Origin of the sequence: Pseudogemmobacter faecipullorum (genome assembly GCF_020539525.1) — a bacterium.
Lineage (GTDB): Bacteria > Pseudomonadota > Alphaproteobacteria > Rhodobacterales > Rhodobacteraceae > Pseudogemmobacter > Pseudogemmobacter faecipullorum.
On the sequence record NZ_JACDXX010000010.1, the window covers coordinates 57,672 to 173,014 of the forward strand.

Genomic DNA, 115,343 nt, shown 5'->3' on the forward strand with positions numbered 1-115,343 from the left:
ACGGTGATGCCCGCGCCAATCGCCGTGCCATCCAGCCCCGCCGCCCCGGCGACGCCCAGGCTGCGGATCTTGCTGTTGCCTTTGGCAAAGAGCTCGATCGTGGCCGCTGCATAGGGATCGGGATTTTCCGGCGTCGCTTCGGGCACCAGCCCCTCCAGCACCGCATTCTCGATCTGCACCAGCGTCTTGCCGGTGATGACATTGACCGCGCCGGCGGCGCCGACAGCATTTTGCCGCCCGAAGGCCAGCGCCCCGGCCAAGGCCCAGATCTGCGCCTCATCCTCGGCATTGATCCTGATGCTCTGCAGCGCGCTCAGCCTGACCGGGGTGGGGCCCGTGTCGCCGATCTCAACCTTGGCATCGGCGATGATGGTATTGACCGAAACCGAACCCGCCGCACCGGTCTTGCCCACGCCTGCCGAAATGCCAAAGCCATAAAGCCTGGCGGCAAAGCTGGCGTCCAGCGCGATAGACTCGGCGCGCAGCGCAGCCCCGTTGCGCAGCCGCACCCGCACATCGCGGTTGTAATTGTTCGAGCCGACCCCGAGGCCGAAGCCCAGCCCCTGGTCCATGCTCATATTGACCGCGACCGCACCACCGACCGCCAGCTGCCAGGAGCGGTCCTGGGCCAGCAGATCGATGGATTTCCCGGCCTGCAGGAAAGCGCCGTTCACATCGATCAGGGTATCGCCGTTCAGCAGGTTCATCGCCACCGAACCCGCAATGGCCTTATCGCCCTTCGAGGTGCCCGCGCCGCCGACCGCCACATTGATGGTGCGGCTGTCGTCTTCGGCATTCACCGTGACATCGCCTTCGGTCGAGGTGATGGCCCCGCCCAGTTTCACCGTGACATCGCGGAAGCCGAGCGTAACGCTCAGCGCGCCTGCCAGGGCATCGGCCTCATTCTGGGTCTGCAAAGCGGCAGAGATCGCGCCACTGCCGGCGATGGTCAGCCCCTCATTGCGGGCCGAAATCGCCAGATTGCCTTTGCTGGCCAGCCGCGCCCCGCCCGCCACTTCGGCCGTGGTGTGATTAGAGCGGATGATATTGGCCACGCCCGAGCCCGCCAGCGACAGGCCGGTTTTCTTCGAGCCGATCTCGGATGTCTCAGCCGTGTTGAGATCATTGAAGATGTCATAGGCTTCCATCAGCTGCATCTTGGCGATGACATCTGCCCCGACCAGCGGGTTGAGCGACATCAGAATATTATCGCCATTCGGATCGGGATCGGCGGGCGGGGCGGCGGTCTCGGCGGTGACCGCGCCTGCGGCGGCGATGCCGATATCAATTGCGTTGTTCAGTGCCTCGATGCTGGCCGTGCCCCCGGCCGTCACATAGCCCAGGCCATCCGCCGTCTCGCCGGGGCGGAAGCCGATGCCGGCGTGAACGTCGCGTTCCATATAATTGACGATCACCGCGCCACCGACGGCGGTGGCGGGCTTGCCGCTGCCGCCCGAGGAGGCGCCCGACAGCCCGGCGGCAACCGCCCAGTTGATGGTCTCGTCGCGGGCCTCGATCTTCAGATCGCGCGCCAGATTGATCCGGGCATTGCCCGAGACCAGCGCGGTGGTGGTCTTCAGCGTGACATTGGCGCCCAGGGACAGGCTGATGCCCTTCTCGCGCCCTCCCCGCCCGGCATAGACCAGCTGGCCCATGAAGCGGTCGTTCAGCGCCGTGACCTTCAGGTCGCGGGCAGTGATCTGCGCCTTACCCACCGTGGCGCCGATGCTGCCGCGGTTCACCTCGGCCCCCAGCGTGCCGCCAAGCGCGGTGGCCGGGCCGTCATTGAAGGGGTTCTTGGTCGGCAGATAATTATTGCCAAAGATCATCGCCGATTGCTCAACGGCATTGACCACCACATCGCCCGCGGTCGAGATCACCGCCCCGTCAAGAATGCGCGCCTGGGTATTGGCATTTGTCATGAAGGCATTGAGCGACAGGCCCATAGCGCGGTCCTGCGCCGCATCATCATGCGGCTCGCCGGGCACCGCGGCCTTCGGCGACCGTGTCCCGGCTGCCATCACCCCCGAGGTGGGGGTCAGCAGCGACTGCAGATAGTCGGTCAGGGCCGGAATTTCCGGCTGGGTGTCCAGCACCTCGGCCGCCTGGCCCGGCACATCGGAATCGCTGTCGCTGGTGGCATCCGACAGGGCCTGGGCGGGCAGGCCCTTCAGGGTCGCCAGCTTTTCGGCATAGTCTTTCCACTGCTGCACACTGTCCCACAGCCCCATCAGCGAATCCGACAGCGAGCCCAGATCGGTCTTCGCCTCGACCGTGACGTTGCCGCCCTGGATATTGCCGCCGAGTTCCGCCACGGTATCGCTGCCCAGATAGCTGAGCGCCCCGGCGGCGAAAATGCCGTCAGTATGCTGGCCGATCAGCTGGTCATAGCTCAGGCCAAGCGCCGCGGCCTTGCCCTTGAGCAGCAGGCCGAAATCGCCCATCCGCGACACGGTGCGGCGCACCGGCCCCGACAAGGCGGTGGTGGTGCGATAATCCAGCGAGGCGCGCAGATTCAGCGCCTCGACCGATGGCAGGGTGACACTGCCGGGGGTGGCAAAGGCACGGTAGCTGCCATCGCCCTGCAGATCGTGATAGCCGCCATTCAGCGAAACATAGGTGTCGTCCTGGAAGGCATTGACATCAATGGCGAAACCCAGACCCAGCGTCTTGGGGCTGGACTCCGGGTTCATCCCCAGCTTGCGCTTGATGGTTTTGGTCAGATCAGAGATCAGCGGCTCGACATGCGGGTTCTTGGTCACCACGGCGGTGGTGGGATTATTCTCGCTGACCGTGGCCTCGGTGTCGCGGCTGTTCGACAGATAGACCGTCTGCGCGGTCAGATCGATGCCCTCGGCTGCGTGCAATCCGCCGCTCAGCCGGTCTGAACCCGCGCCCGGGCGTACGTTCACCGCCACTTCTGTATGGTTTTTGCTCAGCCCGATATTGAGCGCCACCGCCAGCCAGTCGCTGTCACCGGCATTGGCCGAGACGGCCGTGTCATGGCTGCGCACGGTTTTCGCCTCAAAGATCGCGCGTTTTCCGGCGCTGATCTTCCTGGCATCGACCAGGAGCTGGTTCTCGACCTCCTGCAAGGTGATGTTCAGGCCCAAAGTCAGACCGCCGATTTTGGCGGCCTTGAAATCCACCGTCATGGCATCGCGCACCGTCGAGCGCAGCGCCAGATCGCGCGCCGAGCGGATCTCGCTGTCGCCGGTGATGCGCACCGAGGCCTGGGTCTTGCTATAGGCGCCAAGCGCCGAGAGCGGCACCGGCAGCAGGCCGCCCGGTTTGGTCTCGACCATGGTTTCGGCATGGGCGCGGATATAGACATCCTCGCCGATCTGGCCGGGGGCCGTGCCCTCGGTCTGCGGCGCGGTCCAGTCGGCGGGCAGGGTCAGCCGTTTGCTGCCCAGAATGGCCGGGGCGCGCAGATCCCAGACATCCGAGACCAGGCCATCGGCGGTGATGCTGGCATCGCCCAGCCGCTCGCCCGTCGCCCAGTTGGTCTTGCCGACGGTGCGGTTGCCCTCCAGCGGGCCACGGCTGCCGTCGGAGACCAGGGTGCTGTCGGTGATCGTCACATTGGCTTTGGCCGAATTGACCGGCACATTGACCACCAGCTGCGCGGCCAGGGCCTTGAGCGCCGCGAAAGAGGCATTCTGCGCCGCATCAGCCCCGGCATCGATCAGATCGCTCAGCAGCGTGCTCAGCTCCGAGGTGGTGATCTCCTGCGCCGGGATATCGCCATTGGCGGGAATGGTGATGGTCTGGCTGCCGAAGCCGTTGAAGAAGGCCTCCTGCAGCCGCGCCAGATGCTCGGCACTGTCGAGCATCGCCTCCTGGTCATCGAGATTGGTGCCGGTGCCCGCCCGGGCCACCGCATAGACCACCACCGCACCGCCCTGCAGCGTGGCGCCGGTCAGGGTGATTTTGGCCTCGGCATCACGCACCGAGATCGGCCAGGCCTGGTCGATATTGCTGTGCTCGGCGATCAGCGCGATCAGCCCCGAACCGCCGGTTGCCCGGGTGTCGATACTGCCGCCGTTCATCGAGATCCGGCGCCCCTTGACGATGACATCGCCGCCCGAGGTGGTCAGGCTGCCATCAATATCAATCGCCTCGCCCTCGGCGATGACCTGGGCCCCTCGGGTGGCAAAGCCGCCCAGAATCCGGATCTGCTCCCCCTCCAGCATCACCGTGCCACCGGCCTCGCCGCCCAGCACGCCTGCCGTGCCGCTCCGGTCCTGCCCCAGGGTCAGCTGATCGGCGCCGAGCCAGACCAGCCCGCCCTGGCCCTTAACTTCCAGCTTCACCGCATTCTCGGCCAGCAGGCTGTCTTCGGCGAACATGATGATATAGCTGCTGCGGCTGTCGCCCGTGGCCCCGGCCAGCAGGGACTGATTGGGCCCGTCGGTCTTCAGCGTGATCGACTTCGCCGTGGCGGTGATCGCCGCGCCGCCCGCCGTGCCATTGCTGGCGCTGACACTGCCGCCCAGCTCCATCGAGCCTTTGGATTTCAGGCTGACCACGCCATCGCGGATCACCACGCCTGCCGCGCGCTCCAGATTGCCGGTATTGACCGCAGTAACCGGCAATCCGCTGTCGGTGCCGCCCGCGCCCGAAACGCTGACCTGGCCATTGAGCAAAAGCCGCGCCCCGGCGCGCAGGCTGAGCGCACGGGCCTGGATCGAGCCCAGGATCTCGATCGAGCCCTCACCCAGCGGCTCTTCGCCCTGGTCGATATCCTCAAGATGGCTGTCAAAGGATTTCAGATGCGGCCCCGGGCCAAGGCTCGCAACCATGCCATCGCGGAATTCCGGCGTCGGCGTGGTCACCACCAGCCGCCCGGCATTGACCGAGCCATTCGCCCCCAGCACGAAACCGCCGGGGGTGACGAAATAGACATCGCCGCCAATCGCCGTGGCACCGTAGCGGAAGCTCGACACATTGCCGTCAATCGCCACCCCGGCGGCACCATTCATGATGTTGATGATACGGTCCGAGCTCTGGTTGAGGCGGAAATTCACATCACCATTCGCGCTCAGATCGAACTGGTCATAGACCATGACATCGCTCGAGCCGTGCTGCTTGCCGGTGATGTCGAATATATCGCGCCCGCCACTGACCGAGCTGCTGATCCCGCCGTGATAGCCATCTGCCCCCTGAATGGTGCTGATCGGCTCCGCCCAGGCCGGGGCGACCTGCGCCGAAATCACCGAAACGATGGCCAGCGCCGAGACGCCGCGATGCAATACCGCGCGCAGGCCGGGAACCAGAGCGGGGCGGTTGTGCTGGGCAATGGTCATCGCAAACTCCGGATCGGCAGGATCAAAAAGGACAGTCAGATCAAATTCATCAGATCGCCACGCCCCGAAATGAGGGGCTGCGGCCAACTGGCCCCGGCCTGTGGCGACCGGGGCCGGTAAGGTTACTCGGCCTCGTCAGCCGGCAGCTGGGCGCGCAGCGCCGCCACGCCTTCGGTGAATCGCGACATTTCGACATTAACGATCAGCGGCTCGCCATCGGCATCCATCCGGTAGCCAAACAGCACCGAATCCACGCCGCTCAGCGTCTCCAGCTCGGCCTCGTCCAGCCCGGTGGCCGCCTCGCAGACCCCGCCGAGGCAGCGCTGCCAGACCATTTCGCGCTGCGGCAGCTCTTCATTACCGGCAATGCGGTACACCGCCCCGCCCGGCAGATAGACGCCCTGCGGCACCTGGGCGAAGAGCAGCGCCCCATCCTTGACCGGCAGCGCCACCAGCCGCACCACCAGCTCGCCGCTGTCTTTCAGCGTCAGCTCCTGGGTCAGACGGCAGACCGAACGCTTCACGCTCAGCGCTTCGCAATTCACCAGCCACGAGCCGAAGGCGGTGTAATTCGCCAGATCCGCCGAAGGGGCAGCGGGCGGTGCGGCTTCGGCATCCTGAGCCTGTGCCATCGGCGCAAAGGCCAGGGCCGAAACAAGGGCAGCGCCGGCGGTAAGGCGGCTCAGAGAGGGGAAGGTGAAGGACATAGGTAGTCTCCTGCAGGCTCGTATAAGGGGCGGGGCGGCTTAAAAACTGGCGGAAAGACCAAGAAGGGCGACGGGCTTGCGCCCCTCGGTAAATCCGGTGGTCTCGCGAAGCGGGGCACCGATCAGCGCATGCAGCGCATAGCGGTCATCAAGGGTGAAAGTGGCGCCGATCCCGGCCGAGAGCAGCCGGTCAGCCGCGGTGCTGCGCGAGCCCGTGCTGGCCGAACTGCGCAGCATCGCCGCATCGACAAAGGCATAGGGCTGGATGCCCAGCCGGTCGTCAAAGAAACTGTAGGGATCAAGGCGCACCAGCTGCAGCCGGAGCGCGATGGCCTCGGGCGCGGCGCGGACATCCGAGGGATAGCCGCGCAGGATCTCGGTGCCGCCAACCCCGAACTGGCGCGCCACCGGCAGATGCAGCTTGCTGGCCAGCTGGGCATCGACCGCTGCGGTCAGGGCAAAGCCCTGGCTGATGCGGCGATTGGCAAAGCCGGTTAGCTGCAGCACGCCATAGCCGCCATCGGTCAGCGAACTGCCGGCGCTCTGCGCCTGGCCGGCGCGCAGCCGGGCGCTGCCGCCCAGCTCCATCAAGGGCAGGGTGCGCCGATAGCTCAGCTCGGCAGTGATCTCATTGAGGGTGGTATCGGCGAATTGCACCCCCGAGATCGTGGAATCGGTCCGGTCATGGGTCATGCCAAAAGTGGCGTAAAGCGAGCGGTCATGCGCCATGCTGACCGGCAGCCGGTAGCCCAGCGAAAAGCCCATACTATCCGAGACGATCTGCACATCCGAGAACACGCCGCCGATCACCTGGGAATTCGATCCATGCAGGCCCAAGACCAGCCGCCCGCCATTCGGCCCGACCGGGCGGTCATAGCTGACCGCCGCCGACCAGGCCCCGTCGCTGCGGGTCACATTCAGCCCCAGCCGGTCACGCCAGCCGGTCAGGCTGCTCCATTGCGCGGTACCATGCAGCCGCGCCTTGCCGGTATCGGCCCGGCCGTGATTGTCGAGCGTGAAGGCATAGCGCAGCGCTTTGGGCTCATTGCCAGTGACAACCACCCGGGTGCCGCCGCCCTGCGCACCTGGGGCAAAATCGAGGCCCGGCGCCAGATCATGGCTCAGCGCCAGCACCCGCAGATCGCGCTCAAGCCGGGCGTAATCGGGCTTTTCCCCCTCGCGCAGGCTCAGCGCCCGGCGGAAAAACTCTGGCCGGGTGGTGCCGTTCGAGCGGATATCGATCTGCTCGACCCTGGCCTCGACCAGATCGACGCGCAGCACGCCATCAACAATATCCTGCGCCGGCAGCACGGCTTCGGCGGTGGGCACGCCCGCTGCGGCGTAAAGCGCCTGCAGATGCGCCATCATCTGCTCAAGATCACCAAAGGTCAGCGGCCGGTTCAGATAGCCCGCGGTCACCCCGGCCAGATCCTCCGCCGTAAGATAGCTCGAAGCCGGGGTATCAATGCGCTTCAGGGTAAAGGCCGGCTCTTCGGCCCGGGCCGGCAGGGACAAGAGCAAAGCGAAAGCGAAAGCAATTGGTCGGATCATGGCTGGCCTTCCCGGGCAGCTGCGGTGATGCCGGATAAAGAGACCGGCAGCTCTGCCGGCGGCTCTCCGGCGGCGGGACGGTAAAGCAGCGACAGCTGCTCGCCACGGCGCAGGCCGCGCCATTCGGCAGCAGTGAGCGCCCGGCTGGCCTCGCACAGACCTTCGCGGCAACGCAGATAGTCCAGCCGCTGCTCGGGCCCGCCATCGAGGCTGTAGAATGCGCCTGAGGCCAGATGCACCCCTTCGGGCAGCAAAAGCTGCAGCACCGCCGTCTCATCACGCAAATCGATGCGCAAAAGCGCCAGCGGCTGGCCGCCCGGGCTGAGCAGGCTTTGCGACAGCACACAGCCCCCCGCCGCGCCACAATCGCGCTGCCACAGCGGGCCGGTCTCTGCCAATGCCAGAGCGCCGGACAAAAGCCCGGAGATCGCTGCCACAACAGCAGCTGTCTGACGCAGAACGGATGCCAAAGGCCTGTAACTCCACTATTTACAACCCTGACCCTACATCCCCGCCCCCCCGCTTCCCATTCCCCCAATCGAGGGCATCCAAAGGGAGGTATCCGATCCGGAGCGCTGCACCCGCCCCGGCGCCGCATGCCCTGCTCTGCAGATATCAGAGGACAGCCCGGAGCCGGGCGGGTCTGCCGGGCCTGGGGATAACGGGCCTGGCTGGCCGCGCGGACAGGGAGCGGGCAATGCCGCCCGGTTAACCCCCAGCCGGGCGCGTTACCCGAAACAGCAGAAACTGCGGCGGCACGCCCGACTCAGGCTCAAGCCAGAGCGGGGCGTGTTCGTTTTGCAGATCTGCCGCGAAAGGCCTGTCGCCAACGTTTTCTGAGCGACAGATCAGGACATAACCAACCGGCAGCCTTGCAATGAGCGCCAGCATTTCAGGCTCAGAGACAAAGGGATCATAGCCGTTCCAGAAGTTCACACCGCTGCGGTGATAGGGGACGGCGGTAATGCTGTGATGGGTTTCAAGCAACAGCGGCATACCCAGTGTGGTGCTGCTGGCGATCAGCGCGGGCGGATAGCGGTCAAGCCATTGCAGCCCGCCCCGCTGCAGACAGGAGCCCTGGCTCCGGACCACGGCCTTTGGTTTGCTGCGCACAGCAGGATCCGGCAGCATCTCGCGGGGCAGCCGCATGGCCCAGGCGGGGAAGAACCCGGCGATGACCACCGCAAGCAATGCCAGCAGGCTGAGCAGCCTCTGGCCGTTCTGCCACATCACGAGCAGGCGCGCGGCAATGAAACCGCCAAGGAAGGGGAAAGCAGACACCGCCATGTTCATAGCGCGGAACTGCTTCAGACTGCCAAAGACCCCCAGAGCAGCGATCCCCAGACACAGGATCAGCATCCAGCGCTGACTCTGGCTCATCTCGCGCCAGGCCAGTACACCCAGGCCCCCGGCTCCCAGCATACCAACGAGAAGTGGCAGCATCACCAGGTCGAAAACTTCCCCCTTTTCGAGAAAGACGCCAGGAGCCGGCTGGGTGTCGAAAATACGCAGCGGGATCAGCGCGCGGGCCTCGGCCGTCATATCGCTGTAAGGACCGGCAAGGCAGGGTGCGAGCAAAGGCGAGGCCAGGGCAAAGCCCAGAGCCACCGCCCCCAGCATGATCAGGATCACCGGCCCGGCCCGCAAGCCACACGCCGCTGCCCTGACCCCCAGAAGCGAGGCCAGGCTGCCGGTCATCACCACCAAAAGGACGGGGGGCGCCAGCTCATCACAATAGCCCGCCAGCCATTCTTCAGGGGCCGTCTGGCCGATCATCAGCAACGGCAGCAAGATCGCAGCACTGATCACGAAAGCACTTAGCCAGGGACGCATGGCGCTGTCCCCACAAGCCAGCCGCAGACCGGCAGTAAACCAGATCAGCAGCATCGGTGGCAGCATTTCAAGCCCGGCCGAAAGCGAAAGGCCAAACCCGCAGGCAGCAAAAACCCCGGCGCGCAGTCCAGCGCGGTGATCCTTCTGCGGCACACCAAAGGCAAAGAGCATCACACTGCAGCCCAGGATCTGTACATTATGGTGGTCGATCCGCCCGGCGGTGAACTCGCCATGGGCCAGCTTCGCCCAGAACAGGGTACAGATCATGGCCGCGATGCCACCGGCAGCCCCCAGCAGACGCCGCGTGCCCAGCCCGCTGAGCGCTATCAGCAGCCCATACAACAGGCCCGGCCAGAGGATCATGGTTATCGTTTCCGCCGCTTCCTGCGGCAAAAGCCGCGACAGCGGCAGCAGGAAGACGGCAAGCCCGGCATCGATATAGCGCGACCAGTGCAGCGACACGCCATCGGCCAGCATACGGTGCTGAACGTAATCGAACCAGCCCTGGCCATCAAGCCAGTCGCGCAGCATAGCAAGGCGCAGCATGTCGTCCGCATCGCGATGGTAAACCTCCAGGCTCAGCCCGTCTCTGATCAGCCGCAACGCCATAAGAGTCAGCAGAATCCAGAACAGGCGACGAAAAATGCGGTCAGATACGCCGGGGGCTGGGAAGTCCTGGGGCAAAGCTTCGGCTCCGTTTCTGTTCTGCCCCTGCTTGCGCAGAGATCGGGGCACAAACAAGACGCTCAGATGGCCAAAGTTTCCCGCCCTCTCCACTGACACCTGCTGCTCAGCGCTGGGAGGACCTTTCCCTGAAACACATAAGGCAGCCTTCTGCCCGGAAGATCGCCATGCCCCCCGGATCAGGGCCTTCTCCGGCGAGACTTTCCCTGCGGTTCAGGCGCTTATAGCCGCAATTATCGACCAAAACCGCCCCAAGAGACCCAATCGTATCTACATCCAATAATATTGCATTATCAGACAAAAGCTTTCTATACTCCCCCCATCCCCCTGAACCCGCTCCGGAGGCCCCTGACGTGACCGAAGACAGCCCCTTGCCCGAGGCCAGCGCCCCTCATCAGCCCCTCGCCCTGCGCGATCTGGCCGAGCGGGCGCGGGCCTATGCCGAGGCCTCCAGCTCGCTCAACACCCGCCGCGCCTATGCGGCTGACCTGAAGCATTTCAACGGCTGGTGCCGGCGCGAGGGGCTCGATGCCAGCCGCCCCGATCCCCAGGTGATCGGCCTCTATATCACCGCCTGCGCCAGCGGCGCGCGCTCGGTCGGCGGCAGGCCCAATGCGGTCTCGACCATCGAGCGCCGCCTCTCGGCCCTGGCCCGGGTCTTTGCCGAGCGCGGCACGCCCCTCGACCGCAGCGACCGCCATATCGCCAGCGTGCTCGCCGGGATCCGCAACAGCCATGCCGCCCCGCCGCGTCAGAAAGAGGCGCTCCTGCCCGAGGATCTGATCGCCATGCTGGGCTGCTGCGATCCGGGCGGGCTGCGGGGCTTGCGCGACCGCGCCATGCTGCTGATCGGTTTTGCCGGCGGGCTGCGCCGCTCCGAGATCACCGGCCTCGATCTCGGGCGAGATCAGACCGAAGAGGGGCGCGGCTGGGTTGAGATTCTCGAGGGCGGCCTGCTGCTGCGACTGCGCGGCAAGACCGGCTGGCGCGAGGTCGAGATCGGCCGCGGCTCGGCCTCCAGCACCTGCCCGGTCACGGCGCTGGAGACCTGGCTGAAATTCTCGCGCATCGGCAGCGGGCCTTTGTTCCGCCGCGTGACCGGCAAGGGGCGCGAGGTCGGGCCGATGCGGCTCAATGACCGCGAGGTGGCGCGGCTGGTCAAACGCCTCGCCAGCGCGGCGGGGCTGCGCGGAGATCTGCCCGAGGCCGAGCGCCCTGCCCTTTTCGCCGGTCACTCCCTGCGCGCCGGTCTCGCCTCCAGCGCCGAGGTGGATGAGCGCCATGTACAAAAGCAGCTCGGCCATGCCAGCGCCGAGATGACCCGGCGCTATCAGCGCCGCCGCGACCGCTTCCGTGTCAATCTGACCAAAGCCGCGGGCCTGTAATCCAGCCCCCCGGCATAAAAAACCCCATCTTCCCTGCGGGGAAGATGGGGCTGAAATCCGCCCGCAGAGGCGGGTCTCAGACCAAAGCTGTCAGGCCAGATCCTGCAGCAGCCGCTGCAAAGCCCCCTCAAGTTTACGCCGGTCGATGCTGGTAAAATCCAGCGCCAGCTTCACCTCGAGCCGGCCATTGGCCGCGGTGCAGCGCGCCCTGCCCCGGCTGCTCGGCAGCTGGAACGTGGTCTTGGTCTTGTCACTCGCCGCCGGTTTCGCGGCTCTCGGCGGCGCCTCATCATCATCCATCACGACCCGCGCCCCCGCCTCACCGGCATAGCGCTTAAGCAGATCCAGCTCATCGGGCACCGAATGATTGTCGAATTCTTTCAGCTCGGCGCGGATCAGCGGCACCAGATCGGGGCGCTCGTCAATCGCCGCCACCAGCCGCAGCCCCAGCGCGCGCGGGATATGAGCGGCGAATTTCAGATCCTCGCCCAGCCGCGCCATCAGCCGGATGAACTGGCGGATATAGCTGCGCTTCTGATAGCCCGCCGACTGAAACAGCTCGGCCACCGCCTTGTCGGGGTCATGCTCTTTGGTGCCGGGATCGGCAGCATAATTCAGCGCCAGCTGCGCCATCTCGGCAAAAGAGATGTCCTTGCGCACCAGGTTTTCATCGACCATGCGGCGATAAAGCCCCTCGAGCCCTTCCCCGCGGGGAAGAATGCCCGCCGGGATCCGGCCCCAGCTTTCCGCATCGCCGGTCTCTTCCAGCAGCGCCTTATAGGCCTGAAGCCGGCGGAAACCCTGGATCAGCTCATAGCGGCCATCCTCGCGCGCCTCGACCCGGATCGGGTTTGACAGGCCGAGATCGCGGATCGAGGCGATCAGCTCGGTCAGCTCCTGGTCATCGCCTTTCGAGCGGTCGCGCACCAGTTTCCAGGTCTCGACCGCCTCGAGCGGCACCAGATCGGTGATCAGCCCCATGCGCTTGAGGCGCACATGTTCGGCGGCCAGAGCATCATTCTCGGCGCGGATCTCGGCTTCCAGATGGCGCCGCTCGCGCAGAGATTCTGCATTCTCGGTGATCGCTGCCGCCATGGGCGAGCGACGGCTGAGCTCGGCCGTCTTCCCCGCGGGGAAGCTCTCCTCCTGTGGCGCGGCGGTCAGTTCATCTTCGGGCAGATCGAGATCGAAGGTCCGGCGCTTTTTCACTGCTCATCCTCCAGCTTCTCCCAGGCCCCCAGGAAACACTCTTTAAACTCGCCATAGGCGCGGTCGAACGAGGCCCGGGCCCGGCGCCAGGTCTCACGCGTCATCGAGCGGTAGTCGATCTCATAGACCGATGAGAGGAAGCGGCCCGATTGTTCGACCGCCCGGGTCATCTCGATCGGCTCTTTGGCGACAGTATCGCCGAAAACCTTACGGAAGGCTTCAAACATCGCCCGGTGCAGCTCATTGCCCGGCTCATAGCGCGTCATCAGGAAGCGCAGGTCAAGGAAGGCCTTGGGCAGTTTCATCTTCCCCGCGGGGAAGGCCCCATCAAACCCGGCCGCCAGATCGGCGAGCGCTTCAGAGAGCTGGCCGATGAAAGAGGTGGTCGAGTCATATTCCCAATAGCCCGGGCCCGAGGGGATATAGAGCACATCGGCGGCAAAGACCGCGTTCATCGACTGATAGCCGATGGCGGGCGGGCAGTCGAAGATCACCAGGTCATAGCTGTCGGCCGGGATCGCATCGAGATAGCGCGAGACAGCAGCAAAGAAGGACCAGTCAGGATTGAGGTGACGGTACTGGGCCGAGGCGAATTCGACGAAGGCGGCATTGGCGCAGGAGGGGATGATGTCGATCGTGGCCCAGGAGGTGGTGCGGATGAAATCGGTCACCCGCAGATCGCCAAGGCCAAGGTCGCGCACCGAGGCCGGCAGGCGGCGCTGCGGCAGAGCGGTGCCGCTCTCGGCGGCGCGCGGCGCATTGTTCATCCGCTCGGTCTCGCGCACCAGGTCGCGGGCGATGATGCCCCAGACCGTCATCTCTTCGCTGACATCATGCAGCCCCATCGAATGGGTCAGCGTCGCCTGGGGGTCGAAATCGACGACGAGGACGCGGTAGCCATCCAGCGCCGCAGCATGGGCCATATGCAAAGCCACGGTCGATTTGCCGGCGCCGCCCTTGAAGTTTGACACCGCCACCCGGACCGCGCGCTTATTCGCCGGGCGCGGCGGCATCAGCGAATGGCGGTTGATCTTCATCCGGCGCCGCAGCTCATTGATCTCCTGCAGCGAGAACCAGCGCTGGCGGCCATCCTCCTCAACTTCCCCGCCGGGAAGGTCGGGCTCCTGGGCGAGGCGGCCGCGGAAGGTCGACTGATTGATCTTAAAGATCAGCTCGGACACCTCCCAGCTCGAGAAGCGGCGCAGCCCCTTCTCATGCTCGGGCGAGAAGGTCTGACGGCGGATATGGCTTTGCATCTTCAGCGACTGCGCCTGCAGCGCCGCGAGATCCTCATGGGTGAACATGCCTGTCCTCGTTCTTTTAAACGTAGATTATTGCCTGATCCGGATTTACGCGGAATTTGCCAAAGTGGCAAAGCATAAGTTATAAATAGTCAGGCTTTCCTGAAGAACGCTGAATTCAGTGTGAAATCAGGGGCTCTGGCGGCAGGGACGATTCGCGGCTGGCCCTGGCAGCAACGCCTGGAGGCGCCGGGGCGGAGCAGGGGGACCGGGCCATCTTCCCCGCGGGGAAGATGGGACTTGAGGGGACAAAACAGTCCCTATTGTAGCCCATGAGGGGACATTCAGCCCCTTTTGCGGGGACAGCCAGGATGTCCCCCATTACCTGTCATACCCTTTCTTCGATTTTTTGAGGCAGGGGGGTAAACAAGGCTCTCAGCCCATCTGCTTGACAGAATCGGATCATCCAACGCAAATGGATGCAGAGTGGCGATTAGCGTTGGGAACGGCAGATCGGTTCGGCCTTGCAGCGCTGATCCTTTCTGCATCGGGAATAACGCTGCGCCTGAAAAAATCACAGGTGGTCCACCACCGGAGAGCAGTGCAATGAGCCTTCGTAAACCGGCGGGCCGGAGCAGTCCGGCGCGCAAATACGATATCCTGACCGTGCTCGGCAGCTTTGCGCTGTCGCAGGATCCGGCTTTGCAGCGGCTGACTTTGCGGCTGATCTGCCTGATCACCGCGCGCTATAACTGGCAGGCGAACCAGCTCTCAGTGGCCCAGACCGAGATTGCGAAGCTCTGGTCCTGTGATCCGCGCACCGTCAAGCGTGAGATGGCAAAGCTGCGCCAGCGCGGCTGGCTGATTGAGCAGCGCGCCCCGGCCCGGGGAAGGGCCTCGGTCTATGGGCTGGGCAGCGAACAGATATTCGAGGATACCCGCCCGGTCTGGCAGAATATCGGCCCTGATCTGGTCGACAGGCTGCAGCCTGAACCGGCCTCTGAACCCGCGACCAGTGTGATCCCTTTCCCCCAGGCCCCAGGGCCGGTCAGCGATGGCAGCCTCTGGGCCGAGATCGGGCTGCGGCTCCATGCCGAGGATCCGGCGATTTACCGGGCCTGGTTTGCCGGGCTGACCGCCGAGCTGCGCGATGAGGCTTTATGCCTGCAGGCGCCGGGCGGCTTTCATGCCCGCTATATCGACACCCATCTGCGGCCGCGGCTGGAGCGGGCGCTGGCCGATGCCGCGCCGGGTCTGCGGCTGCAGATCAGCTGAAGGGGAGGGGGGCGAATGGTTCTTTATCCGTATCGCCGCCGCTGCTAGCCTGTTCTCATGTCACGACGCCCTAAGCCCTTGCCCCCGCTTCTTGTCTCGCCGCCGGTCCTGCCGCGCTGGGGCCGTCAGGCTGCCCTGCGCGAAGAGAGCGAGACCCTGCTCTTTGCCGCCGGGGCCGGGCTGGCGGTGCTTGATCCGCTGGTGCGCTCGGATCAGCCGCCGGGCCAGCTCTGGCGGCGGCGGCTGGCGCTGAAAGCCGCAGCGGCGGTGGTACAGATCGAGGGGCGGCGCGAAACCCCGGCACAGCTTCGCGATGCTCTGGCTTTGTCGCGCCCGGGCGATGATCCGGGGCCTGGGGGCCGGATCCTGACCGGCTGGCGTTTTCTGGGCGAGGCGCGGGCGCTGAAGCTGGCCGACCAGGAGGCGCGGCTGGCCAGAGCCTTCGAGCTGCCGGGCGAGGCGGCACAGAAACTGTTGCGCGCCGAGGCGGCTGCGCTGCCGGGGCGCGGCCTGCCGCTGCGTTTTGCCGCCGCCTCGGCCCGGCGGGTGCTGGATCAGGGCCAGGCCTGGCGCGGGCTGGCGCTCTGGCTGGCCGATCTGCAGCTGGCGCGGGCGCTGAACTGGGAGCGGCCGGTGCCGCTGCTGGCCGGGCATCTGCCGCGCAGCGCGCTGCGGCTGGAGGGCGAGGCCTGGATGCTGGCCTGCGCCGGCGCCTGGGCAAAAGCGGCAGCCGAGGCGCTGGATCTGGCCAGCGAGCTGACCAGGCGGGCCAATGCTTTGCGCCAGGGCGCGGTGAAACTGCGGGGCAAGGATACGGCGGCGGCGATCCTGGCGCTGCAATCTGAGGATGCGCTGGCCGCCCAGGCGGGCGAGAATGCCAGCGACCGCGCCGCAAGACGGCTGTTTGAGAAGCTGACCGGCGAGGGGCTGGTGCGCGAACTGACCGGCCGGGCCTCGTTCCGGCTTTACGGGCTGTGAGAGGATGAGCGAGGGGTTCGACCGCGAGCTGGAGGATCTGCCGCCGCCTTTGCGCTGGCGCGAATGGATGGCGCGGGCCGAGGCGGTGCTTTTTGCCTCATCAGATCCGGTGCCGCGGGAGCGGCTGGCGCGGGTGGTGGGGCGCGATTGTGTGCTCGATGATCTGATCGAGGATATTTCCATCGAGCTGGGCGAGCGGCCCTATGAGATTGCCCGTGCCAGAGGCGGCTGGCTGATCCGCACCCGGGCCAAACATGGCGCGGCGATCAGGGCGGCTTTGGGCGATGAGGATCTGAGCCGGAACCTGACCCAGAATGAGGCGCTGGTGCTGACCATTATCGCCTGTCTGCAGCCGGTGACGCGGCGCGAGATTGCCCGGCTGACCGGGCGCGAGGTCGGGCGCGAGCTGATCGCCCGGCTGAGCCGCGAGGGGATGATCGCGCGCGGCCCGCGCAGCCCCGAGCCGGGCGCGCCCTATAGCTATGTGACGACGCCGGAATTTCTGTTGCGCTTTGGCCTTGAGACCCTGCGCGATCTGCCCGATTTCGAGGCGATGGAGGATGCGGGCCTGTTGAGCCGGAGGGCGGAGACCGCGCTTGATCTGCCGATTGCGGCCCAGGAGGAAGAGTGAGGCTTTTCAGTAGCCGGGCGGGCTGATCGCCCAGATCACCACCGTCTCGGTCTGGCCCGGATTGCGGTAGCGGTGCTTTTCGCGCGAGCTATAGGCGAAGCTGTCGCCCTCGCGCAGATGGAAATGCCGCTCACCCACCCAGAGCTCGAGCTCGCCTTGCAGGATCAGCCCGACCTCATCGCCGTCATGGCTATAGGCATGGGTTGATTCCGTCCCCGCGGGGAAGGTCGAGCGCAGCATCTCGACCTGCATCGACAGCCGCGGCGTCAGCAGCTCATCCGAGACCCCCTTGTCATAATCGACGCGCAGCCGGTCCTTGCGGCGCACCACATAGCCGATTTCATCGGGCGGCTGCTCGGCCTCTTCGCCGGCGAAAAACCAGGCGACGGTGACGCCGAGCGCCTGGGCGATCGAGACCAGGGCATTGATCGAAGGCGCCGAGAGATTGCGCTCGATCAGGCTGAGATAGCCGGTCGAGAGGCCGGCGGCTCCGGCCAGTTTTGCCAGGGTCAGCTGGCGGCGCTTGCGCAGCTGGCGCAGCCGCTCGCCGATGACCGTGGCGGGGTCGGAGGGCAGTTCCTGCATCAGATGATCCTTTTCCGGCCCGGAATTCAGTCAGTAAAAATTTATATTGATTTTTTTACTGCGCCCGCAGAGGAATATGCAACCCAAAGCCGCGCGGTGCAAGAAAGCCGCCCGGGATTCTCAGGCAAAGTAAGAGCCAGCATGACCGCGACCGCCTTCCCCCATCTGTTCAGCCCGCTGAAATTCCGCAATAAAACCGCGCGCAACCGGATCGTGTCGACCGGGCATGACACCTGTCTGCCCGAACATGGCGAGATCACCGACAGCTATATCGAATATCAGCGCCGTCGGGCCAAAGGCGGCGTCGGTGTGATCGTGACCCAGGTGGCGGGGGTGCATGAGACGGCGCGCTATACTTCGCATCTGATCATGGCCAGTTCGGATGAGTGTATCCCGGGCTATCAGCGGCTGGCTGCGGCCTGTCAGGCCGAAGGCGCGCTGGTGTTCTCGCAGCTGTTCCATCCCGGCCGCGAGATTATGGAAAGCGCCAATGGGATGCTGGCAGTGGCTTATTCGGCCTCGGCCAGCCCGAATGAGCGCTTTCGCATGATGCCGCGCGCCATGGACCTGGCGCTGTTGCGCGAGATCGTCCAGGGCTATGCCGGGGCGGCGCGGCGGATGTGGCAGGCGGGGATGGACGGGGTCGAGCTGGTCGGCTCGCATGGCTATCTGCCGGCGCAGTTCCTGAACCCGCGGCTGAACCAGCGCCAGGACGCCTATGGCGGCAGTCTGGAGAACCGGCTGCGCTTTACCCGTGAGGTGCTGGCCGCGATGCGGGCGGCGACCGATGAGGATTTCGTCATCGGGCTGCGGCTCTCGGCCGGGGAGCGCGATGAGAACGGGCTGACCGAGCCGGAGGCGCTGGAGGCGGCAAAGCTGCTGGACGGCGCGATTGACTATCTGTCGCTCTGCGTTGGCACTTCGGTCTCATATGGCGGGGCAGTGCATATTGCCGCGCCGATGGCTCTGCCCGCCGCCTATACCGCACCGCTGGCCGCAGCCTATACCAGAGCGCTCGGGGTGCCGGTGATCATCACCGGGCGGATCAACCAGCCCCAGGAGGCCGAGGCCATCCTCGCCAGGGGCGAGGCCGATGCCTGCGGCATGACCCGGGCGATGATCTGTGATCCGGAAATGCCGGGCAAGGCGAAGGAAGGCCGGTTTGACGATATCCGCGCCTGTATCGGCTGCAACCAGGCCTGTATTCACCATTTCCATCGCGGCCTGCCAATCTCCTGCATTCAGCACCCGGAAAGCGGGCGCGAGACGGTGTTTAAACCGGTCGAAAAGGTTGGGGCGCCGAAGAAGGTGATGGTGATCGGCGGCGGGCCTGCCGGGATGAAGGCGGCCTCGGTCGCCGCTGCACGCGGTCATCAGGTGACTTTGTTTGAGGCCAGCGGGCGGCTCGGCGGCCAGGCCAACCTGGCGCAGCTGGTGCCGGGGCGCAGTGAATTTGGCGGGATTGTCACGAACCTCACCCGGGAATGTGAGCTGACCGGGGTAGAGATCCGAAAGAACACCTCTGTTGACCGGGCGGTGATTGAGGATTTTGCACCCGATGCGGTGGTGCTGGCGACGGGGGCGGTGCCCTATGTTCCGCCGATGGAGACAGATGACCAGATCCAGGTGGTGACCGCCTGGCAGGTGCTGAGGCGCGAGGTGAAAGTGGGGGCGCGGGTCGTGGTGTTTGACTGGCGCGCCGACTGGATCGGGCCGGGGATTGCCGAATTGCTGGCGCGCGAGGGCAGCAGGGTCGATCTGGCGATCAACGCTTTGCATGTCGGCGAGAGCCTGCCCTATTATGTGCGCGATCCGATTGCCGGCAATCTGCATAAGCTTGGCGTCAGCATTACCCCCTATGCACGGCTGGTGGGCTGCTTTGGTGACAGCGCCTTCTTCCAGCATACGGCTTCGGGCGAGGCGATGGAATTTGAAGGGGTGGATACCCTGGTGCTGGCGGCCGGGCACAGCCCCTTTGATCCGCTCCGCGCTGAGCTGGAAGAGATGGGCCTCAGCTATCAGGCGGTGGGCGATTGCCTGACCGCGCGCACGGCGGAAGAGGCGGTCTATGAGGGGATGCTGGCCGGGCGCGCGGTCTGAGGGAGGGGCCGCCACTCTCTGGCCCCGACAGAAAAGAAAGGCGCCGCGGGGGATGCGGCGCCTTTTGCAGTTTCAGACCGGATCGGCCGAGATGAACAGCTTGCGCACCGACAGGCTGCTTTCCCAGCCGAGGCTGGCGCCGACCGGCGCCAGCAGCACCTCGCCCGGGCCAAAGCTGTGGCGAATGCCCTGATCGTCGATCAGCGTCGCGCCGCCGTGGAGGAAATACATCACCTCGCTATAGGCCATGGTCACGGCTTTGCGGGCATAGGGGGTGGCGGCCCAGAGGCCGAGGGTGACAGGCCCGGCACCGGGCATCGGATGGCTTGAGCAGGAGGGGCTGTCGGTGGTCAGCACCGCCGCCGAAGGCGAGGGCGAGGGGCTGAGCGCCGCCTCAAGATCAATGGCGCGAATGCCGCTCGGGAAAGCGGCGCTGAGATGGGCGAGGAGCAGCACCTCTGCCCCGTCCCCCGGGATCAGCGTGACATCGGTTTCCGGGCCGATCTGTACCGCCTGACCGGCGCTTATGCGCAGCAGATTGTCGCCCGAGGCCAGCGTCAGGCTGCCCTTCTCAAGGATGAGAAAGAAACTGGCGGTGCTGCTGGCGCTGACGCCTGCGCTGAGGCTGAGGCGGCCAAAGCGCAGGGCCGGATCGGTGGAGGCGGCGAGATGCAGGGCAGGGGCGGCCAGAATTTCGGCTGCGGCAACATCAAGCAGCGCCAGGGCGCTGAGGTTCACAGGAGCAGTCATATTTCGTCTTTCTTCTCGGGGGACCGGCTTATTTCGAGGCAAGGCCCAGCCGGTCTTTCATCCAGTACCAGCGCACGCCCAGCCCCATGACGGGACGGGCGAACTGATGCCAGACAATCGGTTTGATGGTGGTTTTGGGATAGAGGGCGGGGGCACGCCCGGTGATCTCATCGGCCAGCATTCTGCCAAAGCGTACGGAGAGCGCGAGGCCGCGGCCGTTATAGGCCTGCAGGCTGTAAAGGCCGGGGCGGCTTTCGTGGAAATGCGGCAGCCCGTCGAGCGAGAGGCCGACATGGCCCGACCAGCGCCAGCGTACCGGCACCTCTTTCAGCTCGGGGAAGAGGCCCAGCATGCCGCGCTCAAGCGCTTTCATCAGCGCCGGATCCTCTGCCGGGCCGACCGCGCCGCGCCCGCCGATCATAAAGCCGCCCGAAGGGGTTTTGCGCATATAGAAGGCCAGTTTGCGGGTCTGCGACAGCATCACATCCCCGGGCAGAATTTTTGCCGCCAGGTCTTGGGGCAGCGGGCCGGTGGCCAGCTGCATGCTCTGCACCGGCAGGATGGTGCGGGCGAGGCCCGGGACCAGCCGGTTCGAATAGGCATTATTGGCGACCAGTACGATACGGGCGCGGATCTCCAGGCCGTTGACCTGCATCAGCCAGCCGCCCTCGGGCAGCTGGCGCAGCGCCGTAACCGGGCTGTTCTCAAACACCTGTGCCCCGGCGGTGATGGCGGCGCGGGTCAGGCCGCGCAGGAAATCGAGCGGCTGCACGCCGCCGGCGCGCTTATCCTTCCAGCCGCCGAAGTGCGCGCTGGTGCCGGTGGCGCCGACCAGCTCCTCGCGGCTGAAGGTCTCGACATCCACCCCGACCGCGCGCCATTGCCGGGCGCGTTTCATCACCGCCTCCAGCGCCAGGGGCGAATGGGCGGCCTGGATCCAGCCGCCGCGCACCGGGCGGCAGTTGATCTTATGCTTTGCAATCAGATCAAAGGCATAATCCGCCGCGCCGCCCACCAGTTCAGTCAGTGCGCGGCCTTTCTCGGGGCCGTATTTCGCCACCAGATCCTCGGGGTCATATTTCAGCCCCGGGATGATCTGGCCCCCATTGCGGCCCGATGCGCCATAGCCAATATGTTTCGCCTCAAAGGCTGCGACCTTTACCCCGGCCTCAGCGAGATGCAGGGCGGTTGAAATGCCGGTGAAGCCAGCGCCGACGATAGCGACATCGGTGTCAAAACCGGCATCGACGGGGGGGAGGGCGCAGGGGGGCTCGAGGCTGTCGTGCCACCAGATTGAGCCGCGATAGCTTTCCAGGCTGCTGGTCAAGGGAGAAACTCCGGTCGGTTGGAGAGGCAGGAAGGACACCAGGCCGGCGCCGGCAGGGTGCAGCGGGCCAGAGCGGCCCGGATTATTTCTGGCTGTTGATCCAGATGATCTCGGCGGGGGTCTCGCCATTGTTAAAGAAACGGTGGCGGATGCCCGAGGGGAAAGCGAAACAATCGCCCTCGCCCAGCAGATGGATATGGCCATCGATCTGCAGTGAGAAAGTGCCCTTCATCACATAGCCGATCTCATCGCCGCTATGGGCATAGGAATCATCGCCCGAGGAGCCGCCGGGCTCGATCGAGACCACATAGGCTTTATAGCGGTCCTGTTCGGAGGGGCTGGCGAGAAGCTTTATCACGCCATTGGTGTCGAGCACTTTGGGCTGATGGGCGCGGCGCAGGAAATAGGGGCTTTCGCCCCCGGCCTGACGCGCGCCACCGGGATCAATGATCTCGGCCGGGGCCACTTCAAGGGCGGCGGCAATGGCATAGACGGTGCGGATCGTCGGCGAGACGAGGCCCCGCTCAATCTGCGACAGTGACCCGATCGAAAGGCCGGTGCGCTCGCTCAGCTTGCCCAGCGTCAGGCGCCGCGCAAGCCGGGTCTCGCGCAGGCGCAGCCCGATTTCATCGGCCTCAGTCCCGGCTGAGTTTCGGGTGGTCTGGCGCTGGCCTGGGGTAGGATCTGACATTTTACATCCGCACTGAGAAGAAAAGGGGGGAACTAACGCAGAAAACCGGGTCAGGCGACCACAATTCCCCCTTCGATGATCGGGCCGGTGGTCTCAAACCGGTCGAGCGCGAAAGGTTTCATCCTTGCATCGGTCTGGCCGCGGGCAATCGCCTGAGCCAGAAGTTTACCGGCAGCGGGCGCTCCGGCAAAGCCGTAAGACCAGCCGGCCGAGAACCACAGATCCTGCAGGTCAGGATGGGGGCCGAGCAGCGGCGCGAAATCCTTTGAGGCATGGATCAGCCCGCCCCAGTGCCGCAGGATCCTGACCGGGCCGAGCTGGGGGAACATGCGCAGATAGATCTTCGCCATATCGGCCATCACCGGCACATCGGCGCGCAGCGAGATATGCGGGGTTTCGGGCACTTCGGTGCCGCCCACCACCTCGCCGCGCGAGGTCTGGTGGAAATAGGCGAGGCTGTCGATCAGCGCGATGGCGGGCTTGATCAGCGGCCGGGTCGGCTCGAGCGCCATGGCCTCGATCTTCATGCCATGGCCGTTCAGGCTGACCCCGGCAAGGCCGGCCATTTCCGGATTATGCCCCCCGGCGCAGCAGACGATGGTCTCGGCCGCAATGCGGTGATCACCGATCATAACCGCCGCGGCACGGCCATTTGTCGTTTCAATGCCGGTGACTTTGGTGCGGTAATGGATTCCGACGCCATGGGTATGGCAATACTGGTACAAAGCCTTCATCGCCGCGTGATGCGGCGCGACGCCGCCATCGGGCTGATGCTGGGCCGCCAGAACATGCTGCTGGTTCAGCGCCGGCAGCAGCTTTGCGGTCTGTGCCTTACCGAGGATCTGCGAGCGGATGCCGAGCCGGGCGTGCAGTTTTGCCCCCTGTTCCAGCATATCGACCGTCGCGGCTTTTTCGGCCACTACCGTATAGCCGCGGCGGGTGAACATGACATTCTCGCCCAGACGCTTTGACCAGCTCTGCCATTCGTCGAGCGTCAGTTTAAACAGCCCGGACCAGGCGGTGGAGGCGAAACCGGCGCGGATCAGCGTGCCATTGCGGCCCGAGGCGCCGCCCTGCCAGTAACCGGCATCAAGGACGACAATGCCCTTTTGCCCCATTTCGGCGAGGTTAAAGGCCAGAGACAGGCCCTGAATGCCACCGCCGATGATCAGGGTTGAGGCGGATTGCGGAAGCAGGCTCATTTCTGACAGACCTCAACAAGACCAGAGAGGCCGGCGGCCTGGGCGATCGTGATGGCGCGGCGCGGCGGGCGATGCGAGGGGCGTGCAAAATCATCGGGCTGCAGCCCGGTGCGCGCGGCGAGCAAAGCCAGCATCCCCTCCCAGCAGGGCCAGCCCTGACAGGTGCCCATGCCGCAGGAGGTCAGGCGCTTGAGCACCTCAGGATCGGTTTCCCCGGCATCAATATGATGGGTCAGCTCTCCGGCGGTGACATCCATACAGGGGCAGATCAGCGCCTCACTGTCGGGGGCGGCAGGAACGGGGATCGCCTCAGCGGGCAAAGCGGCGGCCCCGGTGAAGCTGACATATCCGGGCAGAGCCTGGCCCAGCAGCTGATAGGCGCCCTCGGCCGAGATCTGGAAGGCGAGGTTCGGGTCACTGCGCCAGGGACCGGCATGGATCAGCGCGTCACAGGGGATGCGTTTGCCGCCCGCGCGGATGGCTTTGACCCGCTTACCGCCCTCGATTTTTTCCAGCGCGCTGACCGGGCCGCAATGGCTGATTTTGCAGCCAAGCGCCTTCAGCCTGGCGGCAAGGCGGGTCTCGGAGCCGGTGCCGACCACAGCGACCCGCTTGCCGGGCAGCACCCGGAAGCGCGCCGCCAGATCAAGCGCGGCATGGGCGTCGAAGACACCGGGCAGGTGGTTGCCGCGCACCATCGGCGGCATCGAGCGGCGGCCGGTGGCCAGCACCACCCGGCCCGGGCGGATCGCCATTGCCGGGCCGGTGCCATCGACCGGGGCGGCGAGGATGACCCGGCCATCGCGGTAGGCTCCGAAGACTTCGGTGGCGAGGAAGAGCTGCACTTTATCGCTGAGCGAGGGCAGGGTCTCGCCGGCAGCCACGGCAAAGCGGCCGGGGCTTTCGCCACGGGTGATCAGCGCCACGCTTTCGCCGCTGGCGGCAGCGGCATTGGCGGCGCGGATCCCCTCGGGGCCGCCGCCGACCACCAGCAGATCGGGCGCGAGGCTGGTGCCGGGGATCGGCGCGGCATTCCAGTCGACCGGCGCGACATCGGCCACCCCGGCCAGCAGCGCCATAGCGCGTTCGGCGAGCCGGGCGGGCAGGCCCGATTGCGGGATCAGCGCGCCATGTTCAAAGCCGCCATAGACCAGTTTTGAGGGCAGGATCTGCAGGGCCTTCAGCAGATCAAAGCCCGGCGCGGGCCAGCAGTTCTGCATCGAGACCTGCATACCGGGGCGCAGCTCAATCTGATCCATCCGCACATTGGGCATGCCATCGACTTTGGCCAGAACCCCCACCGCATGCGCGCCGCTGTAAGACAGCGGGCGGTGCAGTTTGCGCGAGCGGGCAAAGGTGGTCACGCCGGCGCGCCAGAGCGCGGCGCTGAGCGTATCGCCCTGGCGGGCCGAAAGGGTCTTGCCGTTCCAGCGGAAGGAAATGTCCTGGGCAGAGAGGCTCATAGCGGGGCTTTCGGGTTAAATCGGGGTTCCGGGGGCCGCGCAAACCGCCGCCCCCGGGAAGGGTGATATCAGGCCAGATTGATCCAGGTGGTTTTCAGATCGGTATATTTATCAAAGGCATGTGCCGATTTATCGCGACCAAAGCCCGATTGCTTGAAGCCACCGAAGGGGGTGGTGATATCACCGGCATCGAAGGAATTGATCCAGACCACACCGGCGCGCAGCTCATTCGAGGCGCGGAAGGCGGTCTGCAGATCCGAGGTCCATACCCCGGCGCCGAGGCCATAGATCGAGTCATTGCCGAGGCGCAGCCCTTCGTCGAAATCCTTGATGGTGATGACCGAGGCCACCGGCCCGAAGATCTCTTCCTGGGCGATGCGCATCTCATTTTTCACATCGGCGAAAACGGTCGGCTGCACGAAATTGCCCTGAATGCGTGCGCCACCGGCGGCAAGGGTCGCGCCTTCGCCTTTGCCGATCTCGATATAGGAGAGCACGCGGTCGGTATGCTTGTCTTCCACCAGCGCACCCATCTGGGTGGCGGGGTTCAGCGGATCACCGACGCGCAGATTATTGGCAAAGGCCGAGAGCTTTTCGACGAATTCGTCGCGGATCGGTTCCTCGACCAGGATGCGCGATCCGGCCGAGCAGGTCTCGCCCGCATTATAGAAGATCGCCCAGGCCGAGCCCTCAACCGCCGCGTCGAGGTTCGGGCAGTCAGCCAGAACGATATTGGGTGATTTGCCACCGCATTCGAGGCCGACGCGCTTGAGGTTCGACTGCCCCGAATAGGTCATGAAATATTTGCCAACCTCGGTCGAGCCGGTGAAGGCGACGGCGTCGATATCCATATGCAGACCAATGGCGCGGCCCGCGGTCTCGCCCATGCCGGGCACCACGTTCAGCACGACCTCGGGAATGCCGGCCTCGATCGCCAGCTGGCCGATGCGGATGCCGGTCAGCGGCGATTGCTCGGCCGGTTTCAGCACGCAGGAATTTCCCGCGGCCAGGATCGGCGCGATCTTCCAGGCGGTCATCAGCAGCGGATAGTTCCATGGCACCACCGCGCCGACGACGCCGATGGCCTCGCGGCGGATCAGGGCAACGGCGGAACCGGCGGTGGGGGCGACCTCGTCATAGACTTTGTCGATCAGCTCGCCAAACCAGCGGATGCAATTGGCCGCGCCCGGAATGTCATCGCCGTAAGCGTTCGCGATGGTCTTGCCGGTGTCGAGGCTTTCAAGCAGAGCCAGTTCGCTGCGGTTTTCGAGCAGGAGTTCGGCAAAGCGCATCAGCCGCAGCTTGCGCTCTTTCGGCGCCATGCGCGCCCAGTGACCGGCCTCAAAAGCGGCGCGGGCGGCGATGACGGCGCGGTTCACATCCTCGATATCGCAGGCGGCGATTTCGCCCAGCACTGCACCGGTGGCGGGGTTGAGCTTGGTAAAGGTCTTGCCCGAAGCGGCGGCGACATACTGGCCGCCGATGAAGGCGCGGGTTTCAATCGACAAAGCGGCGGCTTTGGCCTGCCATTCGGCATGGGTGAAGGACATCAGCAGGGTCTTTCCGGAAAAACAGAGGTTTGGAGGCGGGGGCCTTGCGGATCGGCTCAGGCCGCGATGATCACCAGATCCTCGGGCTGCCAGCTCAGGCGCACCCTGTCAGCGGCGTTCAGCGCCGCGAGGGTGGCGATGTCGCGGCTGCGCAGCTGGATCACCGCATTGTCAGCGAGGCGCACGATCAGCCGGTATTCGGTGCCGAGATAGATCTTATCGACGATCACCCCTTCGGCGCCATTGGCTGCATCTGCAACGGCATCGGCGCGGTTCACATGGATACGCTCGGGGCGCAGCACCAGGCTGGGGCTGGCGCTGCTGGCGGCGACGCGGGGATCGGATTTCGGCAGGCTGGCGCGCCAGCCCGGGCCCTCGATCACCGCCAGCGCGCCGTCATGGCGCAGCTGGCCGCGCAGGATATTGGCCTCGCCGATGAAATCCGCGACGAATTCCGATTTCGGATGGGTGTAGAGATCCTGGGGCGTGCCGATCTGCGCGAGGCGGCCATCTTTGAAAATGGCGATGCGGTCGGACATGACGAGGGCTTCTTCCTGGTCATGGGTTACCGAGACCACGGTTGCGCCCACCTGTTTGGTGATATGCATGATCTCGATCTGCATCTGGGTGCGCAGCTTTTTATCCAGCGCCGCCATCGGTTCATCGAGCAGCACGATATCGGGGTTGAAGACCAGGGCGCGGGCCAGGGCCACGCGCTGCTGCTGACCGCCCGACATCTGTTTCGGGAAACGCCCGGCGCAATGGGCGAGGCCGACGATCTCGAGCATTTCCATCGCGCGTCTGCGACGCTCGGCCCGGGCCACGCCACGGGTTTCCAGCGGATAGGCGACGTTATCGGCCACGCTCATATGCGGAAACAGCGCGTAATCCTGGAACATCATGCCGATATTGCGCTTTTGCGGGCTGACCCCGGTCATATCGCGGCCATCAATCATCAGCTGGCCCGAAGTGGGGGCGACGAAACCGGCGATCACCCGCAGCGAGGTGGTCTTGCCCGAACCCGAGGGCCCGAGCATGGTCAGGAACTCGCCCTTTTTCAGCTCAAAGGAGACATCATCCAGCGCTTTGACCGCGCCGTAATGTTTGGCGATATTGACGAGGCTGAGCGCGCTGGCGCCATTCGCGGAAGAGTTTGCCATTACTGGCCCTCCTTGGTCTTGAAGCTGAGCAGGACGCCGATTGCGGAAATGGCAATCAGCAGGGCGCCGACGGCGGCGGTGGCGGGGTCGAGATTGGCCCGGGCCTGGTTCCAGATCATGATCGGCACGGTGCGGCTCTGGCTGTTCGAGACGAAGATCGCGATCACCACCTCATCCCAGGAGGTGATGAAGGCGAAGACCGCTCCCGAGACCACGCCGGGCCGGATCAGCGGCAGGGTCACGCGGCGGAAGGTGAAAAGACGGCCGCCGCCGAGCCCGGCACTGGCCAGGGCGAGATTGGGGTTGACCATCTTCAGGCTGGCCATGACCGAGACCAGAACGAAGGGAATGGCCAGCACGCTATGGGCCGCGATCATGCCGGGCAGGGTGCCCGACAGGCCCCAGCGCGCAAACAGCATATAGGTGCCGACGCCGAGCACGATCACCGGGGTGACCATCGGCGAGAGCAGCAGGCCCAGCACGATGATCTTGCCACGAAACTCGCTGGCCTCCAGCGCCAGGGCGGCGGTGGTGCCGATCACCGTGGCCAGCAAAGCGGTGCAAAGGCCGATGATCAGGCTGTTTTTCAGCGCGATCTGCCATTCGCTGTCGCTGAGGATTTTCACATACCAGTCGAGGGTAAAGCCGACCGGCGGAAATTCCAGCTGCGGTGCGGTGGTGAAAGACATCGGCACGATGATCAGCGTCGGGACCAGCAGGAACAGCGCGGTCAGGCTGACGAAGAGCCAGAAGCCGATGCGGCGAAGAAGACCCGGCATTATGCTTTCTCCTGAGCGCTGGCGCGGCGGCTGATGTAAAGCCGCGCCGCGCCGAAAAGACCGAAGGCGATGGCGGTGATGGCCAGCAGCACCACGGCAAGCGCCGCGCCGAGACCAAAGTTCAGCTGCTCAAGGAACTGACCGGCAATCATCTGCGGGATCATCATATCGCGCGCGCCACCGAGCAGCGCCGGGGTGATGTAGAAGCCGAGCGAGAGGGTGAAGGTCAGGATGGCAGCGGCGGCCACCCCGGGCAGCGACAGCGGCAGATAGACGCGCAGGAAGCTGCGCAGATAAGAGGCGCCACAGATCGCCGAGGCCTCCATCAGCCGTATATCGATTTTTTTCATGATCGTATAAAGCGGCAGCACCGCATAGGGCAGCAGCACATGCACCATGCCGATCGCCACGCCGGTAGGGGTGCGGATCAGGCGCAGCGGCTTTTCAGTAATGCCAAGGCCGAGCAGCAGGTCATTCACCAGGCCGCTGTTTTGCAGCAGCACCACCCAGGAGAAGCTGCGCAGCAGCAGGCTGACCCAGAACGGGATCAGCAAAGCAATGGTCAGCAGCAGCAGGGTTCTGCGCCCGGCATTGGCCATGGCATAGGCATAGGGATAGGCGATCAGCACCGTCACCAGCATGACGATCAGCGCCATTTTAAAGGTTGCGGCGATCACCCGCAGAAAGACCGGGCTGTCGAAGATCTGTTCATAATACTGAAAATCGCCGCCAGGCAGCGAGGCCGACAGCAGCCGCAGCAGCGGCCAGAGGAAGAAGATTCCCAGGAACAGGACAGCGGGCAGCAGCAGCCAGATGCCGCCGGGAATGCGCGCAAGGAAAGAGGTCTGCCCGGAGGCGGAAGCCGGAACTGTGCTCATATCACTCTCGGTCTCGGGAGGGTCGGCCCCTCGCCTTTTCCCGGGAGAGGGGGAGGGGGCGAAGGGCCGTTGAAGAGGGCCGCGCGGCAGGCAGCCCTCAGAGGGTTATTGCAGCAGCCATTCCTGGAAGCGGGCGTCGACCGCCGCGCCATTCACGCCCCACCATTCCGCATCCATCAGAACGCGGCTGTCGAGGTGGTCGGTGGGAAGATTGCCGGCAAAATTCGGCAGCACGCTGCCTACGGCATGTTTGTTCGACGGGCCGTAGGGCATGAATTCGGTGAAGGCGATCTGCTGGGCCGGTTCGGTGAAGAACTCAAGCGCGCGCATCGCGGCCTCTTTGTTCTTTGTGCCTTTGGGAACAACCCAGTAGCCGGTCTGCGAGGTCCAGTCGGTCCAGTCGATCCGCACGCCTTTATCGGCGCCAGAAAGGGCGCGCGACACCCAGACCAGGCCCATTGCCGCCTCGCCGCTGGTCAGCAGCTGTTCCGACTGCGCGCCGGTTTCCCACCAGATCAGATCCTCTTTGATGGTGTCGAGCTTGGCGAGCGCGCGCTCGACATCGATCGGATAGAGATCTTCGGCGGCGACGCCATCGGCCAGCAAGGCGGTTTCAAACAGGCCGCTGGCGGCATATTTCCAGGCCGCGCGCAGGCCGGGGAAGTCTTCGGTATTGAAGAAATCCTCAAAGCCTTCGGGTTTCGCGTCGCCGAATTCTGCGCTGTTATAGGCCAGAACCGTGGCTTCGATATCGGCGGCCACGCGGTAGGTGCCGGTGGTGCCATCAATGAATTTATCGCGGTTGACGATGGTGTAATCGATCGGCTCGAGCCAGGCGGCATCGGTTTCGAGGCCGAAGCTGTCATCGGTCAGCACCAGATCCCAGTCGACGGCTCCGGCCTCGACCATGGCTTTGAGCTTGGCATTGCTGGTCGGGCTGTCCTCGCGGATGGCAATCTCGCTTTGCGCGGCGGTAAAGGCATCAAAATAGGCCTTTTTCTGCGCTTCCTGATAACCGCCGCCAAAGCTGGTCACGGTGATCGTGGTTTCGGCCTGGGCCGAAAGCGGGGCGAGGACGGCGCCGGCGAGAACGAGGCCGATTGCGGATTTTTTCATTTTACTTCACCTCCCTGGGATGCTGCGTTCAATTGACGCATTATCTGCAGATTGGTCAAGAAATTTTTAGAAAACTAAAATAATCCTACCAATAATGCGGATTATGCTGAAAAAATTTTAGGATTATGTGCGTTTTTGCGGGAGATGCGCGGGCTCTGGCATGAAAAAGCGCCACAGGCCCGGGGCCGGTGGCGCTGATTAAGCAGGGATGTTTCACAATAGTGTCGAATCTTCGCCCGCTGCCGGGGGGATCAGCTCAGTCCTCGCCCATCCGCGCCAGATAGCCCTCGATCAGCGCCACATCCGAGGGGTTGTTCAGCTCCCAGAATTTTGCGCCGGGCGCTGTCACCTCGACCACATCCACCGGATGGCCGTTTTCCAAAAAGCGCAGCTGTTCCAGCCCTTCGAGGCTCTCCAGCGGGCCGGGCTGCCAGCTGCCATAGGCGGCCAGGGCCGCCGGGCGATAGGCATAGAGCCCGACATGATGGAAGACCGGCACCTCGCCCGCGACCACACCCTGACCATTGGTAAAGGGGATCACCTCTTTCGAGAAATACAGCGCCTGGCCCAGCTGATTGGCCACCACCGTCGTGGCGCCGACCCGGCCCGCGGCACGGTCGGCGATGAAATTCTGCACCGCCTCGGCATCACAGCGCAGGATCGGCGTGGCGATGCCCGCGCCGGGATTTTTCCGCATATGGGCGATCAGCGCGGTAACGAAATGCGGCGGGGTCAGCGGCGCATCGCCTTGCAGATTGATCACGATTTCCGGGCTGAGCCCGGCATTCTGCAGCGCCTCGGCCACCCGCTCGGTGCCATTGCGCGCGGTCACGGAGGTCATGATGACCTCGGCGCCGATGCGCCTGGCCTCAGCGGCGATGCGGGCATCATCGGTGGCGACATAAAGGCCGGTCCGGCCTCCGGCCTCCTCTACCGCGCGGCGTCCGGCGATGACCGAGCGCTCCAGCAGGCTGCGCGCGACGCCATTCGCGCCTTTCAGGGTTGCCAGCGGCTTGCCCGGATAGCGGGTCGAGGCATAGCGGGCCGGGATGATGATGACAGTCTCCATCGCCTCAGATCCCTTTGGCGAGGGCGTCGAAGGCGCGCAAACTGCCGATCAGATCTTTCAGCTGCTGTACCGGCACCATATTCGGCCCGTCGGAAGGGGCGTGATCGGGGTCTTCATGGGTCTCGATAAACAGACCCGCCACACCAACCGCGCAGGCGGCGCGCGCCAGAACCGGCACATATTCGCGCTGACCGCCCGAAGAGCCGCCCATGCCGCCGGGCTGCTGCACCGAATGGGTGGCGTCAAAGATCACCGGCCAGCCGGTCTCGGCCATGCGCGGCAGGCCGCGGAAATCGGTGACGAGGGTGTTATAGCCAAATGAGGTGCCGCGCTCACAGAGCATGATATTGCGGTTGCCGGTGCTTTCGACCTTGGCGGCGACATTATCCATATCCCAGGGGGCGAGGAACTGGCCCTTTTTGATATTGATCACCTTGCCGGTGGCGCCTGCCGCCAGCAGCAGATCGGTCTGGCGCGACAGGAAGGCCGGGATCTGCAGCACATCGCAGATTTCGGCCGCCGGCGCACAATGGCCCGGCTCATGCACATCGGTCAGCACCGGCACGCCGAATTCGTCACGGATGCGGCCGAGAATTTCGAGGCCCTTCTCCATCCCCAGCCCGCGTTTGCCGGCAAGCGATGAGCGGTTCGCCTTGTCATAGCTGGCCTTGAAGATGAATTTCGTGCCACTGGGCGCGCAGGCCTCAAGGATCTGCTCAGCCATCATCCGGGCGTGATCATGGCTTTCGAGCTGACAGGGGCCACAGATCAGCGCGATGGGATTTTTGCCGCCGATAGCGATATCGCCGATGCTGACGATCTGGGGGGTCTGACTGGTCACGCTGGTTTCTCCGTGCTCACGCGCCCCGGAACCGGCCGGGGATTTCCTTCTATTTGGCGTGCCGGGGGCTGCGAAGCAATGGCTGCGATGACATGGCGCGGGGGGCCGGGCCGGTCACTGCTGATAATAGTCGCGGTACCAGGCGACAAACGCCTGAACCCCGGTGCGGATATCGGTCGCGGGCTGAAAGCCGGTCAGCTGCTGCAGCAGGCGGGTATCGGCCCAGGTGGCGGGCACATCACCGGGCTGCATCGGCATCAGATTGCGGATCGCTTTTTTGCCGGTGGCGGCCTCAATCGCGGCGATGAAATCGCTCAGCTGCACCGGCGCGGCATTGCCGATATTGACCACCCGCCACGGCGCGACCGGCGACAGGCTGTCTCCGGCGGGCGGACCCGAGGGGCCGGGGCGGCGTGGCACGGCATCGATCAGCCGCCGGATCGCTTCGGCCAGATCGGTGATGCAGGTGAAATCGCGTTTCATATCGCCGTGGTTATAGACGTCGATCGGCTGGCCCTGCAGGATGGCGCGGGTGAATTTATAGGGCGCCATATCCGGGCGGCCCCAGGGGCCATAGACGGTGAAGAAGCGAAACATCGTCACCGGCAGATCGTAAAGATGGGCATAGCTATGCGCCATCGCCTCGCCCGCCTTCTTGGTGGCGGCATAGAAGGACATCTGGTGATCGGCTTTGTCAGTCTCGGCATAGGGCATCCGGTGGTTCGCGCCAAAGACCGATGAGGTTGAGGCCAGCAGCAGATGTCCGGGCGGGAAGGCCCGCGCCGCCTCGAGCAGTTCAAAGGTGCCGGTGATATTGCTGTCGAGATAGGCGCGCGGATTGTCGATCGAATAACGTACCCCGGCCTGGGCGGCGAGATGCACCACCACTTCGGGGCGGTGCCGGGCGAAAAGCCCGCGCAGCAGGCCCGGGGTCTCGAGGCTGTCGGTGATCATCGCAAAGCCCGGATCCTGTTCAAGGATCGCCAGCCGGTGCTGTTTCAGCGTGACATCGTAATAATCCGAGAGGTTATCGAGGCCGAGAACCTGCCAGCCTTCGGCCAGCAGCCGCTGACAGAGGTGAAAGCCGATAAATCCGGCAGCACCGGTGATGAGGGCGCGGGGCATAGGGGCTCACGTCAGTTACAGGGGATCGGGCAATGTCGCGTTCAGCATAAAGCAAAGCCCGCCGCAAATGCGACGGGCCTGCCCTGGATTATGCAGATTTTCTCAGTTGGTGGTGCTGGTGCTGCCCGAGTCGCCACCGCTGGCGGCAGCAGCGGCCACAGCAACCGCAGTGCCGATCGCCACGGCAGTGCCGACCGACAGCCCTGCCACTCCAAGCCCGGCACCAAGGCCGCCCGCACCGGCCGCACCGGCCGTACTTGCCGAAGCGGTCGTACCAGCGGTCGTCGAACTGCCAGTTGCGGCAGCATTAGCAGGCGCAGTCTGCGCGAATGCCGACATCGGGCTGAGGCCGAGGGCCACGACAGTCATAAACTTAAATGCGAATTTCATGCAGGCGGCTCCATTTATAGCAGGGGGAAATCCCGGGGAGGTGAAGGTTTGGCGAAACAGTCGCTCAATTGGCTCTGTAATACAACTCTAAGTAGCCAATCTCGGGTGAGATCCACTGCTTAGACGCGAAAATTTTGCCCGCTTTGTCGAGCCAGAACAGATTCTGATAGGTTTCGGTAAAACCGCGGCAGCTTTCCTGCAGATGAGGGCCGCGCTGGTCGCTGACCCGGCTGACCTCGCATTCGGTTCTGATCCAGATGGATTGCTCATTGCCGTTCAGATAGCGCAGGCGGCGGCTGTAAGGATCTGATTGTGGGGCTGCGAGCGCGGCGAGCGTTTCTTCTGCATCTGCGCCCATCATATCGAAGGTGAAACCACGGCTTGCGACCACGACGCCGCGATCAAGCGAGAGCGTATAGCGATCCTGGCTCATCCAGGTTTCAACGGTGCCATTCCTCGCCACCCGCTTGAGCAGGGCCTGGCCTCCGCCAGGGACGACCACCACCATAAGCTGCTCGCCCGCGCTGACCTGAAGCTCGGGCCAGGCGGGGGTTTTGGGTTCGCTGACACTCAGGCTGCAGCCCGCGAGGCACAGGCTCAGAGCGGCAATCAGCCCGGGGGCGGAGAGGGGCCTCATTTCCAGAACCTCGCCCAGCTGCTGTCGATTTCCGAGGCCTGCATTTTGCGTACCCCCTGATAAAGGCGGCCGGGAACATTCAGCCGGGCACCGCCATCGCGCAGAATGGGGCGAAGGGTTGAATTCATATTCATCGGGTCAGGCTTGCCGGTAAGCCAGGAGAGGGGGACGGTAATCTGAATACCCTTGTCAAATGAGCCCTCGCCAAAATCAGCAGCGGAAACATCCGTCCGCGTGGCGAAGACCGCGACCCGCCAGCCATTGTGAAACTCTCGTGCGAGGGTCAGCGTCGCCCCGGTATCACCGGCGAGATAGCGGCCCAGATCCAGCTGGGCGTGATAATCATTGCCGAAGTCGTAATAGGCCGAGAGATGGCCTGTCGCGACCTTGTAATCCTGAAAGCCGAAATGCTGATCGAAATCGCGCTGCCTCGTGTAATTGAGCTCGATCCCGAGGGCGAGGGCACTGTTCTGCGGTTTCCACAGCAGCTCGGTTGAAACGCCGCCGAACATGATCTCCAGATAGCCCGCGGTCACGCGGCCAAAGAGATCCGGGCCGGGCCGGAAGTAATAGCTGGCCGTCAGCTCCGGCAGGGTGAGGGTGCTGTCTTTATAGTAAAGCGTGCTGTCCGAGCGTACATGAGGCAGGACCGAATTTGACACCCGGTCCGATTTATCCAGGGTGCCAAGCAGCTTCTGATGGACCCGGCCAGCGAAAATCAGCCCCGGCAGCGGTTCATATCTGCCGCTGAGCGCCAGTCCGACATCGCCGCGCAGCGGAGAGGACGGATCGAAATAGGAGGGGGTGATATAGGGTTTAAGCGCATAGCTGAACGCAGGCCAGGCTTCGGGCAGGCGTTCGAGCGGATCACGTGTGTCACGGATCACCGTGCTCACCCGCAGCAGATCCGGTGCGACCGGGTGAAACTCCAGCTCTTCCAGCTCGCTGCGTTGCAGGGTGACGCGGGTGACCGGCACCGAGTTATGGGTCAGGGTAATGTCAAATTCACTGACTTCAGCTGGAGCATGGCGCGACAGGATGCGTGCGGTGCGGCCCAAAGCCTGAGCGGGCTGGCCATAGAGGTTATTTCTGACCGAGACGCGCAGGCGGCTGCCATCATTGCGCAGCCCCTGCAGCGTGATGCCTTCACGCGCCAGTTCGGTCTGCAGCGCCCGGGTGACCAGGCTTTGATCGGCCTCCCCCCAGGTCGCGGCGGCCGCAGAATGGGCGGGCTGAACCGGTTGCGGCGCGCTTTCGCGCCCGCTGCCAAAAGCAGAGCGCTTCGGGTTTGTCGCATAGCTGAGCTGCAGGCCAAGCTCGGAGCCGTAGAGATAGCTGGCGCTGAGCGTCAGCCTGTCCGTGGCCTGCCAGGCCAGGCCAAAGTTGAGCTGGCTGTTGCGGTCAAGATTGACGTAATCACGCGCCGGATAGGCATCTGATGAATATTCGGCGATCAGGCGCAGCCGGTCACTGGCCTGCCATTCGATGCCGCCAAAGAACGCCGCCTCGCCGCGAAACCAGTTGTGCGCATCGAAACTGCCGCCGCTGCCACCAGACCAGCGCGGACGAATGTCGAAGCGGTCACTGAAAATGCTGAGCGGATTGCTGAAGCCGCCAACCCCGGCCAGACGGCCCCAGCCAAGCCCTACTGTGGCGCGCAATCGAGGCGTAACGCTTTTCGTCGCAACGATATATTCGCCGGAAGCCAGGCCTGTTCCGACAATATCGTTGAGGCCGATAGCCATTGCAGGCAGGATATTGCCTTCATCCAGAAAGCGATAATGCAACGAAAAACTGCGGTCGTTGGGCCTGGTATCGCTTCCGGGGCGTTTTTCCAGAATGGTGTAGCGGAACCCTCCCGACAGACGGGGGGTCATCTGGAAGGTCATGGTGATGCGTGTCTGCCCGGCAAAATGGCTGATGGTCGTGCCCAGCTCCGCATCTTCGCGGCTCTGTGCCACCGGCATTTCGATCAGGCCTGGCACACCATAGGTATTATAGCCCCAGGACAGGGTCTGTGAGGGCAGGGTTTCGGCCAGGGCTGCGCCTGTGGACCCGGCTGCGGCCAGGGCGAGCCAGGCGCTGATCCAGCGCAAAGCCCTGGCCTTGCGGCAGCGCTGCAAGGCTTTCTTCCGGGAAGCTGAGCCTCGGGGCGGGATCATTCTTTTTCACTCTGATAGGAATAGCGGTAATTATAATACTGATAGCGGCCACCGTAGCGCGCGGCCTCTTCCTGGCGATAGCCATTCAGCACCGCCCCGCTGAGCTTCGAGCCCGCGCGTTCAAAGGCATGGCGCACGGCCTCGACCTCGCCCAGCTCGGTTTCCATATGCCGCGCCACCACAATCGAGGCCCCGGCATAGCGGCTGACGATGACCGGATCGGTCACGGCAAGCGTGGGCGGGCTGTCGATGATGATCAGATCATGCGTCTCGTTCAGCCTGCTGATCAGCGCGCTGAATTCCTGGCGCATCAGCAGTTCCGAGGGGTTTGGCGGAAAGCGTCCGGTCAGAATGACCGAGAGGCCATCAACCGGGCCGGGGATCAGCACCTCTTCAAGGCTTTTGCTGCGCGCCAGATATTCCGCCAGACCGGGGGTGTTCTTCTCTTTGCGCAGATAGCGGCGCAGATAACCGCGGCGCAGATCGGCATCAATCAGCGCCACTTTCTGCCCGGCCTGGGCGGCCACCACGGCGAGGTTGATGGCGGTAAAACTTTTTCCGGCGCCAGGCGCGGCCGAGGTCAGGTTGATCGAATTGGTGGTGGCATCGAGCATACCGAAATGGAGCGAGGTGCGCAGCGAGCGCAGCCCCTCGGTCACCGGATCATCCGGATGCTGCAGGGCATGGATCGGGATAAACCCCTTGCTCTTGCGATTGCTGACCGCCGCCGGGGCAAAGCTGAGCGTGCCAAAGACCGGGATGCCGATCTGCTCGATTTCTTCCGCGCCGCGGATGCCACGCCGCATCAGGCGGCGGATCATCACAATGCCTGTGCCGGTCATCAGGCCCAGTACCAGGAAGATGGCGACGGTCTGGGCCGATTTCGGCGCGATTTTTTTGCCATCCGAATAGGCGGAATCGATCACCCGCACCGAGCCCACGGTCGAGGCGCGCAGCACCTGCAGCTCCTGCGAGCGGTTCAGCATCTGGGTGTAAACCTGCTCGGCCACGGCCAGATCGCGGCTGAGGTTAAAGATTTCCTTCTGCGTATCGGGCAGGCTGGCGGTATCCTTGCGGATCAGCTCCAGCTCTTTTTCCAGCGAGGCCCGGTTTTCGAGCAAAAGCTGATAGGTCGGGTGACTGGTGGTATAGCGCTTGCGCAGGTCTTCCTCACGCAGCGCCAGCTCGCTCAGCTGCGCTTCCAGCCAGGTGGCGCGTTCCAGCAGACTGCGGGTCTCATATTCGACATCGACCGAGCCCTGCTTCTGGCGGAAGGCATTCAGCACCTGCTGGGCGTGATCCAGGGCCTCGCGGGCGGCGGGCAGCTGCTCTTCGATGAAGCGCAGGCTGTTCTCGGCCTCGGCGGCGCTGCGCGAGATATTCTGCGCCACATAGGCGCGGGCAATGGCGTTGAGCACCCGCTCGGCCCGCTGCGGGCTGGGATCTTTATAGGTCAGGCGCAGCATCGAGGCATTGCGCGAGACCGAGGCGATGGCAAGGTTCTGCTGCACTTCCTCGACAGCTTCTGCCGTGCTGATCCGGCTGAGCAGGAACTGGCGTCCGGCAGGGCCCTCAAGCCGCGCGATATCGAGCAGGAAAGCCTCTTCTCCGGCCAGTCGCAGCGGCTTGTCCGCCTCGCCTTCAACCATCCGGCCATCGGGCAGGGCGAGGCTATAGCGGCCGCCCGCCAGAATTTGCAGCTCCATCTCCGCGCCGATCCAGGCATCGGGGACCCGCAGCGTGTTCACCTCAATCGCTTCATTGCCCCAGGCCCGGCTGGGGATGAGGCCGGGATCAGGCAGGCCAAGCCGCGCCGGCAGCTGGCCAAGCAGCAAAAAGGGGCGCGGCCTGGCCGTGGTCTGCAGATCCAGTTCCAGCACCGCTTCGGAAACCACCATACGCGAGCGCAGGATTTCGGTCTCGGTATCCACCGCAGCAGCGCCGCTGCCGCCATCGCCGAGCAAAGCCTGCATCCCTTCGGGCAGGGCCATTGCCCCGCCCATCCGGGTTTCGAGCTGGATCAAAGCATTGGCCTGATAGATCGGTGTGGCGCGCAGCACGATGAACACACCGATTGCCACGGCAAGGGCGGCCGAGAGCAGGATCCAGTGCTTGCCCGCCCAGAGATTGGCGGCAAGGGCAAGCAGGTCAATCTCATCGCCGGCCTTGTTCTGGTCGGTGCTGGGTACTGCGGACATCAGCTCTTCCTGACAGTTGGTTCAGTTCACGGGGGCTCAGCGGGCCAGACGCCTGGCCCAGCCCCCGGCGGCGGCAATGATCTGGTCGCGAACAACACGGTGAAAATCGATCGGCTTACGATAGGGGTCGGCGATGTTCTTCTCGCCGTTCCATTTGTCGAACAGCATGGTGCGGCCCGAAAGCTGCGGGAAGCGTCGCATCACTTCGCTGCGATGCCCGGCTTCCATCACCAGGATCAGATCATACTGGCTGCCCAGTTCGGCGGTGAGCTGACGGGCGATATGGCCGTCAAGGCTGATCCCGGCCTCAGCCGCGGCGATGCTGGCCTCTTTATCGGCCGCATGGCCGACCACTGCGGCCAGTCCGGCCGAGCCGATGGTCAGACCGGGCAGGCTGGCGGCCAGCGCCCGCTCGCCCAGAGGGGAGCGGCAGATATTGCCGACGCAGACCACAAGAACCGCATTAAACATATCAGCGGGTTCCGATCTCATCTGCCACGCGAGCGGTGGTGAAGGTCGGCAGCAGGCTTGAGATCAGGCGGTTCCAGCGATGCATTGGCGAGGAGGTCACATAGACCACGTCCTGCGGATGCAGCACGAACCGCGCCCCCAGCACATAGGCCACCGGGTTTGAGGCATCGAGCTGATAGACCGTCATCCCCATCCTGGTCTCGCGGAACACGAAGATGCCGCGCGCATCGGCACTGTCTTCCTTCAGCCCGCCGACCCGGGTCACCGCCTGGGTCAGGGTGACATTCTCTTCGGTCAGATCCACCGTGGCAGGCTTGACCAGCTGGCCGAGCAGGAAGGCTTCCTGCTTTTCAAGTTTGGGCACGCTGACCACATCGCCCGGGCGCAGCAGCGGGTTATTGCCGCCCATGCCGCGCTTGAGGAAAGCATCCAGATCAACGGTATAGACCGCGCTGCCCCGGCGCACGGTCACGCCGCGCGGATCGGCAGTCTCTTTCAGACCGCCCGCGGCATCAATCGCATCCAGCAGCGTCAGCGGCATATCGGTCAGATGCTGGCGGTTCGGGCTGTCCACCTCGCCGGTGACCGAGACCGCCTGCGAGCGATAGGCCGCGACACGGACCTCGACCTGGGGATCGGGGATATATTCGCCCAGCCGTTTCATCAGATCGGTGCGGATCTGATCCGGGGTCCGGCCTTTGGCCTGGATCTGGCCGACATAGGGATAGAAGAAAGTGCCATCGGCCTGAACCCGCAGCCCGCCCTCGGCGGGGGTGCGGTTCATCCCGGCGGGCAGGGTCAGATCAGGATGCTCCCAGACCACGATATCCATGACATCGCCAACGCCGACCCGGTAATCCCAGCTGCCGCCCGAGGGCATGGTGCTGCGCCCGCCCTCAAAATTCCGCGGCTTGCTGAAAGCATCCACATTATCAGCGGTCAGGCGGACAATGGCGACATTGGTCGAGAGCTCTTCGACCTCGGTCTGCACCGCGGCATTGCGTACCGGAAAGTCGGTTTTCGTGACGTCACAGCCTGCAAGGGAGATCAGGGAAACTGCGAGCATGGACCATTTAATCATCGAATCCCTATTCGGTTGGCCCGGCAGCGAGCAGATAGCAGGTTTCTGACTGGATAGGCGATGCCGTCGCCGCTGCCAATGGTTTCATCTCACCGGAAGGGGAATATCCGGGGCTATGCGGAAGAAAAACCCATGCTGTGGCAGCGACGGGCCTTCGGACTGTTCCGGGGCGGTGGATGGGCCTTGCCCCCGGACAGGGAAAGTAATGATGTATCTGAAATGCATTAATATCCTGGTCCGGGACCTGGCCCTGTCCGCGGTGCCGCTCTGATGGTGGTGATGCCCGGGATCTGCGGTGCCGCGGCGCTTTGTCCGGCTCTGGCAGCCAGGCCGAGGCTCAGCGCCTGGGCCAGGCAGAGCGGCGCGGCAAGCGCGGCTGACAGGCTGCCCTCATGCCCGGGCACAGCGAACAGAACCTTTGCCGCCTTTGCCAGCGGCGACAGCGTGCTGTCGGCAATCGCGACCACAGGGGTGCCGCGCGCCTCTGCCTCGCCGAGGATCGGCAACAGCTCAGCGGCGGTGGAGCGCAGTGAGATTGCCATCAGCAGATCGCGGCTGGTCATCGAGCTGGCGATATAGGCTGAAAGCCCGCCGGACTGGCCAAGCATCACGCAGCGTTTGCCGGTCATCACCAGCTGGCAGCGCATCAGCTCGGCCACCGGCCGCGAGAGCATCTGGCCGAAAAGAAAGATTGTATCGGCCGCCTGCAGCAGTCGCGTCGTCTCGGCCAGGGCCTGCTGACTGATATTATTCAGCAGCTCCTGCAGCGCGGCAATGTCGCGCAGCACCATATCGGCGAGCAGCCCCAGCTCGCCCCGGTTGCCCGGGGTGCTCAGCCCGGCAGAAAGGGCAGTGTCCCTGGCTTCAAACCCCGGTGCGGCCAAAGCAAGGCGGCTGCGGAACACCAGCTGCAGCTCTTTAAACCCCTGATAGCCAAGGCTCTGGGCAAAGCGCACGAAGCTGGAGGCATGGATATCGCAGCGCCCGGCAATCGCCGTCACCGGCCTGACTGCCACCTCATTGGGATTGCGGGTCAGAAAGACCGAAATCCGCTGAAAGGTCCTGCTCATCTGGTCATGGCGTTCATGGATTAGCCGGATCAGATCGTCATAATCCTGTGGGGCGGCGGGATCGGGCATGGCTATGGCTCCTGCCCGCAGCAGCATGGCTGAACCAGGGCGCCTGGTCCAGGGAATTTGTACTATACGGTTCAGTTTGTGCCCGGATAGCGCTGCGCCGGGCAGGGCTTTGCCCGCCCGGCGCAGCTGGCCCGGATCAGCTGGCCCAGACCTCCAGGGCCTGGGCAAGGCTCTGGCCTGGTGCGGCGCTGACGAAAGCGGCGAGGATGCGCAGCCGGCCCGGCGAGAGATCACCGCCAAACAAAGCCCCCGCCGCCGCCATCGAGGTGCCGCCGCTGTCATTGCCATAGATCGGCCAGACCTCGCCCTCGCTGCAGCGGCTGGCGATGATCACCGGCTTGCCTGCCGCAACGAGGCGAGAGGTTGCCTGGGCCCAGCCATCGGGGAAATTGCCCCGGCCAAAGCCCTGCAGCACCACGGCGCCATAATCCCGGCTGCAGGCGAAATCGAGAAACTCTGCCCCGGCGCCAAAGGCCGCCGCGATCAGCGCCACCTCGCGCGGCTCATGCGCAGTGCCAAAGCCCGGGGCGCGGCGCGGCAGGGCGCGCAGGCTGACCCGGCCCTGATCGAGGGAGCCGATCTTGCCCAGATCGCCCGAGCGGAACGCATCGACCCGGCTGGTATGGGCCTTGCGGACGGCGCGCGCGCCATGAATATCGCCCTCAAACACCACCACCACCCCGGCGGCACCGAGCGGCGCATAAGCGGCGGCGATCACCGCATCGCGCAGATTGCGCGGGCCGTCGCTGTCGGCCTCGCCGGCATGGCGCTGTGCCCCGGTCAGCACCACCGGCTTTTGCGGCGCCAGCAGAAACTCCAGCGCCCAGGCGGTGTCTTCCATCGTATCGGTGCCATGGGTCAGCACGAAACCATCATAATCTGCCATTTCGCGCTCAATCGCCCGGGCAAAGCCGAGCGCATCGCGCAGGCTCAGCGCGTTTGACCCCCTGGCCGGGAAGGGCAGCACATCGACACTGATTTCTGCCGGAAGCTCGATCCCCGCCATCAGCTCGGCACCGCTCAGCTTTGCCGTCACCGGCCCGCCCGGGGCGCTGGCATTGGAGGCAATAGTGCCCCCGGTCGACAAAAGCAGAATTCGTGCCATCAGATCATTCCCCATTGCAGGCCTTGCAGGCCAGAGGGCGCGGATTGTGCTGCAGGCAGCGGGGCTGTCAAGCCCGCGCGCCCCGGAACCTGTGCCAGCCGCGGCAGGTTTCGCCCATGCCCGCTCAGCAAACTTGACCGGAGCCGGACCTGCCCCCAACAATCACGGCTGGGGCGCGGTCCGGGCCGCCGGCACCAGGTGTTGTAGCAATCGTATTGAGGGTCGCCATGCCACAGCCATCTTTACCCGGTTCACTTACCGAAGGCCCGGGCGTGGCCGGGGGGGAAAGTCGCGCCGATCCGGGTCAGCTGCTGCGCCTGGCCGCAGGCCTGGTGATCGCCGCGGTGCTGATCAGCGGGCTCTATCTCGGCCAGGGGGTGCTGATCCCGCTGGCCATCGCTTTCCTGATCAGCTTCGCGCTCGGCCCGCTGGTCACCTTGCTGGGGCGGATCGGCCTGCCGCGCCTGCTCTCGGTCTGTATCGTCATGGTGATTGTCGGCGCTTTCATCGCCGGCCTCGCGCTGCTCGTCGCCTCACAGGTGCGTACCCTCAGCGCCGAACTGCCGACCTATCAGAGCACGATCCGCGGCAAAATCTCGGAGATTACCGAGAATATGCGCGGTCCCGGCTTTCTTGACGGCGCGCTCGATACCTTCGGCGTGGTCCAGGACGAGGTGAGCCATGCTGCTCCGGGCAGCGAAGGCCCCGGGGTGCAGCGGGTTGAGATGGTGCCTGCGCCGCGGTCGCCCTTTGAAACCGCCATTGCCTGGCTCGTGCCGGCGCTTGAGCCGATTGCCACCGCCGGTATCGTGCTGGTCTTCGTCTTTCTGGTGCTGCTCGACCGCGGTGATCTGCGCGACCGGCTGATCCGGCTGATGGGCGGCAATCTGCACCGCTCGACCGATGCTCTGGAAGAGGCGGGGCGGCGGATCTCAAAATATCTGCTGATGCAGGTGGTGGTGAATGTCACCTATGCCATTCCGATGGCGCTGGGGCTGTGGTTCATCGGCGTGCCGGGCTGGATCCTCTGGGGGGCGCTGGCGGCGCTGATGCGCTTCATCCCCTATCTCGGGCCGCTGCTCTCGGCGTTCTTCCCGCTGTCGCTGGCCTTTGCCGTCGATCCGGGCTGGGATATGCTGATCTGGACCGGGGCGCTGATCCTGCTGCTGGAGCTGATCAGCAATAATATCGTCGAGCCTCTGCTCTATGGCACCTCGACCGGGCTCTCGGCGATTTCGCTGATCGCCGCCGCCACATTCTGGACTGCGCTCTGGGGGCCGATTGGCCTGATCCTCTCGACCCCGCTGACGGTCTGTCTGCTGGTTTTGGGGCGCAATCTGCCACAGCTGCAGTTCTTTGAGGTGCTGCTGGGCTCGACCCCGGTTCTCGATGTGCCGACCCGGATCTATCAGCGCCTGATCGCTGATGATGCCGAGGAAGCGATCGAGATCGTCGACCAGGTGATTGCAGAGGGCGATGTCATCGCCTTTTACGATGGCTATGGCATCGATGTTTTGCGCCATGTCAGCGATGATTACCTTGCCAATGCCCGGGTCGGGCACCGGCTGCGCGTCGCCAATGGCATGGATATGCTGCTCGATGATCTGCGCGCCGGATATCGCCCCGAAACAGCCGTCGAAACCCCGCCGCGCATCGCCTGTATCGGCGGCAAATGGGAGATCGACAGCGTCGCTTGCGAAATGCTGGTCCATGCGCTGGAACTGCGCGGCCTGGCCGCGATCCAGCGCCGCGAGGCGGTGGTGACGGCGCGCCATGTCGATAAAATGGCGCTGGAGGGCATTGAGGTGGTCTGCCTCAGCTATTTCAGCCGCGAGCCGGAAAAGCCGATCCGCGCCTTCTGCCGCCGGTTGCGCCAGCGCTGGCCCGGGATCCGCATCGTCGTTGCTTTGTGGAATGCCCCCGGCGCGCTGATCGACAGCAACCGTATTCACGATCTTGGCGCGGATGAAGTGGTCACTTCGGTTGAGGAGGCTTTGCACCGTTTGCGCCGGATGCTGACGCCCGAAGAGGCTTTGCAGGATCAGATCGCGCCTGCGCCGGAAAATGACGCCGAGCGGGTCGAGGCGCTGCAGGAAAGCGAGGTGCTGCAGGGCGGCTCGCGCGAAGAGCTTGACGCCCTCGCCAAACGCGCCTCTCAGGTGTTTGACGTTAAATTCGCGGTGATTTCGGCAATTGATGCCGAGACCGAATTTATCATCGGCCAGAGCATGGACCTGCCGGGCCGGCGCACCACGGATGGCACCGATATGATCACCATGCCCCGCGATGAGGCGATCTGTGACCATGTGGTCGGCTCGGGCGAGCTGCTGGTGGTCAATGACACCCGCCGCGACCCGCGCTTTGCCGATCACCCGGCAATCCAGCTCTGGAATACCCGCTTCTATGCCGGAGCACCTTTGGCTGATGGCCAGGGGCGGGTCTTCGGTGCGCTCTGTCTGCTCGATACCGATCCGCGCAAACTCGGCGATGAGGAGCTGACCCTGCTGGCCGCGATGGCGGCGGATGTGGTCTCGCTGATCACCGGTGATGAGGCGGTCGAGCCCGGGCCGGTGCGCAGCGATCCCGCCAGCTTGACCGTGGGCCAGACCGTGCCCGACTGAGCCAGAGGCTGAACTAAGACAGGGCCAGCCCTCGCCCGCTGCCGGTTTAAGCCAGGCCCCGGGCGAAACAGGGCGCAATGTTCAGATAATCTTTACCTCTCCGGCCCTGACCCCGGACAGGAGGGAGCGGCGCAGCGCCAGCGGCCCCGCTTTGCGGGCGGATCCCCTCAGACATTCCCCGCGGGGAGGGGGAATATCGGGATTTACGGCCCTGGGGGGCGCGCGCGCTTGCGGTCAGGCAGCACGCGGCGCGCGCGCCGGGGGCCTTTTATCAGCGCAGCATGGCCGCGGTATTGCCGCCATCGACGGTAATCACCGCCCCGGTTGAGGTGCGGGCGCGGATCAGCGCCACGGTGGCCTCGGCCACATCGGCCGCGGTGACCTCGCGCTTCAGCAGATTGCCGCGCATATAGACCTCAGGCGTCACGCCCCGGGCTTTTGCCCGCTCCTCAATCATCGCATCGGTCATCAGCCCGGTGCGGATCCGGTCGGGATTGACCGCATTCGAGGTGATGCCATCCGCCGCATGTTCCACGGCATATTGCTTCATCAGCGCCATCAGCGCGGCTTTCGACGTGCCATAGGGGCCGAAATCGGGGCCGGGGTTCACCGCCTGTTTCGAGACATTAAACAACAGCGCCCCGCCGGTCTGCTGCTTCTGCATCACCTTCACCACGGCGCGTGCCGTGTAATGATGCGCCCAGAAGTTCAGCTCAAACGCCGCGCGGAAGTCCTGATCCGAAACTTCGGTCAGCGCGCCCTGCCAGGCTGCACCGGCATTGGAGACCAGTATATCCACGCCGCCAAAGCTCAGCGCCACCCTGGCAATCGCCGCCTCAACCGCTGCCGCATCGGTCAGATCAACGCCGATGCCGATGCCGCCCAGACGCTTTGCCGCCGCCTCAGCCGCTTCTGCGTCAATATCGAGCAGCGCCACCTCTGCCCCCTCAGCGCGCAAAGCCCCGGCCATGGCCAGGCCCAGCCCGCCTGCGCCGCCGGTGATGACCGCCACCTGACGGGTCAGCGGCTTTTCCGCCAGTTTTTTCAGCTTCACCTGCTCCAGCGACCAGTATTCCAGATCGAACAGGTCTTGCTCGGACAAAGCCTCGAAGCGGTCGATGCCCTCGGCGCCGCGAATGACTTCGATGGTGGCCTCGGCCACATCGGCCCCGATCAGCGCCGCTTTGCGGGTGGGTCCGGCGGCAAAGAGGCCCAGCCCCTCGACGTAGAACACGCGCGGCATCGGGTCGAGCATGGTCTTATGGCCGCCGACGCGGGCATTGTTGCGGCTGAAATAGGCGGTGTAATCCGCGATATACTCAGCCACTTTCTGGCGTACGAGCCCGGCCCATCCGGCCAGGTCACCCGCTTTCGGCGCCGGCAGGGCAATGCCAAAGCGCTTGATATGGATGACATGTTCCGGGGTGGCATTGCCGCGCCGGGTCAGATCGCCGACATTTTCCGCGCCGCAGAAGTCGAGGATGGCCTGGCTGGAGCGGTGCTCCATGACAAAGCGCTTCGGCTCGCCCTCGCGCGCGCCGGGCAGCGCCAGGGCACCGCGCAGGATCGGGGCGACCTCGGCCGGAGTGGCCAGGTCTGAGAGCGCCGGGGCGGTGCCGAAGGGCTTCGGATTGCCCGCCGCAATCCGGGTCTCGGCCCGGGTGATCGCCTCGATCATCGCCTCATAGCTGATGCGGGGATCATCGGACCAGGTGAAGATGCCATGTTTCAGCAGGATCATCCCGGCGGCATCGGGGCGGGCCTGATAGGCCTGATGGCAGACCTTGGCGAGGTCAAAGCCCGGCATGACATAGGGGACGATGATGAATTCGGGGAAGAGTTCCCGGATGATCGCCTCGCCCCGGGGCTGGTTGGTCAGCGCCACAATGGCATTGGCATGGGTGTGATCGACATGGCGGAAGGGCAGGATGGCATGCAGGATCGCCTCGACCGAAGGGTTGGGCGAGGCGGGATCGAGCAGCAGCCGGCGCTGCAGCATCACCATGTCATCATCGGACAGGCTCTCGTAGCCGACCATGGCCTTCAGCCCGGCAAGCCGCAAAGCCGGCAGGCCCGGTGGCTCGATCTGGCCCATATCCCAGCCCGAGCCCTTGACGCAGAGCACCTCAACCGGGGTGCCGTCATGGTCGTTCAGGGTTGTCTTCACCGAGGTATTGCCGCCGCCATGCAGCACCAGCTGCGGCACCTGGCCCAAGAGCCGCGTGGTCCAGGTCCGGATCGCCACATCGCGGTTCACCCCCGCTTTGACATAGGCATCGACGGTGCGGGTGAACGCTTCATCTGACCACAGGGATTGCATTGGTCATCCTCCTTCAGGCGTGGGGCAGCGGTTTTTGTCAAATGACAGCATTGTATGTCAAAGGTCAACAGCTGCGATGGGGAATGCCTGGCGCTGGCAGAGGAAACATGCCAAACCGGAGCAGCGGGCAAGAGGCTGAGAGTGAAATGGCGACAGATCCGGGTGGACGCAGCAGGGTGGCGATTCCGGCTGAGTTTGATGATATCGTGATCTGGGCGGCCTGGCTCTATTATGAACAGGGGCTCAATCAGAGCGATATTGCCCAGACCATCGGCGTCTCCCGCGCCTCGGTGGTCAATTATCTGCAGGAAGCGCGCGAGCGCGGCGTGGTCAGGATCAGCATGGATCCGGGCGTGATGGCGCAGCAATCGCTGGCGCGCGGCCTGGCCGGGCGCTTTGGCCTTGCCGAGGCGCTGGTGGTGCCCGTCGCCCCCGGCAGTGACAATCAGCAGCGCCTCGCTGCGCTTGGCGCGGCAGGCGCGCGTCAGCTCGAGCGGATGCTGACCCCGGGCGAGACGCTTTGCGTCTCCTGGGGCAAGACCGTACTGGCGGTGGCCGATGCGATTTCGCAGCCGGTTGAGGGGGTGACGGTGGCCCAGGTCACCGGGGCCGCCCCTGGCAACCGCGATTTCTCGGCCGAGCTCTGCACCGCTATTCTGGCGCGCAACCTCGGTGCGGTCAGCAAGGTCATGCATGCACCCGCCGTGCTGTCGGATGCGCGGCTCTGTGAGGCCTTGCGGCGCGAGCCGGTGATTTCGCAGCAATTCGCGCTGATCCGTGCGGCGCAGACCATCCTGTTTGGCATCGGCAGCATGGGGCCCGACAGCACGATGCGCATTGCCGATATTGCCAGCGCCGAAGAGATCAATGCCTATGCGGCGGCAGGGGCAGAGGCGGTGCTGATCTGCCGCTTCCTTGATGCGGCGGGCCGGCAGGTGCGGCGTGAATTCGATCAGCGCATGATGGGGATTGAGCTTGATGAGCTGAAAGCCATCCCGCGGCGGATCTGCGTGGCCGGCGGCCTGAGTAAGCTCGGCGCGCTGCGCGCCGCGCTTCAGGCCGGCTATATCAGCCATCTGGTCACCGATGTGGAAACCGCCTCAGCCCTGGCTGAGGGCTGAGGCCGCCCGGATCAGGCTTTGATTTTCGCGGTGTTCATGAAATCGAGCGTATGTTCGAAAGAGCGGATCCCGGCATCCGAGCCAAGGCCGGTGGCGACCAGCGCCGCCGAGGCCTGAGCAAAGTTCAGCGCGGTTTTCAGATCCATTTTATGGTGCAAAGCGGTGATGAAACCGGCGTCGAAAGCATCGCCGCAGCCGGTGGTATCGACCACCTCGATCTCAAAGGCGGGCTGGCGCACCACATTGCCCTGATGGTCCATGAAACAGACCCCTTCGCCCCCCAGGGTGAAGAGGCAGTGTTTCACCCCGCGCGCGAGGAAGAAGCGTCCTGCCGCCTCGACATCCTCTTCGCCCGAAAGCACCCGGGCCTCTTCGACCGAGGGCATGAAATAATCGATATGCGCGAAGAGCGGTGCCACCAGGCTGATGGTATTCTCATTCGCGCCGAGCAGATCGAAGGTCACGGTGCGGCCCCGGCGTTTGGCCTCGGCCAGGAGGCGCGCGCTCGGCTCGCCATCCAGCCTGGCCAGCAGGCCGGTGCCGCCAAGATGGATGATCGGCGGCGCGAGCACCGCATCGAGGCTCTCGGGCAGGATGTCGAAATGATCCGAAGCGCCGCGCTGATGCAGCGCCGGGCGGTCGCCATTGCGGCGGATATTGAGGATCGAGGCCGAGGTCGGCACGCCTTTAAGCCGTTGCATCTGCGCCGTATCGACGCCGAAGCGCTGCAAATTCGAAAGGACGAAATCGGCTTTCTCATCATCGCCCACCGCCCCGACGGCCAGGCAGTTCAGCCCCTGTTTGGCCAGATCGACCACGGTTCCGCCTGCGGTTCCGGCGACGGTCAGCCGGATTTCCTCGATGAAATCTACATTGCCTCCGGGCGGGATCGCATCGACCGGGCGGCCCAGAACATCAAGAATATAAAGGCCGATGACCGAGACATCATGGGTCATATTTAATCCTCCGGTTGGGGTCAGCTGCGGCTGCGCAGCGCGAAAATCGTGCCTGCGAGCAGAATGAAAATGCCGATAATGGCGAGCTGAAGCGTGCTGGGGATGCCGACAAAGACCAGCACATTGCTGACGAGGGTGATCAGCAAGACGCCGAGCAGCGTGCCGGTGACAGTGCCGGAGCCGCCGGTGATCCGCGCCCCGCCGAGCACGACAGCGGCGATGATCTCAAGCTCCATCCCGGCGAGGTCGAAAGGATTGGCAAGCCGGTTCGAGGCCACATGAACAATGCCCGCGATCCCAGCCAGCAGCCCGGCCCAGCCAAAGACAAAAAGACGGATATGCAACAGGTTAAAGCCGAGGCGCGCGGCAATATCGGGATTGCCGCCCGAGGCGAAGATCGCCCGGCCCATCAGGGTGCGCTCAAGCAAAAACCAGGTGGCAAAGGCCGCCCCCACCAGCACCAGCACGGTGGCGGGCAGGCTGGAGATTACCCCGCTCTCGCCGGTCCAGGTCCAGAGCGAGGCCTTGCCAAAGGCCTCCATCGAGGCGGGCAGGTTCATGAACAGCGCGGTGCCGACAAAGGTCAGCAAAGCCGAGCGGATGATATATTGCGTGCCGATGGTGACGATCAGCGAGGGCGCGCGTAAACTGTGGATCAGCAGGCCGTTGACCACCCCGAAAGCCGCGCCGCCGAGGCCGGCGAGCGGCAGGATCACCCAGAGCGGCATGGCGGGAAAGACATTATGCACCAGCATGGTCAGCGCATACATGACGAAGGCGGCGATGGCGGTGAAGGAAACGTCGATCCCGCCCGCGGCCAGCACCACCAGCACCCCCATGGCGAAAATACCACGCACCACCGAGGCGCGCAGGATGTCGAAGACATTGTTCATCGCGAGGAAATTCGGATTGGCAATTGCCACGCCGAGCACGGTGAGGAGGATCAGCCCGAGGGTGAACAGCTCGGGGCGGCGGCCGGTCAGCGCGCGCAGGCGCGTGAACAGAGGGATGGGCAGGCTGGTCTCGGTCATGCGGTCACTTCCCGGGCCGGGGCCGCGGCGGATCCGCTGGCCATTGTCTGATAGAGGCGGTCTTCATCGGTGCTGGCGGCATCATAGCTGGCGGCAATCGCCCCCTGGCGCATCACGAGGATCCGGTCGCAGTTCTGCAGCAGTTCGGGCAGGTCATCCGAGATGATCAGCACCGCCATCCCCTCGCCCGCGAGGCGCTGGATGATGCGGAAAATGGTATCTTTTGAGCCGACATCGACGCCGACCGTGGGGCCGTGCAGGATCAGCAGGCGCGGATTGATGGTGAGCCAGCGCCCGATCAGCACGCGCTGCTGATTGCCGCCCGAAAGCGACTGGACCGGGGCCCCGACATCGGGGGCGACGACCTGCAGCCCGGCGATCTGCGCTTCGGCAAGGGCGCGGGCGCGGCGCGGGCTGATCATGCCAAAGGTATTTTTCAGCCGGTCGAGCACCGGCAAAGTGACATTTTCGCGGATCGGTTTTTCGAGGAACAGCCCCTCGGTCAGCCGGTCCTCGGGGACATAGCCGATGCCGGCGGCAATCGCCTCGCCGGGCGTTTTCGGCCAGATGGTCTGGCCGTCGAGCTCTATCCGGCCGCTTGCGGCGGGGCGGACCCCGGCAAGGGCGAGGGCCAGCTCATTGCGGCCGGAATCGAGCAGGCCGGTTACGCCGAGGATCTCGCCGGCGGCAAGGCTGAGCGAGAGATCGTGGAAAGCGCGGGGCTGGCTGAGGCCGGACACCTCGAGCAGCGGTGCGCCGGTGACAGAACCGGTGCGGTAGCGCGCCTCGGAGATTTCGCGCCCGGTCATCAGCTGGCTGATTGCGGCTTTGGAGGTGGTGGCGACGGGACGGTGGGCAACAATCTCCCCATCGCGCATGATGATCGCCTCGCCGCCGAGTGATTTCACCTCATCAAGCTTATGGGTGACGAAAAGCACGGTGACGCCCTGATCGAGCAGGCGGCGTACCACCAGGAGCAGGTTCTCGACCTCCTGGCGGGTCAAAGCGGTGGTCGGCTCATCCATGATGACGAGGCGGGCCCTGGCGGCAATGGCGCGGGCAATCGCCACCAGCTGCCGGCTGGCCAGCGGCAGGCTGTCGGTGCGCCGGGTCAGAAAAGCCATATCGCCGGGCAGATGCACCTGTTTCAGCGCCTGCGCGGCCGTGTCGAACAAAGCGGCGCGTTGCAGCCGCCGGGCCAGACGCCCGCCCGCCGCCACCAGCTGACCGGTCAGCGCGACATTCTCGGCCACCGAGAGATTGGGCAGCAGCGAGAGGTCCTGGTAGACGGTTTCGATCCCGGCTTTCAGCGCGCCGATCGCGCCCAGATCCCCGGCGAGGGTGCCGGTGGGCATTCCGTCGATCAGGATCTGGCCCGCGCTTGCCAGCTGCGCCCCCGAGACGATCTTGATCAGCGTGGATTTCCCGCAGCCATTCTCGCCCATCAGATGATAGATCTGCCCGGCCTCAAGCGTCAGGCTGACATCTTTCAGCGCCTGCACGCCGCCAAAGCTTTTGCGCAGGTTGCGGATTTCGAGAAAGGGCGGCGGGGCGGGGGTGGCGGGTTGCGAGAGCATCACGGAAATCCTGTGATCCTGGAAAAACGGGAAGGCGCAGAGAGGCGCGCCTTCCCCGGAAAGCTGCAGTGGTGCTGGCTCAGAACGGGTAGTCTTTATAGCCGTCTTTGCCGACCTCAACCCAGGCCTGGCCCTGGATGATGATGCCATTGCCCGGGCCTTTGCTGACCTTGACGGCAGTATAGCCCGGCACGCCGAGATCGGCGCCATCGGCGATTTCCTCGCCGTTGAGCACTTTTTCAGCCACGACGTTCATCACGAAGCCCGCGTCTTTCGGATCCCAGAAATAGATCTGATTGACCGCGCCCGATTCCAGATAGGGGCCGGTGTCTTTCGGCAGGCCGAGGCCATAGACGCAGACTTTGCCGATCAGGCCCGCCTCTTCGACGGCGCGGCCAATGCCGATCACATCAATGGCGGAAGAGCCCTGGAAGCCCTTGATATCGGGATAGGCGCGCAGGATTTCCTTGGCCTTTTCATAGGCTTTATTCGCGTCATTGAAGGATTCGTTCTTGGCCGCGACCAGTTCCATCCCCGGGTGATTTGCCGCCGCGCTTTCGGCGCCGGCATCGGCCCAGATCACATGGGTCAGGCTGCCGAGGGAACCGACGAAGCTGGTCCATTTGCCCTCACCGCCCATGCAGCCGGCGAGGCCCTCGTTGATTTTGCGGCCGAAGGCAGCATTGTCAAAGGCCTCGATATCGACATCGGCATTGACGATGCTGTCACCTTCATGGGCGATGACCTTGATGCCACGGCTCTGCGCCCGGCGCAGCACGCCTTCGAGCGCCGAAGGGTCCATCGGGACAACCGCGATGGCCGAGACGCCTTTTGCCACCAGATCCTCGATGATACGGGCCTGCTGCGCGGCATCGGCCTGAGCCGGGCCGACCTGAACTGCGTCGATATTCTCGCGCGCGGCATCAAAGGCTTTCACGCCCTCATCCATCCGCACGAACCAGCCTTCACCGGTGATTTTCACCACGGTGGTGATGGATTGTTTGTCCTGAGCCATGGCCGCACCTGCGATCATCGCCCCGGCGATCATGGCGCTTCCCGCCAGTTTCGCGATCAGTTTCATGGGTTTTTCCTCCTCCAGGGGTCAGGGACATTTATCAGCGCGCGCCTCTCCCGCCCTGAGGGGGAGGCGGCTTGGTCTCATCGCATGGGTCTGAGCCAGAGCGAGAGGTTCACCCGCGCCGAGGCCAGCAAAGCGAGGAGCAGAACCCCCCAGGCCAGGTCGCGGAAGAAATTGGATATGCCGAGGAAGTTGAACAGGCTCGACAGGATCTGCAAAGCGGTGGCGGCGAGCAGGACGCAGAGGATCCGGCCATAGCCGCCCTCGGGTTTTACCCCGCCGAGGACAGCGATCAGAATGGCGATCAGCACATAAGAGCTGCCGTAATCCCATTTGACCGAGCCGGCGCGCGCGGCAATGACCACGCCTGCGACCGAGGCCAGCAACCCGCAGATCGTATAGGTCAGCACGATCATCCGCCGCACCGGCACGCCGCCATAGCGCGCGGCTTTCTCATTGGAGCCGAGCAGCATCAGCCTGACGCCAAAGGGGGTGCAGCGCAGCAGATAGCCAAGCGCTCCGGCGATGATGACGAACAGCGCAAAGCACAAAGGGACGCCCAGCACCGGCAGATTGCCGAAATCATCGAGCGGCGGGATATAGCCAAGGCTGACCGAAGAGCCATTGGTCAGCCAGACCGCGATGCCGGTGAACAGGAGTTGCGTGCCCAGTGTGGCGATCAGCGGCGTCAGCCCGGTGAAAGCGATCATAAAGCCGTTCAGCAGCCCGCCGGTCAGGCCAACGCAAAGCGCAATGGCCGCGAAGCTCCAGGAAAAGGCCATGGGGGCCGCGGCCGGGGCGATCAGCTGGCTGGCGATCAGAAAGGCGGTGATGCCCGAGAGATTGGCCAGAGCAATGCCCGAGAGATCAATGCCGCCATTGCCGGAGATCATCGCCAGAGCCACTCCGAGCGCCAGCAGACCGAGTTCAGGCACCTGCGAGGCCATGATCTGCAGATTATAGCTGTCGAGGAAATTTGCCCCGGCAATCCAGCCGCCGGTCAGCAGCACGATGATATTGATAAGCGCCAGAAAAACGGTCTGGCGGTCGAGATTGCGGATCACGGTCTTCCTCCCCCCGAAAGCACGGCCGGTGACGCCTCCGGGCGCTCTGCCTCTCTGCTGTCGTTCTGTATATCGACACGGCTGCCTGACAAATGTCAATAGCGCCTGGCGGATGTAATCAAAGCCTTTGGTCTCGCCGGGGAGGGATTATTTCACCGGCGGGCTGATCTGCAGCGCCGGGGTGGTGCAGGGATGGTCGAGCAGCGCCGCCAGATCGTCATCGAGATGCAGCAGCGAGAGCGAGACCCCCTCCATATCCAGCGAGGTGTAATAGGGGCCGACCAGCGAATGGCTGACGCTGACACCATGCGCTTTCAGCCGCTGCCGGATGCGGCGGTTCAGGATGTAAAGCTCCATCGCCGGGGTGGCACCGAGCGAATTGACCAGCACCGCCACCCGGTCGCCGCGCGCCGGGGCCATTTCGGCCAGGATGCGGTCGAGCAGCAGATCGGCGGCATCATCGGCCGGGACCATGGCATGGCGCATCTCGCCCGGCTCGCCATGCACGCCGACGCCGATTTCCATCTCACCGGGGCCGAGGCTGTAGCCGGGGCGGGAGCTGTCGGGCAGGCGGGCGGGCTCCAGTGCCAGGCCCATTGTATAGACCCGGGAAGCGGCGCGGCGCGCCAGAGCCTCGCAGGTCTCGAGCGAGGCGCCCTGATCGGCGGCGGCGCCGGCGATGCGGAAGACGAAGACATTGCCCGCGACGCCGCGGCGCGAGGCGCGGCTGTCGGGCGAGGAAGAGGCGATATCATCACAGGTGACGATCTGGCGCACCGCGATGCCCTCGGCCTCGGCCATTTCCCGGGCCATGTCGAAATTCATCACATCGCCCGAGAAATTGCCGTAAATATAGAGCAGACCCGCGCCGCCATGCACCGCCCGGCTGGCAGCCAGGATCGGCCCGGGCGGCGGCGCGGCGAAGATATTGCCGATCACGGCGGCATCGGCGCAGCCCCGGCCGACATAGCCCCAGAAGCCAGGCTCATGCCCGGCGCCACCACCAATGACGATGCCGACCTTGCCCGGGCGCGGGCCCTGTTGCGCCATTACCGCCCGTCCGGTGCCGGGGACGGGGGCGATCAGATTTTCATGGGCCAGAAGCGCCCCGGCCAGGCTTTCATCCACCGCATCCCTGGCGGCATTGATCAGCTTTTTGCCATAGCCGCGCGCGGCGGCGGGGCTGACGGGATCGGGGCTGTTGCGGCGCGGGCTTTCCTGCCAGCCATCGGCGGTGAGCACGCCGCGCGCGGTGGCGGCATCGGTGATCAGCACATCAATATAGCCGCCGCGCAGCGCCGCCAGGATCGCCGCCACCTTATCCATGCCGCCGGCCACGGCGATTTTCTGCGAGATCGCCCGCAGCCCCGCCAGATCAAGGCCGATGGTGCGGTCATTGACCGGGCCGCTGACCAGCTCGCCGCGGGCCGAGATAAACCGGCCGAGCAGGCTGCCGACCGCGTCCTGATAATGGCTGCGCTGGTCGATCCCCTCGAGGAAGCCCGAGCTGTGGATGGTGCTTTCGGGCCGCATCGAGGAGATGCCCATGACGATGCGGCTGGCCTCGCCCAGCACCTGCAGCTGCTCGGCGAGCACCGGCTCCTGCATCAGCAGATCGCGCACCGCGGGCGAGGAGACGATGGCGGGCACGGCAAGCGGGATCCAGCGCGCGCCAAGCGCCGAAGCGAGGCGCGAGGCGCAGGCCTCGGGCGTCCAGGGGATGCGGGCGGTGGTCGAGCCGGTGGCCTGAACCACGCGGATATCGGCAAGGCCGGGATGATGCAGCGCATCGGCCAGGGCCAGCACCGTGCGCCCCCAGGTGACGGCCAGGGTATCGCCCGGGCGCACCAGACGTTTCAGCGCCATGGCTCCGGCCTGGCCGAGGCGCTCAATCAACGGCATGGCCCCGCCTTCTGAGGGGATGACGAGGCAGTCCTGCAGGCCGAAATGCTCTTTCAGCGCCCGCGACAAAGCCACGGCGCGGAATTTCTCGGGCTGGATCTCGATATTGACCAGGCCGCGCGCCCGGGCATCGGCCAGCCAGGTGTTCACCGAAGCGCGCGACAGCCCCATTTTCTGGGCGATCTCGCCCTGGGTCAGCCCGTCCTCATAATAAAGCCAGGCGGCCCAGAGCAGGGCATCATCGCCAAAACGCATCGGCATTTCTGCCAGAAGTCCGCTGTCGGGGCGCGCCGCCATCAGCTGTTCCCCCGGCTCAGAAAGGCACTGGCCCCTTCGCGCAAAGCGGCAATGATCACCACGGCCGAGGCCGCGCCGGGATCGATATGGCCCAGCGAGCGGCTGCCGAGGCGCGAGGCCCGGCCAAGCGCCGCGATCATCGAGCCGGTGGCATCGCGGCCCTCTTCGGCGGCGCGCTGCGCGGCGCTGAGCCGGGTCAGGCAATCCCCGCTGCTGGCCACGACCGCGCGGGCGGCGGGACGCCAGGCGTCAAGCATGGTCTTATCGCCGGGGCTGGCCTTGCCGCGGGCGGCGATGCCGTCGTGAAAGGCGATCACCAGTTCGGGCAGCCGCGCAAGTGGCAGGGTCGCGAGGCCCTGAAACCTTTGTCCGGCGGCGAGAAAGGCACTGGCATAGAGCGGGCCGGTGGTGGCGCCCACCGCATCGAGGAAGCTCTGGGCGGCGGTCGGGAACAGCTCGCCGGCGGTTTTCCCTTCGCGGCTGGCGATGGTCAGCGCCCGGGTCAGCGCGGCGAATCCCCCGGCCATCGAGGCACCGTGATCACCATCACCGATCGCCCCGTCGAGGGCCGCCAGCTCGGCCCGGGCCTCGCCGATGCGCAAAGCGATGATGCGAAACAGCTCGGTCAGATCGGCGGGGCTGAGCTCTGGCATGGTTATCCCATCTGCTACAGAGCATCGGCCATTGCGTGCCCCGCGCCAAAGGGCGCAGGCCGGGCTGTCTGCTGACGCTCTGACGTCCTTCCATAGGGCGCCTGCCGCATCGGCCGGATCCCCTTTGTCTGATTTCTTGCTGCGCCTCTGTCATTTGTCAATTGTAATCTGTCAGATGTCAGGCCGCATCGGCTCAGAGGGACCGGGATGTAAAAACACCGCCGCGGCAGGGGCCGGGCGGTGTCTCTCATGCGCGCGTCAGACCGGGATCAGATCCCGCTCTGTACCCGGATTTCGCGCAGCTGATCGGCGGTGATATAGCCGGTGGCGCGCTGCCCCTCATCGCGCTGCCAGGCGGCGATGGCCTTGCGGCTGTTGGTGCCCAGCACCCCGTCAGCCCCGCGGGTGTTATAGCCAAGCGCGGTCAGCCCACGCTGCAGATCGCGGCGCTCGTTCTGGCTCAGACCGAGCAGCCGCTCTTCATTGCGGTCATCGGTGGAGGCGGTATTGCCGCTGCCATTGTCCCCGGGCAGCACCGTGCCGGCCTGCTCGCCGATCAGGCGCAGCTGGGCTGCGGTGATATAGCCGGTGGTCTCAGCCTTATTGGCCTTTTGCCAGCCGCGGATCGCCTCACGGGTTTTGCGGCCCCAGAGCCCATCGGCCTGGCCCGCATCATAGCCGATCTGGATCAGCTGACTCTGGATCGTGGCGCGCTGCGTGCGGCTGAGGCCGAGCTCGGCCTCAACTGCCATGGCGCGGTTGCCGGTGGGGGCACGGTCATCGGATTTGGGCAGCTGGGGTCTGGTCTGGTCGCCAAAACGCGCGATCTGGCGTTCTGCATCGGCGCGGTAGGCGCCATTGGGGAACTGGCGCAGATAGGTCTGATAGCCGGCGAGGGTGCCGGTATTCTGGGCCTGGGCATAGGCCTGGCGGTCGGATTCCTGACCGAGCAGGCCTTTGGCGACGCCGGTGACAATATCCTCAAATTCGCTCTGGGCCAGTACCGGAGTGCTGAGGCCAAGACCGGCGGCCAGCATCGTGGCAGCTAGTGTTTTATTCATCATATCATCCTTTCACACAGGGGATGGCCCGGGCATGGGAGAGGCCGCCTGGGCAGATACAGTCCGGGCCGATAACGCCGCTGCCGCCGGGCTGTTCCCGCCGCTGCCGGATTTCGGCCCGGCATCATGCTGTGACGTTGGGGATAGTCCGCCCGGATGCAGGGAGGGCGCGGGGCAGGATGCGGGCAGTTGTCGGGGGCGGGGCCGCATCGTATGAAAGAGGGCCTGGGAGGACGATATGGATGCGGATGAAGTCTGGAGCGAGCTGGAGCGCACCCGTGTTGCCTGGTTTTATTTCGTCGGGGGCCTGACCCAGCAGGAAATCGCCTCGCGCATGGATATGACCCGGCTGCGGGTTAATAAGATCATCGGCCAGGTGCGCGATCAGGGGGCGGTGCAGGTCGATCTGACCCTGCCGCTGAGCGATTGTATCGCGCTGGGGCTGGATCTTGAGCGGCGTTATGGGCTGAAAGAGGTGCGGGTGGTGCCTGATCTGCCCGATTTCCTCGATCAGAAGCGGGTGATCGGCGAGGCAGCGGGGATGATGGCCAATGCGCTGATCGCGGGCCGGGATCTGGGGATCGGCGTCTCAACCGGGCGCACGCTGAGTTTTGCGGTGCGCAAACTGACCGCCACGCCGCATCCGGAAAGCTGGGTTGTCGGGCTGACCGGCGGGGTGACGCGGTCTTCGGGCACCAATTCCTTTGAGGTCGCCACCAGTTTTGCCCGTCGCCTCGGGGTTGAATGCCATTATCTGACGGCGCCTTTGTTCTGCGCCTCGCCCGAGGGGCGCGAGATGCTTTTGCTGCTCGATGAGCTGACCGATGTGCTGGCGCGCACCGAGATTGCTGAGATCGGCATCACCTCCTGCGGCGCGCTGGATGAGAATACCACGCTGACCCAGATCCGGGTGGTTAAGGATCAGCTGGAAGAGATCCAGCGTCAGGGCGCAGTGGGCGAGTTTCTGGGCTGTTTCCTCGATGCCCAGGGGCGGCCGATTGACCATTTTCTGAATGAATCGCTGATCGCGCTCTCGCCGGAAAAGCTGAAGCTGAAGCCGGTCTCGATCCTTGCTTCGGGCGGGGTCAGCAAAGTGCCGGTGATCCGGGCGATTTTGCGGGCGGGCTATGTGAACCGGCTGGCGACCAATGAAGCCGTGGCCCGGGCCTTGCTGGCCGGGCCACGCTGAGAGATCAGGTCTGATTATCAGGCGGGGCTATCAGACGGGGGCGCGGTCGAGCGCCGCGCTCATCGCGCGCAGGATGATAAAGGTCGAGGCCGCGCCGGGGTCGATATGCCCGACCGAACGGGCGCCGAGCTTGGCCGAACGGCCGCGCCGCGATTCCAGCGCGGCGGTGGCATTCATGCCGCGCTCGGCCCCGTCGCGGGCCGCCTGCATCACTTCGCTCTCGCTGGCTGTGGCGCCAAGGCCCTGGGCGGCCTCAACCGCCGGAACCCAGGCGTCGATCATGGTTTTATCGCCCGGCTCGGCCCGGCCCCGGTCGCGGATGCCCTGCAAAGCTGCGGCCAGCCAGGTGGCCAGCGCCGCGCCGTCAAGGTTCTGCCGCCCGCCCACCGCCGTGCCCGCGCGCAGGAAGGCCGTGGCGTAAAGCGGGCCGGAGGAGGCGCCGACCGCATCGAGGAAGGCCTTGGCCATGCGTTTGCAGCTGCCCTCGATCGTCTCATCCTGGGGCGCATTGGCGAGGGCGGCCTGCACCGCTTTCCAGCCGATTTCCATCGTCACGCCGTGATCGCCATCGCCGATGACGCCATCGAGTTCCGAGAGCCAGTCGCGCGCGGCGATGATCTGGCGCCCGGCCTCGGCCATCATCTCGCGAAACACCAGCGGGGTGATATTGCCCAGGGTGATCAGATCGGCCTGGGGAGTGGCTTCCTGCGCCTCGCTCCCGGTCGCGCGGCGCTGGGTGCGCGCCCCCCGGGTGTCACCGGCGGCTGTGCTGCCAACCGTCAATGCCACGCTGCGGCAGGGATGGTCGAGCAGCCCGGTCAGCTCATCATCGAGCTTCAGCAGGGTGACCGAGGCCCCGGCCATTTCCAGCGAGGTGGCATATTCGCCAACCCAGGAGCGGTGGATCTGAATGCCCCTGCCGTCGAGGATCTGCTTCACCCGGTTAAAGATCAGGTAGAGTTCGACATAGGTGGTGGCGCCAAGGCCATTGACCAGCACCGCCACCCGGTCCCCCGCCACCGGCTGCATCTCGGCAAGGATGGTGCTGACCAGCTCATCGGTGACGGCATCGGCCGTCGCCAGCTTATCGCGGCGCATACCGGGCTCGCCATGCAGGCCCATGCCGATCTCCATCTCGTCATCGCCGATTTCGAAATTCGGCTTGCCGGTCTGGGGCAGCGAGCAGGGGGCAAGCGCCACGCCCATCGACAGGGTATGGGCATTGGCTTTCCGGGCCAGGGCCTCGACCCTTGCGAGCGGCTCGCCCTGATCGGCGGCGGCGCCGGCGATTTTGAAGACGAAGAAATCCCCGGCAATGCCGCGCCGCTCGCCCCTGCGGTCTGCCGGGGCCGAGGCCACATCATCCGCGACGGCGAGCTGGCGGGCCGGAATGCCTGCGGCTTCCAGCTCTTCCAGCGCCATGGTGAAATTCAGCACATCGCCGGTGTAATTGCCGTAAAGCATCAGCACACCCGCGCCGCCATTGGCCTGATGCGCCGCATCGGTGATATGGTCGGGCGAGGGCGAGGCGAAGATATTGCCCACCGCCGCCGCATCGGCGAGGCCGCGGCCGACATAGCCGGCGAAGGCCGGCTCATGGCCCGAGCCGCCGCCGATCACGATGCCGACCTTGCCATCACGCGGCCCGTCGACGGCCACAATCGCGCGGCCGGTGCGACCCTCGAGGCTGAGGATATCGGGATGTGCGCCGACCATGCCCTGGATCATCTCGGGGATGATATTTTCGGGCAGGTTGATCAGTTTTTTGCTTTTGTTCACAGCTCGGATCCTTCTGCTCAGCTGGCGTCGCGGCGGATATAGCGGCGGGAGAGGGCATCGAAGGAGATCGCAAGCACCACGATTGCCCCGGAAACCACGCCCTGCCAATAGGGGGAGACGCCAAACAGCACGATAATATTTTCAATGATGGCAATGATGGCTGCGCCAAAAATACCGCCCAGAGGCGAGCCGACGCCGCCGGTGGTGGCGACGCCACCGATGACGGCGGCGGCGATCGGGGCCAGCACCCAGGCCTGACCGATCGAGGGCTGGGCCGTGCCGAGACGCGCCACCATCAGCACCCCGGCCAGGGCCGAAAGCATGCCCGCCAGGGCAAAGATGATCAGCCGGATGCGGTTGACCCGGATCCCCAGCATCCGCGCCGCCGGGGCATTATTACCGATGGCATACATATAGCGGCCCATCGGGGTTTTCATGGTCAGAAACAAGGCGATCAGCAGCACCAGCATCATGATGATGAAGGGCACCGGCACGCCAAAGGCATCGCCGCGACCGAGGAAATGGATCTCAGCCGGAATGCCGGTGATTGCCACGCCCTTGGTCAGCACAAGGATCGCGCCGCCATAGATCCCGGCCATGCCGATGGTCAGCACCAGTGAATGCAGGCCAAGCGCGGTCACCAGAAAACCGTTCAGCAGGCCAAGGCCAAGCCCGAGCGCCATCGACAGGGCAATCGCCGCCCAGGGGTTCACCCCGGCCTGAACCATCAGCATGCCCGAGACAACGCCGCAAAGCCCGCCAATGGTGCCGAGCGAGAGATCGAGTTCGCCGAGGATCATCAGCGCGCTTTGCGCAATGGTCATGATGCCGACAAAGGCGAGGCCCCGGGCAATGACCGACATATTATAGGCCGAGAGGAAATAGGGCGAGATCAGGCAGGAGACCGCGAAGATCGCCAGCAGTGCGATAAACACCCCGGCCAGCGGATTGCGCAGGATCACGGTCAGGAAAGAGGGGCGCCCGGCGGGGGCGCTGGCATCAGTGGACATGAGAGGTCTCCGCGTCAGAACTGGCTCCTGCAGGGATCTGTGCAGCAGCAGTGCCGGAGGCGAAGATCGCCCCGACCAGGGTTTCGCTATTGGTGGTGGCGGCCTCAAAATCGCCGGTCAGCCGGCCGCTGTGCATGGTGATGATGCGGCTGGCGCAGCGGCGCAGCTCGGTCATCTCGGAAGAGATCAGAATGATGCCCACGCCCTCTTCGGCGAGGGTTTTCATGATCTTATAAATTTCGGCCTTGGTGCGGATATCGATGCCCTTGGTCGGCTCGTCAAACACCATGATGCGCGGGCGCGTGGCCATGGCGCGGCCAATGATGGCTTTTTGCTGGTTGCCGCCCGAAAGTGTCGAGATTTTCTGGCCCATGCCAGCGGCGCGGATGCCGTAATCGCCGATCACTTTTTCTACCAGGCTGCGCTCGCGTCCGGCGTTGATCCCGGCCTTGCCCGAGGTCAGCGCGAGAATGGAAATGCCGATATTCTCGCGCAGCGACAGCAGCGGGAAAATGCCGTGATGTTTGCGCTCTTCCGAGAGATAGAGCATGCCATTCGCCACCGAGGCTGCGGGATCATTCAGCTTCCAGGCCTTACCCCCGACCGTCACCCGGCCAGCACGGGTTTTGCGGAAGCCGAAAATCGCCTGCATCAGCTCGGAGCGGCCCGCGCCGACCAGGCCGGCAAAGCCGAGGATCTCGCCACGTCTGAGGGTAAAGCTCGCGTCCTGGAACTGCTCGCCGCTGAGGCCCTCGACCGCCATGATCGTATCACTGACCGGGCATTCGGGGCGGAAATGCGCATCAATCGACACGTCGCGGCCCGACATGGCGCGGATCAGCGCGGGCTCGTCTATGTCGCGGATCTGGCCCGATCCGACCTTTTCGCCATTGCGCAGCACGGTGAAATCATCGCCGATACCGAAGACCTCTTCCATCTTATGCGAGATGAAGACGATGGCATGGCCGCTGGCGAGAAAATCGCGGATCACCCTGAAGACGCGCTCCACCTCGGAGGCGGTCAGGGCCGAGGTCGGCTCGTCGAGGATCAGCACCTTCATCTCTTTATTGGTCGAGGCGCGGGCGATCTGTAACAGCTGCTGATCGGGCACCGGGATATGGCGCACCAGATCTGAGGGGCGGGCGCGGATACCGAAACGGTCGAGATAGTCCTGGGCTTCGGCCTCCATCCGGCGCCGGTTCACCAGCCCGCCATGGCCGGTGCGGCTGAAGGGCATGAACAGGTTTTCCGCCACGGTGATATCGGGGAAAAGCGACAGCTCCTGGGGCACATAGGCGATTTTGCGAAACAGATCGGGCGTGGTCAGCGGGTCCTGGCCATCGATGTGGATCTCGCCGCGCGAGGCGCGGTCGGTGCCGGTCAGGATCTTCACCAGCGTGGATTTTCCGGCGCCATTCTCGCCCGCCAGAATATGGGTGCGTCCCAGCTCAACGGACAGATCGACGCCGTTCAGCGCGGTGACGCCCGGAAAATCGCGGCCGAGGCCACGTGCCTCCAGATAGGCCATAATATATCTCCGAAGGATTGGCTTTGCCGCAGCCGGCAAAGCGGCGATACGGCAGAGGCGCGGGTTGCGGGCCGGTTCTCCCGGCCCGCCCTCTTCAGCTCAGCCGCCGAGGTTTTCTTTGGTCAGGAAGGCATTGCCGGTGTCGAGGAACTGCGGCACCGGGGCGCCGGTGGCCTGCTGCCAGAGTAGCATCACCGACCAGTAGCCCTGCAGCTCGGGCTGCGAGGCCGAGGAGCTGTCGGCGACGCCTGAACGGATCATATCGAGCATTTCCGGCAGGTTATCGAGGCCGACCAGGGTCACTTCGCCCTGTTTGCCCGCCTCAATAATGGCCTGGCCGATCCCGATCGGGCCTGCCGCATCCGAGGCGACCCAGCCCTTCAGATTGGGGTTGGCCTGCATGATGGCCGAGGCCTGCTGCTGGGCGATCTCGATGGAATCATTATCGATCCCTTCGGCCACAACCTTGATGCCGGGATGTTCGGCAAAGACCTGGCGGTGGCAATCGGCGCGGATCGAATGGTTCGGCGCGGTCGGCACGCCCATCATGATCGCAACCTCGCCCTCGCCGCCGAGAACCTCAACCAGACGCCGCGAGGCGATTTTGGCCTGTTCGCAGAAATCCGAGCCGATATAGGGGATCGCCATGCCTTCGGGCGGCACGGAATCGAAGAGAACCAGCGGAATATCCTGCGACTGCGCCGCTTCCAGCGAGGCGCGGTTGCCCTCGGGATCGAGCAGGTCGATGGCGATGCCATCGGGGCGGGTCGAGATGGCGCTCTCAACGATCTGCACCTGCTGGACCACATCTGCACTCTGGGGAGCGGAATAGACGATCTCGACCGAGGCGCCGGTCTGGGCCTGCAGGGCGGCGGCGGCCATCTGCGCGCCGTCATTCACCTTGTCGAACCAGGGGTGCACCACTTTCGGCACGATCAGGAAGCGGTAGCTGTCCTTTTTCACCGTGCCCGGAGCCTCTTCGGCCAGTGCGGCCAGCGGCAGAGCAAAGGCGGCCCCGGCCAGAAGGGTTGCCAGTTTCTTCATGAAATCCTCCCAAATTTCTCCGCATATCCGGCGCGGAAGGCCGGTCGGCAGGGCGGATTCCCCCTGTCGACGCCTGATTGATACATGTGTTAATTTGAATTTACAACTATATTGAGCCGCCTGGCCGAAACCGGCCCGGGCCTGTCGGGCAGGGACCGGCCAGGCTCCGCCCCGGCCGGGGGATGGCCCGGGGCGGGGATGCACGGGTCTGTGAGGCATTCCTTGGCGCTGTGCGCTGCAGATCGGGGAAAGGCTGGCCTTTCTGCCCTATGGTCCGATCCGCCGGGATAAAGGCGAATATTCGCTTAATGTTCGTGAAATAATCTGGTAATTCCCCGGAATTTCAGGCATCTGGCGGCGTCATACTGCCCCCGGGGTGTAACTGGTTTCCGCCCGCGGGCGATCTGATGGCGCGCAAGAAGAAGAAAAAGACCCCCCGGCTGCCCAGGATACAATGGGTTTATATCATGTCGAATGCCTCGATGCCGGGGCTGCTGAAGATCGGCATGACCACCACCAGCCCGCAGCAGAGGAACCGCGAGCTTGGTGCGGCGACCGGCGTGCCGACGCCGTTCCGGCTGGAATATTCGCTGCGGGTCAGCAATGCGCTCAGGGTCGAGCGGGCGCTGCATCAGGAGCTGGCGGTCTATCGGGTCAACCGGCGCCGCGAATTCTTTGAGATGGATGTCAAAACCGCGATCCGGGCGCTGAAGACGGTGGCGAAGCGGCGGCCCTTCGGCCTTGGCGGGCTGATCTGGCTGCTCGCAGGCGGGATGGAGGTGCTGACCGCGCTGCTGCTGCTTTATCTCGGCACCGGGGTCTGGGAGCATATGCTGCCCTGAACCCGGCCGGGGCTGACCCCATTCAGCCGAGCGCGACTTCGCGGTGGCAGAACCGGGCGACCAGCTGGCGGTCATGGGTGATCATCAGACAGGCCATCTGCCGCTCTTCCTGCAGACGGCGCAGGGTGGCGAGCACCTCTTTGGCCACCAGCGGGTCGAGCGCGGCGGTGGGCTCGTCGCAGATCAGGATCGAGGGTTCGGCGGCGAGGGCGCGGGCGATACAGACACGCTGTTTCTGCCCGCCCGAAAGGGTGGCGGGGCTGCGCCCGAGCAGGGCAGGGTCGAGATCGACATCGCGCATCAGCGCCTCAAGCGTCACGCGGTCCGGGGCGCGGCGCGACAGGCGCAGCCCGCGGGCCAGGGCCATGGCGACGCTCTGCGCCGGGTTCAGCGCCAGATCGGGCAGCTGATGCACGATCTGGATCGCCGCCAGATCGGCCTTGCTGCGCTGGCCGAGCCTCGCGGGCAGCCGCCGGCCCTCGCGGCGGATCTCGCCGGTAAGCGGCGGCAGCAGTCCGGTGATCGCCCGCATCACGCTCGATTTGCCGCTGCCCGAGGGGCCGGTCAGCGCCAGGGTCTCGCCGCGGCCAAGGCTGAAGGACAGGTTTTCAAACAGCGCTGGCCCGGCGCCATGGGCGAGGCTGAGGCCGCAAAGTTCCAGCACCGGCGCCGGATCCTGTGGCCGGGCCGGGGCCGCAATGTCGCGCGCCGCCAGCAGGGCCTTTGCATAGGCGCTTTGCGGCGCGCGGTGCAGGGAGAGGCTCGGGGCCTCTTCGATCAGGCTGCCATGGCGCAGCACCAGCACCCGGTCAGCAAGGCCGGTGACCAGTTCGAGATCATGGCTGATATAGAGCGCCCCAACCCCGGTCAGGCGGATGGCGCTGCGGATCGCCTCCAGCACATCGGCCTCGGTCTCGCTGTCGAGCGCGGTGGTCGGCTCGTCAAATACGATCAGCGCCGGGCCGGGCAGCAGTGCCATGGCGATCATCGCCCGCTGCAGCTGCCCGCCCGACATTTCATGCGGATAGCGCCTGGCCAGCACCTCAGCCCCGGGCAGGGCAAGCGCGCTGAGCAGCGGCGCAAGCCGGGCGCTGATCGCGGCCCGGGCCAGGCCGGCAAGGCGCAAGGGCTCGGTCATCTGGCGCAGCAGGGTCTGGCCCGGGTTGAAACTCGCCGCCGCAGACTGGGCGACATAGCAGATGCGCTGACCGCGCAATCTGCGCCGGGCCGCCTCGGGCATCTGCAGCAGATCCTGGCCCTCGAAGCGCATCTCGCCGCTGATATGGCGCAGCCCCGGGCGCAGATGGCCGAGGGCCGCGAGACCAAGCGTGGTCTTGCCCGCCCCGGATTCGCCGATCAGCCCCAGAACCTCACCGGCTCTGAGGCTGAAGGACAGGCCGCGCACCACCGGCCGGTCCGGATCGGCGGCGGCGGCAATGACCAGATCCTGGCAGTGAAGAAGGGGGGCAGCCATCAGCTTCTGCGCTCCGAAACAAGGTCAATCAGCGCGCCGATGGCGATCGACAGGATGGCAATCGCCGCCCCGGGGAACAGCACCGAAGTGGCGCCGAACAGCATACCGTCTTTATTCTCGCGGATCAGACTGCCCCAGTCGGTATCGGGGGGCTGAATGCCAAGGCCGAGGAAGGAAACGGTCGAGAGCATCAGCACGGCAAAGATCAGCCGCAGCCCGGCTTCGGCCAGCAGCGGGCGCCAGCAATTTGGCAGGATTTCGCGGCATGCGATCCAGAGCGTGGTCTCGCCGCGCAGCCGCGCCGCTTCGATATAATCGCGGGTGACGATCTCGCCCGCCAGCAGCCGGGTCAGCCGGTAGACGCGGGTCATCTCAACCAGCGCGATCACCAGCACCAGCTCGACCGGGCCGCGCGGCAGGACGGCGATCAGGAACAGGATCAGGATCAGCGCCGGAACCGCCATCACCAGATCGACAAAGCGTGACAGCAGCTGATCGGTCAGACCGCCGCGCAAAGCCGCAATCAGCCCGGCCCCGACCCCGCTCAGCATCGCCAGAACCACCACCGCCCCCGCCATGGCAAGCGTGGTGCGGGTGGCCCAGATCAGCCGCGAAAAAACGTCGCGGCCAATGGTATCGGTGCCGAAAGGGTGCCCGGCCCCAGGCGGCTGCCAGCCGGGGCCAACCACCTCATTGAGTGCAAAAGGCGCGAGCAGCGGCGCGAACAGAGCGGTGGCGATATAGCCCAGGGTCACCACAAACGCGAGCAGCGCGCCAGGCCGGGCCAGCAGGGGAAAACTCACAGGCGGCTCCGTATCCGGGGGGTGCCGAGGGTTGCTGCCAGATCGGCGCCGAGGTTGAGCAGGATATAGACCGCGGCAAAGATCAGGCTGCAGGCCTGAACCACCGGCATGTCACGCTTGGCCACGCTGTCGACCAGATACTGGCCAAGCCCGGGCAAAGCGAAAATCGTCTCGACCACCATCACCCCGGTGATCATATAGGCGAGGTTCAGCAGCGCGACATTGGCGATGGGGCCGATGGCATTGGGCAGGGCATGTTGCCAGAGGATCCGCGCCTCGGAGAGGCCCTTGAGCCGGGCCATCTCAATCCAGGGCTGCGAGAGAATATCGAGCAGCGCCGAGCGGGTGGTGATCACCACATGCCCGGCCACGGCCAGAAACAGCACCAGCACCGGCAGGATCATCGCCTGGAGCTGCGCAGAGAGCGCCATACCGGGGCGCAGCGGTACCGAGCTGGGCAGCCAGCCAAGCCAGAGCGCGAAGATGAAGATCACCGCATAGCCGGTGAAAAATTCGGGGGCCGAAATGGTGCAACGCGCGATCAGCCGCAGGGAGCGGTCAAAGCGGCTGCCATTATGGCGCGCCGCCCAGGCCCCGGCGGTGATCGCCAGCGGAAGGGTGACGAGGGCGGCACAGCAGGCCAGCAGAAGCGACAGGCTGAGGCGTGGCAAAACTGTATCGGCCACCGGGCGGCGGTTCGAGAAGCTGGTGCCGAGATCGCCCTGCAGCAGATTGCCGATCCAGGCGGCGTAGCGGCTCCACATCGGCTGATCGAGACCGAGCTCGGCACGCAGGGCCGCGAGATTGGTCTCAGTAGCGGCCTTGCCCAGCATGGCCTGGGCGGCATCGCCGGGCAGCAGCTCAAGCCCGAGGAAAATCAGCAGCGAGACCAGCCAGAGCAGCAGCAGCGAGGCCCCCAGCCGGCGCGTCACATAAAGCGTTTTCGGCCAGCGCCGCGCCAGAGGGCGCAGCCCCCCCCGCCGGGCGGGGGAGGCGGGAGCGCTGTTAGCCGAACCGGTCTGGCTCATGCCTCAAGCCAGACCGAGGGGCCAATGCGCGGGGCAATCTGGCCCGGCACTGCGCTGAAGCCGCGCAGATCCGCCGAGCCGCCGTTCAGCATCGAGCGATAGACCGGGATCAGCGAGGCGCTTTCCTCGACGATCAGCAGCTGCGCGTCATGGTAAAGCGCGCGGCGCTTTGCCTCGTCGAGCTCGCCCCGGGCGGCGGTGATGATCCCGTCAAACCGGCTGTTGTTCCAATAGGTCTCATTCCAGGTGGATTGCGAATGATAGAGCAGCGACAGCAGCGCATCGGCGGTCGGGCGGGCCGACCAGACCGAGGAGCAGAAATCATGCTGCATCCAGACTTCGCTCCAATAGCCATCGGCCGGGACGCGGTCGATCTCAAAGGGCAGACCGGCCGCAGCGGCAGAGGCCTGGATCAGCTGGGCGCATTCCACCGTGCCGGCAAAGGTAGCGCCTTCGGCGACTGAGAGGCGGATCGGGCCGTCATAGCCGGATTTCTTCCAGTAATGCGCCGCCTTATCCGCATCGTAATCATGGCGCGGCAGATCGGTCGAGAAATAGCGGCTGGTCGGGAACAGCGGGTTGTCATGCGACACCGAGCCCGAGCCGGGGAAAATCGCCCCGACCAGCTCCTCGCGCTCTACGGCATATTTCACCGCGCGGCGCACATCGGCATTGGCAAAGGGGCCCTGATCGGTGCGGCCAACGAAGAGGCCGAGCTGATTATCAGGCTCCTCCAGCAGCTGGATCTGCGGCATGCCGCGCAGTCGGCCTGCCACCTGGGCGCTGATATTATTGATGAAATGCAGGCTGCCCGACATCAGCGCCGCGACCCGGGCCGAGGCATCATTATAGGCCAGGGTCTCGATCGAGGCGACGAAGCCGCGCGCCGGGTTCCAGTAATTCTCGTTGCGGCGCACCAGCAGGCTGACGCCCGGCTCGAAATTCTCGAGAATATAGGGGCCGGTGCCCACGCCCTCATCGAAATTGGCGCCGTCGAAAGTGACGACATAGTGAATATCGCTGAGCAGATAGGGGAAATCGGCATTTGGCGCATCGAGATCAATGGTGATCTCCATCGGGCCGGTCTTGCTGATCGCGGTCACCGCCATCAGATAGCTTTTGCCGGCCGATTCTGTATCATCACCGCGGTGATGGTTCAGCGAATAGATCACATCTTCCGGGGCCAGCGCCTTGCCATTGTGAAAACTTACCCCGGAGCGCAGGGTAAAGACCCATTGCTGGCCACCCTGGCGCGGCTCCCAGCTTTCGGCAAGCGCGGGGGCCACAAGGCCCTGGTCGTCGAGATCGGTCAGCGTGTCGAACAGCTGGGTGCCGCAGTGATAGTTGAACTGCTCCCAGTAATAGGCCGGATCGAGCCGGTCCGAGGTTGAGGCATTATCGATCCCCATCACCAGATGGCCGCCCCGGCTCGGGGTGCTGGTCTGCGCCATCAGGCTATGCGGCAGGATCAGCGTGCTGGCCCCGGCCATGGCTGCGGCTCCGCCGAGGAAGGCACGGCGCGGCATTGCCCAGACCGGGGAACGGCTGGTCTTCTGAACGGTCATAATTTTTCTCGAATCCGGGGCTCAGTGAGCGTGATCGTGGTGCAAAGCGCAGATATGGTCCGGGCCGATGCCGCAGCAGCCGCCGGCATAGCTTGCCCCGGCTGCGATCCAGTCTTGCACGATGGCGGCATATTGCGCGGGTTCGAGATCGCCGCGCAGATGGCACAGATCGCCATTGGCCGCGACCTTATCCTCGCCTTCGGGCACCGGCACGAAAGTATTGGCATAGGCGCCGATGTGACCGGCCAGCGGATGGCCCTCAAGGTTTTGCCTTGCGATGCGGATCGCGGGTTCCATGAATTCGGCCTGGCTGCAGTTGAACAGCAGCACCTCTGCGCCGAGATCACGGACCCTCAGCACGGCCCCGGCCAGTTTTTCGCCCGAGCGCAGCACCGGATCTGCCCGGCCTGCCAGCACCTCGCCCGCGCCTTTGATGTCTTCCAGAGTGAAAGACACCCAGAGCGGACGGCTGTCGCCGGGCAGCAGCTCGGCCAGCAGCTCGCGCACGGTTTCGGCTTCCTCGACCGAGCTGAGCGTTTCGGCCAACCAGACATCGACATAGGGCGCAAGGCCGGTGATCAGCACCGAGAGCAGCCGCCGCGCCTCTGCCTTGTCAAAAAGATCGGGGCGGTACGAGCCCAGCACCGGCGGCAGCGATCCGGCCACGATGATTTTGCGCTCGCTGCGCGCTGCGCTTTCGCGGGCAAGACGGCCCGAAAGCTGAGCCAGGCCAAGGCCTTCGCGCTCAAAACGCTCGGCGCCGATATGGAAGGGCACGACTGCATAGCTGTTGGTGGTGATCATATCCGCACCGGCGTGGATATAATCGTCATGCACCGCGCTGACATGTTCAGGCGCCTCGATCAGCGCCAAAGCAGACCATTCGGGCTGGCGAAACGGCGCGCCACGGCGCAAAAGTTCACGGCCCATGCCGCCGTCGAGAATAAAAATCCTGCCCATCGCGGCCCCCATAATACTTTCAGCCATTAACCATCCGGACCGGATGAATTCAACGTGAAGCGGGAGAATATTAAGCTCTTTAATCTAATGTTTTATATCAATTATTTTCATCATCCGCCGTTCCGGCCCTGATGCCGGAGCCGGCGGGGCCGGGTTGCGGGCAGAGAACAGGCTGAAACCTGCGGGAGAGAGAGGGCGATCCGCCAGGGCTGTGATCAGGGCGATCAGGGGCTGGCCTAAGGCCCCGGCCCGCTCTATGGCAGGGCCATGTCAGACACTCTTCCCCCCTGCCCCGAATGCTCTTCTGCTTTCACCTATCAGCTGGATGCGCTTTTCAGCTGCCCGGAATGCGGCCATGAATGGACTGGCGCGGTCAGCACTGCCGAGCCTGTCCGTGATGCGGTGGGCAATATCCTGTCCGATGGCGATACGGTGACCGTGATCAGGGATCTGAAGGTCAAAGGCTCTTCCCAGGTGGTGAAGGTCGGCACCAAAGTCCGGGGCATCCGGCTGGTTGGCGGTGATCACGATATCGACTGCAAAGTCCCCGGCATCGGCCAGATGGGGCTGAAGTCGCAATTCGTGAAAAAGGTCACCGGGTAACCGGGAAAGGGCTGGCCCGCCGGTTACCCGACGCGCCAGCACCCGTTCAGGCGAAGACCGCCCTTGCCACGACCAGCAGCAGATAGCCGCTGGCCGCGAAAAGCGTCAGACCGACGGCCAGCGAGCCGAGATCTTTGGCATGTTTCGCATCCAGCGACCATTCCGGCGAAATCCGGTCGGTCAGCACCTCAAGCGCGGTATTGAGCGCCTCGACCACCAGCACGGCCAGACACAGAGCGCCAAAGATCAGCCAGTCCGCCGGTCCGGTGGCACAGAAGGCCAGCACCACCGCGCCTAGCGCGGCCCCGGCCAGCTCAAGCCGGGCTGCGGTTTCCTGCCAGAGGCGCTGCATGCCGGCGATGGAATAGCCAAGCGCGTCGATCACATGCAGCGGGCCCTTGCGCGGCACCGGAACGGCGCGGTTCTCCTCGGACGGGCTCATACCTGTTGTCCCCCATGGCAGGTTGCGGTCAGATCCAGTGCCGTCTCATGCACTGTGGTGACGACATCCATCAGCCCCAGCACGGTCGGGAAGAGATTATCCTGACTGCTCGGCTGATCGGCAAGGGCTTTCAGGCAGTCCGGGCGCAGGCCCATCGTGGCGGAAAAGCGCGGATCGAGCCAGAGCACGAAGGGCACACGGGTCTGTTCCGGCGGGGCCATGAAGCCGGGGGCGGCATGGAGATAGAGACCATTCTCGCCCAGAGATTCGCCATGATCGGACATATAGAGCATCGCCGGGATCACCCGGTCTGAGGCGGCGAGCAGATCAATGGTCTGCGCCAGAACATAATCGGTTTCGGCAATCGAATTGTCATAGGCGCTGACAATCTCTTCCGGGGTGCAGTCCGAGAACTGCATGCTGCGGCAGTCGGGCCGGAACAGCGCCCGCGCTTCGGCATAGCGCTGGAAATAGGCCGGGCCATGGCTGCCGATCATATGCAGCACCAGAACGGTGTTTTCGGTGATCGTGGCGAGGGTGCGCTCAATCTCGGGCAGGAAGGCCTCGTCGCGGCATTCGGGGCTGCAGGCCCCGGGGGCGAGGCTGGCATCAATCTGCCGCCAGCCGATGCGCTTTGCCACATTCTGCGGTCCGGCATTATTGTCGATCCAGTCGACGCTGACCCCGGCATGGCCGAGCACATCGACCAGGTTCTCGCGGCCGAGGAAGGCCGCGCGCGAATAGCCCGATTGGCCGAGGCCCGAGAACATGCAGGGCACCGAAACCGCGGTCGAGGTGCCGCAGGCGGTGGTCTGGGTGAAGGCGATGACATCGCGCTTTGCCAGTTCGGGGGTGGTGTTGCGCTCATAGCCGTTCAGGCCGAAATTCTGCGCCCGCGCGGTCTCGCCGACAAAGAGCACCAGCAGCACCGGCTTTTCTGCGGCAGCGAGTTTTGGCCCCTGCTGCGCATCAACCCCATAGGCGGCGGCGACCGGATCGGCGGTTTTCCATTGCTCACGCGCATATCTGATCCCGGCGACGAGGCTGGCCCCGGGCTGATAGGAGGCCATGACCTCATTACGCTCGCGCAGCATGGCCGAGTAATCTTTGTAATGGCTGAACAAAGCCGCAACGAAAACGGCAAGGCTCAGCATGACGCCAAGCGGCCAGCGCCAGAGCTGATGCAGGGGCGCAACCCGGCGCACCTCGGGCCAGAACAGCAAAAGCGCCGGCACCACCCCGGTCAGGGTGATGGTGGCGATCATGCGGAAGGTGATCAGCTGCGCCGATTCGGCGGAATTGGTCTCAAAGATATTGCGCACCATTTCGCGGTCGATCAGCACGCCAAAGGTGCGCTCATAATAACCGGCGCTGGCGGCGATCAGGATCATCACCGCTGCCACCGGCTTTTGCAGCCGCCAGGGGCCCAGCAGTTCCAGCAAAAACACAGTCAGGGCAAAAATCCCGATGCCAAACATCAGCGAGCGGCTGTCACTGAGGGGGAACTGGGTGAAGAGCCGGCTCCAGAAGCCCTGGTTCAGCACCAGCAGAATATAGGCGGCAACGATCAGGGTAAGCGTGGTCTGGGTGATCCGGGGGCGCCAGCGGAAGAGGGGAGGAATAGGTTTCATCGGCCTGTCTTTTTTATCCGGCTCGCTGCCGGTCAGGGCGCGCTTTGCGCCATGAAGCTTACACGAGTCTTGCAATGATGGCCGGGGACTGCCTTTTTTCTCGCCAGTTGCCCGGGCATTGGCTATGCCAGAGCCATGCGCCTGCTCCTTGTTGAAGACAGTGAAGATCTTGCCCTTTCGGTTTTGCGGTTTTTGCAGAGCCAGGGACACGCCGTTGATCATGTCAGCGATGCGGCCGGGGCCGAGGCGGCGCTGCTGACCGGCGAATATGCCTGCGTTATCCTGGATCTTGGTCTGCCCGATGGCTCGGGGCTGACGGTGCTGAAGGCCGCGCGCGGGCGCCGCGACCGCACGCCGGTGATCATCGCCACGGCGCTCGATCAGATCAGTGACCGTATTGCCGGGCTGGATGCGGGGGCCGATGATTATGTGGTTAAGCCTTTTGATCTGCAGGAGCTGGCGGCGCGGGTGCGCGCCCATGCGCGGCGCGGCCAGGGCCTGCCGGAAACCCGGATCGCGCTTGGCGATCTGCAGATCGACCGGGCCGCGGCCCGGATCTGGCGCGGGGATGAGGAGATCCGCCTGACCTCGCGCGAATGGGCGCTGTTTGAGGCGCTGATCGGGGCGAGGGGCCGGGTGCTGAGCAAGGCGGTGCTGGAAGAGGCGCTCTATGCCTTTGACGCCCGGATCGAAGGCAATGCGGTTGAGGTCTATATCTCACGCCTGCGCCAGAAAATCGGGGCAGAGCGGATCCTTACCCGGCGCGGCCTTGGCTATCTGCTGCCATGAGCGCGCCCGCGAACAGGCCCTGGTCGATCCGGCGCCGGCTGACCAGGCGGGTGCTCTTGCTGGTGGGGGTGATCTGGCTCGTCACGGCAGCCCTGGCTGTGGCCTTTCTCGATTATGAGATCGGCGAGATGCTGGATGAGGAAATGGAGGTTGTCGCCCAGACCACGGTCCTGTTCCTTGATGCCACGCCCGGCGGGGTGGTGCCGCGCAATATCGGCATCAATTCGAATAATGGCGAGCGCATCCTGCGCATTTTGCGCAGTTCCGATCCGGTGCCCGATCAGCCCTGGCCGGTGCTGACCGAGGACGGGTTCCACCGCGTGCCGGGCTGGCGGGTGCTGCGGCTCAGCGCCGAACATGCGGTGATTGAGGTCGGGCACAGCACCACCTGGCGGCGCGAGGAAATGCTTGAGGCGGGCACCGCCTTCCTGCTGCTGATCCTGCCGATGATCCTGTTGCTGATCCTGGGGCTGCGCTACAGTCTGAGCCAGGGCTTCGCGCCGCTGGAGGCGCTGACCCGGGCGATCTCGGGGCGCGCGCCCGGCGATCTTTCGCCGCTGCCCGAGCATGGGCTGCCGCGTGAACTGGCCCCGCTGGCCCAGGGTCTGAACCAGTATACCACCCGGATCGGCGAGCTGCGCCATGCCGAGCGGCAGTTCGTCGCCAATGCCTCGCATGAGCTGCGCACCCCGGTGGCGGCGATCCGCGCCCGGCTCGATCTGTCGCAGGACCCCGAGGCGCGCGCCACCCTGCCGCTGCTCGACAGCCTGACCCGGCGGGTTGAGCGGCTGTTGCAGCTGTCGCGCTCGGAGGCGGGGATCGGGCTCGGCCGTGGGCCGGGCGATCTTGTGCAGATCCTGCGGCTTTTGCTGCGCGAGGTGGGAGAGCATGCGGCCCATCCGATCCTTTTTGACGACGGCGATTTTGACGAAATGCCGGTGGCGGCCGATCCCGATGCCCTGGCGATTTTGCTGCGCAATCTGCTGGAAAACGCGGTCGGCCATGGTTCGGGCCTGGTGCGGCTGCGGCTGAGCCGGGAGGGAGAGGGCGCGGCCAGGCTGGTGATCAGCAATCCGGCGGCCGAGGGGTTCCGCGATCAGCCCTTTGCCCGGCGCCCTGGTTCGCAGGGGGTGGGACTTGGCCTGTCGATCGTCGAGCAGCTGGCCCGGGCGATGGAGGTGGGGGTGACCAAAAGCTTTGCCGATGGCAAGGCGGAGATCACCCTGATTTTTGCCCGGTTGCCGCAGGCCTGATGCGGCGCTAGGCTCTGCCGGTCTGGTGCCGCGGGGCTGATCCCCGGCGGATAATCGGGAACACGGTGCAGATCCGTGACGTGCCCAACGCTGTAAGGCTGACCGGGCGGCAGATGCCACTGGCCCCCGTGCCGGGAAGGCGCCGCAGCAGGGATGACGCCAAGTCAGAAGACCGGCCAGACACCAGAGGCTTTGTCGCGCGGAAGGCGGCGGGGCCATCGGTCTGACAGGGGATATGTCATGAAACCAGCAGGTTTGCGGCCCGCGGCCGCTTTCAGTGATGCCGAACGCGCGGCACTGTATCGCGCTATTTATGAGCGCCGCGATGTGCGCAGCCAGTTCCTTCCTGATCCGCTGGCCGGGGATGCGCTGGAGCGGATCCTGTAGGCGGCCCATGCCGCGCCCTCGGTCGGGCTGTCGCAGCCGTGGAATTTTCTGCTGATCCGCAGTGCTGAGGTGCGCGGCGCGGTGCAGCAGGCGTTCTGCCGGGCCAATGAAGAGGCGCGGCAGATGTTTGGCGCTGCGCGGCGTGCGCTTTATTCGCAGCTGAAGCTCCAGGGGATTGTCGAGGCACCGCTCAATATCTGCGTGACCTGTGACCACAGTCGTGGCGGCCCCGTGGTGCTGGGGCGGACCCATCAGCCCGAGACCGATCTGCATTCGACGGTCTGTGCGGTGCAGAACCTGTGGCTGGCGGCGCGGGCCGAGGGCATTGGTCTGGGCTGGGTCAGCATCTTTCACCCCGGCGCGCTGAGCGAGATTCTGGGCCTGCCCGAGCATGTCACGCCGGTGGCCTATCTGTGCCTTGGTTATGTGAATGAGCTTTATGATCATCCCGAACTGGAGGCAAAGGGCTGGGGGCAGCGCCTGCCGCTGGACGAACTGATCTATTGCGACCGCTGGGGACAGAAAACACCGGGCTGAGACCCGGCGGATGAGCCGGGCCGGGATCTGGCCCGGGCTTATGTCAGGGGCGAAAGAGAGAGCTCAATGCCATGCCATCCGAAGGGCGGTGCAAACTCATGCAGGTTTCAGATCCTGGGACCTGAGACCGGGGATCTGTGTAAAACGCCAGTGTGGCGCGCCAGCCAGAGCTCAGGCGTCGGGGGTATATGCTGGTCGCACAGGCTCTGCCCGCCAGCCCCCGGCGCGCGGCACGGGCAGAAAGAGCTGGCAGATCATGCTTTCAGCGCCCCGCTCAGACCGCGCTGTTGAGCACAATGGCCTTGGCCAGAAGCCGGGCGAGGTTTTCCTGCTCGGCCGCGCTCATGCCGCTGATCAGCTCATGTTCGAGTGCAGCATGGGCGCGCATCGCCTCATCAGCGACGGCGACGCCCCGGGGCGTCAGTTCGACCTGTACGCCACGCGCATCATGCTCGTCGGCGCGGCGGATGATATAGCCATCGGCCTCCATGCGGCGCAGCAGGTTCGATAGTCCGCCGGAGCTGAGAACGATCCGCGACAAAAGTTCGCCGGGCGACATCCGGTAGGGCGGGCCGCTGACCCGGATCGTGGCGATAACGGCATAGCTTGGGAATTTCAGATTGAACTTCGCCAGATTGCGGTTGATGCGTTCCGTCATCAGTTCCTGCAGATGCAGGACCCGCCCGACAACGGCTTTGGCGCTGCTGTCGATATGGGGCACTTCGGTCTGCCACATCCGCAGACCCCGGCCGATCCGGTCGGCATCCCAGTATGCAATCGGGTCACGCTCATCTGACTTCACGTAACGTTTCCTTCGCTGGGCATGGCTTATCTTTCAGAAAATATCTCAAACCGCGATCTTTTGATAGCTTTTAAAAATCTTTTGTGAAAGATTAATTGAAGAAGATTCACCCCGGCCCGGCCGGGAGTCCGGACTGGGAGGTTCTGGCCGCGATGAAAAGCAAATTTATGATCCCCGCCGCAGTCGCTGCGGCAGCGGCCTTTGGTGCCCCGGGCGCAGGCTCTGCGGCGGAACTGGTGGTTGGCACTTTCGGCGGCGGTTTTGCCGAGAATCTGCAAAGCTGCTATGCGGAGCGTTTCACGGCAGCCACCGGGGCAGAAGTCCTGCTCAAGCCCGCAAACTCTGCGCAGCACGCGGCCTCGCTGCGCGCCAGTGCCGGGTCGCCCGATGTGGATGTGGTCTTTGCCGATGACGCTTTTGCGGTGCAGCTGGCCAATGAAGGCCTGCTGCAGCCGCTCGACCGCAGCAAACTCAGCAATGCGCCCGATATCCTTGAGGCGGCCTGGGGGGCGCAGGATGCCTATGTGGCGGCCATGCTCGGCGCCACGGCTATCGTCTATAACCGTGAAAAGCTTGCCGAGCCGCCGACCTCCTGGCAGGATCTCTTTGATCCCAGATATGAAGGCCGGGTGACCATTGGCGATATTTCCGGCACCACCGGCTGGCAGTTTGTGGCGGCGGTAAATGCAATGGAGGGCGGTGCGCTGGAAGATCCGGCGGCGGCGCTGGAGAAAATCGGCCCGCTCGCCAAATCTGCGGCGCTGCTCTACACCCAGGCGGATCAGGTCGTGGCGCTTTTTGAACGCGGCGAAATTGATCTCGCCGTCTGGTATCCGGACCGTGCGGGCGTGGCGATCAAATCGGGTCTGCCGCTGGCTGTGGCCTATCCTGAGGAGGGGGCCGTCGGGATCCGTCCGACCATCTCGATCCCGAAGGGCGCCGAGAATGCTGAACTGGCCGAGAAATTCGTCGATATCGTCCTTTCGGCCGAGGCACAGAAATGCTTCTCGGAGGCCCAGGTGATCGGTCCGGTGAACACGAAAGTCGTGGTTGAGGGCGAATATGCCAGCATCCTGCCCACCGCAGAGCAGGCCTCGAGAATGCTCTTCCTCGATCCTGAGACCATGGCCCGGCTGATGCCGGACTGGACCCGCCGCTGGCAGCGCGAAGTGCTGCGCTGAGCCGGTCAATCCCAGACTGAACTCCCTGTCCGGCAAGCCCGCACCTGCGGGCCTGCCCGTCTGCGCCTGAAAGACATCCGAATGAGTAATCTCACCCTGCGCAATGTTGTGAAGCGCTATGGAAAAACCGAGGTGGTCCGGGGCGCCTCGTTTGAAATTGCCGAGGGTGAGTTCGTCTCGCTACTCGGACCTTCGGGCTGTGGCAAAACGACAATCCTGCGCATGGTGGCAGGTCTGCTCGAACCGAGCAGCGGTGAGATCCTTATCGGCAGCCGCGAGGTAACCCGCCTGCCGCCCGATAAGCGCAATATCGGCCTTGTGTTTCAGTCCTATGCGCTCTTTCCGCATATGACCGTGTTTGACAATGTCGCCTTTGGCCTGCGCCGCCGGAAGACTGAGGCCGCTGAAATCACCCGCCGGGTGAATGAGGCGCTGGAGATGGTGCGCCTGTCGGGCTATGGCAGCCGCTATCCGCGCGAGCTTTCGGGCGGCCAGCAGCAGCGTGTGGCCATGGCCCGCGCCATTGCGCCGCGTCCGAGCGTTCTGCTCTTTGATGAGCCGCTCTCGAATCTCGATGCATCGCTTCGCGATGAGATGCAGATTGAGCTGAAGCGGCTGCAGAGCGAGCTGGCGATTACCACCCTTTTCGTGACGCATGATCAGGCTGAGGCTCTCAGCCTCTCAGACCGGGTCGGCGTGATGTATAACGGCGTCATCCAGCAGCTGGCGGCGCCCGAAGCGATCTATCACCGGCCGGTGAATGCCTTTGTCGCCAGCTTTATCGGCAAGCCCAACCGGGTGAGCGGGGTAATGCGCGGCGGCAGTCTTGCGCTTGGCGGCGATCTGGTAATCCGCGCTCAGGCCACGGATCTGCCCGATGGCAGTGCAGCGGAAGCCTTCATCCGTCAGGAAGCCCTGCAGGTGCATCCTGCGCCGGTCGATGCCGCCCTGCAGGGGCAGGTGGTTCTGCGCTCCTTCTCGGGCCCGCTGGTGCAGCTTGTGGTGCGGCTCGCGAACGGTGCCGAACTGGTCGTCGATGTGCCATCGGCCGCGGATGCGGCGGCCCTTGGCGCCGGAGAGACCGTCTGGCTGAGCCTGCATCCCCGCGATGTAATCCTGCTGCCGAAGGAGGTGTGACCGTGACGCCGCGCCGCTCTGCCTGGCTTCTGGCCTCGCCGCTACTGCTGGTGCTGACACTGGCCTTCTTTGTGCCGCTTCTGCTGCTGATTCCGACGAGCTTTCGCGAATATCTGCCGGGCCAGGGTGTGGTCCCCGGCAGCTTCACGCTGGAAAATTACGCCCGTATTCTGACTGATGGATATTATCTGGAAGTGGTGCTGAGAACGCTTGTTCTCGGGGTTGCGGTGACGGTGATCTGCCTGCTGATGGGCTATCCGGTGGCCTATCTGATTGTGCGCGGCAATCCGCGCTGGCGGCTGGCGCTGACCCTTCTGGTGATTTTTCCGCTGATGCTGAACCTGGTGGTCCGCTCCTTTGGCTGGATCGTGCTGCTGAGCAGCCGGGGCATCGTCAACAACCTGCTCATCGACATTGGCCTGATTGAGAGCCCGCTGAAGCTGATGTTCAATATGACCGGACTGCTGATCGGGCTGAGCCATATCTATCTGCCCTTCATGGTGCTGATGCTGGTGGCGGCCCTGCAGAATCTGCCCCGCGATGTGGAGGCCGCCGCCTCCAGCCTCGGCTCGTCGCGCACCCATGTTTTCTGGTCGGTCACCCTGCCGCTCACGGCGCCAGGGATCATCAGCGGCTCTATTCTGGTCTTCGTGCTGACCATTTCGGCGCTGGTGACGCCGCGGATGCTGGGCGGGCCCTCCTATCAGGTCATGGCGACCCTGATCTATGACGAATATATGCAACTTCTTGACTGGCCCAGCGGCTCGGCGCTGTCTTTTGCCCTGGTCAGCATGACCCTGCTGATCATCTGGGGGTCGAGCCGTCTTACCAGAAAATGGGCTGGCCTCGCATGAATACGCTTCCCCCGACCCGCTCTGTCACCGCTCTGGCCCTGCTGGTTCTCGCTTTCCTGCAGATCCCGGTTCTGGTGGTCATTCTCGCCTCTTTCAGCGAGACGAGCTATCTGACCATCCCGCCCCAGGGGGTCACGCTGAAATGGTATGAGGCCGTCCTTTCGGATCCGACCTATCTGCGCGCGCTCAAAAACAGTCTGATCCTGGCCTGTGCCTCGACGGGGCTGTCGCTGCTGCTCGGGGTGGCTGCGGCCTATGCCCTGTTCCGCCGCGTGCTGCCGGGCTCCGAGGCGATCACTTCGCTGCTGATCTCACCCCTGGTGGTGCCCTCGGTCGTCGTGGGGGTCGCCATGCTGCAATATTTTACCCTGACCGGGTTTCGCGGCAGCTTCCTCGTGCTGATCATCGCCCATGTTGTCATCACCGTGCCCTATATCCTGCGCTCGGTCCTGGCGAGCCTGTCGGGGCTTGATCTTTCGGTCGAGGAGGCCGCGCGCTGCCTTGGGGCGAATGGCCTGACCACCTTCCGGCTGGTCACGCTGCCGCTTATCAAACCGGGGCTGGTTGCAGGCGCGCTCTTTGCCTTTGTGACCTCGATGGAAAACGTGCCGGTGACGATTTTCCTCGCTTCGGCGAAGCAGACCACGCTGCCGATCCTGATCTTCAGCTCGGTTGAAATGGGGGTGAACCCTTCGGTCGCAGCTATTTCCACCCTTCTCATCGTGGCAACCGCGCTGGTGCTTCTTGTGGCAGAGCGCTGGACCGGCTTTCACAAATTCGCCTGAGGACGACAGATGCATCTTACCAGCCGGGGCTTTCCGCTTTTCCTGACCTTCGATCTTGATGCTGAGACCATGTGGACCGGCCGCGATCCCGATTATGCCCGGCGGCCGGTCATGATGTCCCAGGGCGCATATGGCTGGAAGGTCGGCACGGACCGGATCCTGAAACTGCTCGCTCACTATGAGGCCAGGACCACCTTCTTCGTGCCGGGGCTGGTCGTCGAACAGCGCCCCGCGCTGATGGAGCGTATCCTGGAGGCCGGGCATGAGATTGCGCATCACAGCTATTCGCACCGCTGGATTCTGACGCTCAGCCATGACGAAGAGCGCGAAGAGATGGAGCGCGGCTTTGAGGCCATCCGCCGCGTCACCGGTCAGGCCCCGAAAGGCTGGCGCTCGCCGGCGGCGGAGCTGTCTGATATCTCGATGGATCTAATGCTGGAATATGGCTTTGAATATTCATCGAATTTCTTCGATGATGACTCGCCCTATCTGCATGTGGTCAAGGGCAGGCAGACCGATCTGGTGGAACTGCCGTTCCGCTGGGTGCTCGATGACGCGCCCTTCTTCCAGTATTCCATCGCTTTGCCAGGGCGCACCATGCAGGCCCCTTCCGCGGTGGCTGAGGCCTGGAACCTGGAGCTTGACGCGCTGCATGCGGAAAAGCGCATGATGATGATCGGGTTCCATCCCCAGATCATCGGCCAGCCCTCGCGGCTCTGGGCGCTTGAGCAGCTGCTGAAGCGCGCCCGTGACAAGGGAGATGTCTGGATCGGGCGCTGCGATGAGATGGTCGCGGATATGCGGCCGCGCCTGCAGGCGGCAGCGGCGTGAGCGGCGGTTTTGCAGGGCGCCGCATCGTGGTGGCGGGCGGTGCCCAGGGCATCGGCCTTGCCAGCGTGATCCGGCTGCGGGCTGCGGGGGCAAAGGTTGCGGTCCTCGATCTGGCGGGGCCTGCGCTCGCCCTGCTGCCCGCGGATGTGACGGTCCGGGCGGCGGATATCACCGATACGGCGGCCCTTGGCCGGGCGGGCGCGGAAATCGCTGAGGCCCTGGGGGGCGTCGACGGGCTGGTGAATTCCGCCGGAATTGATCTGGTGGCACCGCTTCAGGACATAACCGATGACGCCTGGGAGCGGATCATCGGCGTTAATCTGACCGGGGCGATGAAGCTCGCCCGCGCCTTTGAGCCCTTTCTGCGCGCCTCCGGCCGCGCCTCGATCGTCAATCTGTCCTCGGGGGCGGGGCTTGTGCCGCTGAAACACCGCAGCGCCTATTCCGCCTCAAAAGCCGGGCTGCAGATGTTTTCAAAATCGCTGGCGATGGAGCTGGCAGAGGCGGGGATCCGGGTGAACTGCGTCTGTCCCGGCGCGGTGGAAACACCGCTTTTCCGTTCCTCTATCGGCAGCGATGAGGCAGAAGCCGTGGCCCGGCTTGAGGCCGTGCGCGCCCGCTATGCGCTTCAGCGCATCGCAGATCCGGATGAAATTGCCGCTGCCATCCTCTGGCTCCTGTCGGATGAGGCCTCCTATGTCACCGGCGTCGCGCTTGCGGTGGATGGTGGCCGGACTTTCCACTGAAAGGTGCATGATTTGGCTGAGCCTCTCTCCCGTTTCGACGGTAAAACCGTATTGATTACCGGCGGCGGCGGTGGCATCGGCGCCGCCATTGCGCAGCGCCTGCACCGGGAAGGGGCCCGCGTGGCGGTGACAGACCGCGATGTCTCGGCTTTGCCGCAGGGCGAGCGCTGGTATCTGCATGAGGCGGATTTCCTCACCGAAGGTGTCCCGGAAGCATTCCACGCCGCCGTGCTCAGCGCCTTTGGTCCGGTTGATATCCTGATCAACAACCTCGGCCAGAGCGGGCGGGAACGGGCCGCACCTTTCCACCGCTCGCGAGAAGAAGTCTGGCGCTTCGTGATGGAAATTTCGCTCTTCTCGGCGATGCGGATGACGCGGCTTTGCGCCGGGGATCTGCAGGCGCGCGGCGGGCGGATCATCAATATGTCAAGCCTCGCGGCTTTTACCGGCAATCCGGGCCTTGCGGATTACGCCGCCGCCAAGATGGGGCTGGTTGGCTTCACCCGCTCGCTCGCGCGGGAAATGGCGCCCTTTGGCGTCACGGTGAATGCGCTTGCGCCAGGGGCCATCCGCACGGCAGCCCATGCCGCCATGCCAGCCGCGATCATCGAAGACATTATCGCAAAAACCCCGGTCGGCTTCGTCGGCACGCCCGAAGACGTTGCCGCTGCCGCCGCCTTCCTGGCCAGTTCTGAGGCCCGCTATATCACCGGTCAGACCCTGCTGATCGATGGCGGAAACTGGATGCTCTGAGGAGAGAACCACCCATGGCTGATCTTGCCGATCTGAATGCCTGCGCGCTCGCCAATGCCATCCGCAGCAAAGAGGTCTCGCCCTGCGAGGTGACGGAAGCGGCGCTGCGTCGTATTGAGGAGAGGGCAGAGCTGAATGCCTTTGTCACCGTCGCCGCAGAGGAGGCACGCGCCGAGGCAAAAGCGGCCGAGGCGGCGGTGATGCGCGGTGAAGCGCTCGGGGCGCTGCATGGCATCCCCTATTCGGTTAAGGATCTGCTGCCAACAAAGGGCGTGCGGACGAGCATGGGCTCAAAGCTTTTTGCGGATCATATTCCCGCCGCAGATGCCCCTTCCGTCGCCCGCGCGCGCGCGGCGGGCGGGGTGATGATCGGCAAGACCACCACGCCGGAATATGGCCATGCCCAGACCGCCTGGTCGCCGCTGAGCGGGCTGACCCTTAATCCCATCGATCCGGGCGTGACGGCGGGCGCCTCAAGCTCTGGCTCTGCGGTGGCAGTGGCTGCAGGTATGGGGCCCTTGTCGATCGGCACCGATGGCGGCGGCTCGATCCGGATCCCTGCCGCCTGCTGTGGGGTGGTGGGGATGAAAGCCACCCTTGGCGTGATCCCGCATCTCGGTGTGCCGGATCTTTTCGGCGCCAATTCCTATGCCGGGCCGATGGCGCGCAGCGTCGAGGATGCGGCGCTGTTCTTTGAGGTGATGCAGGGCGCTTCTGATCTGGACCCCTGGGGCCAGGCTGCGGCGCAGCTGCATCCTGATGATCTGCGTCCGCTGCAAGGGCTTCGGGTCGGCTGGCTTCCGACCGCGGGGGCAAGGATCGAGCGTGAGACGGCTGCGATCACCGCGGGAGCGGCAGCATGTCTTGAAGCTGAGGGGGCGATTGTTGAAGAGGCCGATCTGGATTTCCGCAGCTTTGAGGACACCTTCCTGACCATCCTGCGCGCCGGGCTTGCCGCCAGGGCCGAGCCTGCATTTCGTGGCCGCGAAGAGCTGGTGGCGCCCTCTCTGGTGGAAACCTCCCGCCAGGGACTGGCGCTTTCGGCAGTGGAGCTTGCTCAGGCGGCGGCCTCGCGCAGCCAGCTTTTCCAGCTGATGCAGCGCCATTTCCAGCGCTTTGATGTGCTGCTGTCGCCGGTGCTGACCGCGCCGCCGCTGCCGCTTGGCTATGACCCGATGGGTGAGATTGAGATCGACGGCAAGATTTCAGGCACCATTCGCGGTGCCTGGTATCCCTTTACCTATGCGCATAACCTGACGGGTCATCCCGCCATTGCCCTGCCCTGGGGGCAGACCACAGCCGGACTGCCGGTCGCGGTGCAGCTGACCGCTCCCTGGTATCACGACCGCCGGCTGCTGAGACTGGCGCAGTGCCTGTCCGGCCTGCGTCCCTGCTGAAAGGCTGAGAAATCCAGTTTCGGAGGGGCCCGACCCCGGGGAGCAGAGCAGGGTTGTCAGCACGATCGGTGCAAGCTGCGCCAGTCCCGATGGCAAGCCCCTCCTGACCGATCCGGTAACTATGTCTGAGGGCGTGGTCTCCACGGTCAATATGGCACGCCGCCCCGCAGAGGCCTGTGGCGATCAGCTGCGTCGCATCGCGCCAAAGGAGTGTAGGCCGGACTTTCACAATCTCAGCTGGTATGCAAAAGCCCGCTCTCGCGGGAGAGCGGGCTTTTTCGGATCTGCAGCGCGCCCTTCAGGCCGGGGTCAGAGCCGCAGGCGCAGCTTTTCGGCGATTGTGCCGAGCAGGCCCTGGCGGAACAAAAGCACGCAGAGCATGAAAACGACGCCTTGCATAATGGTGACCCAGGCCCCGAAAGCGGCCAGTTCATTTTGCATCCAGATCACCAGCAGCGCCCCGATCAGCGGGCCGAAGAAGCTCGCCATACCGCCGATCATCACCATCAGCACCACCTCGCCCGACATGCCCCAATAGACATCGGTCAGACTGGCCAGCTGGAAGGAGATCGCCTTCAGCCCGCCGGCAAGACCGGCAAAGCCCGCCGCCAGCACAAAGGTCAGCCATTTATAGCGCTCGACCCGATAGCCAAGCGAGATTGTGCGCGGCTCATTATCGCGGATCGCGCGCAGGATCTGGCCGAGGGGCGAATAGGTGATGCGCCAGATCGCCAGCACCGCCAGCAGGAAGAGGATGGCGACCATGGCATAGAGGTTCAGGTCATTCTGCAGCGAAATGACACCAAATAATGCGCCGCGCGGCACGTTCTGAATTCCGTCCTCGCCGCCGGTAAAGGGGGCCTGAAGCGAGAAGAAATAGATCATCTGCGCGAAGGCCAGGGTGACCATGGCGAAATAGATCCCGGAACGGCGTACTGACAGCGCGCCGAAGATCGCGCCGAGCAGCAGCGAGACCGCGACCGCAAAAAGCAGCGCCAGTTCCGGCGTCAGCCCCCAGACCTTTGCCGCATGGGCTGCCGCATAGGAGGAAATGCCGAAATAGGCGGCATGGCCGAAGGATAAAAGCCCCAGATTACCCAGCATCAGATTGAGCGACATGGCAAAAAGGCCAAAGCACAGCACTTTGATGACCAGTAGCGGATAGGCGATAAAGGGTCCGGCGCAGAGCAGCGCTGCCAGCAGCACAAACAGCAGCTGATGGCTTTTCGCAATGCCGAGCGGCGTCTCTTTGCCCGGTTCAGCGGCAAATGTCATAGTCTGATGTCCCATCTTATGCCTGCTTTCCGAACAGCCCGGCCGGGCGCAGCAGAAGGATGACTGCCATGATGACGAAGATCACCGTGGTCGAGGCCTGGGGCCAGAATACTTTGGTCAGCCCCTCGATCAGCCCGAGCATGAAGCCGGTGAGAATAGCGCCCGAGATTGAGCCCATGCCGCCAATCACCACCACGGCAAAGACCACGATGATCAGATCGGCCCCCATCATCGGATTGACCGACTGGATCGGTGCGGCCAGCACTCCGGCAAAAGCCGCCAGCGCCACGCCAAAGCCATAGGTCAGGGTGATCAGCATCGGCACGTTGATCCCGAAAGCCTCGGTCAGCGCCGGTTTCTCGGTCGCGGCGCGCAGCCAGGAGCCGAGCCGGGTCTTCTCGATCATCAGCCAGGTCGCGAGGCAGACCGCCACCGAAGCGACCAGCACGAAAGCGCGCGAGATCGGCAGGAACATGAAGCCAAGGTTCACCCCGCCCTGCAAAGCGGCGGGCAGCGCATAGGGAAGGCCGGTCGCGCCATATTGATTGCGAAACAGCCCGACGATGACGAGGCCCATGCCATAGGTCAGGATCATGCCGTACATATGATCGAGCTCATAGAGCCGGCGCAGGATCAGCCGCTCGACGATGCAGCCCATCAGACCAATGGCCAGCGGCATAACAATCAGCGCCACCCAGTAATTGATGGCGAAATGATCGAGCAGCAACAGCGCGCCGAAAGCCCCCATCATATAAAACGCGCCATGGGCGAAATTGACGATGTTCAGCAGGCCAAAGATGATCGCAAGGCCAAGGCTGAGGATCGCATAGAAAGCGCCATTGATCAGACCCAGCAGGATCTGGGTCGACAGCAGCTGAAGCGGTATACCGAATATGAGCATGGCTCTCCTCAGACCCCGAGATAAGAATTCAGTTTCGCCGTATTGGCGGCAATTTCGGCATTCGGGATCATGTCAATGACCTGGCCGTGATCCATCACGTAGTGCCGGTCCGCCACGGTCGCGGCAAAGTGGAAATTCTGCTCGACCAGCAGCACGGTATAGCCGCGCTGTTTCAGCTGGCGGATGGTGGCGCCGATCTGCTGCACGATCACCGGGGCAAGGCCCTCGGTCGGTTCATCGAGCATGAGGAGCCGGGCGCCGGTGCGCAGGATCCGGCCGATCGCCAGCATCTGCTGCTCGCCGCCTGAAAGGCGCGTGCCCTGGCTGCGGCGGCGTTCGGCGAGGTTGGGGAAGAGCTGGTGGATCTCGGCCACGCTCATCCCGCCTTCGGCCACCTCCGGCGGCAGCATCAGGTTTTCCTCAACCGTCAGGCTGGAATAGATGCCGCGATCCTCGGGGCAAAAGGCGATGCCGGCTTTTGCAATCGCCCGCGGCGTGGCGCGGATCAGGTCGAGGCCGCGCAGACGCACCGCGCCCTGGCGGCGCTTCATCATCCCCATGATCGCTTTCATCGTGGTCGATTTTCCGGCGCCGTTGCGCCCGAGGATGGTGACGACTTCACCTTCCCGGATATCAAAGCTGACCTTATGCAGCACATGGCTTTCACCATACCAGGCCTCAAGGTCGCGGACCTCAAGCATGGCGGGACCAGCAGGTTTCTCAGCCATTGGGCACCCCGATATAGGCATTGATAACGCGCGGATCGCGCGAGACATCCTCGTATTTCCCCTCGGCCAGAATGGCACCGCGGGCGAGGACCGTGATCTGATCGCAAAGCGTCGAGACCACCGAGAGATTATGTTCCACCATGACCACGGTGCGCCCCTCAGCCACTTTGGCGATCAGCGCGGTGATCCGGGTCACATCCTCCTGGGTCATGCCCGCCATCGGCTCATCGAGCAGCAGCACTTTCGGATCAAGCGCCAGGGTGGTGGCAATCTCAAGCGCGCGTTTGCGGCCATAGGACAGATCGCTGGCCCGGTGCCGGGCAAAGGCGCTCATGCCCACGGCCTCAAGCAGCTCCATCGCCTCGGCTTCGAGCCGCGCAAGCACCTTTTCGCTGCGCCAGAAATCCCAGCTGTCGCCATGACGGCGGCGCTGCAGGGCGATGCGCACATTCTCAAGCGCGGTCATCGAGCCGAACACCGCCGAGATCTGGAAGCTGCGCACAAGACCGGCGCGGGCGATATTCCCGGGCGACATCCGGGTGATATCGCGGCCCTCAAAGGTAATGGTTCCGGCGGTCGGGGTCAGAAATTTGGTCAGAAGGTTAAAGCAGGTCGATTTGCCAGCCCCGTTGGGGCCGATCAGCGCATGAATCGAATGGCGACGAATGTTCAGATTAACATTGTCGACGGCGCGAAACCCCTTGAAATCCTTGGTCAGACCCGAGGCTTTCAGAACAAAATCATCCGGCATTCTGTCTCTCATTTCACATTCGGGCACAGCGGGAGAGCGGAGCGCCCGGGGCGCTCCGCTGCCGTTTCAGCCTTATTTCACCAGCGGGCATTCGCTCTGATCGAGCGGACGGAAGGCCTGATCGCCCGGGACGGTCGAAAGGATATTATAGTAATCCCAGGCCCCCTTGCTCTCAGCCGGGCTCTTCACCTGGGCGAGATACATGTCATGGACCATACGGCCATCTTCGCGGATCACCCCGTCGGTGGCGAAGAAGTCATTGACCGGGGTGGCTTTCATCTGCGCGATCACCGGCTTTGCGCTGTCATCGCCGATCTCGGCCACCGCGTTCAGATAATGGGTCACCGCCGAATAGACCCCGGCCTGCGACATGGTCGGCATGGCGCCATGCTTTTCAAAGAAACGCTGCGACCAGGCGCGGCTCTCATCGGTGCGGTCCCAGTAGAAGCCGGTGGTCAGGAACAGGCCCTGAGCGGCTTCGAGGCCCATCGAATGCACATCGGTCAGGAAGATGGCGAGGCCAGCCAGTTTCGACTGCTGGTTCAGGCCAAATTCCTGGGCCTGTTTCAGCGAGTTGATGGTGTCAGTGCCGCCATTTGCCAGCGCGATGACATTGGCCCCGACTGAGGGTGCCTGCAGCAGATAGGTCGAGAAATCAGCCGTGTTCAGCGGCGCAATCGCGCTGCCGACAACCGCACCGCCCGCGCTTTCCACCACGGCGGTCACGTCTTTCTGCATCGTATGGCCAAAGGCGTAATCGGCGGTCAGGAAGAACCATTTATCGCCGCCCTGCTCGACCATCGCCTTACCGGTCGAAACCGCGACCGCATAGGTATCCCAGGTCCAGTGAATGCCATTGGGCGAGCAGTTCTCATTGGTCAGGCTGGCCGTGCCGGCCCCCGAAACGATCAGCGCCTTGTCCTTTTCACGCGCCAGTTCCTGCACGGCGAGAACCACCGAGGAATTCGGCACATCGACGATCAGGTCGACATTCTCGACATCATACCAGCGGCGGGCAATCTGCGTGCCGATATCGGCCTTGTTCTGGTGATCGGCCGAGACCAGCTCAACCGGCTTGCCCAGCCTGTCACCGAAATCGGCAATCGCCATTTCAGCCGCCACGATCGAGCCGGTTCCGGCCAGCGACGAGAAGACGCCACTCTGATCGGTCAGTACGCCGATTTTGACGGTATCTGCAGAAATATCGGCATGCGCCATGGTTGCGCCGGCGGCCATAAGGGCCAGCGACGAAGCAAAAGTCTTCATGAGTTCCTCCCTCTCATTGTCCTGAATATATTGGCTTTCCGGCATGCGAGCATCAGGACTTTGCAGCAGAGCATTCCGCAGTGCGGAAGAGAGTCAGAGCAGGCCGCGCACCAGACCACCGTCGACGGTGATATTCTGACCGGTGATATAGCTGGCATGGGCCGAGCACAGGAAAGCCGCCACCGGCCCGAAATCCTCGGCGGTTCCGAGCCGTTTTGCCGGGACTGATTCCGCCATGGCCGTGGCGGCCTCGGCCTCGGAAATCCCCTCGCGCGCGGCTCTGGCCCGGATCACCCGATCCAGCGCGCCGGTCGCCATCAGCCCTGGCAGCACATTGTTCACGGTGACGCCATGCTGCACCACTTCGCGCGCCAGGGTGGCCATTGCCCCGGTCAGCCCCGAGCGCACGGCATTGGCCAGCGCCATATTGGGATAGGGTTCTTTCACCGCAAAGGAGGTGATGTTGACGATGCGGCCAAAGCCATCCGAGATCATATCGGGCAGGAGTTTCTGCGTGGCGCTGATCGCTGACAGCATATTGACCTCGAGCGCATGGCGCCAGGTGTCGATATCATGATCGGTGAACTGGCCGGGGGGCGGGCCCCCGGCATTGGTGACGAGGATCGAGATCCGGCCCGCTCTGGCCCGGGTCTCGTTCAGGATCCGCTCCATCACGCCCGGCTCGGAGACATCGCCCTGCAAGAACATGGCCCCGCCGCCCAGCGAGGCGGCAGCCGCCTCACCCGAAGCCGCATCGCGCCCGTTCAGCATGACCTGCACCCCGGCCCCGGCCAGATGGCGCGCCGTCGAAAAGGCGAGGCCTTTGGTGCCGCCCAGAACCAGAGCCACCCGGCCCGCAATCCCCAGATCCATCGTCATCCCTCCCCTTTTGCGCTCAGCGGCCGGTATAATCGGGACGGCGCTTTTCCAGGAAAGCCGCCATACCCTCGTTTTTGTCCTCGGTCGAGAACAGGATCTGCAGCGCTTTGCGCTCCAGTGCCATCGCCGCTCCGAGCGGGGCGTCCTGACCATGCAGGATCACTTCTTTGATCTGATTGACCGCAATGGCCGGCATACGGCTGATCCGGCCGGCAAAGGCCATGGCCTCGGCAAGCACCTGATCATCCTCGACCACCTGGCTGACCAGACCCATGGCACAGGCCTCATCGGCGCCGATCATCTCGCCGGTCAGGCAAAGCCGCATCGCTTTGAACTTGCCCACGGCGCGCAACAGGCGCTGCGTGCCCCCTGCCCCCGGCATGATCCCGACTTTCACTTCGGGCTGGCCGAAGCGGGCCGATTTTCCGGCGATGATGATATCGGCATGCATGGCAAGCTCCATGCCGCCGCCCAGTGCAAAGCCATTCACCGCAGCAATCACCGGCACCGGGCAGCGGGCAACCGCCTCCCAGAGCCGCTCATTATGGCGCAGATACATATCCACCGTGCCGATGGCCGCCATATCGGCGATATCGGCCCCGGCGGCGAAGCTTTTCTCATCGCCGGTCAGCACCACGGCGCGCAGCGTGCCGCCATCGGTGAAGCCCTCAAAGATCTCAGCCAGGCGCCGCCGCAGCGGCATGTTCAGCGCGTTGAGCACCTCGGGGCGGTTCAGGCGCAGCAGAACCACCGCGCCCTGGTCCTCGATGGTGACCAGATCCTTATCGGTGCTCTCCATCACGCGGCCTCCAGGCCAAGCGCGATGCCCTGGCCGACGCCGACGCACATGGTGCAAAGCGCGCGGCCGCTGCCGGAGCGCTGCAGGCCAAGCGCGGCGGTCAGGGCCAGACGCACGCCAGACATGCCGAGAGGATGGCCAAGCGCAATCGCGCCGCCCTGCGGGTTCACATGCGCGGCATCATCCGCGAGGCCAAGCGCGCGCAGGCAGGCAAGCGCCTGAGACGCAAAGGCCTCGTTCAGCTCAATCCGGCCGAAATCAGCGATGGTCAGGCCAAGGCGCGCCAGCAGTTTCTGCGTGGCGGGCACCGGCCCCATGCCCATGATCGCCGGTTCCACCCCGGCGGTGGCCAGTGCCGTGACCCGGGCCAGAGGGGTAAGGTTAAAGCGCTTCACCGCCGCGGCCGAGGCGATCAGCACCGCCGCGGCCCCGTCATTCACCCCAGAGGCATTGCCTGCTGTGACCGAACCGCCCTGACGGAACGGGGTCGGCAGCTGTGCCAGTTTCTCCAGCGCGGTCAGACGCGGATGCTCATCGCGGCTGACGACGACCGGCTCACCTTTGCGCTGCGGCAGGCTGACTGGCATGATCTCGGCATCGAAAAGCCCGGCAGCCTGGGCTGCGGCCACGCGCTGCTGGCTGGTGAAGGCGAAAAGATCCTGATCGGCGCGGCTGATATTGAAGCGCTCGGCGACATTCTCAGCGGTTTCCGGCATGGAATCGACGCCATATTGCCGTTTCAGCACCGGATTGACGAAGCGCCAGCCGATGGTGGTGTCGAAAATCTCCGCCTGACGCGAAAAGGCGCTTTCCGCCTTGCCCATCACGAAGGGGGCGCGGGTCATCGATTCCACGCCACCGGCAATGATCACCTCGGCATCGCCCGAGATGATGGAGCGCGCGGCAAGGCCGACCGCATCCAGGCCCGAACCGCAGAGCCGGTTCAGCGTCGTGCCGGGCACGCTTTGCGGCAGACCGGCCAGCAGGACGCCCATGCGGGCGACATCGCGATTGTCCTCGCCCGCCTGGTTGGCACAGCCGACAAAGACATCGTCAATCGCCTCGGGATCCAGGTCCGGCATGCGCGTGATCAGCTCGCGCAGCACCATGCCCAGCATATCGTCCGGCCTGACCGCGGCCAGCGCGCCGCCGAAACGGCCGATCGGCGTGCGCACACCGGCGCAGATAAAAGCTTCTCTCATGGACAGCAGAACCTTACAGCGGGCAGATATCGGTGAAGCTGGGGCGCCGCTTTTCGCGCAGCGACTGCAGGCCTTCGCGGGCATCCGGGCCGGTAAAGCCCATGAATTCGAGTGCCAGTGATGTGTCGAAGGTCGGCCCCGCCATCCGCAGCCAGTTGTTCAGCGAATATTTGGTCCAGCGGATCGCCGTGGCCGAACCGGCCGCGAGGCGGCGCGCCACTTCCAGCGATTTTTCATGCAGCTCGTGATCTTCGGTGACCAGCGAGATCAGGCCGATCCGCTCGGCCTCTTCGCCCGAAACCGCATCGCAGAGCAGCAGGTAATATTTCGCTTTGGCCATGCCGCAGAGCAGCGGCCAGACGATGGCAGCATGATCGCCCGCCGCGACGCCAAGCCGGGTATGGCCGTCAATGATCCGCGCGGTGCGCGAGGCGATGGAAATATCGGCCAGCAGCCCTGCCACGAGGCCCGCGCCCACTGCCGGGCCCTGCATCGCCGAGACGATCGGTTTCGAGCAGTTGATGATATTATAGACCAGATCGCGTGCTTCCTTCCAGACCCGGGTCAGGGTGTGGAAATCTTCGGTCATCTCTTTCACCAGATCGAGATCGCCGCCCGAGGAAAACGCCTCGCCCGCACCACGGATGATCACCGCGCGCACATTCTGATCGGCGTCAATATCGCGCCAGACCCGGCACAGTTCGCCATGCATGATCCGGTCGGCCGAGTTCAGGCGGCCGGGGTTCTCCATGGTGACCCGCAGGATACCCGCATCCGGCCAGTCGAATTTCAGGCGCTGATAATTCGAGTAATCGACGGTCATATGTTTTTCTCCCGGTCGGCCCAATAGGGTTCACGCAGTAGGTTTTTCTGGATTTTGCCGATTGGCGTTTTGGGGAAGCTTTCGACAAATCTGACCAGTCGCGGGCGTTTGAAGCGCGCCAGCGCGATTTCGCAATGGGCATCCACCTGTTCCACGCTCAGGCTGGTTCCGGCCTTAAGCTGGATATAGGCGGCGGGTACTTCGCCCCATTTGTCATCGGGGATCCCGAAGACCGCACATTCCCCGATCTCGGGCAGAGCGTAGATCGCGTTTTCGATCTCTTTCGGATAGACGTTTTCGCCGCCCGAAATGATCATATCTTTGGAGCGGTCGACGAGGGTGACAAAGCCCTCTTCATCCATCACCGCCAGATCGCCGGTCCAGCCCCAGCCATGGCGGAAGAATTTCGCGGTCTGCTCGGGCTCATTGTAATATTCGAGCATGACATTGGCGCCCCGCGCCACCAGCTCGCCGATCTCACCGGCCGGGACCGGATTGCCTTCCGGGTCAACCACCGCAAGATCGGTATTATAGGCCTGCTTGCCGATCGAGCCGAGTCGCTCGGGCAGATGCCAGTGGCCCAGAACCGTGATCACCCCGACCTCGGACTGGCCATAAATCTGCGTCAGTTTAAGCGCCGGCAGCTTTTCAATCAGGTCGCGCTGCACCCAGTCGGGCATCGGCGCCCCGGCAAAGCCGAGCTTTTCCCAGTGCAGGTAATTGGCTGCACTGAAATTCGGATCATTCACCACCATGGCAACCTGGGTTGGCACCATGAAACAGGCGGTCATGCCGGTCCGCTGCGCCATGCGCGCGAATTCAGCCACATCCCATTTGGTCTGCAAGCTGCAGGTCGCTCCGGCGAGGATAGCGGGCTGGAACATGATATTCAGCGCCGCGACATGGAACAGTGGGGTGACGATGCCGACCACATCGCGCTCATCGATATTCTCATGCACCATGACCGTATGGGCGGTGATCACGCGGTTGCGATGGCTGGCCAGAACGCCTTTGGGGCGCCCGGTGGTGCCGCCGGTATAGGTCATGCAGAAAGGATCATCCTCGGCGATCTCAACCGCAGGGGTTTCGGCAGAAGCCCCGGCGATGAAAGCGGCAAAGCCGGTCGCGCCGGGCTGATCGGCGCCGAGGCTGATATAGTGACGGATGCGCGGCAGCCGCGCTGCCACCTGGGCCACACGTTCGGCAAAGACATCCTCGTAAACAAGGATCTCAACATCCGCCTTGTCGAGCACATAGGCCAGATCATCGGCGGTATAGAGCACCGAGATATTGACAATCACGCCACCGGAACGGGCGGTGCCAAAGAAGACGGTGCCATATTCAATCCGGTTGCGGCTGAGGATGGCAACCTTGGCCTCTTTGGCCAGGCCCAGCCCCAGGAGACCATTGGCAAAGCGGTTTGCATCAAGATGCAGATCGCCATAGCTGATCGCCTGATCCTGCCACAAAATCGCAGGTTTATTCGGGAAGCGTTCCGCAGAACGCCTCAGCATATCGCCGGTGAGCATTTCCCCTCCAGATATTTCCGAACCCGAAAAAACCGGGCCTCCTCAGGCGCAGACACTGGATTTTCGGCCGGGAATCTGCAATGCCGATTCATCAGGGTTCATTCCGCATAGCGGAAGGATGGGGGGAAATATGACACAACAGGACCGCCAGTTCGTCGAGGCCTTCGCCCGCGGACTGCAGATTTTTGAGGCGCTTTCGAAGCATAAAAATGCCATGACCAACGGTGATTTAGCCAAAGCGACCAATCTGCCGCCCTCGACCATCAGCCGGCTGACTTATACCGCTATGCGGTTGGGCTATCTGCGGCACAGTGAAACCGGCCGCGCCTATGAGCTGACGCCGAAAAGTCTTAACCTTGGCTATTCGGTTCTGACCGGGATCGCGCTGATTGACCGCGCTGCCCCAGTGCTGCGGGCGGTTGCGGAAAAGACCAGCCAGACCGTGGCGCTTTGTGTGCGTGACGGGCTTTATGTGACCTTTGTCCAGGTGGTGGCGGGCTCTGATCTGCTGGCGGTGCGCTTCTCGGTTGGCGGCAGATTGCCGATTGCCACTTCGGCCGCCGGACCGGCTTTGCTGGCCATCATGCCCGAGAAACAGCGCCGTCAGCTGACCAGCCGGATCCGCAGCCAGCTGACGCAGCAGAACGGTAATGTCGCCGCCTTTAATGCCGCGCTGGAGGCTGCCCTGCGCAATCAGGTCTCGGTCTCGCGTGACACCTGGCGTCGCGGCATCGGCGGGGTGGCAATCGGCATAGCAACCCCGCATGAACAGGCGGCAATCACTATTCCCTTCTCGACCGGCTCGATCTCCGAGGCCCATATGCGCAGCGTGCTGACACCGGTGCTGCGCGAGGCAGTGGCTGAGCTGATGTAAAAAACGGGGCCAGAGCGGCCCCGTTTCACCTTGCTCAGATCCGGTGGATCGGCTGGTTCAGCTGCGCACGGCGGCGCAGCCAGGCGCTTGGCCGGTAGCGGTCATCGCCGCTCAGCGCGTGGATATTGGTCAGGATCTGCAGCATCGGACCCGCGCCGAGCGTTTCGACCCATTCCAGCGGTCCTTTGGGGTAATTCATCCCAAGACGCATCGCCTTGTCGATATCGAGGGGGGAGGCCAGGCCCATCTGCGCCATTTCACAGCCCAGATTTGCCAGGGCCGCCACCAGGCGCTGCGCGATAAAGCCGGTGGAATCGGCGATCAGCGTCACCTTACGCCCTGTTGCGATGATGGCTGACGCCACCGCCTCACGGTGCTGCGGATCCGCGCCGACCGGCGTCATCAGCACCACCCGCTGCGACAGATCGAAAGCGAGATCGGCGGCGACCAGCCGCGTCGCATCGAGGCCAAGCCGCGCGGCATAGCCCGCCGCATCCTCGCCCAGCGGGAAGCCGAGGATCGGGCTGCGGCCATCATCCACGGCCAGCACTTCGGCCTTGAGCAGCCCGGCAAAGCCGCGCAGCCCGGCAGTATCTTCGGCCAGTGTAACCTGCGCGGCGGGCCGGGCCTCAGGGCTGAAATCCGGCGAGGGCGGCACCGCCCCTTCCGCGTAAGAGAAGAAGCCCTGTCTGGTTTTGCGCCCCAGCTGCCCGGTTTCCAGCATATAGCGGTGATAGGGGGTCGAGCGCAGCCGGGGTTCGGCGAAATAGCTTTTGTGCAGGAAGTCGCAGACGGTGAAATTCACATCCATCCCGGTCAGGTCCATCAGCTCAAACGGACCCATGCGGAAGCCGCAGCAATCGCGCATGACAGCGTCGATCTCCGCCGGGCTGGCCACACCCTCCTGCAGCACCATCAGCCCTTCGGTCGGATAGGCCCGGCCGCCATGATTGACGAGGAAGCCGGGGGTATCGCGTACTTCGACCGGCTCTTTGCCGAGATGCTGCGACAGTGCCATCAGCCAGGCAATCACCCCGGGGCGGGTGCGCGGGCCGGGGATCACTTCGACCAGCTTCATCAGCGGCACCGGGTTAAAGAAATGCAGCCCGGCGAAGCGTTCCGGATGGCGCAGCGCCTTGCCGATCACGCCGATCGGCAGCGAGGAGGTGTTCGAGGCCAGAATGGCATCGGGGCCGAGCAGGGTTTCCAGCTCCTGAAACAGGGTCTGTTTTGCTGCCGCATCCTCGATAATCGCCTCGACCACCAGATCGGCCCCGGCGAGAGCGGCAAGGCCCTCCCCGGCGCTCAGCGCGCCCTGCAGCAGCGCGAACTGCGACGCATCCAGCTTGCCGGCATCGCGGCGTTTCGCAGCGCGGGCGAGAATGGCTGCGACAGCGGCGGTGGCTGCCCCCTCGCGCGCATCGATCAGCGTGACGGGCAGCCCCTTCGCTGCGGCGATTTCGGCAATGCCTGCGCCCATGGCGCCCGCACCCACAATCCCGATTTTTGCCGGAAGCTCTGCTTGCATCCCCTGCTCCTGATATGCTGCACGTTTTGCATTCACAGACTGCAGCAAGGCCCGAAGGTCAAAGTGAAATGATGGCTTTTTGTTCCGCTCTGCGGAAGGACGATGCGTGACCTTCAGCGGCCCTGAAATTCAGCCGGGCGCTTTTCGAGAAAAGCGGTCACCCCTTCGGCATAATCATCGCTGAAGCCGGTGACGCGCTGCAGATCACGCTCGCGGTCCAGCTGGGCGTCAAGGTCACTGGCCGCAGCCTCCTGCAGCAGGATCTTGGTCGAACCAATGCCCAGCGTCGGCCCCGCGGCCAGCCGGATGGCAAGTGCGCGTGCCTCACCCGGCAGCCCGGCCTCTGGCAGCGCTCGCCAGATCAGGCCCAGGCGCTCGGCCTCTGGCGCAGAAACAGGCTCGCCGCTCAGCGCAATTGCTTTTGCCCGCGCCTCACCCAGCAGGCGGGCCAGAAACCAGCTCGCCCCGGCATCCGGGATCAGGCCGAGCCTGGCAAACGACAGAACAAACCGGGCATTTTCACTTGCCAGAACAATGTCAGAGGCAAGGGCGAGGCTGATCCCGGCCCCGGCGGCGGCGCCCTGCATCGCGCAGACCACCGGCTTGGGCAGCGCCCGGATCAGGCGGATCGTCGGGTTGTAAAAGGTCTCCAGCGAATGGCCGAGATCAGGGCGCGGCCCGCCCTGGCGCGGATCGCGCTTGCCGAGATCCTGACCCGAGCAGAAGACCCGCCCGGCTGCGGTCAGCAAAACCGCCCGGATCTCAGGCTGATCATGGGCGCGCTGAAACGCGGCCCGCAGCTGCAGATGCATTGCCTCATTCAGGGCGTTCATCTTTTCGGGCCGGTTCAGCCTGATCTCAAGCACCCCCTGGTCGAGCGAGCTATGGATCAGTTCGGCGTGTTCATCCGTCATGCGCGGCCCCTTCATGCGAAACGGCCCGGCGCGTTGGCCGGGCATTTCTGCGCATCAGATCACGAAGCGACGGCTGAGGAGCAAGGGTTTTTCTTCCGCAGAGCGGCAGAGTTACCGGGGGTTGTCCGGTTTCCCTTGCCTCAGCCCAGCCGCTCCCAGGCAAAGGCTGCGAGGCCCTCCTGCGGCTGGGGCCGCAGATTGGCGCGCAGTCTGACCGGGCCGAATTCCAGCCAGGCCATGCCGTTCAGGATCTCGGCCCGGGTGACCTCGCGTCCCGCCAGGCGGGCCAGCTCAGCCAGCAGGCGGGTGAGCGGCCAGTCGTCCCCCTCTTGCTGCATCACGCCGCGCGGGCCAAGCAGAGCCGCCGGGGTCCAGCAGCTGATGCCGAAGGGCAGCAGCGCGGTGATCAGGCCAAAGGCATAGGCCGCGCCCGCCGCCGCGCGGTGACGCGGGTCATCCCCCGCCATGGGCACCCGGCCCGGCCCGGGATTGGGCATTACACGGCTGCCATAGGGGTTTTGCCGCATCGCAATGCTCGAGGGCCCGATGCGATAGCCGCGCTGCCCCGCAATCGCCCGCGCCGAGGCGGCGATATGCGGCAGCGCCTCCAGCGTCTCAAACAGCGACAGATCATCGGCGGCATGGATGATCGGGCAAAGCCCATGGGTGATAAAGGCAAAATCCGGATCTGCGGCAACCTCAGGCTTGCGGTTCAGTTCAGGGAAGAAGCTGGCCATGCCACCGCCGCGCGGCAGGTCGCCAAAATGCCGCGCCGTGGCGCGCTGGATCTCAGCGGCGGGCGGACAGTCTGGCCAGGCCGAGCCGGGCGGCGTTGACTGGCGATCGGCCGCGGCGCAGACGAAGACCGAGGCCGGGATCAGGCCCGAGGCACGGATGGCCGCTGCATGCGCCGCCAGTTCGGCATCCGGGCTCTGGCGGCGATCAAACCGGCAGATCAGTTCAAGATCGCAGGCAGCTCCGGGCGCGTGGCGCTGCAGATCGGCAAAGGCCAGGGCCTGAGCGGCAATCTCAGGGCCGGAAGTCGCGTCGAGATGACAGAGCAGCCGCTGCGGGCGGACCCGCTCCAGCGCTGGCAGGGCCAGCGGATGGCGCGCCTCCTCCGCCGTCACCACCAGCGCCAGCTCGGGCAGGCGCAGGCCCGGCGGCAAGGGCGGGCGCATCGCTTGCGCCGGGCGGGCGGGGGCCGCCTCCCAGCTCAGAGTGATGCTCTGCTCCAGCGCCTCGCCCGGCTCGAGATGATAGGGCCAGGGCAAAGCGAGCGGGCGGTTATAGGTTTTAAACGAGGCATCGCCCCATTGGCGCTGATCTTCCATTTCAAAGACATCGCCGGCAAAGGCGCAGTGCAGGCGCAGGCCATTTGCCTCATGCTCCAGCGCGGCAATATCCATGAACGGCTGCCAGGGGGCGATCCTCCAGGGGAAGGCCCCGGCGGTAACGCTGCCATCGGAACGGGTCAGCCGGGCCGGGGCACCGGCCACCCCCTCGATCGGATGCAGCAGGGTGAAACCGGCGCGATTGGTTTCAAACCGGCCCTCAACCCGGCCGCTGGCATGGATCTGCAGCCGGTTCGGCGCAAGCACGAGGCTGATCTGCGTCGCGAGCCGGGCATCACCATTGCTGAAACTGAGCTGATACTGCAGCTCCAGCTGGTCATCCGTCCCGGTTTGCCTGGCCTCGCTGACCTGCGGCACCAGCGTGCCCCAGTCCCGGTCGCGGGCCAGAAAGGCAATCTGGCGGATCATCTCGACCTCACCCAGCCGGATATGGCGCAAAGCGCCGTCCTGCAGCACCAGGCTGAGTGCGCCATGCCGGATCAGCCTGGCCTCGGGCACCGGGCTGCTGGTGCCGTAAAGTGCGAGGGCCTCGCTCACAGGCTGTCAGGCGCGAGCGCGCGCCCCTCGCGGGCCGAGAGATAGGCCGCCTCGACCAGGGCAAAGGTCTGCAGATTGTCGCGCCCCGAGGTTTCGGGTGCCTCTCCACGGTGCAGACAGTCGATGAAATGCTGCTGAATCAGCTGCACACTTTCCTGAATATTATGCCAGGGACGCTCGGCCCATTCCAGCAGCGGCGGGCTGACATCCTCCTGCCGGGCCGCGCCGGGTCGGCTGAGGGTCAGCCGGTAGCCCGCGTCAAGGCGCAGGCTGCCCAGAGTGCCGTCAATTTCGATCAGGCTTTGCGGAAAGGTCTCGTCCTGGCGACGCGTGGCATAGGAGCAATCCACCACCGAGGTGACACCGCCTAGATGCAAAAGCTGCATCGTCGCCACATCCTCGCCCCGGATCGCCGGATTGACCCGCCGCGTCGTGGCCGAGATCCGGCTGACATCGCCAAACAAAGCCCGGGCAATATCCAGCAGATGGATGCCGAGATCTTCGATGATGAACCGCTCGCCCTCGGCCAGATAGGGCTGGCCGCTATAGACATCATAGCCCGAGCGGAACGAGATCCGGCCGAAAAACGCCTCGCCAATCTCACCGGCGCGCAGCAGATCGATCACCCGCCTGACCGCCGATTGCCAGCGGAAATTCTCATGCACCATCAGAAGCTTGCCGGTTTTTTCAATCATATCAACCATCTCGCGCGCCTCGGTAAGGCTGCGGGCAAATGGCTTCTGGCAGATCACATGCACCCCGGCCTGCGCCGCCTGGGCGACCAGCGCATGATGCGAGCCGACGGTGGTGGCAATATCGACAATGTCAAAGCCGCCCGCGGCAAACAGCGCTGCCGCATCGCTGTAGCGGCGCGCAATGCCAAATTCCTCACCGGCCCGGGCCAGACGCGCCGGATCCTGGTCACAGATGGCGACCAGTTCGGCCCCCTCAATATCGCGCCAGGCAAACATCTGGTTCCGGGCAAAAAATCCGCAGCCGATCAGGGCAATTCTCAGCATTTTAACTCCCTTCAGATAAGTGTTGCAGTCATCATCGGGCCTGTTCAGCCCCGCAGACCACCGCCCTCTCGGATCCAGCCAAAGTAATCCTCGCTGCCCATCTGTCCGCCTTTCAGCGCGATTTCCAGCCCGTCAAAACTGCCCTCGGCCGAGGCGCGCAGCAAAGCTGCGCCGGGGATTGTCGGCGCCAGCGCCTCGAGCGCGAAAATCCCCATCTGCCGTGTGGCATGGCCCGATGTATCACCGCCCGAGATCACCACCCGTTTCAGCCCGGCAGCCCGGGTCAGGCTGCAGAGCAGCCGCCCGAGGCTCTCGCCAATTTGCTGATTGGCCGCACTGGCCGACTGGCCGGTCTGCTGCAAAGCCGCTGCCAGGGCGGCAATGCCGGGATCCTCCGGCCCTTCGGCAGTATAGATCAGCACATCACGCCCCTGCTGCAGCTCTGCCAGAGCGCTGGCCCCGAGCGCGGCAAGGTCGGCAGTGCCAAGGATCAGCGCGGCCGGATCCAGCCTGAGGGTGCAAAAACCATTGCCGCGTGCCCAGGCGATCTGCGCCGCGGTGACCGGCGAGACCGAACCCGAAACCGCAAGGATCGGCCCGGCTGCCCCGCGCGAGCCGGGCATCGGCGGGATCACATGCCCGTCCTGTGCTGCAAGATGGCGGATCACCGCATATTCCACCCCCTGCGAGCCGATGGTGAACAAAGGCTCTGCCCCCGCGCTCGCCTGCCAGATCAGCCGTCCGGCCTCGGCTTCCGAGGCGGCATCGACGGCATCCAGCGTCAGCGCGCGCTTGCCCTGGCGCAGCGCCCTGGCCAGGGCCTGGTCGCTGCCGAGATGATAATCCTCGAGCGTCAGCGCGCCGAGGGGCAGCGCGGTCTGTGCCCCGAGATGGCGGGCCACATCGGCCTCGCCCATCGGGGTGACGGGATGACGCGCCATGACCGGATGGCGGTCGAGGCGGTGCACCTCTGCCCCAACCCCGGCAAAGAGCTGACCAAAGGCCTGATAGCGTCGCATCTGCGGTGCGGCGATCAGCACCGGCACCCAGGCCGGATCAAACAGCTCACATCCGATCTCCAGTGCCGTGCCAATAGAGCCGGTTTCGGGAGCGGAATCGAGGGTCGAGCAGACTTTGTAATGCAGGATGCGCGGCTGCAGGGCGGCAAGGGCGCGGAAGGCTTCTGGCAGATGCGCGCGCATCCAGGCCGGGCCTTCGGTGCGTGCGGTCGAGGCCAGCCCCAGGGCGCGGATGCCGGGAAAACGCTGCAGCTGCGCCGGGTCCGGCGTCTCAAGAAACAGCACCGAAGGGATGCCACCGAAAGTCAGCGCCTCCATCGTGGCGGCGGCGCCGGTGAAATCATCGCCATACCAGGCAAAATCCAGAGACATGCTCAGCCCGCCTTTTTGCCGAATTTCGCCAGCGAAACCGCCAGCTCGGGATGGGTTTTCGCGTGATCTTGCAGCGAGATGCCGGCAATTGCCGCCTCCCAGGCCTGGCGGATCGCGCTCACGCCGGCGCCAAGGCCCAGCGGATGGCCATGAATGCCGCCGCCGCCCAGATACATCAGCTCGAGCGCGCCGCCGGTACCGGCAAAGGTCGCCGGGGCCTGGCCGCCCCATTGCCCCGAGCCGCAGACCGGCAGTGCGCGGTCGCTCTCAGAGAAAATCGGCTCGGCCATATCCCGGAAGCTTTGCAGGAAGCTTTCATCCGGCTCCCAGTATTTCGCCGCGATGCCATTGATCTGCAGCTGATCCACGCCCAGCAGGCGCCAGATCTTCTGCCAGGGGCGGAAGGCCATGCCAATCGCCGGATGGCGGGTCAGCAGATCCCAGCCATTGCGATGGGCATGCAGGGCAAGGCCGGTGCGGCGGCGCAGATAGGTCATGCCGCCAAAGCCGATGGAATTGATATTGACCACCGCCGCCTGGCCACCATGGGCCATCACCACATCCTGACGCCGCGCCATTTCCTCGGGATCGGCAGAAGACAGGCCAAAGGCATAGACCACCTTTTTGCCGGTTTTATCCGCATGGGCCTCGATCACCCGCATGATCGCCTTCACCCGCTCGTCAAAGGGCGAATAGGCGGGCGAGGTCAGCTTTTCATCATCCTTGATGAAATCCACCCCAGCCTCGCAGAGCTGGCGGACCATCCCGGCGGTCTCTTCCGGCAAGAGGCCGAGCGAGGGTTTGATGATCGAGGCAATCAGCGGCGCCTGGCCCGGCCAGGGCCTGCCGCACATCCGGTATGAGCCCTCAATGCCAAACTGCGGTCCCGGGTGACAGGCATAGGCACCGGGCAGATCAATATCGAGCAGCCGCGCGCCGCTGAGCCCGCGCGTCGCATAAAGGGCGGAAATGCCGATGGTCTGCAGGGCGGCGAAATCCGTGCCGATCGATTCGAGCGGAAAATCGATGCTGATCCTGGCGCGGCGAAACGGGCCGGGATGATCGTCAGGCCAGGAAGGGCGGGCCAGCGGCTCCAGCTCTTCGACCGAGATCACCCGCGCCGCACAGCGGCTTTTCACATCGGCGGTTTCATTGGGCAGATCGGTAAAGGTGCCCGTCGACTGATCGGTGGCGATTTTGACAGCCATTGCCTCCGGATCGCCGGGGGTCTCGATCAGATAATGGAAGCGGATGCTGTCACTCATGGCTTTTACTGGCTTTCATGTGGTTATACCATCATACCAGCTGGAGCAGTGTCACGACCGGAGGTACGTCATGAAACCGAATATCCCGCTGGCCCCTGTGGTACGTCGCAAACTATCAGATTCCGTGGTTGAACAGCTGCGGGAGATGATCATCTCCGGACAGCTGCGCCCCGGCGATGCTTTGCCGTCGGAGCGCGATATGATGGGGCGGATGGGGGTTGGCCGTCCTGCCGTGCGCGAGGCTTTGCAGCAGCTGCACACCCAGGGGCTGATCACCATCTCGCATGGTGGTCGCAGCCGGGTGAACATGCTCAGCCCCGATCTGGCTCTGCATCAGATCGATGATATCGCCGATCTGCTGATCAGTGCCGAGCCGGGCAATCTCTCGCATCTGCGCGAGGCGCGCAGGCTGTTTGAGGTTGGCATCATCCGCATGGCCGCGGCGCGGATCACGGCGGCAGAGGTGACGCATCTGCGTGCCCTGATTGAGGCGCAGCGTAATGCGCTTGGCGATACGGCGGCTTTCATGCGCGCCGATATCGATTTTCACACCGCCCTGACGGCGGTGCTGCAGAACCCGGTCATTACGTCGCTGAGCAAATCGATGCTGGGCTGGCTGTTCCGTCACCACAATACTTTGCTGCACTGGTCCGGACATGAAACCATCACCCTGGCCGAGCATGAGGCAATGACCAGCGCTCTGGCGGCGCATGACGGCGAAAGGGCGGCTGAACTGATGGGCAAACATCTCGATCGCTCCGAGCGGCTTTATCCGCAGCCGGGGTGAAAAGGCCCGGCCCGGGGCGGGCCAGTTACAGGCGCTCGCCCCGGGCCGGATCAGGCTGACCTCAGGTGATACGTTTGATCGAGGCTTTGATCTCGTCAAATTCGAACACGCGCTTCCAGTCGTCACGCATCAGCATCGGCTTGCCAAATTCGATGGCCTTATTGCAGGCATCCGAGAACTGGCCGCCTTTAACCTCGTCAAAGATCACCGCGCCGAGAATATTCATATGGCCGAGCAGGAAATCGCGCGCGCAATCATAGCTGACGCCGGTTTTGATCACCTCATCCATGGCCTCACGCATCACCACCAGCAGTGAGGCACAGACAGTCTCGGACAGGCCAGGCTCCAGATAGGCCATCTGCTCAACCGTGACCCGGTGGCTGCGGGCGACCGGGGCGAAGATGGTCACTGCCACTTTCTCACCCAGCGCATAATGCTCTTCCGGGCCCTGCATCAGCGCATTGACCACGCCCTGCTGCGCCGCGATGCCACCGAAATGGTCAGCCCGGCCCTCTCTGGTCTCTTCATCATTAAAGATCGGCGGGTGGCAGGGATGGGTGACGAAATAGGTGACATCGGCGCGCTCGGGCAGGTGATCGGCAAAGGGCGCGGCCGCGTCGAGGCAGACAATCATCGTGCCCGGCCTCACCTTGTCGATGATCGAGCGCGACACGGCGCCGATTGCGGTATCGGGCACGGCCAGAACGATCACCTCCGCATCGTTCAGCGCCTCATCCGGCGTCACACAATCCACACCATGCGTCTCTTTCGCGCGCAGGCGACCCGCTTCCGAGACCTCAACATATTTCACATCGAAATCGCTGTTGAGCAGATTGCGGGTCAGGCGGATGCCCATTTTACCGCCGGCACCGAACAAGGCGAGTTTGGTCATGATTGTCTCCTCAGGTCTACTGGTATGATGACTGTGCCAATTTGGCAGAGAATGCAAGTGGCCCTGGCCGAAAACCGGATCGCGGACAGGGCAGAGGTTATGGTGTCAGCCTCAGCTGACGAGGAAGGTCGAGATCTGCGGCACGAAGATCATTACGATCACCAGCAAAAGCGTGGCGATCATATAGGGCATGGCCGCCCAGGCGACGCGCATCACCGGCTCGCGCGCGATGGCCGCGGCGACGAAAAGACAGATTCCGACCGGCGGGGTCACCAGACCGATCGCCAGCGCGATGATGGTGATCAGACCGAAATGGATCGGATCGATTCCCAGCTGCTGGGTCACCGGAAACAGGATCGGCACCAGGATGATGATATTGGCGGTGAGATCCAGGATCGCCCCCATCACCAGATAGATGCACAGGATCAGCAGCAGCACCGCATAGGGATTATCGGTGAAATCGGCGACCCAGGCCGCGACCTGCTGCGGCACCTGGGCGCGGGTCAGGATCAGCCCGTAAAGCGAGGCCGCCGCGATCATCATCATCACCACTCCGGTGGTCGAGGCTGCGGCAAGGGTGATCGGTTTCAGATCTTTCAGCGTGATATTGCGATACCAGAACTGCCCCAGCAGCCAGGCATAGACCGTGGCGACCACCGAGGCCTCGGTCGGGGTGGCAATGCCAAAGCGGATCGAGCCGATGATCACCACCGGCAGGGTCAGCGCCGGAATGGCCACAATGAAGGCCCGCCCCATTTCGCGCAGCGAATAGCGCTGGCCCTGGGGCATGTTCTGACGTTTCGCGACCAGGGCAATGGCCAGCATCATCACCACGGCAACGAGGACGCCCGGCACGATGCCCGCAATGAACAGCCTGGTGACCGAAGCGCCGGTGACCACGCAATAGACGATCATCGGCACCGAGGGCGGCAGCACCACCGAAATGATCGAGGAACAGGCGGTGATCGCCGCCGAGAAGGCCGGTGTATAGCCGCGCCGCACCATGGCCGGGATCATCGACGTGCCGCTAGAGGCGGTATCGGCCACGGCTGAACCGGTCATCCCGCCCATCAGCACGTTCTGCGCCACATTGGCATGGCCCAGCCCACCGCGGAACCTGCCCACCACGGTTTCAGCAAAGCTGACAATATCATGGGCAATGCCGGTCCTGTCCATCAGATGCCCGGTCAGCAGGAAGAAGGGAATAGCCAGCAGCAGGAAACTGTCAATTGAGGCGACCATTTTCTGCGCCACCACCGCCAGAGGCATGCCCTCATAGACCAGGGCCGCCAGCGATGACAGGCCAAGGGCAAAAGCCACCGGGGCGCCGATCAGAAGCAAGCCGATGAAACCGGCAACAAGCAGAAGGATCATGGGGCAACTCCGACCGGACGGGGGCGCTGACCACCGATCCAGCCGAGAAGGATCTCCAGCGAAATCAGGATCATGCAGATATAATATGAGAGGTAGATCCAGAACATCGGCAGCCGCAGCACCGCCGAGGGCTGGCCGAGGGAAACCGACAGGATCTTGCGGCCAAAATACATGCTGGCCAGGGCGAAAATCAGCACCGTCAGCTCGATCAGCACCTGGCCGGGGCGCTTCAGCCGGGGCGGCAGCACATGTGGCAGGATATCGATCCCCAGATGCTCCCGCGAGACCCAGGCCAGCCAGGCCCCGAGGAAAGAGATCCAGATGAACAGATAGCGCGACAGTTCCTCTGACCAGATCAGCGGCGCGTTAAAGACATAGCGCGAGATCACCTGCGCCATAGTGGCAAGGATCATGGCGGCAAACAGCACCAGGATCACGGCCTCGTTCAGCGAGGTTATCGCCGTGCGGGCACGATTGAGAGACATGGTCAGCTCCGCAGAAGAGAGAGAGGCTGCGGCAGTTTTTTCTGCCGCAGCCGGGTCGGGGCTCAGTTCTTCGCAGCCGCGCGGATGCGCTCGATCACCGCCGGATCAAAGGTGAAATCGCTGTAGATGCTCTGGGCGATTTCGCGGAAGGGGGCAGTGTCGATCTCGCTGATTTTCACCCCGTTTTCTTTCAGCTTTGCCGATTGCTCGGCCTCCAGCCGGGCGCTTTCGGCGCGCTGGAAGGCGGTCGCCTCTGGCAGCGCCTCCAGAATGGCCTGGCGCACCTCTTCAGGCCAGCTTTCCCAGACCGATTTCGAGGCCAGGAACATATGCGGGCCATAGACATGGCCGCTCAGCGTGATGTCGCTCTGCACTTCCCAGAGCGAATTGGTGTAGAAAATCGTGATCGGGTTTTCCTGGCCGTCGATCACCCCCTGGCCCAGCGAGGTAAAGACCTCGCCCCAGGCCATCGGGACCGGCGAGGCACCGAGCTTTTCAAATGCGCGGATATGCACCGGGTTTTGCATGGTGCGCAGCTTGACCCCGGCCAGATCCGCCGGCGTGGTGATCGGCTTTTTCGCCGAGATATGACGCCAGCCATTTTCCCAGATCGCGAGGCCGACCATGTCGATATCATCAAATCTGGTCAGCAGATCCTTGCCAATCTCGCCATCGAAAACCCTATAGGCATGTTCGGAGTTTTCGAACAGGAAGGGCAGATCCAGCACCCCGGCTTCGGGCAGGAAATTCACCACCGGCCCCGAGGAGACCACGGTCATCTCGACGCTGCCCAGCTGCAGCCCCTCAACCATCTCGCGCTCTTCGCCCAGCTGGCGGTCCGGATAGACATTGATGGTGATCTCGCCGTTCGAGCGTTCTTTCACCAGTTCCGCCAGTTTCAGCAGACCCAGATGGGTCGGGTGACCGGTCTGCACGCCATGGCCGATATTGACCACGGTTTCAGCCGAAAGCGACCCGGCCCCGAAGGTGGCAACGGCCAGAACTGCCGCAGAAGTCAGATAAGAAAAATTCATCAGGTCCTCCCAAACCCAGTCTGCAAAAAAGGCGCGCCGCTTTGGCTCGCAGACCTGGGATCCGGGCCGGTCTTCCTCCCGGAAACGACGGCCCCGGCGTCAGGCCCTGCGGCTGCACCCTGCGGCGGTGACTATCACTGGCATGACCAGCGCAGTCAATACTCATCATACCAGTTTGCGGTTTGCAGAGGTCCCCCGATCCCGCCAGGACAACCGGCCGGGCAGCGGCACCATCCTCCCAGGCTGGGCACCGCGCTTCGCAGCGGCTATGACCGCGGCTGGTGCTGTCTGGGGGAGAGGCGCAGATGAGCGAAGATATTCTGATGACTGAGGCCGGGGTGATGGAGCTCGCGCAGCGGTTTCTGACCGGCCAGGGGCTGGCCGCGCCGCATGCCGCCGCCATGGCCAGAGCCCTGACCCGGGCGCAGCGCGATGGCGGGCTTTCTCATGGTCTGCAGCGCCTGCCAGGCACGCGCGACACCATCGGCCATCCAGAGTTCAACAAAGCGGCGAGGCCGAAGGTTGAGCAGCTGACACCGGCCGTGGTGCAGGTGGATGCGGATTACGGCTTCTCGATCTATGGCACCGAACTCGGATTGCCCGCGCTGCGCCGCAGTGCCGGGCAGCTGGGCATTGCTTTTATGGCGGTGCGCAATGGCTTTCACTCCACCGCGCTCTGGCCGGTGGTTGAGGATCTGGCCGAGGCAGGGCTGGTCGGCCTGTCGATGAATCCGACGCATGACTGGGTGGCCCCGGCGGGTGGGAGCCGGCCAGTCTTCGGCACCAATCCCATCGCCTTTGCCTGGCCACGCCCGGACCAGAAGCCCTATGTCTTTGATTTCGCGACCACCGCCGCTTCGCGTGCTGATATTGCCATGCATCGTCAGGCCGGACAGCAGGTGCCGCCGGGCTGGGGTCTGGATCCAGAGGGCCAGGCCACGACCGATCCGGCGGCGATCCTCGCCGGGGCCATGCTGCCCTTTGGCGCGCATAAGGGTTCGGCCATTGCGACGATGATCGAGCTGATGGCCGGGCCGATGATCGGCGATCGCACCAGCCACAGCTCGGCCCGGTTCGATGCCGGGCATCAGGCGGCGCCCTGCCATGGGGAGCTGATCATCGCCCTCAATCCCGGGCTGTTGGGCGGGGCCGGAGATGTCGAAAATGCCGAAAGGATGCTGAATGCGATTTCGGGCCAGGGCGCCCGCCTGCCCGGCAGCCGCCGCCATGCGCTGCGCGCGCGCCATGACCGCGAGGGCATTCCGGTGCGCAAAGCCCTGTATGAGCGCATTCTGCAGCTTATGGCCGATGCGCCGGGCTGAGGCCCGCGCTGCACTCGCATCGTCAGGGCGGCGCCTCAGTCGAAGCTGCCGCCCTGGCGTTCAACGGGCCGCAAGGAAACCCCGGCCAGACGCAGCTCGGCATCGATGCGGCTGATCACCTCATTGCGGCAGGCGCGCTCCTGATCAAACTGCGGCACGAAATAGGTGATGCGATAGGTCACGCCAAGCGGGCCATATTGTGCCACCTGGACATCACTGCCGCGCGAGGGCAGCACGGAATCGACCCGGGCCAGCGCGCCGCGCATCAGCGCTTTGGCTTCGCTGACCGGCAGGGTGATCGGCAGGGTCAGCTCGGCGCTGTCGCGATATTCTTTCTTGGGGGCGCTGTAATTGGTGATGCGCTGGCGCGAAATCTGACTGTTGGGCAGGATGACATAGGTGCTGTCGCGGGTCACAAGCCGGGTGGTGCGCCAGCCGATCTCCTGGATCCGGCCCTGGGCCAGCCCTTCGATATTGACCCAGTCCCCGATGCGAAACGGTGCCTCAAGCCCAAGCGCGAGGCCGGAAAATGTATCGGCAACCACATTGCGGATGGCAAAGCCCAGTACCGCCAGCACCAGCCCCGAGCCGGTCAGAAAGCCTGACAGGTCGCGATGCAGAAACAGCGACAGGCTGGCAAGCAGCGCTGCCACGAACAGCGTCACCCGCAGCAGATCAAGCGTGACTTTCGGCACTGCCCGGGCGCCTTTGCGCTGACGCTGCAAATGCGCCCGGATCAGCTCATAGCTGAAATGCGCGCCGAGAAAGATGGCCAGGGCCAGTGAAAAACGGCGCAGCCCGCCGGTGAAATCGGCGCTCAGCCCCAGCAGCGCGCCGAGCGGATTGGCAAAGAGGGCGAGCAGGACAAGGCCGGTCAGGCCCAGCCCCATGACGAGCATACGTCTGACCATTTCAGCTCTGCTCCCGGCCATCCACCAGCCGCGGTTTGGGTGGCGCGGTCCGGGATCTGGTCACCTGAACCTTGTGGCTGAAAGGGTGCAGACAGCTCGGGCAGCGGCCCGCCGCCGAACGGGGCACGGCGGCCCGGCACCGGGGGCAGAATTCAGGGAGGGAGCGGCGATACATGACAGGTCCTTGCAGAGATCAGACAGCGGGGAAAGCTCTTCCCGGCGCTGCTGCGGCCCCGTCAGAGAGGGCCAGGGCGGCAGCACCGGGAAAAACATGCGCCTGAGTGGCGCATCCGGTTATGATCTGGAGCAGTCGCAACAATGCAGAAATCCGTGAGACAATAAGCCGAAGGAAAAATCCCGACTTCTTTAATATGGAAACGTTTTTTATTTTTTCAACAGCTTACGCCTGTCGCAGCCCTCCGGAAGCGCTGCGCATATGCGCTGGCCGCTTCGCGCGCCAGGAAATCCTGGTGGATTACAGTCGTGCCTTGCCAGTTTCCAACAGCCACCATACCCGCTCCGGCACCTGGCGGGCCATTGCGGCCCTGAAGCCGATCAGGCGTGCCCGGAGCGTGGAAGCGGTGATGCTCAGGCACTGCAGCAGGTTCAGCAATGCATCGATGCTGTCCTGCCTGCCAGCCGGGGGGCGGCAATCAGGACCAGTCGTCCCGGCGCGCCCGGCAACTCCGGCACGGGTATGTTGCATCGTGCAGCACCTCAGCGGCGATGGGCTGGGCCGGGGGGCGGCAGTGTCGTTGCGGGCGTGCCCTGCTTATGGAAATGCATCCGGCTGGCCGGCATCTGCCCGAAGGCAAAGGCGATCTCTATGGCCCATGCGCAGTGCCGGGCACGACACAGAAGGCGCTGACCGGCCCTCCGAAGTTTTCCCCACTGAGGTAGCGGCGTCTCAGGCGCTCCCCTGCCGCCAGAATTTCAGAGGGCAGGGACATATATTGGCAGCGATTTTTCCCGCCGCTCAATGGCCTGCAGGCGGAAAAAGCCCGGGCTGTCTCAGCTTGCCCCGGTGCTTCTGGTCAGCCTCGCCTGCAGTTTCAGGATCACCCGCATCAGCCCCATCGCGGCGAGCACCGTCAGCATGATCAGCACGGAGAAGGCTGCCGCCTGGGTGGAGGAGCCTGCCTGATCCAGCCGCATGACCGAGACCGCGCCAACGCTGAGCTTTGGCGTGATCAGGAAGATCACCGCTGAAAGCGTTACCATGCCGCGCATGAACAGGAAGAAAAACACCGAGATCAGCGTCGGCACCATGATCGGAATAATGGCATCGCGCAGCGAGGCCCAGGTGCCGCCGCCGATGGTGGTGACGGTTTCTTCCAGCTGTTTCGGCACATTACGGATGCCGGTGACCATCGTCAGGAAACCCTGCGAATGGTAATGGTAGAAATTGCAGAAGGCGATCAGCAGGGCCGAGCCGTAAAGGATCCCCGGGAAGACCGGCTTTACATTGAAGGCCAGCACATAGGACAGGCCCAGAACCAGGCCGGGCACGCCAACCGGGATAATCGCCAGCAGATAGACCAGCCGGGCCGAGGAGCGCGGCATTTTCCGCTGCGCCAGCACCAGAGCAAACAGCATGATTGTGCCGAAGACCGCGGTGATCAGCGAGGCATAGAGCGAGGTCCAGAGCGGATCAAAGCCCCCCTGGGTGGTGATGTTATAATTCTTCAGCGTCAGGCTCATCTTATAGGGCCAGAGCTGGACGAAGCTTGCAAAGACCACCACCGCCACGATTGCGATCAGGAACAGCGCGGTCAGATGGGTGATGATCCAGAGCGGCAGATCGCGCGGCGCCCAGCGGTCGGGCTCAACCGGAATGGCGCCCTCGCCCGTATCGCCGCGCTGGCCGGCCACTTTCTCCAGATAAAAGGCCAGCAGCGTCGGGATCAGCAGCAGGATGCCGACGACCGCCCCCATGTTGAAATTCATCTGCCCCACGACCTGGGCATAGATCTCAGAAGCCAGCACCCGGTAATTGCCACCAATCACCGCCGCATTGCCGAAATCGGTGATGGTGACGGTAAAGCAGACGAAGGCCGCACTCAGAATGCCAAAGCGCAGCGCCGGCAGGGTGATGTCGCAAAAGCGGCGCCAGGGCGAGGCGCCCAATACCAGCGCCGCATCATATTGCCGCCGGTCGGCATGGCGCAAAGCCACGGCCATGATCATCACCGCCTGGGGCAGCGCATACATCGAATTGGCGATGACAAGGCCCGGCAGGCCGTAAATCTGCAGCTCGATCCCGGTCAGATAGGTTACCAGCCCGTTGCGGCCAAACATGAAGATCAGCCCCAGCGCCTGCACCAGCGAAGGCGCCAGCAAGGGCAGGATCAGTGCGAGAGACACCAGCCAGCGCAGCGGCATCCGGGTGCGATTGAGCGCATAGGCAATGACCAGGCCGAGGCTGACACAGATCAGCGCGGTCAGCCCGCTCATCACCAGAGAATTGCTGACCACGCCCCAGAGATGATCGAGGCCGAGGATCTCGCGGTAATTGCCAGCGCCCACCGCGCCGTCGCGCTGCTGCAGGCTGCGCCAGACCACAATGGCCAGCGGATAGAGGAAGAAAAGCGCAAGCCCCGCCAGCGGGACCAGCAGCACCACCTGCTGAAACAGCTTTTCCCCCAGCGGCTGATCCAGGCCGCGGGAGCTGCGTTTTTCTGCCAGGCCGCTCATGGTGCGACCCAGACGCCGGCGCCCGGCTGCAGGCTGATACTCACCGGCGCGCCTTCGGCGAAACCGGGAAGGCGATGGGTTTCGGCAAGGATCACCTCGCCCTGCCAGTCGATCTCAATCCGGCTGACATTGCCCAGAAAAGTGATCGAGCGCACCCGTCCGGCCCCGGCAGCATCGGGTTGCACCAGCACATCCTCGGGGCGCAATGCGAACAGCTGGCCGCTCTGGCCGCGCGGCGGCAGAATGCCAAAACCGGCCGCTCTGGCCTCAGACAGCAGGGTCGAGCTGCCGACGAAATCGGCGACGAAACGGGTGGCCGGACGGGTATAGATATCGGCGGGAGAGCCGATCTGTTCGATGCGGCCCGCGCTCATACAGACCACCTTATCGGCCATGGTCAGCGCTTCTTCCTGATCATGGGTGACCATGATGGTCGGAATGCCGAGACGTTTCTGCATCTGGCGGATTTCGCTGCGCAGGCCGGCGCGCACCCGGGCATCCAGCGCTGAAAGCGGCTCATCCAGCAGCAAAAGCGCGGGTTCCACCGCCAGGGCGCGGGCAATGGCAACGCGTTGCTGCTGGCCGCCCGACAGCTGCCAGGGCAGCCGATGGGCAAATTCTTCCAGCCTGACCAGCGCCAGAAGCTCTTCGACCCGGGCAGAAATCTCGGCCTGGGGCCGTTTGCGCAGTTTCAGCCCATAGCCGATATTTTGCGCCGCGGTCATCTGCGGGAACAGTGAATAGGACTGGAAAACGATGCCGAACCCGCGGTCCCGCGCCCCGATCGTCGCCAGATCGCGCCCGCCGAGCATCATCTCACCGGCCTCAAAGCTTTCCAGCCCGGCCACCACACGCAATAATGTGGTCTTGCCGCATCCCGAGGGGCCAAGCAGGCAGACGAATTCATTTTCGCCCACCGAAAGATCAATCTCTTTCAGCGCCTGATAGGTGCCGTAGAATTTCGAGAGCCCTCGGATGTCCAGGGTCATCATGCCTCACTTCACTGCAGAGAACAGGGGGCGGCGGGGGCCGCAAAGGGGGGATGCGGGCCGGAGCCGCATCCCCTGTCTGATCAGCGACCGACGGCCTCACGCCATTTGGTGATGATCGCGTCACGCGCCTCGCCCGAAGCGGCGAAGTTCATCGGGAAGAGCA

General features: G+C 64.4%; 98 protein-coding genes, 1 pseudogene and 1 riboswitch (2 of these 100 cut by a window edge). Of the genes and pseudogenes, 24 read left to right on the top strand and 75 right to left on the bottom strand.

Features of this window, described 5'->3' with window-relative positions; genetic code table 11:
- From H0485_RS11945 to H0485_RS11965, 5 genes are all read right to left on the bottom strand, one after another.
- Positions 1–5,309, bottom strand: the beginning of a protein-coding gene (locus H0485_RS11945; RefSeq protein ID WP_226935827.1) for a leukotoxin LktA family filamentous adhesin. The gene continues 11,911 nt to the left of window position 1, outside the view; only the first 5,309 of its 17,220 coding nucleotides appear in the window; it begins with the start codon at positions 5,307–5,309; the stop codon falls past the left edge of the window.
- Positions 5,310–5,431: 122 nt separating this feature from the next.
- Positions 5,432–6,016, bottom strand: a complete 585-nt coding sequence (locus H0485_RS11950; protein WP_226935829.1) for an invasion associated locus B family protein — start codon at positions 6,014–6,016, stop codon at positions 5,432–5,434.
- Positions 6,017–6,055: 39 nt separating this feature from the next.
- Positions 6,056–7,567, bottom strand: coding sequence for a ShlB/FhaC/HecB family hemolysin secretion/activation protein (locus H0485_RS11955; RefSeq protein WP_226935831.1), 1,512 nt, complete (start codon positions 7,565–7,567; stop codon positions 6,056–6,058).
- The gene (locus H0485_RS11960) at positions 7,564–8,004 is read right to left on the bottom strand and encodes an invasion associated locus B family protein (RefSeq protein WP_226935834.1); all 441 of its coding nucleotides are present in this window, start codon (positions 8,002–8,004) and stop codon (positions 7,564–7,566) included. Before H0485_RS11960 ends, H0485_RS11955 begins: the two co-directional genes overlap by 4 nt.
- A gap of 271 nt (positions 8,005–8,275) precedes the next feature.
- The gene (locus tag H0485_RS11965; RefSeq protein WP_226935836.1) at positions 8,276–10,003 is read right to left on the bottom strand and encodes a hypothetical protein; all 1,728 of its coding nucleotides are present in this window, start codon (positions 10,001–10,003) and stop codon (positions 8,276–8,278) included.
- A 434-nt stretch (positions 10,004–10,437) separates the two neighbouring features.
- Between H0485_RS11965 and H0485_RS11970 the strand changes: the two genes are divergently transcribed.
- On the top strand, positions 10,438–11,469 hold the full coding sequence (locus tag H0485_RS11970; protein ID WP_435531503.1) for a tyrosine-type recombinase/integrase: 1,032 nt from the start codon (positions 10,438–10,440) through the stop codon (positions 11,467–11,469).
- Positions 11,470–11,559: 90 nt separating this feature from the next.
- Here the strand turns inward: H0485_RS11970 and H0485_RS11975 are convergent, their stop codons facing one another.
- Positions 11,560–12,678 (bottom strand): ParB/RepB/Spo0J family partition protein, encoded by a 1,119-nt coding sequence (locus H0485_RS11975; RefSeq protein WP_226935838.1) that lies wholly within the window; start codon positions 12,676–12,678, stop codon positions 11,560–11,562.
- A complete protein-coding gene (locus H0485_RS11980; protein ID WP_226935839.1) occupies positions 12,675–13,982 on the bottom strand; it encodes an AAA family ATPase in 1,308 nt (435 codons plus the stop codon). Before H0485_RS11980 ends, H0485_RS11975 begins: the two co-directional genes overlap by 4 nt.
- A gap of 543 nt (positions 13,983–14,525) precedes the next feature.
- Here H0485_RS11980 and H0485_RS11985 point away from each other — a divergent pair.
- From H0485_RS11985 to scpB, 3 genes are all read left to right on the top strand, one after another.
- A complete protein-coding gene (locus H0485_RS11985) occupies positions 14,526–15,194 on the top strand; it encodes a hypothetical protein (protein ID WP_226935841.1) in 669 nt (222 codons plus the stop codon).
- 78 nt (positions 15,195–15,272) lie between these two features.
- Positions 15,273–16,172 carry a DUF1403 family protein gene (locus tag H0485_RS11990; RefSeq protein WP_226935843.1) on the top strand — a complete coding sequence of 300 codons (900 nt, stop codon included), beginning with the start codon at positions 15,273–15,275 and terminating at the stop codon, positions 16,170–16,172.
- Between the two features lie 4 nt (positions 16,173–16,176).
- Complete coding sequence (gene scpB, locus H0485_RS11995; protein WP_226935845.1) at positions 16,177–16,803, top strand: SMC-Scp complex subunit ScpB; 627 nt, start codon at positions 16,177–16,179, stop codon at positions 16,801–16,803.
- A 6-nt stretch (positions 16,804–16,809) separates the two neighbouring features.
- On the opposite strand, the gene H0485_RS12000 is transcribed toward scpB, so the two are convergent.
- Entirely contained in the window at positions 16,810–17,388 is a 579-nt protein-coding gene (locus H0485_RS12000) for a helix-turn-helix domain-containing protein (RefSeq protein ID WP_226935847.1), read from the bottom strand.
- A gap of 141 nt (positions 17,389–17,529) precedes the next feature.
- Between H0485_RS12000 and H0485_RS12005 the strand changes: the two genes are divergently transcribed.
- A complete protein-coding gene (locus H0485_RS12005; protein ID WP_226935848.1) occupies positions 17,530–19,488 on the top strand; it encodes an oxidoreductase in 1,959 nt (652 codons plus the stop codon).
- A gap of 72 nt (positions 19,489–19,560) precedes the next feature.
- Here H0485_RS12005 and H0485_RS12010 read toward each other — a convergent pair whose 3' ends face one another.
- The 21 genes from H0485_RS12010 to H0485_RS12110 form a co-directional block, all read right to left on the bottom strand.
- Positions 19,561–20,238: a cupin domain-containing protein gene (locus tag H0485_RS12010; RefSeq protein ID WP_226935850.1), complete on the bottom strand. Its 678-nt coding sequence runs from the start codon at positions 20,236–20,238 to the stop codon at positions 19,561–19,563.
- Between the two features lie 28 nt (positions 20,239–20,266).
- Positions 20,267–21,565: an NAD(P)/FAD-dependent oxidoreductase gene (locus H0485_RS12015; protein ID WP_226935852.1), complete on the bottom strand. Its 1,299-nt coding sequence runs from the start codon at positions 21,563–21,565 to the stop codon at positions 20,267–20,269.
- Between the two features lie 82 nt (positions 21,566–21,647).
- Positions 21,648–22,256: a helix-turn-helix domain-containing protein gene (locus tag H0485_RS12020; RefSeq protein WP_226935854.1), complete on the bottom strand. Its 609-nt coding sequence runs from the start codon at positions 22,254–22,256 to the stop codon at positions 21,648–21,650.
- Positions 22,257–22,306: 50 nt separating this feature from the next.
- Entirely contained in the window at positions 22,307–23,458 is a 1,152-nt protein-coding gene (locus tag H0485_RS12025) for an NAD(P)/FAD-dependent oxidoreductase (protein WP_226935856.1), read from the bottom strand.
- Positions 23,455–24,921 (bottom strand): 2Fe-2S iron-sulfur cluster-binding protein, encoded by a 1,467-nt coding sequence (locus tag H0485_RS12030; RefSeq protein ID WP_226935858.1) that lies wholly within the window; start codon positions 24,919–24,921, stop codon positions 23,455–23,457. The genes H0485_RS12025 and H0485_RS12030 overlap by 4 nt, the downstream gene beginning before the upstream one ends.
- A gap of 68 nt (positions 24,922–24,989) precedes the next feature.
- A complete protein-coding gene (locus tag H0485_RS12035) occupies positions 24,990–26,471 on the bottom strand; it encodes an aldehyde dehydrogenase (protein WP_226935860.1) in 1,482 nt (493 codons plus the stop codon).
- Between the two features lie 56 nt (positions 26,472–26,527).
- A complete protein-coding gene (locus H0485_RS12040) occupies positions 26,528–27,631 on the bottom strand; it encodes an ABC transporter ATP-binding protein (protein ID WP_226935862.1) in 1,104 nt (367 codons plus the stop codon).
- Entirely contained in the window at positions 27,631–28,410 is a 780-nt protein-coding gene (locus tag H0485_RS12045) for an ABC transporter permease (RefSeq protein WP_226935864.1), read from the bottom strand. The genes H0485_RS12040 and H0485_RS12045 overlap by 1 nt, the downstream gene beginning before the upstream one ends.
- The gene (locus tag H0485_RS12050) at positions 28,410–29,288 is read right to left on the bottom strand and encodes an ABC transporter permease (protein WP_226935866.1); all 879 of its coding nucleotides are present in this window, start codon (positions 29,286–29,288) and stop codon (positions 28,410–28,412) included. The genes H0485_RS12045 and H0485_RS12050 overlap by 1 nt, the downstream gene beginning before the upstream one ends.
- A 105-nt stretch (positions 29,289–29,393) precedes the next feature.
- A complete protein-coding gene (locus H0485_RS12055; protein WP_226935868.1) occupies positions 29,394–30,404 on the bottom strand; it encodes an ABC transporter substrate-binding protein in 1,011 nt (336 codons plus the stop codon).
- A gap of 256 nt (positions 30,405–30,660) precedes the next feature.
- Positions 30,661–31,473, bottom strand: coding sequence for a 3-deoxy-manno-octulosonate cytidylyltransferase (locus H0485_RS12060; protein ID WP_226935870.1), 813 nt, complete (start codon positions 31,471–31,473; stop codon positions 30,661–30,663).
- Between the two features lie 4 nt (positions 31,474–31,477).
- Positions 31,478–32,314 (bottom strand): 3-deoxy-8-phosphooctulonate synthase, encoded by an 837-nt coding sequence (gene kdsA / locus H0485_RS12065; RefSeq protein ID WP_226935872.1) that lies wholly within the window; start codon positions 32,312–32,314, stop codon positions 31,478–31,480.
- 114 nt (positions 32,315–32,428) lie between these two features.
- The gene (locus H0485_RS12070) at positions 32,429–33,439 is read right to left on the bottom strand and encodes an NAD-dependent epimerase/dehydratase family protein (protein WP_226935874.1); all 1,011 of its coding nucleotides are present in this window, start codon (positions 33,437–33,439) and stop codon (positions 32,429–32,431) included.
- A gap of 102 nt (positions 33,440–33,541) precedes the next feature.
- Positions 33,542–33,829 carry a hypothetical protein gene (locus H0485_RS12075; RefSeq protein ID WP_226935876.1) on the bottom strand — a complete coding sequence of 96 codons (288 nt, stop codon included), beginning with the start codon at positions 33,827–33,829 and terminating at the stop codon, positions 33,542–33,544.
- Between the two features lie 64 nt (positions 33,830–33,893).
- The gene (locus H0485_RS12080) at positions 33,894–34,466 is read right to left on the bottom strand and encodes a YjbF family lipoprotein (protein ID WP_226935878.1); all 573 of its coding nucleotides are present in this window, start codon (positions 34,464–34,466) and stop codon (positions 33,894–33,896) included.
- Positions 34,463–36,589, bottom strand: a complete 2,127-nt coding sequence (locus tag H0485_RS12085; RefSeq protein ID WP_226935880.1) for a YjbH domain-containing protein — start codon at positions 36,587–36,589, stop codon at positions 34,463–34,465. Before H0485_RS12085 ends, H0485_RS12080 begins: the two co-directional genes overlap by 4 nt.
- A 35-nt stretch (positions 36,590–36,624) precedes the next feature.
- Positions 36,625–38,826, bottom strand: a complete 2,202-nt coding sequence (locus tag H0485_RS12090; RefSeq protein ID WP_226935882.1) for a polysaccharide biosynthesis tyrosine autokinase — start codon at positions 38,824–38,826, stop codon at positions 36,625–36,627.
- 36 nt (positions 38,827–38,862) lie between these two features.
- Positions 38,863–39,297: an arsenate reductase/protein-tyrosine-phosphatase family protein gene (locus H0485_RS12095; RefSeq protein WP_226935883.1), complete on the bottom strand. Its 435-nt coding sequence runs from the start codon at positions 39,295–39,297 to the stop codon at positions 38,863–38,865.
- Position 39,298: 1 nt separating this feature from the next.
- Complete coding sequence (locus H0485_RS12100) at positions 39,299–40,378, bottom strand: polysaccharide export protein (protein WP_226935885.1); 1,080 nt, start codon at positions 40,376–40,378, stop codon at positions 39,299–39,301.
- A gap of 224 nt (positions 40,379–40,602) precedes the next feature.
- Complete coding sequence (locus tag H0485_RS12105) at positions 40,603–41,517, bottom strand: MurR/RpiR family transcriptional regulator (protein WP_226935887.1); 915 nt, start codon at positions 41,515–41,517, stop codon at positions 40,603–40,605.
- Between the two features lie 136 nt (positions 41,518–41,653).
- A complete protein-coding gene (locus H0485_RS12110) occupies positions 41,654–42,622 on the bottom strand; it encodes an asparaginase (protein WP_226935889.1) in 969 nt (322 codons plus the stop codon).
- A gap of 227 nt (positions 42,623–42,849) precedes the next feature.
- Here H0485_RS12110 and H0485_RS12115 point away from each other — a divergent pair, with 227 nt between their 5' ends.
- Positions 42,850–45,243: an AI-2E family transporter gene (locus H0485_RS12115; RefSeq protein ID WP_226935891.1), complete on the top strand. Its 2,394-nt coding sequence runs from the start codon at positions 42,850–42,852 to the stop codon at positions 45,241–45,243.
- A gap of 271 nt (positions 45,244–45,514) precedes the next feature.
- Here H0485_RS12115 and H0485_RS12120 read toward each other — a convergent pair whose 3' ends face one another.
- A complete protein-coding gene (locus tag H0485_RS12120; RefSeq protein WP_226935893.1) occupies positions 45,515–47,563 on the bottom strand; it encodes a bifunctional aldolase/short-chain dehydrogenase in 2,049 nt (682 codons plus the stop codon).
- Between the two features lie 146 nt (positions 47,564–47,709).
- Between H0485_RS12120 and H0485_RS12125 the strand changes: the two genes are divergently transcribed.
- A complete protein-coding gene (locus tag H0485_RS12125) occupies positions 47,710–48,684 on the top strand; it encodes a sugar-binding transcriptional regulator (protein ID WP_226935894.1) in 975 nt (324 codons plus the stop codon).
- Between the two features lie 11 nt (positions 48,685–48,695).
- On the opposite strand, the gene H0485_RS12130 is transcribed toward H0485_RS12125, so the two are convergent.
- The 8 genes from H0485_RS12130 to H0485_RS12165 form a co-directional block, all read right to left on the bottom strand.
- Positions 48,696–49,640: a carbohydrate kinase family protein gene (locus H0485_RS12130; RefSeq protein WP_226935896.1), complete on the bottom strand. Its 945-nt coding sequence runs from the start codon at positions 49,638–49,640 to the stop codon at positions 48,696–48,698.
- Between the two features lie 20 nt (positions 49,641–49,660).
- A complete protein-coding gene (locus tag H0485_RS12135) occupies positions 49,661–50,671 on the bottom strand; it encodes an ABC transporter permease (RefSeq protein ID WP_226935898.1) in 1,011 nt (336 codons plus the stop codon).
- On the bottom strand, positions 50,668–52,248 hold the full coding sequence (locus tag H0485_RS12140) for a sugar ABC transporter ATP-binding protein (RefSeq protein ID WP_226935900.1): 1,581 nt from the start codon (positions 52,246–52,248) through the stop codon (positions 50,668–50,670). Before H0485_RS12140 ends, H0485_RS12135 begins: the two co-directional genes overlap by 4 nt.
- 79 nt (positions 52,249–52,327) lie before the next feature.
- Positions 52,328–53,329: a substrate-binding domain-containing protein gene (locus tag H0485_RS12145; RefSeq protein ID WP_226935902.1), complete on the bottom strand. Its 1,002-nt coding sequence runs from the start codon at positions 53,327–53,329 to the stop codon at positions 52,328–52,330.
- A gap of 77 nt (positions 53,330–53,406) precedes the next feature.
- Entirely contained in the window at positions 53,407–54,390 is a 984-nt protein-coding gene (locus tag H0485_RS12150; RefSeq protein ID WP_226935904.1) for an ABC transporter permease, read from the bottom strand.
- A gap of 147 nt (positions 54,391–54,537) precedes the next feature.
- Positions 54,538–56,589, bottom strand: coding sequence for a bifunctional sugar-binding transcriptional regulator/dihydroxyacetone kinase subunit DhaK (locus tag H0485_RS12155; RefSeq protein ID WP_226935906.1), 2,052 nt, complete (start codon positions 56,587–56,589; stop codon positions 54,538–54,540).
- Positions 56,589–57,242 (bottom strand): dihydroxyacetone kinase subunit DhaL, encoded by a 654-nt coding sequence (dhaL, locus tag H0485_RS12160; protein WP_226935908.1) that lies wholly within the window; start codon positions 57,240–57,242, stop codon positions 56,589–56,591. The genes H0485_RS12155 and dhaL (H0485_RS12160) overlap by 1 nt, the downstream gene beginning before the upstream one ends.
- A gap of 269 nt (positions 57,243–57,511) precedes the next feature.
- Positions 57,512–58,303, bottom strand: a complete 792-nt coding sequence (locus H0485_RS12165; RefSeq protein ID WP_226935910.1) for a peptidoglycan-binding domain-containing protein — start codon at positions 58,301–58,303, stop codon at positions 57,512–57,514.
- Between the two features lie 238 nt (positions 58,304–58,541).
- Between H0485_RS12165 and H0485_RS12170 the strand changes: the two genes are divergently transcribed.
- The gene (locus H0485_RS12170) at positions 58,542–59,492 is read left to right on the top strand and encodes a sugar-binding transcriptional regulator (RefSeq protein ID WP_226935912.1); all 951 of its coding nucleotides are present in this window, start codon (positions 58,542–58,544) and stop codon (positions 59,490–59,492) included.
- A gap of 30 nt (positions 59,493–59,522) precedes the next feature.
- Here H0485_RS12170 and dhaL (H0485_RS12175) read toward each other — a convergent pair whose 3' ends face one another.
- From dhaL (H0485_RS12175) to H0485_RS12190, 4 genes are all read right to left on the bottom strand, one after another.
- The gene (gene dhaL, locus H0485_RS12175; RefSeq protein ID WP_226935914.1) at positions 59,523–61,271 is read right to left on the bottom strand and encodes a dihydroxyacetone kinase subunit DhaL; all 1,749 of its coding nucleotides are present in this window, start codon (positions 61,269–61,271) and stop codon (positions 59,523–59,525) included.
- 17 nt (positions 61,272–61,288) lie between these two features.
- Positions 61,289–62,281, bottom strand: a complete 993-nt coding sequence (locus H0485_RS12180; protein WP_226935916.1) for an ABC transporter permease — start codon at positions 62,279–62,281, stop codon at positions 61,289–61,291.
- Positions 62,271–63,809: a sugar ABC transporter ATP-binding protein gene (locus H0485_RS12185; protein WP_226935918.1), complete on the bottom strand. Its 1,539-nt coding sequence runs from the start codon at positions 63,807–63,809 to the stop codon at positions 62,271–62,273. The genes H0485_RS12180 and H0485_RS12185 overlap by 11 nt, the downstream gene beginning before the upstream one ends.
- A 99-nt stretch (positions 63,810–63,908) precedes the next feature.
- On the bottom strand, positions 63,909–64,853 hold the full coding sequence (locus H0485_RS12190) for a substrate-binding domain-containing protein (protein WP_226935920.1): 945 nt from the start codon (positions 64,851–64,853) through the stop codon (positions 63,909–63,911).
- A 407-nt stretch (positions 64,854–65,260) separates the two neighbouring features.
- Between H0485_RS12190 and H0485_RS12195 the strand changes: the two genes are divergently transcribed.
- Entirely contained in the window at positions 65,261–65,695 is a 435-nt protein-coding gene (locus H0485_RS12195; RefSeq protein ID WP_226935922.1) for a GIY-YIG nuclease family protein, read from the top strand.
- A gap of 22 nt (positions 65,696–65,717) precedes the next feature.
- Here H0485_RS12195 and H0485_RS12200 read toward each other — a convergent pair whose 3' ends face one another.
- Genes H0485_RS12200 through H0485_RS12220 form a run of 5 tightly spaced genes read right to left on the bottom strand, consistent with a single transcriptional unit; the run spans position 65,718 to position 71,552 of the window.
- Complete coding sequence (locus H0485_RS12200; RefSeq protein ID WP_226935924.1) at positions 65,718–67,169, bottom strand: ABC transporter ATP-binding protein; 1,452 nt, start codon at positions 67,167–67,169, stop codon at positions 65,718–65,720.
- Positions 67,169–67,972 (bottom strand): ABC transporter permease, encoded by an 804-nt coding sequence (locus H0485_RS12205; protein WP_226935926.1) that lies wholly within the window; start codon positions 67,970–67,972, stop codon positions 67,169–67,171. The genes H0485_RS12200 and H0485_RS12205 overlap by 1 nt, the downstream gene beginning before the upstream one ends.
- Positions 67,969–69,000 carry an ABC transporter permease gene (locus tag H0485_RS12210; protein WP_226935928.1) on the bottom strand — a complete coding sequence of 344 codons (1,032 nt, stop codon included), beginning with the start codon at positions 68,998–69,000 and terminating at the stop codon, positions 67,969–67,971. Before H0485_RS12210 ends, H0485_RS12205 begins: the two co-directional genes overlap by 4 nt.
- Positions 68,997–70,565, bottom strand: coding sequence for an ABC transporter substrate-binding protein (locus tag H0485_RS12215; protein WP_226935930.1), 1,569 nt, complete (start codon positions 70,563–70,565; stop codon positions 68,997–68,999). The genes H0485_RS12210 and H0485_RS12215 overlap by 4 nt, the downstream gene beginning before the upstream one ends.
- A gap of 21 nt (positions 70,566–70,586) precedes the next feature.
- Complete coding sequence (locus H0485_RS12220; protein ID WP_226935931.1) at positions 70,587–71,552, bottom strand: homocysteine S-methyltransferase family protein; 966 nt, start codon at positions 71,550–71,552, stop codon at positions 70,587–70,589.
- 240 nt (positions 71,553–71,792) lie between these two features.
- Here H0485_RS12220 and H0485_RS12225 point away from each other — a divergent pair, with 240 nt between their 5' ends.
- The gene (locus tag H0485_RS12225) at positions 71,793–72,128 is read left to right on the top strand and encodes a zinc ribbon domain-containing protein YjdM (RefSeq protein ID WP_226935933.1); all 336 of its coding nucleotides are present in this window, start codon (positions 71,793–71,795) and stop codon (positions 72,126–72,128) included.
- Positions 72,129–72,174: 46 nt separating this feature from the next.
- On the opposite strand, the gene H0485_RS12230 is transcribed toward H0485_RS12225, so the two are convergent.
- Both H0485_RS12230 and H0485_RS12235 read right to left on the bottom strand, forming a co-directional pair.
- Positions 72,175–72,570 (bottom strand): diacylglycerol kinase, encoded by a 396-nt coding sequence (locus H0485_RS12230; protein ID WP_226935935.1) that lies wholly within the window; start codon positions 72,568–72,570, stop codon positions 72,175–72,177.
- On the bottom strand, positions 72,567–74,201 hold the full coding sequence (locus H0485_RS12235) for a phosphoethanolamine transferase (protein WP_226935937.1): 1,635 nt from the start codon (positions 74,199–74,201) through the stop codon (positions 72,567–72,569). The genes H0485_RS12230 and H0485_RS12235 overlap by 4 nt, the downstream gene beginning before the upstream one ends.
- Positions 74,202–74,336: 135 nt before the next feature.
- Here H0485_RS12235 and H0485_RS12240 point away from each other — a divergent pair, with 135 nt between their 5' ends.
- From H0485_RS12240 to bluB, 3 genes and pseudogenes are all read left to right on the top strand, one after another.
- Complete coding sequence (locus tag H0485_RS12240; RefSeq protein WP_226935939.1) at positions 74,337–74,990, top strand: response regulator; 654 nt, start codon at positions 74,337–74,339, stop codon at positions 74,988–74,990.
- Positions 74,987–76,243: a sensor histidine kinase gene (locus H0485_RS12245; protein ID WP_226935941.1), complete on the top strand. Its 1,257-nt coding sequence runs from the start codon at positions 74,987–74,989 to the stop codon at positions 76,241–76,243. The genes H0485_RS12240 and H0485_RS12245 overlap by 4 nt, the downstream gene beginning before the upstream one ends.
- Before the next feature lie 6 nt (positions 76,244–76,249).
- Positions 76,250–76,438, top strand: a riboswitch (cobalamin riboswitch).
- 45 nt (positions 76,439–76,483) lie between these two features.
- Positions 76,484–77,167, top strand: a pseudogene (gene bluB, locus H0485_RS12250) (5,6-dimethylbenzimidazole synthase).
- Positions 77,168–77,441: 274 nt separating this feature from the next.
- Here bluB and H0485_RS12255 read toward each other — a convergent pair.
- Positions 77,442–77,969 carry a MarR family winged helix-turn-helix transcriptional regulator gene (locus H0485_RS12255; RefSeq protein WP_226935943.1) on the bottom strand — a complete coding sequence of 176 codons (528 nt, stop codon included), beginning with the start codon at positions 77,967–77,969 and terminating at the stop codon, positions 77,442–77,444.
- Between the two features lie 152 nt (positions 77,970–78,121).
- On the opposite strand from H0485_RS12255, the gene H0485_RS12260 reads away from it, so the two are divergent.
- From H0485_RS12260 to H0485_RS12295, 8 genes are all read left to right on the top strand, one after another.
- Positions 78,122–79,150, top strand: a complete 1,029-nt coding sequence (locus H0485_RS12260; RefSeq protein ID WP_226935945.1) for an ABC transporter substrate-binding protein — start codon at positions 78,122–78,124, stop codon at positions 79,148–79,150.
- Positions 79,151–79,231: 81 nt separating this feature from the next.
- Positions 79,232–80,287, top strand: a complete 1,056-nt coding sequence (locus H0485_RS12265) for an ABC transporter ATP-binding protein (protein ID WP_226935947.1) — start codon at positions 79,232–79,234, stop codon at positions 80,285–80,287.
- A gap of 2 nt (positions 80,288–80,289) precedes the next feature.
- Positions 80,290–81,141, top strand: coding sequence for an ABC transporter permease (locus H0485_RS12270; protein WP_226935949.1), 852 nt, complete (start codon positions 80,290–80,292; stop codon positions 81,139–81,141).
- Positions 81,138–81,926 (top strand): ABC transporter permease, encoded by a 789-nt coding sequence (locus tag H0485_RS12275; RefSeq protein ID WP_226935951.1) that lies wholly within the window; start codon positions 81,138–81,140, stop codon positions 81,924–81,926. Before H0485_RS12270 ends, H0485_RS12275 begins: the two co-directional genes overlap by 4 nt.
- A gap of 9 nt (positions 81,927–81,935) precedes the next feature.
- Positions 81,936–82,757, top strand: coding sequence for a polysaccharide deacetylase family protein (locus H0485_RS12280; protein WP_226935953.1), 822 nt, complete (start codon positions 81,936–81,938; stop codon positions 82,755–82,757).
- Entirely contained in the window at positions 82,754–83,503 is a 750-nt protein-coding gene (locus H0485_RS12285) for an SDR family NAD(P)-dependent oxidoreductase (RefSeq protein WP_226935955.1), read from the top strand. The genes H0485_RS12280 and H0485_RS12285 overlap by 4 nt, the downstream gene beginning before the upstream one ends.
- Positions 83,504–83,515: 12 nt before the next feature.
- A complete protein-coding gene (locus H0485_RS12290; protein ID WP_226935957.1) occupies positions 83,516–84,256 on the top strand; it encodes an SDR family NAD(P)-dependent oxidoreductase in 741 nt (246 codons plus the stop codon).
- A gap of 14 nt (positions 84,257–84,270) precedes the next feature.
- A complete protein-coding gene (locus H0485_RS12295; RefSeq protein WP_226935959.1) occupies positions 84,271–85,653 on the top strand; it encodes an amidase in 1,383 nt (460 codons plus the stop codon).
- A gap of 309 nt (positions 85,654–85,962) precedes the next feature.
- Here H0485_RS12295 and H0485_RS12300 read toward each other — a convergent pair whose 3' ends face one another.
- The 10 genes from H0485_RS12300 to H0485_RS12345 form a co-directional block, all read right to left on the bottom strand.
- Positions 85,963–86,943 carry a branched-chain amino acid ABC transporter permease gene (locus tag H0485_RS12300; RefSeq protein ID WP_226935961.1) on the bottom strand — a complete coding sequence of 327 codons (981 nt, stop codon included), beginning with the start codon at positions 86,941–86,943 and terminating at the stop codon, positions 85,963–85,965.
- Between the two features lies 1 nt (position 86,944).
- The gene (locus tag H0485_RS12305) at positions 86,945–87,829 is read right to left on the bottom strand and encodes a branched-chain amino acid ABC transporter permease (protein ID WP_226935963.1); all 885 of its coding nucleotides are present in this window, start codon (positions 87,827–87,829) and stop codon (positions 86,945–86,947) included.
- An 8-nt stretch (positions 87,830–87,837) separates the two neighbouring features.
- Entirely contained in the window at positions 87,838–88,557 is a 720-nt protein-coding gene (locus tag H0485_RS12310) for an ABC transporter ATP-binding protein (RefSeq protein ID WP_226935965.1), read from the bottom strand.
- Entirely contained in the window at positions 88,550–89,308 is a 759-nt protein-coding gene (locus tag H0485_RS12315; RefSeq protein ID WP_226935967.1) for an ABC transporter ATP-binding protein, read from the bottom strand. The genes H0485_RS12310 and H0485_RS12315 overlap by 8 nt, the downstream gene beginning before the upstream one ends.
- Before the next feature lie 72 nt (positions 89,309–89,380).
- Entirely contained in the window at positions 89,381–90,574 is a 1,194-nt protein-coding gene (locus tag H0485_RS12320) for an ABC transporter substrate-binding protein (RefSeq protein WP_226935969.1), read from the bottom strand.
- Between the two features lie 93 nt (positions 90,575–90,667).
- Complete coding sequence (locus tag H0485_RS12325) at positions 90,668–91,453, bottom strand: SDR family oxidoreductase (protein WP_226935971.1); 786 nt, start codon at positions 91,451–91,453, stop codon at positions 90,668–90,670.
- Positions 91,454–91,469: 16 nt separating this feature from the next.
- Entirely contained in the window at positions 91,470–92,252 is a 783-nt protein-coding gene (locus tag H0485_RS12330; RefSeq protein WP_226935972.1) for an enoyl-CoA hydratase-related protein, read from the bottom strand.
- Complete coding sequence (gene pcaF, locus H0485_RS12335) at positions 92,252–93,454, bottom strand: 3-oxoadipyl-CoA thiolase (protein WP_226935973.1); 1,203 nt, start codon at positions 93,452–93,454, stop codon at positions 92,252–92,254. Before pcaF ends, H0485_RS12330 begins: the two co-directional genes overlap by 1 nt.
- A 13-nt stretch (positions 93,455–93,467) precedes the next feature.
- Positions 93,468–94,277, bottom strand: a complete 810-nt coding sequence (locus tag H0485_RS12340; protein ID WP_226935974.1) for an enoyl-CoA hydratase/isomerase family protein — start codon at positions 94,275–94,277, stop codon at positions 93,468–93,470.
- Entirely contained in the window at positions 94,274–95,806 is a 1,533-nt protein-coding gene (locus tag H0485_RS12345; RefSeq protein WP_226935975.1) for a class I adenylate-forming enzyme family protein, read from the bottom strand. The genes H0485_RS12340 and H0485_RS12345 overlap by 4 nt, the downstream gene beginning before the upstream one ends.
- A 130-nt stretch (positions 95,807–95,936) precedes the next feature.
- Here H0485_RS12345 and H0485_RS12350 point away from each other — a divergent pair, with 130 nt between their 5' ends.
- Positions 95,937–96,680 carry an IclR family transcriptional regulator gene (locus H0485_RS12350; protein WP_226935976.1) on the top strand — a complete coding sequence of 248 codons (744 nt, stop codon included), beginning with the start codon at positions 95,937–95,939 and terminating at the stop codon, positions 96,678–96,680.
- A 34-nt stretch (positions 96,681–96,714) separates the two neighbouring features.
- Here H0485_RS12350 and H0485_RS12355 read toward each other — a convergent pair whose 3' ends face one another.
- The 6 genes from H0485_RS12355 to H0485_RS12380 form a co-directional block, all read right to left on the bottom strand.
- The gene (locus H0485_RS12355; protein ID WP_226935977.1) at positions 96,715–98,208 is read right to left on the bottom strand and encodes a 3-hydroxyacyl-CoA dehydrogenase; all 1,494 of its coding nucleotides are present in this window, start codon (positions 98,206–98,208) and stop codon (positions 96,715–96,717) included.
- A 113-nt stretch (positions 98,209–98,321) separates the two neighbouring features.
- Positions 98,322–99,122 carry an enoyl-CoA hydratase-related protein gene (locus H0485_RS12360; RefSeq protein WP_226935978.1) on the bottom strand — a complete coding sequence of 267 codons (801 nt, stop codon included), beginning with the start codon at positions 99,120–99,122 and terminating at the stop codon, positions 98,322–98,324.
- A gap of 140 nt (positions 99,123–99,262) precedes the next feature.
- Positions 99,263–101,014, bottom strand: a complete 1,752-nt coding sequence (locus H0485_RS12365; RefSeq protein ID WP_226935980.1) for a D-apionate lactonase family protein — start codon at positions 101,012–101,014, stop codon at positions 99,263–99,265.
- Positions 101,011–102,033: a Gfo/Idh/MocA family protein gene (locus H0485_RS12370; RefSeq protein ID WP_226935981.1), complete on the bottom strand. Its 1,023-nt coding sequence runs from the start codon at positions 102,031–102,033 to the stop codon at positions 101,011–101,013. Before H0485_RS12370 ends, H0485_RS12365 begins: the two co-directional genes overlap by 4 nt.
- A gap of 44 nt (positions 102,034–102,077) precedes the next feature.
- Positions 102,078–103,424, bottom strand: coding sequence for a four-carbon acid sugar kinase family protein (locus tag H0485_RS12375; RefSeq protein WP_226935983.1), 1,347 nt, complete (start codon positions 103,422–103,424; stop codon positions 102,078–102,080).
- A 2-nt stretch (positions 103,425–103,426) separates the two neighbouring features.
- Positions 103,427–104,689 (bottom strand): RuBisCO large subunit C-terminal-like domain-containing protein, encoded by a 1,263-nt coding sequence (locus H0485_RS12380; RefSeq protein ID WP_226935985.1) that lies wholly within the window; start codon positions 104,687–104,689, stop codon positions 103,427–103,429.
- A 70-nt stretch (positions 104,690–104,759) separates the two neighbouring features.
- Here H0485_RS12380 and H0485_RS12385 point away from each other — a divergent pair, with 70 nt between their 5' ends.
- Positions 104,760–105,476, top strand: coding sequence for an FCD domain-containing protein (locus H0485_RS12385; protein WP_226935988.1), 717 nt, complete (start codon positions 104,760–104,762; stop codon positions 105,474–105,476).
- A gap of 61 nt (positions 105,477–105,537) precedes the next feature.
- On the opposite strand, the gene H0485_RS12390 is transcribed toward H0485_RS12385, so the two are convergent.
- From H0485_RS12390 to H0485_RS12405, 4 genes are all read right to left on the bottom strand, one after another.
- Complete coding sequence (locus H0485_RS12390; RefSeq protein WP_255613578.1) at positions 105,538–106,368, bottom strand: phosphogluconate dehydrogenase C-terminal domain-containing protein; 831 nt, start codon at positions 106,366–106,368, stop codon at positions 105,538–105,540.
- Positions 106,369–106,479: 111 nt separating this feature from the next.
- Positions 106,480–107,742, bottom strand: coding sequence for a TRAP transporter large permease (locus H0485_RS12395; protein WP_226935990.1), 1,263 nt, complete (start codon positions 107,740–107,742; stop codon positions 106,480–106,482).
- Positions 107,739–108,227, bottom strand: coding sequence for a TRAP transporter small permease (locus H0485_RS12400; protein ID WP_226935992.1), 489 nt, complete (start codon positions 108,225–108,227; stop codon positions 107,739–107,741). Before H0485_RS12400 ends, H0485_RS12395 begins: the two co-directional genes overlap by 4 nt.
- A gap of 62 nt (positions 108,228–108,289) precedes the next feature.
- The gene (locus H0485_RS12405) at positions 108,290–109,261 is read right to left on the bottom strand and encodes a TRAP transporter substrate-binding protein (protein ID WP_226935994.1); all 972 of its coding nucleotides are present in this window, start codon (positions 109,259–109,261) and stop codon (positions 108,290–108,292) included.
- Between the two features lie 305 nt (positions 109,262–109,566).
- Between H0485_RS12405 and H0485_RS12410 the strand changes: the two genes are divergently transcribed.
- Positions 109,567–110,583: an Ldh family oxidoreductase gene (locus H0485_RS12410; protein ID WP_226935996.1), complete on the top strand. Its 1,017-nt coding sequence runs from the start codon at positions 109,567–109,569 to the stop codon at positions 110,581–110,583.
- Between the two features lie 35 nt (positions 110,584–110,618).
- Here the strand turns inward: H0485_RS12410 and H0485_RS12415 are convergent, their stop codons facing one another.
- The 5 genes from H0485_RS12415 to H0485_RS12435 all read right to left on the bottom strand — a co-directional run.
- Positions 110,619–111,494, bottom strand: a complete 876-nt coding sequence (locus H0485_RS12415) for a mechanosensitive ion channel family protein (protein ID WP_226935998.1) — start codon at positions 111,492–111,494, stop codon at positions 110,619–110,621.
- Positions 111,495–111,969: 475 nt separating this feature from the next.
- Positions 111,970–112,200, bottom strand: coding sequence for a hypothetical protein (locus H0485_RS12420; protein WP_226936000.1), 231 nt, complete (start codon positions 112,198–112,200; stop codon positions 111,970–111,972).
- Between the two features lie 305 nt (positions 112,201–112,505).
- Positions 112,506–114,188, bottom strand: a complete 1,683-nt coding sequence (locus tag H0485_RS12425) for an ABC transporter permease subunit (RefSeq protein WP_226936002.1) — start codon at positions 114,186–114,188, stop codon at positions 112,506–112,508.
- Positions 114,185–115,180: an ABC transporter ATP-binding protein gene (locus tag H0485_RS12430; RefSeq protein WP_226936004.1), complete on the bottom strand. Its 996-nt coding sequence runs from the start codon at positions 115,178–115,180 to the stop codon at positions 114,185–114,187. The genes H0485_RS12425 and H0485_RS12430 overlap by 4 nt, the downstream gene beginning before the upstream one ends.
- An 80-nt stretch (positions 115,181–115,260) precedes the next feature.
- Positions 115,261–115,343, bottom strand: partial view of an ABC transporter substrate-binding protein gene (locus tag H0485_RS12435; RefSeq protein ID WP_226936006.1) — the 3' portion only. 922 nt of this gene lie beyond the right edge of the window; the window shows 83 of its 1,005 coding nt (coding positions 923–1,005); its start codon lies beyond the right edge, outside the window — the gene reads right to left on this strand; its stop codon occupies positions 115,261–115,263.

Excerpts from the sequence above, each read along its gene's own strand:
- dhaL (WP_226935908.1), bottom strand. The coding sequence starts at position 57,242 with ATGCCAGAGCTCAGCCCCGCCGATCTGACCGAGCTGTTTCGCATCATC.
- H0485_RS12075 (WP_226935876.1), bottom strand. The coding sequence starts at position 33,829 with ATGAAATTCGCATTTAAGTTTATGACTGTCGTGGCCCTCGGCCTCAGC.
- H0485_RS12125 (WP_226935894.1), top strand. The coding sequence starts at position 47,710 with ATGGCGACAGATCCGGGTGGACGCAGCAGGGTGGCGATTCCGGCTGAG.
- H0485_RS12395 (WP_226935990.1), bottom strand. The coding sequence starts at position 107,742 with ATGATCCTTCTGCTTGTTGCCGGTTTCATCGGCTTGCTTCTGATCGGC.
- H0485_RS11950 (WP_226935829.1), bottom strand. The coding sequence starts at position 6,016 with ATGTCCTTCACCTTCCCCTCTCTGAGCCGCCTTACCGCCGGCGCTGCC.
- H0485_RS12420 (WP_226936000.1), bottom strand. The coding sequence starts at position 112,200 with ATGCAACATACCCGTGCCGGAGTTGCCGGGCGCGCCGGGACGACTGGT.
- H0485_RS12200 (WP_226935924.1), bottom strand. The coding sequence starts at position 67,169 with ATGGCTGCCCCCCTTCTTCACTGCCAGGATCTGGTCATTGCCGCCGCC.
- H0485_RS12295 (WP_226935959.1), top strand. The coding sequence starts at position 84,271 with ATGGCTGATCTTGCCGATCTGAATGCCTGCGCGCTCGCCAATGCCATC.
- H0485_RS12340 (WP_226935974.1), bottom strand. The coding sequence starts at position 94,277 with ATGACCGTCGATTACTCGAATTATCAGCGCCTGAAATTCGACTGGCCG.
- H0485_RS12195 (WP_226935922.1), top strand. The coding sequence starts at position 65,261 with ATGGCGCGCAAGAAGAAGAAAAAGACCCCCCGGCTGCCCAGGATACAA.
- H0485_RS12005 (WP_226935848.1), top strand. The coding sequence starts at position 17,530 with ATGACCGCGACCGCCTTCCCCCATCTGTTCAGCCCGCTGAAATTCCGC.
- scpB (WP_226935845.1), top strand. The coding sequence starts at position 16,177 with ATGAGCGAGGGGTTCGACCGCGAGCTGGAGGATCTGCCGCCGCCTTTG.
- H0485_RS12320 (WP_226935969.1), bottom strand. The coding sequence starts at position 90,574 with ATGAAGACTTTTGCTTCGTCGCTGGCCCTTATGGCCGCCGGCGCAACC.
- pcaF (WP_226935973.1), bottom strand. The coding sequence starts at position 93,454 with ATGAGAGAAGCTTTTATCTGCGCCGGTGTGCGCACGCCGATCGGCCGT.
- H0485_RS12390 (WP_255613578.1), bottom strand. The coding sequence starts at position 106,368 with ATGACCAAACTCGCCTTGTTCGGTGCCGGCGGTAAAATGGGCATCCGC.
- H0485_RS12080 (WP_226935878.1), bottom strand. The coding sequence starts at position 34,466 with ATGAGGCCCCTCTCCGCCCCCGGGCTGATTGCCGCTCTGAGCCTGTGC.
- H0485_RS12145 (WP_226935902.1), bottom strand. The coding sequence starts at position 53,329 with ATGAAACTGATCGCGAAACTGGCGGGAAGCGCCATGATCGCCGGGGCG.
- H0485_RS12325 (WP_226935971.1), bottom strand. The coding sequence starts at position 91,453 with ATGACGATGGATCTGGGGATTGCGGGCCGGGTGGCTCTGGTTCTGGGC.
- H0485_RS12135 (WP_226935898.1), bottom strand. The coding sequence starts at position 50,671 with ATGACCGAGACCAGCCTGCCCATCCCTCTGTTCACGCGCCTGCGCGCG.
- H0485_RS12415 (WP_226935998.1), bottom strand. The coding sequence starts at position 111,494 with ATGGTCAGACGTATGCTCGTCATGGGGCTGGGCCTGACCGGCCTTGTC.
- H0485_RS12265 (WP_226935947.1), top strand. The coding sequence starts at position 79,232 with ATGAGTAATCTCACCCTGCGCAATGTTGTGAAGCGCTATGGAAAAACC.
- H0485_RS12425 (WP_226936002.1), bottom strand. The coding sequence starts at position 114,188 with ATGAGCGGCCTGGCAGAAAAACGCAGCTCCCGCGGCCTGGATCAGCCG.
- H0485_RS12105 (WP_226935887.1), bottom strand. The coding sequence starts at position 41,517 with ATGCCCGATCCCGCCGCCCCACAGGATTATGACGATCTGATCCGGCTA.
- H0485_RS12190 (WP_226935920.1), bottom strand. The coding sequence starts at position 64,853 with ATGAAGAAACTGGCAACCCTTCTGGCCGGGGCCGCCTTTGCTCTGCCG.
- H0485_RS12235 (WP_226935937.1), bottom strand. The coding sequence starts at position 74,201 with ATGAAACCTATTCCTCCCCTCTTCCGCTGGCGCCCCCGGATCACCCAG.
- H0485_RS12380 (WP_226935985.1), bottom strand. The coding sequence starts at position 104,689 with ATGAGTGACAGCATCCGCTTCCATTATCTGATCGAGACCCCCGGCGAT.
- H0485_RS12130 (WP_226935896.1), bottom strand. The coding sequence starts at position 49,640 with ATGACCCATGATGTCTCGGTCATCGGCCTTTATATTCTTGATGTTCTG.
- H0485_RS12040 (WP_226935862.1), bottom strand. The coding sequence starts at position 27,631 with ATGGCAAACTCTTCCGCGAATGGCGCCAGCGCGCTCAGCCTCGTCAAT.
- H0485_RS12430 (WP_226936004.1), bottom strand. The coding sequence starts at position 115,180 with ATGATGACCCTGGACATCCGAGGGCTCTCGAAATTCTACGGCACCTAT.
- H0485_RS11955 (WP_226935831.1), bottom strand. The coding sequence starts at position 7,567 with ATGATCCGACCAATTGCTTTCGCTTTCGCTTTGCTCTTGTCCCTGCCG.
- H0485_RS12230 (WP_226935935.1), bottom strand. The coding sequence starts at position 72,570 with ATGAGCCCGTCCGAGGAGAACCGCGCCGTTCCGGTGCCGCGCAAGGGC.
- H0485_RS12355 (WP_226935977.1), bottom strand. The coding sequence starts at position 98,208 with ATGCAAGCAGAGCTTCCGGCAAAAATCGGGATTGTGGGTGCGGGCGCC.
- H0485_RS12165 (WP_226935910.1), bottom strand. The coding sequence starts at position 58,303 with ATGAATAAAACACTAGCTGCCACGATGCTGGCCGCCGGTCTTGGCCTC.
- H0485_RS12090 (WP_226935882.1), bottom strand. The coding sequence starts at position 38,826 with ATGTCCGCAGTACCCAGCACCGACCAGAACAAGGCCGGCGATGAGATT.
- H0485_RS12120 (WP_226935893.1), bottom strand. The coding sequence starts at position 47,563 with ATGCAATCCCTGTGGTCAGATGAAGCGTTCACCCGCACCGTCGATGCC.
- H0485_RS12055 (WP_226935868.1), bottom strand. The coding sequence starts at position 30,404 with ATGAAAAAATCCGCAATCGGCCTCGTTCTCGCCGGCGCCGTCCTCGCC.
- H0485_RS12020 (WP_226935854.1), bottom strand. The coding sequence starts at position 22,256 with ATGTCAGATCCTACCCCAGGCCAGCGCCAGACCACCCGAAACTCAGCC.
- H0485_RS12170 (WP_226935912.1), top strand. The coding sequence starts at position 58,542 with ATGGATGCGGATGAAGTCTGGAGCGAGCTGGAGCGCACCCGTGTTGCC.
- H0485_RS12050 (WP_226935866.1), bottom strand. The coding sequence starts at position 29,288 with ATGAGCACAGTTCCGGCTTCCGCCTCCGGGCAGACCTCTTTCCTTGCG.
- H0485_RS12405 (WP_226935994.1), bottom strand. The coding sequence starts at position 109,261 with ATGAATTTTTCTTATCTGACTTCTGCGGCAGTTCTGGCCGTTGCCACC.
- H0485_RS12070 (WP_226935874.1), bottom strand. The coding sequence starts at position 33,439 with ATGCCCCGCGCCCTCATCACCGGTGCTGCCGGATTTATCGGCTTTCAC.
- H0485_RS12215 (WP_226935930.1), bottom strand. The coding sequence starts at position 70,565 with ATGACCGTTCAGAAGACCAGCCGTTCCCCGGTCTGGGCAATGCCGCGC.
- H0485_RS12370 (WP_226935981.1), bottom strand. The coding sequence starts at position 102,033 with ATGCTGAGAATTGCCCTGATCGGCTGCGGATTTTTTGCCCGGAACCAG.
- H0485_RS12210 (WP_226935928.1), bottom strand. The coding sequence starts at position 69,000 with ATGAGCCAGACCGGTTCGGCTAACAGCGCTCCCGCCTCCCCCGCCCGG.
- H0485_RS12315 (WP_226935967.1), bottom strand. The coding sequence starts at position 89,308 with ATGCCGGATGATTTTGTTCTGAAAGCCTCGGGTCTGACCAAGGATTTC.
- H0485_RS12385 (WP_226935988.1), top strand. The coding sequence starts at position 104,760 with ATGAAACCGAATATCCCGCTGGCCCCTGTGGTACGTCGCAAACTATCA.
- H0485_RS12280 (WP_226935953.1), top strand. The coding sequence starts at position 81,936 with ATGCATCTTACCAGCCGGGGCTTTCCGCTTTTCCTGACCTTCGATCTT.
- H0485_RS12000 (WP_226935847.1), bottom strand. The coding sequence starts at position 17,388 with ATGCAGGAACTGCCCTCCGACCCCGCCACGGTCATCGGCGAGCGGCTG.
- H0485_RS12010 (WP_226935850.1), bottom strand. The coding sequence starts at position 20,238 with ATGACTGCTCCTGTGAACCTCAGCGCCCTGGCGCTGCTTGATGTTGCC.
- H0485_RS12410 (WP_226935996.1), top strand. The coding sequence starts at position 109,567 with ATGAGCGAAGATATTCTGATGACTGAGGCCGGGGTGATGGAGCTCGCG.
- H0485_RS12350 (WP_226935976.1), top strand. The coding sequence starts at position 95,937 with ATGACACAACAGGACCGCCAGTTCGTCGAGGCCTTCGCCCGCGGACTG.
- H0485_RS12310 (WP_226935965.1), bottom strand. The coding sequence starts at position 88,557 with ATGGCTGAGAAACCTGCTGGTCCCGCCATGCTTGAGGTCCGCGACCTT.
- H0485_RS12185 (WP_226935918.1), bottom strand. The coding sequence starts at position 63,809 with ATGGCCTATCTGGAGGCACGTGGCCTCGGCCGCGATTTTCCGGGCGTC.
- H0485_RS12275 (WP_226935951.1), top strand. The coding sequence starts at position 81,138 with ATGAATACGCTTCCCCCGACCCGCTCTGTCACCGCTCTGGCCCTGCTG.
- H0485_RS12100 (WP_226935885.1), bottom strand. The coding sequence starts at position 40,378 with ATGATTAAATGGTCCATGCTCGCAGTTTCCCTGATCTCCCTTGCAGGC.
- H0485_RS12180 (WP_226935916.1), bottom strand. The coding sequence starts at position 62,281 with ATGTCCACTGATGCCAGCGCCCCCGCCGGGCGCCCCTCTTTCCTGACC.
- H0485_RS12095 (WP_226935883.1), bottom strand. The coding sequence starts at position 39,297 with ATGTTTAATGCGGTTCTTGTGGTCTGCGTCGGCAATATCTGCCGCTCC.
- H0485_RS12115 (WP_226935891.1), top strand. The coding sequence starts at position 42,850 with ATGCCACAGCCATCTTTACCCGGTTCACTTACCGAAGGCCCGGGCGTG.
- H0485_RS12260 (WP_226935945.1), top strand. The coding sequence starts at position 78,122 with ATGAAAAGCAAATTTATGATCCCCGCCGCAGTCGCTGCGGCAGCGGCC.
- H0485_RS12300 (WP_226935961.1), bottom strand. The coding sequence starts at position 86,943 with ATGGGACATCAGACTATGACATTTGCCGCTGAACCGGGCAAAGAGACG.
- H0485_RS12360 (WP_226935978.1), bottom strand. The coding sequence starts at position 99,122 with ATGACGGATGAACACGCCGAACTGATCCATAGCTCGCTCGACCAGGGG.
- H0485_RS12245 (WP_226935941.1), top strand. The coding sequence starts at position 74,987 with ATGAGCGCGCCCGCGAACAGGCCCTGGTCGATCCGGCGCCGGCTGACC.
- H0485_RS12110 (WP_226935889.1), bottom strand. The coding sequence starts at position 42,622 with ATGGCACGAATTCTGCTTTTGTCGACCGGGGGCACTATTGCCTCCAAT.
- H0485_RS12220 (WP_226935931.1), bottom strand. The coding sequence starts at position 71,552 with ATGGCTGAAAGTATTATGGGGGCCGCGATGGGCAGGATTTTTATTCTC.
- H0485_RS12155 (WP_226935906.1), bottom strand. The coding sequence starts at position 56,589 with ATGGCGGCGCGCCCCGACAGCGGACTTCTGGCAGAAATGCCGATGCGT.
- H0485_RS12025 (WP_226935856.1), bottom strand. The coding sequence starts at position 23,458 with ATGAGCCTGCTTCCGCAATCCGCCTCAACCCTGATCATCGGCGGTGGC.
- H0485_RS12225 (WP_226935933.1), top strand. The coding sequence starts at position 71,793 with ATGTCAGACACTCTTCCCCCCTGCCCCGAATGCTCTTCTGCTTTCACC.
- H0485_RS12345 (WP_226935975.1), bottom strand. The coding sequence starts at position 95,806 with ATGCTCACCGGCGATATGCTGAGGCGTTCTGCGGAACGCTTCCCGAAT.
- H0485_RS12030 (WP_226935858.1), bottom strand. The coding sequence starts at position 24,921 with ATGAGCCTCTCTGCCCAGGACATTTCCTTCCGCTGGAACGGCAAGACC.
- H0485_RS12045 (WP_226935864.1), bottom strand. The coding sequence starts at position 28,410 with ATGCCGGGTCTTCTTCGCCGCATCGGCTTCTGGCTCTTCGTCAGCCTG.
- H0485_RS12375 (WP_226935983.1), bottom strand. The coding sequence starts at position 103,424 with ATGTCTCTGGATTTTGCCTGGTATGGCGATGATTTCACCGGCGCCGCC.
- H0485_RS12400 (WP_226935992.1), bottom strand. The coding sequence starts at position 108,227 with ATGTCTCTCAATCGTGCCCGCACGGCGATAACCTCGCTGAACGAGGCC.
- H0485_RS12060 (WP_226935870.1), bottom strand. The coding sequence starts at position 31,473 with ATGGAGACTGTCATCATCATCCCGGCCCGCTATGCCTCGACCCGCTAT.
- H0485_RS12140 (WP_226935900.1), bottom strand. The coding sequence starts at position 52,248 with ATGCTCTCGCAACCCGCCACCCCCGCCCCGCCGCCCTTTCTCGAAATC.
- H0485_RS12330 (WP_226935972.1), bottom strand. The coding sequence starts at position 92,252 with ATGGAGAGCACCGATAAGGATCTGGTCACCATCGAGGACCAGGGCGCG.
- H0485_RS12035 (WP_226935860.1), bottom strand. The coding sequence starts at position 26,471 with ATGTCCTTCACCCATGCCGAATGGCAGGCCAAAGCCGCCGCTTTGTCG.
- H0485_RS11980 (WP_226935839.1), bottom strand. The coding sequence starts at position 13,982 with ATGTTCACCCATGAGGATCTCGCGGCGCTGCAGGCGCAGTCGCTGAAG.
- H0485_RS12240 (WP_226935939.1), top strand. The coding sequence starts at position 74,337 with ATGCGCCTGCTCCTTGTTGAAGACAGTGAAGATCTTGCCCTTTCGGTT.
- H0485_RS12305 (WP_226935963.1), bottom strand. The coding sequence starts at position 87,829 with ATGCTCATATTCGGTATACCGCTTCAGCTGCTGTCGACCCAGATCCTG.
- H0485_RS11985 (WP_226935841.1), top strand. The coding sequence starts at position 14,526 with ATGAGCCTTCGTAAACCGGCGGGCCGGAGCAGTCCGGCGCGCAAATAC.